We start from the raw sequence: 115,343 nt of genomic DNA, 5'->3' as shown, positions 1-115,343 counted from the left end.
TCGGCTGGCAGGCTATACAGCATCTGCTGCAGGACGCGAACCGTAGACGGGTGAGGGTGGCCAATGGCGATTGCGGAACCGTTGCGGCGCGCAAGCTCGACGGCACGATTAAACTGACGGCGAATATCGGCTTCGTTTTGCGTGTCATCCAGGAAGACTTTGCGTTTGATGACCTTCACACCTGTGCCTGACGCTGCGCGCATTGCCTGGCTGTTACCGATGGTCATGCTGTCCAGGAAGTAGAGGTCGTAGCGTTCCAGCGCCTGCATCACCTTCTGCATGCCGAAAAGACTGGAGGTCATCGCGCTGCCCATATGGTTGTTCAGACCGACCGCATTCGGTACTTTGCTTACCGCGTCGCGAATAATCCGCTCAATCTCTTCGCTGCTCATTTCAGGGCGTAACGTGTCTTTCTCTAACGGCTGCTTGCTCAGCGGCGCCATTGGCAGATGGATCAATACTTCATGCCCGCTGTTATGCGCTTTGATTGCCATTTCACGCGCATGTGGGGCGTTAGGCAGAACGGCAACGGAGATGGTAGAAGGCATCGCCAGTACCTGGTTTTCAGTGTGTGGGCGATAGCCGAAATCATCAATGACGATGGCGAGTTTGCCAGCAAATACAGGTGTTGCGAAGGCCAGCAGACTGGCGAGAGAGAGTAGTAGACGACGAAATTGTTGTGGCAAAACTTATCTTCCCAACCACGGCTGTGGATTGACCGCCTGACCCTGGCGACGAATTTCGAAATAGAGTGCCGGCCTGCCCTGACCGCCGCTGCTACCCACAAGTGCTATAGGCTGCCCGGCGCGAACCTGCGTACCGACGCTGACCAGTGCGCTCTGGTTATAACCGTACAGGCTCATATCGCCTTTACCGTGTTCAACGACGACCACCAGGCCATAGCCCTGCAGCCAGTCCGCCAGAATGACACGACCATCGGCAATGGCTTTAACTTCGGTGCCCTCGGATGCACCAATAACCATCCCCTTCCAACGTAGCTCACCCTGCAGCTGTTCGCCATAACGATGTAACGTTGGACCACGAACGGGCCAGAATGCCTGACCGCGTGGCGAGCCCAAACCGCCGGTACGCGACATCAGTGATTTTTCACTTTCGGTCGGTTTATAGGTTGAGCCTTTTCGTGACGCATCCTTCTGCTTATCACGTACGGCCTGCGCCTCGCGTGCTTCACGTTCCGCACGCGCTTTGGCTGCGGCTTCGGCGCGGGCAATGCTGTTGCGCAGACGGGATTCGTTGGCGCGCATTTCGCCCAGTTGCTGTTGACCCTGTTGAATCGATGATTCCAGACTCGAAAGTGTTTTCTGACGTTCGTTACGTGCCTGTTCCAGCTTAGCCTGCTGGGCGCGCTGTTCGTACAGTAGCGTCTGCTGTTCGCTCTGCTTATCTTCCAGCTCGGCTTTTTGCGAGTCGACCTCTTCGCGGGTTTGTTTCAGCTGCGCGATGGTTTCCTGTCGCGCCTGGTTCAGATAGCCGAAATAGGCCTGCAGGCGTTGCCCACGCTGGCTTTCTTCACCGCTAAGAATGAGCTGAATGCCGGTGTGTTCGCCCTGGCGAAAAGCTGCGTCGAGTTGGGCTGCCAGGCTGCGTTCTTGCGCGGCCCGCTGTTTTTCCAGCTTCGCGAGTGCTGCGTTCATCTCTGCGATTTGCGCATTCAGCTGTGCCAGTGAGTTTTGCGTTTCGCGCAACTGCCTTGCGGCAACGGCGATGGCTTGTTCCTGAGCTTTAAGCTGAGCGAGGAGGGTGGCGCGTTGTTGTTGCTGTTGGCGTACCGCGCGTTCTTTTGCCGCGATATCAGCCTGAATAGATTTGAGCTGGTCGCGTTCGTCCGCGTGGGCGGAAAAGGCGCACAGCAATACGCCAGCGCTAAGCGCGCTGGCGTAGAACAAGGGCCTGACTGAAAACTTACGTGGTTTCACGGCCCGAGTGATGGTATTAATCGCCTTTCCCCTCATGGGGAGGGATTATTCCACGATGAACAGCGGCTTACCAGTCATCTCTTGCGGGATTTCCATACCCATCAGCGTCAGCATCGTCGGGGCGATATCAGAAAGTTTGCCGCCTTCGACTGCTTTAACGTTCTTACCACCGACATAAATCAGCGGAACGGGCAGGTTGGTGTGCGCAGTGTGCGCCTGACCGGTGGACGGATCGCGCATCTGCTCTGCGTTACCGTGGTCCGCGGTGATCAGCAACTGGCCGCCAACGGATTCAACCGCTTTCGCGACCTGTTCAACGCAGTGATCCAGCGCTTCAACCGCTTTAACCGCTGCTTCCATCACCCCGGTATGACCAACCATGTCGCCGTTCGGATAGTTACAAATGATGGTGTCGTATTTTCCGCTCTCAATCGCCGCAACCAGTTTTTCGGTCAGCTCAGCAGAGCTCATCTCCGGCTGCAGATCGTAGGTCGCAACTTTCGGCGAGTTGATCAGGATGCGGTCTTCGCCTTTGAACGGCTCTTCTACGCCGCCGTTGAAGAAGAAGGTCACGTGCGCATATTTTTCGGTTTCGGAAATACGCAACTGCGTTTTGTCGTGCTTCGCCATCCACTCTCCAAGGGTGTTAGCCAGAGATGCTGGTGGGTAAGCAACCGCAGTTTTGATGTCGGCCGCGTATTCGGTCAGCATCACAAAGTTGAGGTTAACGACTTTCTTACGGGCGAAGCCGTCGAAGTCAGCGTTAACAAACGCACGAGTGATTTCACGCGCACGGTCAGCACGGAAGTTCATGAAAATCAGCGTATCGCCGTCTTCCATGGCGGCTTCAGCCTGGCCTTCAGCACGGATCACGGTCGCTTTCACGAATTCGTCGTTTTCGTCGCGGGCATAAGCAGCCTGCAGGCCTTCAACCGCCGTAGCGAACTGGAACTCGCCTTTGGCCAACGTCATCAGGTCATAAGCCTGTTCAACGCGATCCCAACGGTTGTCGCGGTCCATCGCGTAGTAACGACCGATGATGGACGCTACGCGGCCTTTGCCCAGTGCGGCAAATTTCTCTTCGAATTTCTGCAGTGAATGTTCAGCGCTGCGCGGCGGGGTATCGCGGCCATCAAGGAAAGCGTGCAGATAGATTTTTTCCGCGCCGCGTTCAGCAGCCATTTCTACCATCGCCATGATGTGATCTTCGTGGCTGTGAACACCGCCCGCAGAGAGCAGACCCATGATGTGAACCGCTTTGCCGCTATTTTTTGCCTGGTCGACCGCATTGGTCAGCACCGGGTTAGCGAAGAAAGTACGCTCTTTAATTTCTACATCCAGACGGGTCAGGTCCTGATACACGATGCGGCCCGCGCCCAGGTTGACGTGACCGACTTCGGAGTTGCCCATCTGGCGATCGGGCAGGCCAACTTCCAGGCCAGACGCATCAATCAGGGTATGCGGACGTTTTGCCCACAGGGCATCCATTACCGGGGTTTTGGCATTAAAGATGGCGTTATCCTGGCTGTCTTCGCGATAGCCATAGCCATCCAGAATCACCAGTACCATAGGTTTTTTAGAAACCGACATTGCGACAACCTCACACTTAATAGATAAAAATAATTGCGTAATTTTACTACAGCTGAATCGATAAAGTAGCCCCGGAAGATCAAATAATCGACCAGAGCGCGCCGCAGAGGGCGTGGTTTTAGGTTTTTTTTTCCGTAGCGCCCCGCAAAAATGCAATCCAATGCACGCTCTGGCTGTATTTGCGTCAACGCGCAGGTATACTCCTTTCCTGGTTTTTTTAATCACTGAGTCGGGAGTTGTTACCCCCCATGCAAGAAATTATGCAATTTGTTAGTCGCCACCCTGTATTGAGTATCGCCTGGATTGCGTTACTGGCGGCTGTATTATTTACCACGTTTAAGAGCCTGACTTCCAAAGTGAAGGTGATTACGCGCGGAGAAGCCACACGTCTCATCAATAAAGAAGACGCCGTTGTCGTGGATTTACGTCAGCGCGACGACTTCCGCAAAGGTCATATCGCTGGCTCCACGAACCTGCTGCCGAGCGAAATCAAAGCCAACAACTTTGGCGAACTGGAAAAACACAAAAACAAACCTGTTATTGTGGTTGATGGCTCAGGCATGCAATGCCAGGATTCAGCGACTGCGCTGATCAAAGCCGGTTTTGAGCAGGTGTCTGTACTGAAAGATGGCGTAGCGGGCTGGAGTGGTGAGAATCTGCCACTGGTTCGCGGCAAGTAATTTACCCGTCTTCTTTCATGCCGCAGGGTAAAAAGAACACTGGAGATAAGTCATGGCCAATATTGAGATCTATACCAAAGCAACCTGCCCGTTTTGCCATCGCGCAAAGGCGCTGTTAAACAGCAAAGGTGTGAGTTTCCAGGAGCTTCCGATTGACGGTGATGCCGTGAAGCGTGAAGAAATGATCAAGCGCAGTGGCCGTACTACGGTTCCGCAGATTTTTATTGATGCACAGCACATTGGTGGTTGTGACGACTTGTATGCGTTGGATGCGCGTGGTGGACTGGATCCGCTGCTGCGTTAAGGCGTACCGAAGTATTTAAAGGACAACACTAAAGGGTTTTCTCAACATGTCAGAACAAAATAACACTGAAATGGCTTTCCAGATCCAACGTATTTATACCAAGGATGTGTCTTTCGAAGCGCCAAATGCACCGCATGTTTTCCAGAAAGATTGGCAGCCAGAGGTTAAACTGGATCTTGATACCGCATCTACCCAACTGGCAGATGACGTGTATGAAGTAGTGCTGCGTGTCACCGTAACGGCTTCCCTGGGTGAAGAAACTGCGTTCCTGTGCGAAGTTCAGCAGGGCGGTATTTTCTCCATCAGTGGTATCGAAGGGACTCAGATGGCGCATTGCCTGGGCGCATACTGCCCGAACATTCTGTTCCCGTATGCCCGCGAATGCATCACCAGCCTGGTTTCACGCGGTACGTTCCCGCAACTGAACCTTGCGCCGGTCAACTTTGATGCGCTGTTCATGAACTATTTACAGCAGCAGGCTGGCGAAGGTACTGAAGAACATCAGGATGCCTGATGAACCAAAGTAATGCTTCAATGACTGTGATTGGTGCCGGCTCGTACGGCACCGCTCTTGCCATCACCCTGGCAAGAAATGGCCATCAGGTTGTCCTGTGGGGCCATGATCCTAAACATATCGCGACTCTCGAGCACGATCGCTGCAACGTCGCGTTCCTTCCTGATGTGCCTTTTCCCGACACGCTGCGCCTGGAAAGTGATTTAGCCACTGCACTGGCCGCCAGTCGTAATATTCTGGTGGTGGTGCCGAGCCACGTCTTTGGCGAAGTGCTGCGTAACATCAAACCATTGATGCGTCCTTACGCACGACTGGTCTGGGCGACAAAAGGTCTGGAAGCGGAAACAGGGCGTCTGCTGCAGGACGTCGCGCGTGAAGCGCTGGGGGACTCAATTCCACTGGCGGTTATTTCCGGCCCGACGTTCGCCAAAGAGTTGGCTGCGGGCATGCCGACGGCGATTTCTTTGGCCTCGACGGACGACACCTTTGCTGACGATCTCCAGCAGTTGCTGCACTGCGGCAAAAGCTTCCGCGTATACAGCAATCCGGATTTCATTGGCGTGCAGCTTGGCGGCGCGGTGAAAAACGTCATTGCCATTGGTGCGGGGATGTCTGACGGCATCGGTTTTGGCGCGAATGCGCGAACCGCATTGATCACCCGTGGGTTGACCGAAATGTCTCGTCTTGGTGCGGCGCTGGGAGCCGATCCTGCCACCTTTATGGGGATGGCGGGTTTAGGCGATCTGGTGCTGACCTGTACCGACAACCAGTCGCGCAACCGTCGTTTTGGCATGATGCTCGGCCAAGGGATGGACGTGCAGGGTGCGCAGGACAAGATTGGCCAAGTGGTTGAAGGCTATCGCAATACGAAAGAAGTTCGTGAATTGGCGCACCGTTTTGGTGTTGAGATGCCAATAACCGAGGAAATTTATCAAGTATTGTATTGCGGAAAAAACGCGCGCGAGGCAGCATTGACGTTATTAGGCCGTGCACGCAAGGACGAGCTGAGTCGCCACTAGCTGTAAGGAACTGTTGAATATAACGACCCGATCCGCGAAGAACGGATCGGTCGTTTTGCTACCTTCTGGAGTACGCAATGCCGTGTGAAGAACTGGATATCGTCTGGAAAAACATTAAAGCGGAAGCCCGGGCACTGGCGGAATGTGAGCCAATGCTGGCCAGTTTTTACCACGCAACGCTGCTCAAGCATGAAAATCTCGGCAGTGCGCTAAGCTATATGCTGGCGAATAAACTCGCTTCTCCAATCATGCCCGCCATTGCGATTCGCGAAGTCGTAGAAGAGGCCTACGCGGCCGATCCTGAAATGATTGCCTCAGCGGCCTGCGATATTCAGGCAGTACGCACGCGTGACCCGGCTGTCGATAAATATTCCACTCCACTGCTGTATCTGAAGGGCTTTCATGCGCTTCAGGCCTACCGTATCGGTCACTGGCTGTGGCATCAGGGGCGTCAGGCGCTGGCGATCTTCCTGCAAAATCAGGTGTCCGTTACCTTCCAGGTAGATATTCATCCGGCGGCAAAAATTGGCCGTGGGATTATGCTCGATCACGCCACCGGCATTGTGGTTGGTGAAACCGCGGTGATTGAAAACGATGTCTCTATTCTGCAATCCGTTACGCTTGGCGGGACCGGTAAAGCCGGCGGTGACCGCCACCCGAAAATTCGTGAAGGCGTGATGATCGGCGCGGGAGCAAAAATTCTCGGCAACATTGAAGTCGGACGCGGCGCGAAGATTGGCGCAGGTTCGGTCGTGCTACAGCCCGTACCGCCGCATACCACCGCCGCAGGCGTACCGGCGCGCATCGTCGGTAAGCCAGACAGCGATAAGCCGTCTATGGATATGGATCAGCATTTCAACGGGATTCATCATACTTTCGAATACGGCGATGGAATCTGATTTCGAGCTATCTTACTTGTCATCTTGAACCCGGGCTGTGCTCGCCATCCTCACGTACTACGTGTACGCGCAGGTCGGCAAGCGCAGTCCGTGTCCAACCTGACTACGCCGATAACGCTCGAAAAATAACGGTAAATTCTTTCGTAGGTCGGATAAGGCGTCAGCCGCCATCCGACAAAAATCAACTACGCAATACCGCGCCGGGATAACCTAACTGGCGCCAGGCCTCATACACCACCACCGACACCGCATTCGACAGGTTCATGCTGCGACTGTCCGGCATCATCGGAATACGAATTTTTTGTTCGGCTGGCAACGCGTCGAGGATGCTGGCTGGCAGACCGCGAGTTTCCGGGCCAAACATCAGATAATCCCCATCCTGATAGCTTACCGCGCTATGCGCTGGCGTACCTTTGGTGGTCAGGGCAAACAGACGTTGCGGATTTTCTGCGGCGACGAAGGCGGCGTAATCAGGGTGGCGTAGCACAGCGGTAAATTCATGGTAATCCAGCCCCGCGCGACGCAGGCGCTTGTCGTCCCAGGTAAAGCCCATTGGCTCAATAATATGCAGACGAAAGCCGGTGTTGGCGCAAAGGCGAATAATATTGCCGGTATTTGGCGGGATTTCTGGTTCGAATAAAACGATGTTTAGCATGCTGCCCCCTTAAGTACGGGGCAGCATAGCAAATTAACGTTTACGCCGCATTTCCACGTTTGGACTGCATCGGGTAGTCAGCCACCTGTTTGCCCAGTTCCTGTACCAGCGAATCACGGCTGATTTCGCTAATCGATTTCGCCCCGGTAAGGGTCATTGCCACCTTCATCTCTTTCTCGATCAGATTCAGCAGATTCGCCACCCCGGCCTGACCGTGGGTGGCCAGCGCGTACAGATAAGCACGTCCCAGCAGAACACTATCCGCGCCCAGCGCAATCATACGTACGACGTCCAGACCGTTGCGGATCCCACTGTCTGCCAGAATGGTGATATCGCCTTTTACCGCATCGGCAATGGCGGGCAGCGCGCGAGCTGAAGACAGCACGCCGTCTAACTGGCGACCACCGTGGTTAGAGACAACGATGCCGTCCGCACCAAAGCGTACGGCATCTCGGGCATCTTCGGGATCGAGGATCCCTTTGATCACCATCGGACCATCCCAAAATTCGCGGATCCACTCGAGGTCTTTCCAGGAAATCGACGGATCGAAGTTATTCGCCAGCCAGCCGATGTAATCCTCAAGACCGGTAGGTTTACCAAGATAAGTCGAGATATTACCTAAATCATGTGGGCGACCGTTCAGGCCAACGTCCCATGCCCACTGTGGATGGGTGACTGCCTGCCAGTAGCGGCGTAGTGCGGCATTTGGGCCGCTCATCCCGGAATGGGCGTCACGGTAGCGTGCACCCGGTGTTGGCATATCGACGGTAAAGACCAGCGTGGAGCAACCCGCCGCTTTGGCGCGCTCCAGCGCGTTGCGCATAAAGCCACGATCGCGCAGAACATATAGCTGAAACCACATTGGACGTTTGATGGTTGGGGCGACTTCTTCAATCGGACATACGGATACCGTGGAAAGCGTAAATGGAATGCCTTTGGCATCAGCGGCGGCGGCGGCCTGAACTTCGCCCCGGCGCGCGTACATGCCGCACAGACCGACAGGTGCAAGGGCCACCGGCATGGAGAGCGTTTCGTTGAACAACTTTGTCTCCAGGCTCAGGTCGGACATATTCTTCAGCACGCGCTGGCGAAGTGCCACTTCCGACAGGTCTGCCACGTTACGGCGCAGAGTGTGCTCTGCATACGCCCCACCGTCTATATAGTGGAACAAGAAGGGGGGTAGGATGCGCTGGGCTGCGGCGCGATAGTCGCTGGCTGCTGAAATAATCATGTGTTGTTCTCCCTGCTATTCTCACCAGGGTCACCGGGCAGGCGGGTGATACGCGCCTGGCGGGCCTGATCTTCATCAAATCGTTTAATCGTGGTGTGGACAAAACTGAGGTGCGCCATCATTGCTTTACGCGCTCCGTCGGCATCTCCGGCAACAATCGCATCCAGGACGGCCTGATGCTGCGCCGTCAGCTGTGAAAATACGGGCGGCACAAGGTACATACGCTGGCGGCTCTGTTTCACCGAAGACTGCAATACGTCGAAGAAACCGCGCATGGTCTGTAACAGCACCACGTTGTGCGAGGCCTCCGCAATGGCGAGATGAAAGCGAACGTCTGCCTGCGAGGCGAGATCTGGATCTTCGCTTTGTGTGGCCTCGAAACAGAGTCTGATCTTCTCTTTGTCGGCAGCAGTGGCACGCATAGCTGCATGCCAGGCGGTGCTGGCTTCGATGGCGTGGCGGGCTTCCAGAATATCGAAACTGTAATCAGGGTCGTCCGCCAGCAGGGTTTTCAGCGGCTGAACGATGTTTTGTTCAGACCATGCCTCATGCTGCCAGCGGATAAACGTCCCGCCGCCACGACGGCTAATCAACACGCCTTCGCTCACCAGTTTCGCCAGCGCCTCGCGCAGCGAGTTGCGCGATACGCCGAGCTGTACGGCCAGTTGGCGCTCAGCGGGCAACTTCATGCCCGCCTCCAGCTGTTGTTCTTCAATCAGCGCCCGCACACGAGATGCGACTTCGTCTGACAGGCGTCTGGGCATCACTATCATGGAATCATCCAGGTTAAGACATAGGCCTGCAGCGTGGTAATTACACCCACCATGCAGGTGAAAATCAGACTGTGCTTCACGGTAAAGCGGAACAGATCAGACTCTTTCCCCACTAATCCCACTGCCGCACAGGCGATTGCGATAGATTGCGGAGAGATCATCTTGCCGGTCACGCCGCCGGTGGTATTTGCGGCCACCATCAGCACATCCGAAACGCCGATTTGCTGAGCGGCCGTGGCCTGCAGGGCGGCGAACAATGCGTTTGATGAGGTGTCGGACCCGGTCAGGAATACCCCCAGCCAGCCAAGGAACGGCGAGAAGAAGGTAAATGCGCTGCCGGTATGTGCCAGGGCCAGTGCCAGGGTGGATGAAAGCCCGGAGTAGTTAGAGATAAACGCGAATGCCAGCACCATCCCGATGGAGTAGATAGGCAGCGCCAGATCTTTCAGCGTGCTTCCAAAGGTCTGCAGCGCAGCAGATGGCTTCATCTTCAGCCAGACGATAGACAGCAGGGCGGCAAACAGTATTGCGGTACCGGTCGCGGAGAACCAGTCAAATTTGTACACCGCCGCGTAGGCTGTGGCTTCGTGTACGACCGGTGGCATACGGGCAACCAGCTTGTCGAGGAACGGAACCGGAATATTGACCACCCAGTGGTACATCGCACCGCCTGGCGCAAACAGCGCTTTAAACGGCGGTATGCTCCACAGCGTGACGGTAGCGGTCAGGAACAGGAACGGTGACCAGGCGCGTACCACCTGCCCAGCGGTGTAGCGGGTGCGCGACAGATCCATATCGACCTGCGAAGCGCCCATATCGCCAAAACGGAAGATGCGTACCGGCTGCCAGCGTTTCAGGAACAGCGTCAGACACACCAGTGAGACCAGAGAAGAGATGATGTCCGGCAGTTCCGGCCCGATAAAGTTAGAGCTGAGGTACTGTGCGATAGCAAACGAGCCGCCAGCGACCATCACCGCAGGCCAGGTTTCTTTGACACCACGCCAGCCATCCATAATCGCCATAATCCAGAACAGCACGATAATGGTCAGGAACGGCAGTTGACGACCTACCATCTGGCCAATCTCGAAGCTGTCCAGTCCGGTAACCTGACCGGCAACCAGAATCGGAATGCCCATTGCGCCAAAAGCGACCGGCGCGGTATTTACGATCAGGCACAAACCTGCCGCATACAGCGGGTTAAAGCCAAGACCAACCAGCAGTGCGGCGGTAATCGCTACCGGAGCGCCAAAGCCTGCCGCTCCTTCGAGGAATGCCCCAAAGGAGAAACCAACAATCAGCATTTGCAGACGCTGGTCTGGGGTAATCGAGAGTATCGATGATCGGATAATGTCGAACTGCCCGGTCTTCACCGAGATTTTATAGACGAATACCGCGGCGATAATGATCCAGGCAATTGGCCACAGACCGTAGAAGAAACCGTACACTACGGATGCCAGTGCGTGATCGACCGGCATTTTGTAGAACAGCAGGGCGACCGACAAAGCGATCACCACCGTCCATGACGCCGCAACATAGCCTTTCAGCTTGAGCTTAATCAGGGCGAAGAAAAAGAACAGGATAGGGAGCGATGCGATCAGGCTGGAAAGCCAGATATTACCGGCCGGGTCGTAGTTCTGTTGCCAGAGATTCATTGCAGGTCTCCTGGGGGCCGCTGACATAATGGAATGAGTCTTTGCTCAAATCTTCGTCACATTATGTGTAAAAGTGGCCCTGCCAATATTGTTGTGTAGGGGTAATGACAATGAATGGTTAATCAAATGTTATTTATTGGCAACGTCATTGTACGTACATTTTAATGAAATGTGAGGTGCTGGTAGGATCTGGCTAAAATTGGTAGGGCCAATTAAGGAGGGGGAGAATGAAGGACCGGGCAAGCGGATGTTGCCCGGTGGGAGATTAGAACTCGCTCTTCGCGAAGCCCGTCATCTCTTTCAGGCCCATTTCACGGCCAAGCTCGGTCATCGGGTGGACGACGATCAGGCCGCGCACGCTTTTCTTCAGTTTGCCCATGTCAGCCTGCTCTTTTTTGGTGATGGCCCGACGGAACGGAAGTTTTGTCAGCTTTTGCGCTTCTTTGCTCAGCTTCTGGCCGTGAACTTCACGCAGGCGTGCGATCTCGGCTTCCAGAGTTTCTTTCTCTTTTTCCAGCTCGGCGTATTTGTCGGCGGCTTCAACAAGGGACAGGTCTGCCTGCTGGTGGCGAATAGCGTCCAGACGATCGCTCAGGCGTTTAATTTCGTTTTTTTCGACTTCTTTCATAGGATAGCTTCTGATAAAAATAGGATGAATATCCTATAGTATGCGCGCAGAGCGGGATTATTCACAACTGCTCGAAGATAAATAATCAAATACCGTAAGTATTAATTAGCTAATGATAATGTTACTGCATTGATTAACAAGGAATTTTAAGCGATAAGATCGGCCGTGGTGCTTTTTATTGGCGTGTTCGTGGTGAAGCACGTTTTCCTCAATATAAACACCCAACTGATCCTAAACTTAAATGATCAACCGCACAGGCTGAGCGCGGTTAATACATGGAGGAGGGAAGATTATGGCGAAAATAGGTGAGAACGTTTCAATCCTGATTGATAAAACTGTCGATTTTATGGCTTCAAGCCAGGCTTTTCGCGAATATTTGAATAAAACACCGCCGCGCAACGTTGTCCCTTCAGAAATACCGCAGGAAAACGCGCAGCTGTATCTGCAACGTCTGGCGTACTATCGGCAGCTGTATCGACCGCAGCAGGAAGAGAAATAAGCAAACATCGTCTTATTTTTGAAAGGCTTTTTTTAAGCTGATTTTAGAAATCAGCTCGGTCAGGGAAAGGACCATGGTGGATCGTACCATCTGCTGGTAACGCTGGATCTGCATGGCATGCAAACCAGAGTCTGAGGTATCAAACTGGGGTGGCGGCGGGAGTGCCGTCACGCAGTGAAGTTCACCAAACGGTCCAAGAATTTCGTCGTCGGTGAATGCGTATTCGTTGCCGTCGTGATTCAGCTCCTCCCGCAGCGCCATCAGCAGCTCCGCATCTTCGTACTCCGGGCGACTGAGTACGCCCAGGCCGTAGATTAACTTCAGACGAACGGAAAGATCGCCCAACGGACCATCGCCGTCGAGCAGCGGTTCTACGGCGTATTTCACCGCATAGTCGTCTTTGCGAAATACCTGAAGCACAAGGATATTCACCGCCTCGGTGAGCAGTTCTACGGCGGTGATGAGGAAGCTGCGTACGGTTTTGCCAGCATTCAGACGCTCAAGCACACGATTTTCAAAGGCCTGCGTTTGTTCCATTATTGCCTGCATATCTGACAATCTATTATTCAGGCGCAGGATATCCTGCGCCAGGTCCTGCATCATTTCTTTGCGTTATACGCGTTAACAGCCTCAAGCACGACATCACTATTGGCATCCAGCCCGGAAACTTGCGCCAGCGCGGCCTGTGGACCTTTTTCGTCAATCAGCGCGGCCAGTTCCTGTGCCTGCGGATCTTCTTCGCTGCGATAGTGCATCGCTGCCGCAATACCGGTAACCAGATTCGTATGCGGCAAACCATATTCCAGCGTACCCAGCAGCGGTTTAATCAGGCGGTCGCCTGCGCTCAGCTTACGCAGCGGCTGACGACCCACGCGCTCAACGTCATCTTTCAGATACGGGTTTTCAAAACGACCGAGGATTTTCTGAATGTATGCCGCATGTTTTGCTGCATCAAAGCCATAGCGTTTGATCAGTACCGCGCCGCTCTCTTCCATCGCACCTTTTACCACTGCGCGGATTTTCTCGTCGAGAATCGCGTCACGGATGGTCTGATGACCGGTCAATTTTCCGAGGTACGCGGTTATAGCATGCCCGGTGTTCAGCGTGAAGAGTTTACGTTCGACAAATGCCATCAGGTTATCAGTTAATTCCATTCCTGGGATATTTGGCAGTTCACCTTTGAACTGTGTTTTGTCGACAATCCACTCACTGAAGGTTTCGACGGTAACTTCCAGCGGATCGTTGGTTGCTGAAGCTGAAGGCGGAACAATGCGGTCCACGGCAGAATCGACAAAGCCAACATGTTCTTCAACCCAGGCTTTATCTTCATCTGCTAACGCGTTCATTACATGGCCTTTCAACTGGGTCGTTCCGCGCACCATGTTTTCACAAGCGATGATATTTAGTGGAGTAGCGATGCCCTGCGCCTTGCGTTTAACCAGTCCTTTGGCGATGGCTGGAGCGATACGCTCAAGCACAACCGGACCGACGGCGGTAGTGACTAAATCTACGTGGGCAATCAGTTCAACAACATCATCGCCGATGCTGCTTACAGCGTTGACGCCCGAGACGGTATCAACCTGCTCATTTTCACCCACGACATGAACCTGATAGCTATGACGGGCATTCAGGGCATCGAGCACGACCTGATTTACATCCGCGAACGTCAGCTGTATCCCCGCGTCCGCCAGCAGTTTGCCGATAAAGCCACGACCGATATTACCTGCGCCAAAATGTAATGCTTTCATAGTATTAACCTTCATTAATGTTTTTACCCAAGAGGGCTGGGGTGAGGGACTGCATTGATTTCCCCTCAACCTAACCCTCTCCACAAGGGAGAGGATTTTGTAGGCCCGGTAAGCGTGATCGCCACCGGGCAATAACGCTTACTTACGACCTGCCAGCAGTTCCAGAACTTCATCCACGCTGGTGGTATGGGCCAGACGTTCGATCACGGATTCATCATCCAGAGCGTTGGTCAGGCTGGTAATCACCTGGATGTGCTCGTTGTTACGCGCTGCGATACCAATAACCAGACGGGCAATATCGTCTTCTTCTTCACCGAAGCGAACGCCTTCCGGGTACTGGCAGAACACCACACCGGTTTTCAGCACGCGGTCTTTGGCTTCAACCGTACCGTGCGGTACTGCGATGGACTCACCCAGGTAAGTCGGGGTCAGTTTTTCGCGGTCCAGCATCGCCTCGACGTATTCTGGCTCAACGTAACCACCTTTCACCAGTTGCTCACCAGCAAAGCGAATCGCTTCTTCTTTGTTAGCCGCTTTACGGCCAAGGAAGATGTTCTCCGCACCCAGTTTGAACAGGTGGGTATCACCCTCTTCAAAGCTGTCTTTCAGGTGGTCGCGAACTTTCTCCTCGTTCACGTTGTGGCGCTGCGCAGCGACCAGACGTTCGGTCAGGTTGGAGTACAGACCGCTGTCGAGGAAGTTGGTCAGCGAAATGTGCTGTGCCTGAGGCACCTGGCGCATCGCGCGTTCGGTCAGGTCACGGTGGGTAATGACCAGATCCACATCCGGCGGCAGATTATTAATCGCGCTGTTAGTGACGGAAATCTGAGACAGCCCTGCATCCTGTACTTTCTTACGCAGTACGCCCGCACCCATAGCGCTGGAACCCATACCGGCATCGCAGGCAACGATGATTTTACGCACATGGCTCAGGTCGTTGGTGACGTCGCCAGCCGCCAGCGGGGATGCGCCTTTGGATTCCGCTTTCATGTCGTGCATACGACGGGTTGCGGCATCAATGTCATCATCTTCTTTCACTTTGCTGGTTTTCAGCAGAATGGCTGAGACCACAAAGGAGACTGCCATAGCCGCACAGATAGCAGCGATGTTAGCGAAGTAAGCTCCCTTCGGTGTCATTGCCAGCACGGCCAGGATAGAACCCGGAGACGCCGGAGAAACCAGACCGCCGTTCAGGATAGTCAGGGTAAATACGCCAGTCATACCGCCGAGAATAACGGCCAGGATCAGGCGCGGGTTCATCAGCACGTACGGGAAGTAAATTTCGTGGATACCACCCAGGAAGTGGATGATAGCCGCGCCGCCTGCAGACTGCTTAGCGCTGCCGCGACCGAAGAACATGTACGCCAGCAGGACGCCCATACCCGGACCCGGGTTTGCTTCAATCAGGAAGAAGATGGATTTGCCCATCTCATGGGACTGCTGAATACCCAGCGGTGAGAAAATACCGTGGTTAATGGCGTTGTTGAGGAACAGGATTTTCGCCGGTTCAACGAAAATCGATGCCAGTGGCAGCATGTCATGGACAACCATGAAGTTAACGCCTGCCGCCAGAATTTTGGACAGTGCTTCAACCAATGGACCAATGCCAAGGAATGCCAGAATGGCGAGGATCATACCGATGATGCCAGCGGAGAAGTTATTCACCAGCATCTCAAAACCGGATTTGATCTTACCGTCTACCCAGTTGTCGAAGTGTTTGATCGCCCAGCCGCCCAGTGGACCTGCAATCATCGCGCCGAGGAACATTGGCATGTCCGCACCGACGATAACGCCCATGGTGGTGATTGCACCAACTACGCCGCCACGCTCGCCGCCAACCAGTTTACCACCGGTATAACCGATCAGTAGCGGCAGCAGATAGGTGATCATCGGGCCGACCAGCTTCGCCAGCGTTTCGTTCGGCAACCACCCTGTCGGAATGAATAATGCGGTGATAATACCCCACGCGATAAACGCGCCGATATTTGGCATCACCATGTTGCTGAGGAATCGACCAAAGCTTTGCACCTTGATCTTAATATCGGATGACATAAAAACACCCCTTCTTATGTTTGCTATCACGCAGGCTGAAAGCCCGAGGTTTGTTAATGTAGCGGCAGGAGGTAGCCGGACCCTGTAGATACTGCGAAATCTGGCACTGAATCGTTCAACTGTCCAGTCGACGGCCTTTTATGTGACATTCGTCACGTAAATATAGGGTGTATGGCGTTAGTTAATGTGATTTTCATCACAAAATACCCGTACAAAAAAACATCGCAGTGCAATAATTCGCTAAAAATGAGGATTAAATGTGAAGCGGTTCACATTTTTGCTTTCCTTGTTTGTTGGATTTTTGTGATGTGAATCGCAAAGTATTTTCATCTGAAATTTATCAGATGTGATCTGCGGCAGGTTCTACCCCCGACATTTTTTATTGCAAAACAAAGCAACTTCTCACCAGAAAAAATATTTATTTTGTGGTATGGCAAAAACCCTTAACTCCAGTTATGTTCAAAACATCAGCCAGGGTGCATACGGCTGCCGGCATAAAAAAACTCTAATTAGCGTGAATTCGAGGCAGGTATGTTTCTAAATTATTTCGCGTTGGGCGTGCTGATTTTCGTATTTCTGGTTCTGTTTTATGGAATCATCGCCATTCACGATATTCCCTATAACATGGCTAAAAAACGTAACCATCCCCATGCCGATGCCATCCATACTGCAGGATGGGTGAGCTTGTTCACTCTTCATGTTATTTGGCCGTTCCTGTGGATCTGGGCCACGCTCTACCAGCCTGAAAAGGGATGGGGAATGCAGTCACATATCACACCGACCGGAAAGGAGTCAGACCCTGAGATTGCCGCGCTGGCAGCGCGAATCACCCAGTTGGAAAAAAGACTGGATGGGGAGAAAAAAACCGATAACTCCACCTTTCCGGAGATTTAATCATGGATTTGTTGATAGTCCTGACCTATGTGGCCTTTGCCTGGGCCATCTTTAAAATATTCCGTATTCCGGTAAACCAATGGACGCTTGCTACCGCTGCATTAGGTGGGGTGTTCATTGTTGCGGGATTGATTTTATTAATGAACTATAACCACCCATATACCTTTACGGCGCAAAAAGCAGTTATTTCAATTCCGGTCACTCCGCAAGTCACAGGAATTGTTAGTGAGGTAACGGATAAAAATAATCAGCTAATTAAAAAAGGCGATGTGCTGTTTAAGCTCGATCCGGTACGGTATCAGGCGCGTGTCGACAGGCTGCAGGCTGATCTGGTTACTGCTACGCATAACATCGACAACCTGAAAGCACAGTTGTCGGAAGCGGTCGCCAATACCACCCGTGTATCTGCTGAACGTGACCGTCTGTATAAAGATTATCAACGCTATTTGAAAGGCAGTCAGGCGAAGGTTAATCCGTTCTCTGAAAGCGATATCGATAACGCCCGGCAAAACTATCTGGCACAAGATGCGCTGGTCAAAGGCTCGGTTGCAGAACAGACGCAGATTCAGAGCCAATTAGACAGTATGGTCAACGGTGAGCAATCTCAGGTTGCGTCCCTACGTGCCCAGCTTGCCGAGGCTAAATACAATCTTGAACAGACGGTAGTTCGTGCCCCCAGCAACGGTTATGCCACGCAGATTTTAATTCGTCCGGGGACTTACGCAGCAGCATTACCTTTGCGTCCGGTAATGGTGTTTATTCCTGAACAAAAACGGCAAATCGTGGCGCAATTCCGCCAGAACTCGCTGCTGCGCCTTAAGCCGGGCGATGAAGCGGAAGTGGTGTTTAATGCGCTGCCTGGCCAGGTTTTCACCGGCAAGCTGACCAGTATTCTTCCGGTCGTTCCGGGCGGTTCTTATCAGGCGCAGGGCGCATTACAGTCCTTAACGGTGGTGCCGGGTACCGATGGCGTGCTGGCCACGATTGAGCTGGATCCGAATGCCGATGTGGATGCGCTGCCGGACGGTATCTATGCTCAGGTTGCAGTCTATTCCGACCATTTCGCCCACGTGTCGGTAATGCGTAAAGTACTGCTGCGCATGACCAGTTGGATGCATTACCTTTATTTGGATCATTGAGACTGCCATCACCTGCCATTTTCAGTGACCTGAGCCATACTAAGCGGTGTCCCACTATCGTTGGGCACCGCTTTTTTGTTGGCAAAAAGGACCCGGCATGAAACTCATTGGCAGCTATACCAGCCCTTTTGTGCGTAAAATTTCTATTCTGTTACTGGAAAAGGGCATCACCTTCGAATTTGTGAATGAACTCCCCTATAACGCGGATAGCGGCGTGGCGCGCTATAACCCGTTAGGTAAAGTACCCGCGTTGGTCACCGATGCGGGCGAGTATTGGTTTGATTCTCCTATCATTGCGGAATATATAGAGCTACTGGATATTGCACCAGCCATGCTGCCGCGTGATCCGCTGGCTGCGCTGAAGGTACGCCAGTTGGAAGCGTTGGCAGACGGCATTATGGATGCCGGTTTAGTTTCGGTGCGCGAACAGGCTCGCCCTGCCGCGCAGCAGTCAGAAACTGAATTATTACGTCAGCGTGAGAAGATCACCCGTAGTCTGGATGTGCTGGAAGGCTATCTGGCGGATGGTACGCTGAAAACGGATACGGTTAACCTGGCAACCATTGCGATTGCCTGCGCCGTCGGTTATCTCAATTTCCGTCGGGTTGCGCCCGGCTGGTGTGTTGACCGACCCCGTCTGGTCAAACTGGTGGAAACGCTCTTTCAACGCGAGAGTTTTGCCCGTACAGAACCGCCAAAGGCTTGATGCGTATTATGTCCGCCTGAGCAAAGTCACGGTACAATCCTTCCTATATCGATATCCCTCTCCACGGTGGAGAGGGCCACCAACAGCCAGGCCCTTTCATGACAACCGACATGCGTTCACTCTACAGCCAGCTTCCTGCTATCGATCGTTTATTGCGCGATAGCGCCTTCCCAGCCTTACGTGAATCTCACGGCCATACCCGGGTGGTTGACCTGCTGCGTCACATGCTCGATGAAGCCAGAGAAGCTATTCGCGACACGCACGCGCTCCCGGAATGGTGTGAGGACTGGGCGCAAGAAGCCAGCGCCCGGCTTGAACGAGAATCGCAAAGCGCGCTACGCCCGGTGATTAACCTGACCGGAACGGTGCTGCATACCAACCTTGGGCGCGCGTCGCAGGCTGAAGAAGCAATTGAAGCGGTGGTACAGGCGATGCGCACGCCGGTGACGCTGGAATATAGTCTGGATGATGCCGGGCGGGGACATCGGGATCGGGCCCTGGCGGATTTACTCTGCCGTCTGACGGGGGCGGAAGACGCCTGTATCGTCAATAACAATGCGGCAGCTGTTCTGCTGATGCTGGCCGCCACGGCGAACGGCAAAGAGGTGGTTGTTTCTCGCGGCGAGCTGGTGGAAATAGGCGGCGCGTTTCGTATTCCGGACGTCATGTGTCAGGCCGGATGCATTTTGCGCGAGGTGGGGACCACCAACCGGACCCATGCGAAAGATTACCGCCAGGCAGTGAATGAAAACACCGGTCTGCTGATGAAAGTGCATACCAGTAATTACAGCATTGAAGGCTTCACAAAGTCGGTGGATGAGGCGGAGCTGGCCGTAATTGGCCAGGAGCTGGATGTACCGGTGGTGGCGGATCTGGGTAGTGGTTCGCTGGTCGATCTCAGCCAGTATGGTTTGCCGCAGGAGCCGATGCCGCAGCAACTGATTGCCGCTGGCGTCAGTCTGGTGAGTTTCTCCGGCGATAAACTGCTGGGCGGGCCGCAGGCAGGGATAATTGTCGGTAAAAAAGAGATGATCGCTCGTTTGCAGAGCCATCCGCTGAAACGCGCATTACGGGCAGATAAAATGACACTGGCTGCGCTGGAAGCTACGCTACGGCTCTATCTGCACCCGGAAGCACTGGCGGAGAAGTTGCCCACGTTGCGCCAGCTCACCCGCTCACAAGAAGCGATCCACGCGCAGGCACAGCAATTACAGGCACAGCTTGCAGAGCATTACGGTGATGAGTTCGCCCTGAATGTGATGCCTTGCCTGTCGCAGATTGGCAGCGGCTCACTACCTGTTGATAGGCTGCCCAGCGCGGCGCTAACCTTTACCCCACATGACGGGCGCGGGAGCCGCCTTGAAGCGTTGGCAGCCCGTTGGCGTACGCTGCCCGTGCCGGTTATTGGGCGAATTTATGATGGCCGCTTATGGCTGGATCTGCGCTGCCTTGAAGACGAGACCCGGTTTATGGAGATGATGCTGAAATGATTATTGCAACCGCCGGACACGTTGACCACGGAAAAACAACGTTATTACAGGCGATTACCGGTGTGAATGCCGACCGTCTGCCGGAAGAAAAAAAGCGCGGCATGACCATCGATCTCGGCTATGCCTACTGGCCGCAGCCGGATGGGCGGGTGCTGGGGTTTATCGACGTTCCTGGACACGAAAAGTTTCTGTCCAACATGTTGGCGGGGGTCGGCGGCATCGATCACGCGTTACTGGTGGTGGCGTGTGATGATGGCGTAATGGCGCAAACCCGTGAGCATTTGCAAATTCTGCAGCTGACGGGCAATCCGCAGATCACCGTGGCACTCACGAAAGCCGACCGCGTAGACGAAGCAAGAATTGAAGAGGTGCGTGCGGAGATTCAGGCCACGCTGGGGAATTATGGTTTCGCGGAGTCGGTGCTTTTCGTCACTGCGGCCAGTGAAGGCCGTGGCATCGAGGAACTGCGTGACCATTTGTTGCAATTAACGTCGCGCGAGCATGCCCGCGATCACAGCTTCCGCCTGGCGATTGACCGTGCCTTTACGGTCAAAGGCGCAGGGCTGGTGGTGACCGGGACGGCGCTCAGCGGTGAAGTGAATGTCGGTGACACGCTGTGGCTCACGGGCGTCAACAAACCGATGCGCGTACGTAGCCTGCATGCACAAAACCAGGCCACCGACCGCGCGCAAGCGGGACAACGTATTGCGCTGAATATTGCCGGCGATGCACAAAAAGAAGAACTAAACCGCGGCGACTGGCTGCTTTCCGATGCGCCGCCAGAGGCTTTTACCCGCGTGATTGTTTCTTTAGAACATGCCGCGCCGCTGATGCAGTGGCAACCGTTGCATATTCACCACGCGGCCAGCCATGTCACCGGGCGCATCTCTCTGCTTGAAGGGACACTAGCTGAACTGGTGTTTGATACACCACTCTGGCTTGCCGATAACGACCGTCTGGTGCTGCGTGATATTTCTGCCCGCACAACGCTGGCAGGTGCACGTGTTGTGACGCTTAATCCGCCGCGACGCGGAAAGCGTAAGCCGGAATATTTGCAGTGGCTGTCGGCGCTGGAAAACGCGCAGACTGACGGTGACGCTCTGGCGCTGCACCTGGCGCGTGGGGCGGTGAATATTCCTGACTTTGCCTGGGCGCGTCAGCTCAATGGCAACGGTATGCGTCCGTTGATTGAGCAACATGGATTTATTCAGGCGGGATACAGCCTGTTGAATGCCCCCGTTGCCGCGCGCTGGCAGCGAAAAGTCCTCGATACGCTGGCGACCTACCATGAGCAGCACCGTGATGAACCAGGACCCGGGCGCGAGCGCCTGCGCCGTATGGCTTTGCCGATGGAAGACGAAGCGCTGGTATTGCTGCTAATTGAAAAGATGCGCGAGAGTGGCGCGATCCATAGCCATCATGGCTGGTTGCATTTGCCGGAACATAAGGCGGGTTTCAGCGATGAGCAGTTGGCAATCTGGCAAAAAGTAGAACCACTTTTTGGCGATGAGCCGTGGTGGGTGCGCGATTTGGCAAAACAGACGGGAACGGATGAGCAGATGATGCGTGTGGCGTTACGACAAGCGGCACAGCAAGGCATCATTACCGCGATCGTGAAAGATCGTTATTACCGTAACGATCGGATTGTGGCCTTTGCCAATATGATCCGCGAACTGGATCAGGAAAGGGGATCGACATGTGCCGCCGATTTTCGCGACAGGCTTAACGTTGGGCGCAAATTGGCTATCCAAATTCTGGAATATTTTGACCGCATTGGTTTTACTCGCCGTCGGGGAAATGATCATTTATTACGCGATGCCTTGCTGTTCCCTGAAAAATAATGAAACAATTAATTCATGGATTAAATGAATTAATACAAAATAGATGTTGATTGAAATAAGCACATTAGATTATGAACCTAATGTGCTTTTTAATTGTAAGTGTTATTAAAATAACAACCACGATCATATTTTGTTGGAAATTTCACTCGTATGCTTCCTACCTCTTTAGAGTAATTAAGGATCGTACAATGGCTGCTTCAACATTTTTTATTCCTTCCGTGAATGTAATCGGCGCTGACGCATTAAAAGACGCAATGAATACAATGGCGGAATATGGTTTTCGCCGTACGCTGATTGTTACGGATGCCATGCTGACGAAATTAGGTATGGCTGGCGATATTCAAAAAGCGCTCCAGGAACATGATATTTCCAGCGTAATTTACGATGGTACGCATCCTAACCCCACGACCAGTAACGTTGCCGCTGGCCTGAAAATGCTGAAAGAAAATGACTGTGATAGCGTTATTTCTCTCGGTGGCGGCTCTCCTCATGATTGTGCGAAGGGCATTGCGCTGGTGGCGGCTAATGGTGGCGATATTCGTGACTACGAAGGCGTAGACCGCTCTGCAAAACCGCAACTGCCGATGATCGCCATCAACACCACGGCGGGTACGGCATCTGAAATGACCCGCTTCTGCATCATCACTGATGAAGTACGCCACATTAAAATGGCGATTGTGGATAAGCATGTTACACCGCTGCTGTCCGTCAATGACTCCTCGCTGATGGTCGGTATGCCGAAGTCTCTGACGGCGGCTACCGGTATGGATGCGCTGACTCACGCTATCGAAGCCTATGTTTCTATTGCTGCGACCCCCATTACCGATGCGTGCGCGCTTAAAGCCGTCACCATGATTGCGGAAAACCTGCCGGTCGCCGTGGAAGAGGGCAGCAATGCTCAGGCGCGCGAAGCCATGGCCTATGCGCAGTTCCTCGCAGGCATGGCCTTTAACAATGCCTCTCTGGGATACGTACATGCGATGGCGCACCAGCTGGGTGGCTTCTACGATCTGCCACACGGAGTATGTAATGCCGTACTGCTGCCGCATGTACAGGTATTTAATAGCAAAGTTGCTGCCGCCCGCCTGCGCGATTGCGCCTCGGCAATGGGTGTGAACGTTGCTGGTCTGAGCGAAGAGCAAGGGGCAGAAGCCTGCATCGCGGCGATCCGCGAACTGGCGCAGAAAGTGAATATTCCGGCTGGGCTGCGTGAGCTGAACGTGAAAGAAGAAGATTTTGCCGTTCTGGCGACTAATGCCCTGAAAGATGCCTGTGGTTTCACTAACCCGATTCAGGCGACACATGAAGAAATCATGGCTATTTATCGTGCTGCCATGTAATTCGTGATACCTGTCGTAAAGCAGTAAAAGGCTGGCGAATAATTCGCCAGTCCCGTCTACCCTTGTAGTACCCCTACAGCAAGGAGACGGTCATGACCAATAACCCCCCTTCAACGCGTATTTATCCCGGCGAGTATGGTTACCCTCTGAAGTTAAAAGCCCGATACGATAACTTTATCGGCGGTGACTGGATCGCACCGGTGGACGGTGAGTATTACCAAAACCTGACGCCGGTAACCGGGCAATTACTGTGCGAAGTGGCCTCTTCCGGCAAAAAGGACATCGATTTGGCACTGGATGCCGCGCACAAAGCAAAAGACAAATGGGCGCAGACTTCCGTGCAGGACAGGGCGGCGATTTTGTTCAAAATTGCCGATCGTATGGAGCAAAATCTGGAGCTGCTGGCGACGGCTGAAACCTGGGATAACGGTAAACCCATCCGTGAAACCAGCGCGGCAGATGTGCCGCTGGCGATTGACCATTTCCGCTATTTCGCGTCCTGTATTCGTGCACAGGAAGGGGGAATAAGCGAAGTTGATAGCGATACCGTGGCGTATCACTTCCATGAACCTCTTGGCGTGGTGGGGCAAATTATCCCGTGGAACTTCCCGCTGTTGATGGCCAGTTGGAAGATGGCGCCCGCCCTGGCTGCCGGTAACTGTGTCGTGCTTAAACCTGCGCGCCTGACGCCGCTGTCCGTGTTGTTGCTGATGGAAGTTGTCGGCGATCTGCTCCCGCCTGGCGTGGTGAACGTGGTAAACGGCGCGGGTGGGGAAATCGGTGAGTATCTGGCGACGTCAAAACGCATTGCAAAAGTGGCGTTTACCGGCTCAACGGAAGTTGGGCAGCAGATCATGCAGTACGCCACGCAGAACATTATCCCTGTCACGCTGGAGCTGGGCGGGAAATCCCCCAATATCTTCTTCGCGGACGTGATGGATGAAGAAGATGCGTTCTTTGACAAAGCGCTGGAAGGTTTTGCATTGTTTGCCTTCAACCAGGGCGAAGTATGTACCTGCCCGAGTCGGGCGCTGGTACAAGAATCCATTTACGAACGTTTTATGGAAAGAGCCATTCGTCGGGTGGAAAGTATCCGTAGCGGCAACCCGTTAGACAGCGTGACGCAAATGGGCGCACAGGTGTCGCATGGTCAACTGGAAACCATTCTGAATTACATCGACATTGGTAAAAAAGAAGGGGCAGATGTTCTCACCGGCGGGCGGCGCAAGCAGCTGGATGGCGAGTTAAAAGAGGGGTACTACCTCGAACCGACTATTCTGTTTGGTAAGAACAACATGCGGGTTTTCCAGGAGGAGATCTTCGGACCGGTGCTGGCTGTCACGACGTTTAAAACCATGGAGGAAGCGCTAGAGATCGCTAATGACACCCAATATGGGCTTGGCGCTGGTGTCTGGAGTCGAAACGGAAATCTGGCTTACAAAATGGGGCGTGGGATTCAGGCGGGGCGAGTTTGGACCAACTGTTACCATGCTTACCCGGCGCATGCGGCGTTCGGCGGCTACAAGCAGTCGGGTATCGGGCGCGAGACGCATAAGATGATGCTTGAGCATTATCAGCAAACCAAATGCCTGTTAGTGAGCTACTCTGATAAACCACTGGGGCTGTTTTAATTTCACGTCACCTACTGCCCGGTCGCGTTTAGCGTACCGGGCATCAAGTTATGTCCTCAGGTAAGTGGCTGGGTGAACGAACGCAGCCAACAAAGAAGCAGCTCGAAAGACGACGGGTATATATAAACCCATATATCGTTATATAAATAAGATAATTGCATCCAATCTGGTCATTCCAATACTATTATCAACTCTATTGTTTAAATCAAATTGCATCCGAATTCCTTAATTTAAATCCCTGAGGCAAATATGTTCCTTAATTATTTTGCATTAGGAGTGCTTATTTTTGTATTCCTGGTCATTTTTTACGGGATTATTATTCTGCATGATATTCCCTATCTAATTGCAAAGAAACGTAACCATCCTCATGCCGACGCAATACATGTTGCGGGTTGGGTTAGTTTGTTTACCTTACATGTTATTTGGCCCTTTTTATGGATCTGGGCAACGCTTTATCGCCCGGAACGCGGGTGGGGCATGCAGAGCGCGGATTCTTCCCTGATCCAGCTTCAGGCAAGGGTTGCGGATCTGGAAAAGAAACTGGGTGAGGCCAAGACCTCTCCGGCGGAGTAATATCGATGGATTTACTGATTGTTCTGACCTATGTGGCGTGTGCATGGTCAATATTTAAAATTTTTAAAATTCCTGTAAATAAATGGACAGTTCCTACCGCGGCATTAGGCGGTATATTCATTGTTTGCGGACTTATATTACTGATGAATTATAACCATCCGTATACATTTAAGGCACAAAAAGCGGTAATTTCTATTCCCGTGGTGCCGCAGGTAACGGGTGTAGTGACAGAAGTGACGGATAAGAAGAATACGCTAATCAAAAAAGGCGAGGTTCTGTTTAAGCTTAATCCAGGGCGTTATCAGACGCGGGTCGATCGCCTGAAGGCTGATATTGTTACCGCACAGCATAAAGAGCAGGCTCTGGTTGCGCAGTTAGACGAAATGAAAGCCAACACGCAGCGGGCAAAGGCCACGCGTGACAAACTGGCAAAAGATTACCAGCGCTATGCGCAGGGGAGTCAGGCGAAGGTGAATCCTTTTTCTGAACGCGATATCGACGCGGCGCGCCAAAACTACCTGGCGCAGGAAGCCTCGGTGAAATCCTCCGTTGCAGAACAACAGCAAATTCAGAGCCAGTTGGACAGCCTGGTACTGGGTGAGAATTCGCAAATTGCCAGCCTGAAAGCACAGCTAGCGGAAGCAGAGTTCAACCTGGACCAGACCGTGGTTCGCGCGCCCAGCGATGGTTACGTCACTCAGGTGCTGATGCGCCCAGGAACCTATGCCGCCGCGCTGCCGATGCGCCCGGTCATGGTATTCATCCCGGATCAGAAACGACAAATTATCGCCCAGTTCCGTCAAAACTCGTTGTTGCGACTGGAGCCAGGCGATGAAGCGGAAGTGGTGTTTAATGCCCTGCCGGGTAAGGTGTTTAGCGGTAAACTGGCAGCTATTAGTCCGGCAGTACCGGGTGGTACATACCAGTCGAACGGGGCACTGCAATCTTTAAACTCTACGCCTGGTTCGGAAGGGGTAATCGCCACGATTGAGCTGAACGATAATGCGGATGTGAACGCATTACCTGATGGGATCTACGCCCAGGTCGCCGTTTACTCTGACCACTTCGAACATGTGTCGGTAATGCGCAAGGTGTTGCTGCGGATGACCAGTTGGGTGCATTACCTGTATCTCGACCACTAAGCGCAGGCTATTTCGCTTGCTCAGGCTGTCGTATCGCCTGAGCAAGCTGCTGACGTATCTCCGCGAGCATTGCATCGAGAATATACTGCACTCGCCAGGGCTGGTATTCACGCTTGCGGAAAATCGCCACTAAATCCAGCCACCATTCATGTTGCTCCGAGAAACACGGGACCAGCATCTCGGAACGACAATCTCTTTGCACACTTTCATTTGGCGCAAAAACAATCCCCAAATGATTACGTGCCAGCGCCAGTGCGGATTGTGTATTGTCGCAGATGTAATTTCCCGTCACACGATAGTCGCGCATCTTTTTGTCTTCAGCAGAATTGAATCGCCAAATGTTGGCATCATCAATCATCATAGAATCAATTAGAATGCAGGAATGGTTAACTAATTCATCAGGACTACTAATAGGATTCTTGGTGAGATATTCCCGACTGGCAAAAGCAATAACCGCATATTTAGTGATAAAACTGGCGACCAGTGATTCATCTTTAGGATGAGCATAGGAAAGTAAAATATCACAATCGTCAGGAAAGTCGACGCCTTCATAAAATGCTTTGCGATCCAGATTATAGGTTTTTAGCACCAGACTGATATCGCCAATATCCATAATTTTTGCAATAACATGTTGCGATAAGTAAGCAATAATTCCGGTTGGTGCATATACAGTTACTTTGCCACGTTTCTCGTGCTTATAATCAGCAATGAAATTATTTAACTGCTCATTTCTGTCTAACATGTCATTGATGTAAGGAAGTAACGCAATACCAAACGGCGTGAGGGTCAGTTGTCGGGTGGTGCGGTCAAATACCTTTAGCCCCACTTTTGATTCAAAATCAGCAAGATACTTACTTACGTTGGCCTGAGCAATGCCGAGAACAGTAGCGGCATGGCTGATATTTTCACTGGCAGCAATTACCGAAATAATCTTCAGTTCCCGGTGTTTAAGTTGTAATTTATTCATCGCCAAGCCCAATATATATAATTTTATATATATTACTATATAAATATGAACCTTGCACCGATGAAATTGTAAGCATTATTATGCACCCGCTTTGTAGCTTATTTTAAAATGGAATGTTGGCATGTTAATTAAACACAATATTGTGGCGCTGCTCGCCTTTTCTTTTATGGCGAGTGCAACTGCCGCAGAATTTTCTATTGGCGCTGGCGCTGTATATAATGAATCACCTTATCGCGGGTATAATGATAATGTTCACGCAGTACCGCTTGTCAGTTATGAAAGTGAATCATTTTATTTTAGGCAAACAACGCTAGGTTATATTTTGTCTAAGAGTGAAAGTAATGAATTTAGTATTACTGCCTCTTATATGCCGCTGGAGTTTGATCCCGGCGACAATGACGATCACGCGATGAAAACGCTGGATAAGCGTGACGCAACTGCAATGGCGGGTGCCGCGTGGTATCACCATGAAAGATGGGGTAGCGTGAAAGTCTCTGCTGCTGCGGATGTGCTGGACAACAGTAATGGCTGGGTAGGGGAAGTTTCACTGTTCCGTCCAATGCCGATGGGCAAGCTGACGCTGACGCCATCAATTGGCGTGCTCTACTATGACGAAAAATTCAATGAATACTACTACGGCATTTCGGGTAATGAGTCCCGTCGTAGTGGCTTATCAAGCTATTCCCCAGGGGATAGCTGGACACCGTATGTTGGCCTGTCCGCTAAATACGCATTAACCACTAACCTGACGCTGCTGGCAAGCGCCAACTATAGCGCACTGCCGGATGACATTAAAAATAGTCCGATGGTTGATCGTGATGACAGCTTCACCTTTATGTCCGGTCTGACCTGGCGTTTCTGATTCTCACCCGTTTGTCCTCAGGGAGGAGGGCAATCTTTTCATGAGACATTGACGGATGGGGGCTAACCGCCGCCATCCGCCTTATTATTACTGCTCGTTTATCCAGATACGCATTTCGCCTTCACCACGGTTCGCCCAGCTAAACCACGGAATAAACGTCAATGTATGCGCCTGGCGCGAAGCTGGGGAAACATCGTAGTGCCACAACGATTGTTGTGCTGCATCGGCAGTACTTTGCTTTACGCCTTCAGCCTGAATTAACATTTTATGACTGAACAATCCCTTACCCTCGAATACTCTGAACTCATTCTCTTTTGGCAACCACAGGTTATGCAATTCCTCACCGTTATCGGCCTGCTCCAGGCAATACACCAGCGGTCCACGCTGAATGGCGACCTTACCGGCAACATGACGCACTAATGGATTTCCGTACACCCGACGCACCGGCATTGGCAGGGTCAGACTGAGCGTATCGCCTTCCTGCCAGGTTCGGCTGATGTGCAAATAGCCTTTGCGAATATCCTGCTCAACTGGCTGACCATTCAGTAAAACCTGCGGTGCGGTGCACCAGTCTGGCAGGCGCAGGGCCAGGGTGTGATATATCGACTGCGGTGATTCGATGGCGATTTTCACCTGCTCATGCCATGGATAATCCCCGCTAATGCGCAGCTTGAGCGAGCCATCCGCCACGGGGACTTCCATGCTATTGCCCACGTACATATTGATATACAGCGCGTCCTGACGTGGTGTGTAGATGTAATGACCAATAGAGGTGAGTACGCGGGCGATATTCGGCGGGCAACAGGCGCAGCCAAACCAGCGCTGACGAACGGGTTTCACGTGGTCATAAATATGATTGAATTTTAATGATTTAGGATGCACTTCCAGCGGGTTCACATAGAAGAAGTGCTTGCCATCGAGCGCCATCCCGCCCAATACGGTGTTATACAGGGCGCGCTCCATCACGTCGGCATACTGGCTGTCTGCCTCCATCTCCAGCATTCTGCGGGCGAACATCATTAGACCGATTGAGGCGCAGCTTTCCGCATACACGGAGTCGTTAGGCAGATCGTAATCGCTGCTAAACGCCTCGCCGCTGCTTTGTGAACCAATACCGCCGGTAATGTACAACTGACGCTGGGCCATGTTTTTCCACAGACGCAGGCAATCCTGACGCTTGCCTTCGTCCTGACTCAAGCGTGCCAGATGCGCCACGCCGGTCATCAGATAAACAAAACGTACTGCATGACCGATCGCCGTTTGCTGTTCTGAAATGGGCTGATGAGCCTGGCTATAGGGTTTATCCTTCACCATCCATGCCGGGCCGTAAGTATGCCAGTAAGAGGTTTGGCCACGCTTTTCGTACTCTTCGTCATAGAAATGGGGTTGCGCGCCGCGCTGTTCCACAAAGTAATTTACCAGCGCCATATAGCGTGGTTGCTGGGTCACTTCGTATAAGCGCATTAACGCCAGCTCAATTTCCGGGTGTCCCGGATAGCCGCGCAGTTGATTATCACCAAGCCCGAAAACGTTATCGATGTGGTCTGCCAGACGGCACACTACATCTAAAAGACGACGTTTTCCCGTCGCCTGAAAGAACGCGACGCCTGCTTCGATCAAATGACCTGCACAGTACAACTCATGACACTCGGCGAGGTTAGTCCAGCGTTCATCCGGGGCTTTCACTGTAAAGTATGTATTGAGATAGCCGTCTTCACACTGCGCAGCGGCCACCAACTCGATGACCTCATCTGCGGTTTTCTCAAGTTCCGCATCAGGTTTCTGGCACAGGGACCAGGCGACTGCCTCCAGCCATTTCGCTACGTCGCTATCCTGAAAAACCATGCCGTAAAATTCGCCATCCTGCAGTCCTGCGGCGATACGAAAGTTCTCTATCGCATGACTTGGTTCCGCCTCTGCAATGCGGTCATTCAGCGCATCCCACTGGTAGGGGATCACTACATCACGGACCAACTGTTGGTATTGTCCGAGGAACGGATCGCTGACGGTGAGCTTATGCAGGTCGACTTCCAGTACGTTCATTTCGTGCTCCTTAAGGCTGTACATGACGCTGACGCAGATCGGTGGCAATGCGCGACATCATCGGATTATTGAGTTTGCAGATGCGGATAGACAGCGCCAACAGCAGGTGGAACAGCGCGGGAAGCAGCGTCTCCATCGCGGTAATTCCTTGCAGCGAACTGGCGGTTTGGTTACCAGCGCCTGGCTGATAGGCGACAAAAATAAATAACAGGCTGATGATCCCCGCGCTTGAGGCCCAGGCCAGCTTGATGAAAAACAGGTTGAAGGCGAAATTCATGCCGGAAGAACGCACGCCGGTTTTCCACTCGCCGTAATCGTCGGCAAAGGCCATCAGCGAGAAGTGCAGAGGCAGCGTAAAGCCCAGAATAATGCCGTTGCCGAGAATAACCGCCAGCCATAATGTTTGATAAGCCGGACCGGTCGGCAGGAACCACATCATCACTGCCAGGGCTGCCAGCACCAGGTTGGTGTAGTAATAGAGTTTGACGGTATCTATACGGCGGGTCAGCGGGCTGACAACCACTGAACCGATGATGGACGCAAAGGTCACCATGGTGAAAAACAGCGACGTGTAAGCGGTACTGCCTTCCAGCACGTAGGTAATGAAATACATGTACCCGCCGCCACGAATATTGAAGACGTTAATCAGCAGGAAAGACATCACCAGCATCAGCAGCAACTGGTCATTTTTGCGTAGCCCACCAATGTGTTCACGCAGGGTAAATTTCCCCATCATCGCCAGCGTTACACGCTCGCGAACCCAGAAGAAGCAGCACAGGAACATCACCACAGCGATGGCGCACAGGATGCCCACGCCGAACTGATAACCCTGCGCGACATTGCCCTGACCCAGAATATCCACCATCCACGGCAGACCAACGGAGACAAGGAATCCCGCCACGCCGCACAGCACAAAGCGCCAGGACTGACAGGCGATCACCTCGTTATGGCGGGTCGTCATGGTGTTGATCAGCGCACAATACGGTACGTTGATGGCGGTATAGCCGACAGAGAGCAGTAGATAGGTGCCGAATGCCCAGGCGATTTTTACGCTCATGCTGGCGTCAGGGACGGTAAACGTGAGTACGCCAATGATGCCAATGGGAATTGCCACCCACAGCTGCCATGGGCGAAAACGCCCCCAGCGGCTTTGCGTGCGGTCGGCAAGTATGCCCATTATCGGATCGGAAATGGCATCAAATACGCGCAGGGCGATAAACAATGTGCCGACCAGCGCGGGCGTTAACCCGAAGACATCGGTGTAGAAAAATGTCAGGAAGTTCATGATCAGACAGGTAATTACCGTCCCGCCTGCATCGCCTAACCCATAACCTATTTTTTCACGCAGGGATAATTTGTCGTCCTGGGCACGCTGTGCCAAATCAGATGTCGTAATCGGAGCCGAAGTCATAAATAACTCCCGGAGAGGATGTTCAGAAAGTATCCCGCTACGTTGCGGGTTATTTGTTTGTAATTTGCAAAGTACGTTATTTATTCTGCACGAAATGTTTGGGTCAACAAGGGAAGAGAAAAGTATAAAAAGATGACAATTCCGACTTCATTATAAAAATGTGATTTCGATCCAGCGAAAAGCAAGTTTATCGTGAATAATCAATAATAAAGAGCAGTTTAAATAATGCAAAAAGCGGGAATTTGAATATATATGCTCGAATTATCCATGTCTCTTCCGATTAAAGTGCAAAATGGTGGGCTATTTATTTCCCGAGGTGTGGGAAGCCATCCGGCGCGGCAATTACAATCCTGGGAAATCATCTTTGTCGAAAAAGGGACATTAACGATTTGCGAAGGTCAGACCGTTTTTTGCGTGAATGCTGGAGAAAGTTTGCTGTTATGGCCGCAGCGTTCGCATATTGGTGTGGGACAGTTTCCGGCTGATTTGAAATTTTACTGGCTACACTTTGAGGTGACAGCAGAAAACGATGCTTCACTTACAGAACCGTTGCTTGCGATTCCTCAGCATGCCCGGGTTAGCGAGCCACAATATATTATTTCGCTGTTTCGCCAGTTCTTACGCGAGCAGGAAAATATTCATCGCAGCGTTGCGCTGGAACTGATCCTACTGCTGATTTTGCAGCAAATCTCCGCGGCGGCTAGCGAGCAACCCGCAGATAGCCCCGGTAATGCGCTGGCATGGAAAGCGCAACAAATAATCCACACCCAGTTCCACCTGCCGATTAGTGCTTCAACTCTGGCGAAAGAGCTGCATTGCAATGCGGATTATCTGGGGCGTGTATTCCGGAGCGCTTTCCGGCTGACGCTAACTGAAGCATTGCATCGCCAGCGGGTAAGGGCGGCAGAAAAGCTGTTGATCAGTGACTCGCTGTCGCTTACCGAAGTGGCGATTAAATGTGGATTTAATGATGTGGGTTACTTTCGTAAAATCTTTCGTAAGCATACCAGCCTGACGCCTGCGGCGTGGAAAAGGCGCTACTGCAAAGAGCATATTAATTCGGCGTAAATGAGGATCGCCGGGTGGCGCTATGCTTACCCGGCCTACAAAATTGCAGGCAATCCCCAAAGTCGTTCAGGCACCTGACAGTATTTAACCGTTTCCCCTGTCCGATCAAAGCGTCAGGGGCGGTCTCTCTGGCACTCTGTGGTTTTCACGCAGAGGGAGGGGGCAATGAACGCGTTTATTATGGCGGATGCGGCAAAATGTATTGGGTGTCGTACCTGCGAAGTTGCCTGCGTCGTCGCGCATCAGCAAAACCAGGACTGTGCTTCGGTTTCTTCTTCAGCGTTTATACCGCGGATTCGGGTCATCAAAGACGACGCCTTTACCACGGCGGTCGCCTGTCATCAATGCGAAGACGCTCCCTGTGCGAATGTTTGTCCAACTCACGCCATTCGTCGTGAACATGGGCATATCTTCGTTGAACAGGCACGTTGTATTGGTTGTAAAAGCTGTATGCTGGCCTGCCCGTTTGGGGCAATGAATGTCGTTGCCCGTTCGTCGCGGGCGCAGGCGATAAAATGCGATTTGTGCTGGCATCGCGAGGCGGGACCAGCGTGTGTCGAAGCCTGCCCGACCAGCGCGTTGCAGTGTGTTGATGCCGTCAGTATTCAGCGCCAGCGCCTGCGTTCACAGCCGCTGTGAAGTGAGCCCGACCCGCACCTGGGTCGGGTTTGCGTTAGCCTTCCAGCCAGGCGCGTTCGATCTCTTCCGCCAGAATCTTCACGCCAGCTTCGATTTTCTCCGGCTCTGGCACGTAGTTCATCCGCATGCACTGATGGGTATGTGGCCAGGGTTTATCCAGCCCCGGGAAGAAGTAGTCACCAGGAACCATCAGTACGCCGCGCGCTTTCAGACGCTGATACAACAGTTCGGTGGTGATCGGTAAATCTTTGAACCATAGCCACAGGAAAATAGCGCCTTCAGGTTTATGGATAAGGCAGCGATCTTCTGACAAATAGCGGCGAATAATCGCAATCGTCTCCTGAACGCGCTGATAATAAAACGGCTTGATAACCGTTTCGGACAGGCGCAGCAGATCGTTACGTTTAATCATCTCGCACATCATCGCCGGTCCCATCCCGCCAGGTGCAAGGCTGATGATGCCGTTCATATTGGTAATCGCAGTGATGATTTTTTCATTCGCGATAATGATGCCGCAGCGGGAACCTGGCAGACCCAGCTTGGAAAGGCTCATGCACAACACAATGTTGGGGTTCCACAGTGGGCGTGCTTCGCTAAAGATAATGCCAGGGAATGGTACGCCATAGGCGTTATCAATCACCAGCGGGATCCCATGCTGGTTGGCCAGCCGGTCCAGCTTCATCAGCTCGTCGTCGGTGATCACGTTGCCTGTCGGGTTAGTGGGGCGCGACACACAGATCATCCCCGTCTCTTCACCGATGTGCAGGTGTTCAAAATCAACGTGATACTTAAACTGGCCTTCCGGTAGCAGCTCAATGTTCGGACGTGCTGAGACGAAGAGATCTTCTTCCAGCCCTGAATCGGCATAGCCAATGTATTCCGGCGCTAACGGGAATAACACTTTTTGCGTTGTTCCGTCAGCGCGGCGTCCGGCGAACAAATTGAATAAGTAGAAAAACGCGCTCTGACTGCCATTTGTCAGTGCAATATTTTGTGGCTCGATATCCCAACCCTGCTTCTCACGTAGCAGTTTCGCCAGTTCAGACAGTAGCTCGGTTTTCCCTTGCGGACCGTCATAATTGCAAAGCGCATCAGTGGCTTTGCCGTTTGCCAGCATATCTGTCAGCAGAGACTGGAAGTAATTTTGCATCTCTGGAATTTGCGCCGGATTACCACCGCCGAGCATGATGGCGCCTGGGGTGCGTAAACCGTCGTTGAGGTCCTCCATCAGGCGGGTGATGCCTGAATGGCGGGTAAATTTGTCGCCAAAAAGTGAGAATGTCATAGCAGGGGGTCTGTCGAACTGAGTAGTAAAGTGGCTAACCATAGCGCTACCTATGGCAGGGTGCAAATCAGGGGGGACGAGCTAGATTGATGTTTTGTGCTACAGATGTTTGCCTGGCTGGTTTTTTATTTTGTGTTGGGCTTCCCGCTGTATGCACAGCGAGAAGCCTGTTGGGATCAGGGCTGACCGGCCCACACCACCATCACCTTATCGTCGCCATGCTCGCGGATAAATCCGTATCCCTGCTTCAATGTCAGCGTGGTCTGTTTACCAGCACCGATGGCGGGATGTCTGGCCCGGAACTGACTGATGCGCTGCCAGTGAGTGACGCTGGCGGCAGATTTCCCGGCCACATCCGGCCAGTTCATTTCTGAGCGCGTACCCTGCAATGGGTCTGAACCTGTTGGTCCAAAGGGCCGGGCCGATTCGTCGCCGTAAAAGAGTTGTACCGCGCCTGGCGCCAGCAGCAATAGCTCGGCGGCTTTGTCTCCACCTTCGCGGAACAGGCGCGTATCGTGCGAGGAAAGATAGCTCAGAACGTTGAAATCCTGTAGTTTTTCAGCCATTTGTTGCCAGGTGACATCCATATTTGCCAGACAATCGACGGCCTTTGCCGCCTGCTCCTGATAGTCGAAATTGATCATCGCATCAAAGCCGTGACGGTAATAGTCGCTTTGCATCACGCCGTGACCCCAGGCCTCGCCGGTCATCCAGAAAGGTTTGTCATCCAGCGCTTTATCCGGGTTCGCTTTCTTCCATTCAACCAGCGCCGCGCTGGCCTGTGTTTTTAACTGCTGCCAGGCGGGAAGTTCGACGTGTTTGGCGGTATCGACCCGAAACCCGTCAATCCCGTAATCACGCACCCACTGGCTGAGCCAGTGGGTCAGATAATCTCGGGGCGTGTAACCAGCAATAGCTTTAGCGTGCGTATCTGGTTTGTGTAGATAAAAGTTTGGCAGCCCGGAAGGCGTGGTGGATTCGGTTTTCAGATCGGGCAGGAAAGCCAGTGACATGGTCAGGTCGTCAAAACCCGGATTGTCGTAATCGCCAATATCGGTGCGGATCCAGTTTTTCCCCCACCATTTTTCCCAGCCTGCTTTATCGCTGAAGTTGATGTAATCATTAAAGCTGTGCCAGCTTTGCCCGGCGGCTGGCTTCCAGTCCGTCCAGCGTTCACCGAGCGTGTTTTTCAGTTCATCGCCCGACAAGTACAGGGCCCCAAACTGATACTCCTGCATATCCGCCAGCGTGGCGTAGCCGGTATGATTCATGACGACATCAAACAGGATGCGAATGCCGCGCTGGTGCGCGCCGTCAACCAGCGCACGCAGGTCAGCTTCATTACCCATATTCGCATCGAGCGTGGTCCAGTCCTGAGTGTAATAGCCGTGGTAAGCATAATGGGGGAAATCGCCTTTGGTGCCACCGCCGACCCAGCCGTGGATTTGCTCAAACGGCGCGCTGATCCATAACGCATTGACGCCCAGTTGTTGCAGATAGTCGAGTTTGCTGGCAAGACCGCGTAAATCGCCCCCGTGGAAGGTGCCAATTTCCTGCATGCCATCGCTGCGCCGACCGTAGCTGTGGTCGTTGCTCGGGTCACCATTTACAAAGCGGTCTGTCAGGACGAAATACACCGTAGCGTTATGCCAGTCGAAAGCGGCCGGGGCATCGGTTTCCGCCCGTTCCAGCAGCAACAGTCCGTTACTGGCTGCGGCAGGCTGTAGGGTAATTGTCCCATTTTTTACCGTTGCCGTTTTCTGGCTGTAGAAATCGCGCACCATGGCACCTTCCGGAAAGGTCTGGCTCACATCCAGTGTTAACGGCGAACCATCCCATTTCGGGCACTGGCGAATCTGGGTCGTGACAGGGTCTGCGGCGCTTTTTACCGAGAGCATCAACGTTGGCGTTCCGGAGCGGGTATCCACTTCCAGTGTGTAATCGCCGTCTTTGAATAAGCGCCACTGCGGCGGGGCGCCTTCACACGGTTTTAGCGACAGCATCTGGTTGAGTTTTATCGCATCAGCAGGCTGCCAGCACTGTTGGTCAAAATTTAGGATTAAAGGACGCGTACCCTTCGTCAACGCTGCATGGCTGACGAATTTACCCGTACCTTCCGCTTCGAAGGTGGGGAGTCCCTGAGAAGTCCATGATGAGGCGATGGCAATGCCGGGCATGAGCGCCAGCGCAACGGCGGCAAGTTTCATAATGCTGTCCTTGGTGCTGCGATTTTCGCCAGTTTGCCAGTGAAATCAGGTCGGAAACTCCTCCTTTGGGTCGATTCCGCCAGGAGGAGAAGTGAGGGTGAGCGATCGCGCGCAAAAAATGAACTCATTTTGCGATAACCTCCACATTTTCTTCGAATTAATAGCACCCTGAACCGTTAATGCGTGACATGGTTTCAGAATTGGACTATTCCTTTGGGTGCTCTTGACGGCTATTTTTGATATGATTTGAGATTCATCTCTCATTTTTGTGAAAAATATAAGGTGTTGGAATGTATAAATCCGACCAGGAGACCTAATGATATTGACTCCCATTCGACGATATGGGGCAATGATTCTTATGTTACTCACCGTTGCATTTTCGGGTGAGGTGCTGGCAAAGACACACACGGCGACAACGAGTCACAAGCCCCAGGTAATCAAGACAAGTAATACACAGGTAAGCAGTAAACAAGAGTATTCTCGCAATAGTGCAAAGAGTAGTTCACTTCCTGATTTGCGAAAATACCCTTCCGGAACACCAAGGAAAAAAGCGTTTCTCCGGACGGTTATGCCTTATATTACCAGTCAAAATGCTGCCATTACGGCGGACCGTAACTGGCTGATTTCAAAACAGTACCAGAACCGCTGGTCACCGACTGAGCGTACGCGTATGAAAGACATCGCGAAGCGCTACAAGGTGAGCTGGTCTGGCAACACGCGTAAAATCCCATGGAATACGCTGCTTGAGCGCGTAGACATTATCCCGACCAGTATGGTGGCAACCATGGCTGCGGCTGAAAGTGGCTGGGGTACGTCGAAGCTGGCGCGTAGCAACAACAACCTGTTTGGCATGAAATGTGGCAAAGGTCGTTGTAATAATGCCCCGGGTAAGGTGAAAGGCTACTCACAGTTTGAATCGGTGAAAGAGTCGGTGAATGCTTACGTCATCAACCTGAACACGCATCCGGCTTACTCTTCATTCCGTAAGTCACGTGCGCAACTGCGTAAAGCCGATCAGGAAGTCACCGCTACCGCGATGATTCATAAGCTGAAGGGTTATTCCACTAAAGGACAGAGCTACAACAACTATCTGTTCGCAATGTATCAGGATAACCAGCGTTTAATCGCCGCGCATATGTAATTCTGTGTGCCGGATGGCGGCTTTGCCGCATCCGGCAATAATCCTCACAGCAACACTTCGCTGTTCACATCGCGATACTCTTTTGGCGTCGTGTCATACTCTTTCTTAAAGACCGAATAAAAGTATTGCAGAGACGGATAGCCGCACATCTGTGAGATTTCGTTGATTGAAAGCGTGGTAGATATCAACAGGCTGCGCGCTTTTTCCAGCTTTTCGGCATGAATCACGGCGTGGATAGTCTCTCCGACCTCTTCTTTAAAACGCTTCTCCAGATTCGAACGAGAAATCCCCACTGAATCCAGCACTTGTTCAACCTTAATACCTTTACAGGCATGGTTGCGGATAAAGTGCATCGCCTGAATCACCGCCGGATCGGTTAATGAACGGTAGTCGGTTGAGCGGCGTTCAATGACGCGCACCGGAGGAACCAGTGTACGTTGCAGCGGCAGCTCTTCATTTGCCAGTAAACGATGTAAGAGCTTAGCGGCCTGATACCCCATCTGCCTGGCTCCCTGAGCCACGGATGAAAGCGCCACCCGCGACAGATAGCGGGTCAGTTCTTCGTTGTCGATCCCAATCACACACAGCTTTTCCGGAACCGGAATATGCAGGTGTTCGCAAACTTGCAGGACGTGTCGTGCTCGTGCATCGGTAACGGCGATAATACCGGTTTGCGGCGGTAGTGTTTGTAGCCAGTCCGCCAGACGATTTTGCGCGTGCTGCCAGTTTTCCGGTGCGGTTTCCAGCCCCTGATAGACAACGCCGCGGTACTTCTCTTTGGCAACCAGCTGGCAAAACGCATATTCACGTTCCGCGGCCCAGCGTTTGCCGCTTGACGATGGCAGACCATAGAATGCAAAGCGGTTAACCCCTTTTTCCTTCAGGTGCAGGAAAGCGCTTTCTACCAACGCATGGTTGTCGGTGGCGATGTAATGTACCGGTGGATAATCTTGCTCCAGATGGTAGGAGCCTCCAACGCCGATGATGGGAACTTCAACATCGGCAAGTAATTGCGCAATATCATCATCGTCATAATCAGCAATAACGCCGTCGCCTAACCAGTCTTTAATATTATCGATACGGGCGCGGAAATCTTCCTCAATGAATATATCCCACTCGGATTGCGATGCCTGTAAATATTCACCCACACCTTCTACCACCTGGCGGTCGTAGGCTTTATTGGCATTAAATAGCAGAGTGATGCGGTGACGTTTATCAAACATAAGAACCTGTCCTGGAAAGGTTAACGTGGGCCTGTCGATACTAGCAAAGTCGCAGGTACGACTGCTTGATGAAGCGTGACAAAATTCCTGATTGCCTGAGGCTACGCAAAATTTACATACTGGTCGCGGGATGACAATTGTCATTTTTTATCTGCGCATTACGGTTTTTTGTTTAATGACTAACCTTCGATCGCGATCGCTTTTTTATTTCTTTATTTAGCGCGTTTTTTTGGGAGCCAGCGCACGTTTGGGTATTCTCTTAATGGCGGTGTGAAATAACGTAATTGAGCAATAAATCAGGAAATTCCAGTATAGCCATATCGCAGTTTACTTGCCGTATTACCTGATTATGGAGCTTATTATGCCGGCTTATTTTGACCAACTCGATCGTGTTCGTTTCGAAGGCACTCAATCCACCAACCCGCTCGCATTTCGCCATTACAACCCTGACGAAATCGTATTGGGCAAGCGCATGGAAGATCATCTGCGTTTTGCGGCCTGCTACTGGCATACCTTCTGCTGGAACGGGGCGGATATGTTCGGTATGGGCGCTTTCGATCGTCCATGGCAGCAGCCTGGTGAAGCTCTGGCGCTGGCGAAACGCAAAGCGGATGTGGCATTTGAGTTTTTCCACAAGCTGAACGTGCCTTACTACTGCTTCCATGACGTGGATGTTTCGCCGGAAGGCGCGTCTTTGAAAGAGTACAAAAACAACTTTGCGCAGATGGTTGATGTGCTGGCGGCAAAACAGGAACAGAGCGGCGTGAAGCTGCTGTGGGGTACAGCAAACTGCTTCACTAACCCACGCTACGGTGCGGGTGCGGCCACAAACCCAGATCCAGATGTGTTCAGCTGGGCCGCCACGCAGGTGGTTACGGCCATGGATGCCACGCACAAGTTAGGTGGTGAAAACTACGTTCTGTGGGGCGGCCGTGAAGGTTATGAAACACTGCTGAATACCGATCTGCGTCAGGAACGTGAGCAGATTGGTCGTTTCATGCAATTAGTCGTGGAACACAAACACAAAACTGGTTTCCAGGGCACTTTGCTTATTGAGCCGAAACCGCAGGAACCGACCAAGCACCAGTACGACTACGATGCGGCGACCGTGTACGGATTCCTCAAGCAGTTCGGTCTGGAAAAAGAGATCAAACTGAATATCGAAGCCAACCACGCTACGCTTGCAGGCCATTCGTTCCATCACGAAATCGCCACTGCTATCGCGCTGGGTCTGTTTGGCTCTGTCGATGCCAACCGCGGCGACGCACAGCTGGGCTGGGATACCGACCAGTTCCCGAACAGCGTAGAAGAGAATGCGCTGGTGATGTACGAAATCCTGAAAGCGGGCGGCTTCACTACCGGCGGCCTGAACTTTGATGCCAAAGTACGTCGTCAGAGCACCGATAAATACGATCTGTTCTATGGTCATATTGGCGCGATGGATACCATGGCGCTGTCGCTGAAAATTGCGGCCCGTATGATTGAAGACGGTGGCCTGGATCAGCGTGTGGCTAAACGTTATGCCGGTTGGAATGGTGAGCTGGGCCAGCAAATTCTGAAAGGCCAGATGACGCTGACAGAAATTGCGCAGTACGCTGAACAACACAACCTGGCGCCAGTGCACCAGAGCGGTCATCAGGAATTGCTGGAAAATCTGGTAAACCATTATTTGTTCGACAAATAACGGGTCTCTGAGAACGTCCGTAAGCCCGGTCAGCTAGCGCTACCGGGCCTTTCTTTAAGGAACGATGCCTTATGTATATCGGGATAGATCTTGGCACATCAGGCGTAAAGGCCATTCTGCTCAATGAGCAGGGCGATGTGGTGGCTTCAAAAACGGAGAAACTCACCGTCTCGCGCCCGCACCCGTTATGGTCAGAACAAGACCCTGAGCAGTGGTGGCTGGCAACGGATCGCGCGGTAAAAGCACTGGGTCAGCAGCATTCACTCCGCGAGGTGAAAGCGTTGGGGATTGCCGGGCAGATGCACGGCGCGACGCTACTGGATGAACAACAGAAGGTATTGCGTCCGGCTATCTTATGGAACGACGGTCGCTGTGCTGAAGAGTGCGTGATGCTGGAGAGTCAGGTTCCGCAGTCTCGAGCCATCACTGGCAACCTGATGATGCCTGGCTTTACCGCGCCAAAACTGCTGTGGGTGCAACGCCACGAGCCGGAGATTTTCAACCAGATTGATAAAGTCCTGCTGCCGAAAGATTACCTGCGTTTGCGCATGACCGGTGATTTTGCCAGCGATATGTCTGATGCGGCAGGGACAATGTGGCTGGATGTCGCGAAGCGTGACTGGAGCGATGTCATGCTGGCTGCCTGTAAACTGACTCGCGCACATATGCCTGCGCTCTATGAAGGCAGCGAGATTACCGGAACCTTATTGCCAGACGTCGCCAAAGCCTGGGGAATGCAGGAGGTTGCGGTTGTTGCCGGAGGCGGTGATAACGCGGCGGGCGCGGTTGGCGTAGGTATGATGAATGCCGGTCAGGCGATGCTTTCGCTGGGGACATCCGGCGTCTATTTTGCGGTGAGTGATGGTTTCCTTAGCAAACCGGAAAGTGCGGTTCACAGTTTTTGCCATGCTTTGCCTGAGCGATGGCATCTGATGTCTGTAATGTTAAGTGCGGCATCGTGTCTGGACTGGGCGGCAAAATTAACCGGACTGGCGAGCGTTCCTGCGTTGATTGACGCTGCGCAACAGGCGGATGAACACGCGGAGCCGGTCTGGTTTTTACCTTATTTGTCCGGCGAGCGTACGCCGCATAACAATCCGCAGGCTAAGGGCGTATTTTTCGGTCTGACTCATCAGCATGGTCCGGCAGAACTGGCGCAGGCGGTGCTGGAAGGTGTGGGTTTCGCGCTGGCTGACGGTATGGACGTGGTACATGCCTGTGGCGTTCAGCCCGCCAGCATTACGCTGATCGGCGGTGGGGCACGCAGTGAATACTGGCGTCAGATGCTATCTGACATCAGCGGATTGCAGTTGGATTACCGTACCGGCGGTGACGTTGGCCCTGCACTCGGCGCGGCGCGCCTGGCGCAAGTTGCCATGAATCCGCAAACGTCGTTATCAGAGTTACTGCCTCAGCTTACGCTGGAGCAGGCGCATTATCCTGACGCGGAGCGTCATGCTCGTTATCAACAGCGTCGAGAAACCTTCCGTCGTATCTATCAGCAATTACAACCGCTGATGTCCTGACCACTTTCCCCTCTGGCTAGCAGAGGGGAATTTGCCGCATACATATATCCACAAAAATAATAAGTTACACGTATGGATGTATTCTGAAAGTCCAGCGTAGTCGCTTTTTTCTGTGTTGTCTTTAGCGGGTTATTCATATTGTATCCATGATGGATAAGGAGATCCCAATGAAGACAACCAGGCTGTTGCCATGGATATTATTCCTCTCAGGCATACTGACTTACAGTATCGGTTTATGGCGTGCATGCCCGTTATTGAGCGGCAAGGGGTATTTTTTGGGGGCGCTGATGACGGGGATGTTCGTAACGTATGCCTATCAGCGCGCAGTAAATCTCAATCAAAACGATGAACGCTTCGCTTCCGTATGTCAGATGGTGGCGCTCATCACGGCAGGGTTGTTGCTGGTGGGGGTGTGGAATGCCCCGTTGGCGCCCTTCGAAATAGGGTTATACCCGGCAGCATTCTTCGTCTGTTTAATGGGGCAATTTTTACTGCAGCGTTCGTGTAATCGGGCGCTGCCTGGAGACACCTAACTCACCAGCCTACGTGTATCAATACGCTGCAACAGAATAGACAACAGTAAACTTCCTGCCAGCGTGGCGCTGAAAATCCACAGCATATCCAGCGGTGGCCAGTTTTTGAGTTCAATTCCGTTGGTACGTAGTGCGTGAATGATCAGCGCATGAAAACCATAAATGCCCAATGAATGGCGAGAAATAAGGCCCAGTAGCGGCAGGGTACGTGTGCTGAGCGTATTTTTGACCAGCGTCAGGAGCGAGGCGGCGCAAATAAATACCGCTGGGCCGCAGTAGAGGTACCAGGTGTCGGCAAAATTGCCTCGCCAGCGCAGTTCATGCAATGTGCCACGAGAAATAATAAATACTGCGGTAATAAATACCGCCGCACAGAGCCAGCTGAGCGCACGCTTTTGCGTATCCATCATGCCAATCGCCCGGCCCAGCATGCCGTACAGGATGTAATAGAAAGTATCGCCACTGATGTACAGGTTGACTGGGAGCCACTCAAAGCCGCCGATTTTTTGCGAGACGGTGTTGGGATTGGCAATCACCCCAATCACAACCATGAGCGCCAGTAGCATCTTGCCGCTGATATTTTTCACCTGTATCAGCGGAGAAACCAGGTAGATGACGGCGATCGCGAAGAAAAACCACAGGTGATAGAACACCGGCTTTTGCAGTAGGTTCTTCAGCGACAGCTCAGCGTTGATCGAGGTAAACAGCAGAATATAGGCCAGCGCCACGCTGCTGTAAAACAGGATGCAGAGCGCGATGCGCAGGAAATGGCGCGGTTTGGCGCTACGCTCACCAAAGAACAGATAGCCCGAAATCATAAAGAACAGCGGAACGCTGACGCGAGAGGCTGAATTGAGCACGTTAGCCAGATCCCAATTCAACGGGCTGACGCTTTGCGCATTGGTGATGTACCAGGTTGTGGTGTGGATCATCACGACCATTAAACAGGCTATCCCGCGCAGGTTATCAATCCAGAAAATTTTGGGCTGCATCAGTTCCTCTGTGTCCATTAAAAAAAGTCTGACCGATATTTTGCGAACGTAGCTCACTGGAATAATCCGAGTTCTTACGCTAAAGCTTGAGATGGTCTGATGAGATTCTCAAAATAGGATCTGTTTCCAGACACTAATAATAAGACTGACCAGCAAACCAGGCGGTAATAAAATGATGATGAAGTATTTCTTTCCCGCGATCGCTGCCCTTTTGCTGGTAGCGTGCGCTGACACGCAATCGTCTGATCCTGCGCAGAAAGCGCAAAAGGTTAAGGTCAGTGCCACACGTTCGCTGGATATGGAGTCATTGTGCAAAAATGAGGCGGCGCAACGCTACAACACTGGCGCGCAGAAAATTGATATCTCTGGACTGGAACAATTCCAGGGCAGCTATGAGATGCGTGGTTCTACCTTCCGTAAAGAGAGTTTTGTCTGTTCTTTTGATGCAGACGGGCAGTTTTTGCACCTTTCCATGCGCTAAGTTCCCCCTTTTTCCCGTTTCGTACTGTATATCTTGCAGCCAGCGGGTATACTGATCGCTTCCTTTAAATCCACACGTATCCAGCACGAAATAATATGCAAAAGTTTGATACCAGGACCTTCCAGGGCTTGATCCTGACCTTACAGGATTACTGGGCTCGCCAGGGCTGCACCATCGTTCAACCATTGGACATGGAAGTCGGCGCGGGAACATCTCACCCAATGACCTGCCTGCGTGCGCTGGGGCCGGAGCCGATGGCGACTGCGTATGTGCAGCCTTCTCGTCGTCCGACCGATGGCCGCTATGGCGAAAACCCAAACCGCTTACAGCACTACTATCAGTTCCAGGTAGTGATTAAGCCGTCTCCGGACAACATTCAGGAGCTGTACCTGGGTTCTCTGAAAGAGCTGGGTATGGACCCGACCATTCACGATATCCGTTTCGTGGAAGATAACTGGGAAAACCCGACGCTGGGTGCCTGGGGTCTGGGTTGGGAAGTGTGGCTGAACGGCATGGAAGTGACACAGTTCACCTACTTCCAGCAGGTTGGTGGCCTGGAATGTAAACCAGTAACCGGGGAAATTACTTACGGTCTGGAACGTCTGGCCATGTACATTCAGGGCGTAGACAGCGTTTACGACCTGGTCTGGAGCGACGGCCCGCTGGGTAAAACCACTTACGGCGACGTGTTCCATCAGAACGAAGTGGAGCAATCCACCTACAACTTTGAATACGCCGATGTGGACTTCCTGTTCACCTGCTTCGAGCAGTACGAGAAAGAAGCGCAGCAGCTGCTGGCGCTGGAAAATCCGCTGCCGCTGCCTGCGTATGAACGCATTCTGAAAGCCGCCCATAGCTTCAACCTGCTGGATGCGCGTAAAGCCATCTCCGTCACTGAGCGTCAGCGCTATATCCTGCGCATTCGCACCCTGACCAAAGCAGTGGCAGAAGCTTACTACGCTTCCCGTGAAGCCCTTGGCTTCCCGATGTGCAACAAAGACAAATAAGAGGCGGCCATGTCTGAGAAAACTTTTCTGGTGGAAATCGGCACTGAAGAGCTGCCACCAAAAGCACTGCGCAGCCTGGCTGAGTCCTTTGCTGCAAACTTTACCGCGGAGCTGGATAACGCTGGCATCGCGCACGGCAACGTTGAGTGGTTCGCCGCGCCGCGTCGTCTGGCGCTGAAAGTCGCGAATCTGGCGGAATCTCAACCCGATCGCGAAGTTGAAAAACGCGGTCCGGCCATTGCTCAGGCGTTTGACGCTGAAGGCAAACCGAGCAAAGCGGCAGAAGGTTGGGCACGTGGCTGCGGCATCACGGTTGATCAGGCTGAGCGTCTGACTACCGACAAAGGCGAATGGCTGCTGTACCGTGCGCATGTAAAAGGCGAAAGCGCAGAAACGCTGCTGCCAAACATGATCGCCACGTCACTGGCGAAGCTGCCTATCCCGAAACTGATGCGCTGGGGCGCGTCTGATGTCCACTTCGTGCGTCCGGTTCACACCGTGACCCTGCTGTTGGGCGACAAGGTGATTCCGGCAACGATTCTGGGCATTCAGTCCGATCGCGTGATCCGTGGACACCGCTTTATGGGCGAGCCGGAATTCACCATCGATTCTGCCGATCAGTACCCGGAAATCCTGCGTGAGCGCGGCAAAGTAATTGCGGATTACGCTGAGCGTAAAGCGAAAATCAAAGCCGATGCTGAAGAAGCGGCGCGTAAGATTGGCGGTAACGCTGACCTGAGCGAAAGCCTGCTTGAAGAAGTCACCTCGCTGGTGGAATGGCCGGTAGTGCTGACCGCGAAATTCGAAGAGAAATTCCTCGCAGTTCCGTCTGAAGCGCTGGTTCACACCATGAAAGGTGACCAGAAGTACTTCCCGGTTTACGCGAACGACGGCAAACTGCTGCCGAACTTTATCTTCGTTGCCAACATCGAATCGAAAGATCCGATCCAGATTATCTCCGGTAACGAGAAAGTCGTTCGTCCGCGCCTGGCGGATGCCGAGTTCTTCTTCAATACCGACCGTAAAAAACGTCTGGAAGACCATCTGCCGCGTCTGCAAACCGTGCTGTTCCAACAGCAACTGGGTACGCTGCGCGACAAGACTGACCGTATCCAGGCGCTGGCGGGCTGGATTGCTGGTCAGATTGGCGCTGATGTTAACCACGCAACGCGTGCTGGCCTGCTGTCCAAGTGTGACCTGATGACCAACATGGTCTTCGAGTTCACCGACACCCAGGGTGTGATGGGCATGCACTATGCGCGTCACGATGGCGAAGCGGAAGATGTAGCTGTGGCGCTGAACGAGCAGTATCAGCCGCGTTTTGCCGGTGATGATCTGCCGTCGAACCCGGTAGCTTGTGCCGTGGCGATTGCTGACAAGATGGACACCCTGGCGGGTATCTTCGGTATCGGTCAGCATCCGAAAGGCGACAAAGACCCGTTTGCGCTGCGTCGTGCTGCGCTGGGTGTGCTGCGTATTATCGTTGAGAAGAACCTGAATCTGGATCTGCAAACGCTGACCGAAGAAGCGGTTCGTCTGTATGGTGACAAGCTGACCAACGCCAACGTGGTGGATGACGTTATCGACTTTATGCTCGGTCGCTTCCGCGCCTGGTATCAGGACGAAGGTTATACCGTCGACACCATTCAGGCCGTGCTGGCACGTCGTCCGACTCGTCCGGCTGATTTTGACGCACGTATGAAGGCGGTTTCGCACTTCCGTACGCTGGAAGCCGCGTCCGCGCTGGCTGCCGCGAACAAGCGTGTATCGAACATCCTGGCGAAGTCTGAAGAGACGCTGAATGACCGCGTGAATGCGGCAACGCTGAAAGAGCCGGAAGAAATTGCGCTGGCGATGCAGGTGGTTGTGCTGCGTGATAAGCTGGAGCCTGTCTTCGCTGCCGGTCGTTACCAGGAAGCGCTGGTTGAGTTGGCGGAACTGCGTGAACCGGTTGATGCGTTCTTCGAGAAAGTGATGGTTAACGTAGAAGATAAAGATCTGCGTATTAACCGTCTGTCTATGCTCGAAAAACTTCGCGAGCTGTTCCTGCGCGTGGCAGATATTTCTCTGCTGCAGTAACGGCCCTGCGCTGACTTAGAAAATGCCGGATGGTGGCTTCGCCTTATCCGGCATTTTTTTATGTTGTTAGCGCAACTGCAATTTTGTCAGACAGGTCTGGCTGTCTTCCATCGTCTTAATAGGATACTCCGCCGTTTTACCGTTGTAGCTCACTGCGATGGTGCCTTCCATATTGCGCGGTAGCCATACCCCGACAAAGCCATTACGGCCGCTCTTCATCGCTTTTTGTACCACCACATCACCCTTGTTATCCGTCACTTTGACATTGAATGTCTTCTCCGGCATTTCGCCTTGGCAGCCAGAAAGACTGTGGTTGAAGCAAGGATGTGTTTGCCATTCATACGGGGCAAATGACAGATAGAATTTTTCACCGAGCGGCAGGGTATAAACCTGATCGCCCGAAGAGAGCTTCAACGCGGTGCTGGTGATGGATGCAGAGTACGGCAGCGGGCGACTCTGCGGTGACTGATCAATCGTCTCTACGATTTGTTCGACGGATTTCCCGCTAAGCCCGTGTTCGGCCAGAAAAGTAGCTTCCGGCGTTGCCGCGAACGCAGTACCTGTAGTGAGCAAACCTAAAATCAGCAGCAGTGAGGATTTCGACATAGCTTCAATTCCTTGTGAAAATTGTGGAATATAGACTGGCTCACTATAAAGCTTGCCCTTAGGGAAAGGTCAAAGGGGCGACGGGTAAAGTAATGCAAAGAAGCGTTTAGGTGGGATGTGCTGCGAAGTACAGATAAAAAAAATCCCCGCCGTTTGGCAGGGATTCAGAATTTTGAGCTTTTTAAGCTTACAGGCTGGTTACGTTGCCAGCTGCCGGGCCTTTAGCGCCGCTTTCGATGGTGAAGGAAACTTTCTGACCTTCGTCCAGAGATTTGTAGCCATCGTTCTGGATAGCAGAGAAGTGTACGAACACGTCTTTAGAGCCATCGTCAGGAGTGATGAAGCCGAAACCTTTGTCAGCGTTGAACCATTTTACGATACCAGTCATTTTACCGGACATAGTGTATTACCTTTTAAAAAATAAGTGTGCCTTTCGGCGATATGGCGTGCTTTACAGATTTTTTAACAGTAAAGGAAATGCTCACTACGAAGGGTATCAACGATAACTCTTGAAGGGACTTGCCTTACTAACTGCTGTAATGGTCTGTACGTCAAACCGTTGAGGGCATTAACTCATTTTACGCATGTGGATGCAACTACTATTTTCTTTTTTGTGGATAACCTTCGTAAGAGAACGGCCCTGAAACAGGACCGTTCTTAAGCAAAATTGAAAAATAGTTCAATCCATCAGTTGCTTACTTAACCTAGGGTCTGCCTGAATCAGGCGCATTAACTTCAATTCGGTAGTGGAAGGCTTTACGCGTTTAGACTCCCATTCATGAACCATCGCGACCGTCACGCCCATCACTCGGGCAAAATCATCTGTTTTTAAACCTGTCCCTCGTCGTAGCTGTTCAAATTCGGTGAAAGGGTTGGTTTTTTGCGGCAGAGTGACCGTCTGCGATACATCTTTAAAAACAATCTGCTCCAGACTGCTTAGCAGTTCAAACATAGGATCTTTGTATTCCATTGAGAACTCCTACAAATCACACAGCGGGATCGTGAATTTCTTCGAAGCTCATTAAGAGTAGTCGGAAAAAATGAAGCCGGATTTAAGGGTTGTGTGATGGATTCGTTTCAGCGGATCGCAGGTGACAATCTTTTGCTGGCTAACGAACTGATAAAGGTCGGGATCTCCGAACGATCGATTCCGATTGTAAAGATGACTAAAATATGACGCCGAGTGGTGAATGCAGCATTGTTTAGCAAAACGAACGGTGGCGGGAACGGTTATTTTCCCCCACAAGATTACGCGGAAAGGGTATCTTGCGGGGCTGACCTGGACTATCCTTGTCAACGTCAGGCACGCGGGTGTCGTTGTGCGCATTTTTGGGTGAAAGGAGTATTAAAATGGCGACAGGTAAGTCCTGCTCTCGCTGGTTTGCGCCTGTTTTGGCGCTCTTAATGGTAGTTGGCCTGAGTGGGTGTTTTGATAAAGAAGGCGATCAACGTAAAGCGTTTATCGATTTTCTGCAGAATACTGCAATGCGTAGCGGAGAGCGTTTACCAACGCTGACCGCCGATCAGAAAAAACAGTTTGGCCCGTTTGTGTCCGATTACGCGATTCTGTATGGCTATTCGCAGCAGGTTAATCAGGCGATGGACTCCGGTCTGCGCCCGGTGGTTGATAGCGTAAATGCGATTCGTGTTCCTCAGGATTATGTGACTCAGCGTGAGCCGCTGCGTCAGGCAAATGGTGCGCTAGGTGTATTAGGGCAACAGTTGCAGAATGCGAAACTACAGGCAGATGCTGCGCATGGCGCGCTGAAGCAGGGCGAAGATCTGAAGCCGGTCTTTGATCAGGTGTACAACAAAGTTGTTACTGCACCAGCAGAGGCCTTACAGCCGCTGATCCCTGCCGCGCAAATTTTCACGCAGCAGTTGGTGCAGGTTGGTGATTTTGTGGCGCAGCAGGATACACAGGTGGGCTTTGTCGCCAACGGTATCCAGTTCCCAACGTCACAGCAGGCAAGTCAGTACAATACGCTGATTGGCCCGTTGGCTGCTCAGCATCAGGCATTTAATCAGGCCTGGACTGCTGCGGTGAATGCCGCTCAGTAATTAAGATACGGTAATGCATGAAAGGCCGGGTGAGCGTAAGCGCTACCCGGCCTTTTGTTTATGATGCGACCTGCGGGTTTACGCAGTTCTTCTCAACGTGTCCTTGCAGCGCATCGATTAAGTTATCCACCGCACAGGCCGCCATGTTGTAGCGCGTTTCGTGCGTGGCTGAACCAATGTGCGGTACGGCCACCACGTTGGGCAGTGACAGCAGCGGTGAGTCTACCGATAATGGCTCTTGCTCAAATACATCCAGGCCAGCGGCATGAATTTCGCCTTTTTGCAGGGCAGCAATCAACGCTTTTTCATCGACCACCGGGCCACGTCCGGCGTTAATGAAAATGGCGGAAGACTTCATTTTGGCAAACTGCTCGGTGCTGAACAGATGATGCGTTTCGTCGGTTAACGGCAGGATCAGGCAGACAAAATCAGACTCCTGCAACAGCGTATCGAGGTCGCAGTAACGTGCATTGAAGCGCTCTTCTGCTTCCTGATGATGACGGCGCGCATTATAGAGAATCGGCATGCTAAAGCCGAAATGCGCACGTTGTGCCAGCGCCAGCCCAATGCGGCCCATACCGACAATCCCCAGCGTTTTGTGGTGTACATCGGTACCAAACCAGTCCGGTCCGATACTTTTGGTCCATTCGCCGACCTTTACCCGTTCGGCAACTTCCACTACGCGGCGAGCGGTGCTTAACACCAGCGCCATTACCGTATCGGCGACGGTTTCCGTCAGCACGGTTGGCGTGTGCATCAACAGCACCTTACGCGCGTTGAGGGCATCGACGTCGAAGTTGTCATAGCCTACGGAAATCGTGGATGTCGCACGCAGCCTGGGCATTTTCTCCAGCAGAGCGGTATTGACGGCTTCACTGGAGCCCAGCAGACCTTCTGCATTGGCAAAAGCGTCGGCGTGCTGTGCGACCGTTTCCGGGCGCAGGTTAGGCACCTGAGTCACAGTAAAATGTTCTTCCAGGCGATGCAGTAAATCGTCAGGTAACGCTTTATAGAGAATAATGGACGGCTTCATGCGAATCTCCGTAAGTTAAAATTTAAGCGTGGCGTGCGCCAATAGGTAGCTGTTGATTATTAGCAGGCTTAACAATGAGAGTTAGCCACACTGAGACAAAAAGCGCTACCCCCATAAAAATGTACGAGGCAGACGGGCTGCCGGTAGCGCCATTGAGGTAGCCGACAAACCATGAACCAAAGAATGAGCCTAGCGCGCCCATGCTGTTGATCAACGCCATTGCCCCACCGGCGACGTTGCGCGGCAGCATTTCCGGGATGATGGCGAAGAAGGGACCATAGGGGGCATACATTGCCGCGCCTGCAATAACCAACAGCGTGTAAGAAATCCAGAAGTGGTCTGCGCCTACGGCCCAGGAGCCGATAAACGCGAACGCCGCGATCAGTAACAGTGGCCAGACAAACAGCTTACGGTTTTGTAGCTTATCGGACGCCCAGGAGACGAGGATCATCGCCGCCGTTGCCGCCAGATACGGTACGGATGACAGCCAACCAACTTCCACCATCCCCAGGTTTGCGCCGCCGTTGCGGATAATCGACGGCAGCCACAGGACAAAACCATAGACGCCAATACTCCAGGCGAAATACTGCATACACAGCAGGATGACGTTACGTGAGCGGAAAGCCTCGCTATAGTTACGTACGGCTTTGATGCCTTGCTGCTCTTTTTCCAGTTGTGCCTGAAGAGCGGCTTTTTCAGATTCTGACAGCCAACCGACCTGAGACGGTTTGTCTTTTACCAGCACCCACCAGCAGAACGCCCAGATGATGGCCGGGAAGCCCTCGATGATGAACATTTCCCGCCAGCCCAGCGCCTGAATCAGGTAACCGGAAACCACGGACATCCACAGGACGGTGACCGGATTACCGAGGATCAGGAAAGTGTTTGCGCGCGAGCGTTCAGATTTCGTAAACCAGTTGCTGATATAAATCAGCATTGCCGGCATCACGGCGGCTTCAACGACGCCAAGAATAAAGCGGATGGCGGCAAGCATTGGAATATTGCTGACCATGCCGGTTAACGACGCGCATGCGCCCCAGAGGATCAGACAGACAAAAATCAGTTTTCGTACGCTGCGGCGTTCAGCGTAAATTGCGCCCGGGATCTGAAAGAAGAAATAGCCGAGGAAAAACAGCGCGCCCAGCAGGGAAGAGATCCCCTTGGTAATGCCGAGATCCTCGTTGATACCGGCGGCGGAGGCGAAGCTGAAGTTCGCGCGGTCAAGGTACGCCAGGCTATACGTGATAAACACGATTGGCATGATGTACCACCAGCGTTTTGCTGCATTAGTTGAGCTATTCATAGACTGCCCTCTGGTTATGCTGATACGCCGCCTCTGTATGTAGGGTACAGAGTTGGCCGGGAGTTTATTCCCCTAATTGTTCACGTGTGGGTAATCCTTCGCTGTCGCCCTGAACCTGAATGGCCAGTGCGCCAATTTTATTGCCGCGGGTCACCGCCTGATGCAACGAGTGGCCTTCCAGCAGGGCGCTAATAACGCCCACGGCAAAGCCATCGCCTGCGCCGACCGTATCGACCACATTGTCGACTTTTACCGGTGCCACGCAGCCTTGTTCGCCGCTGGCGGTTTTGTACCAGGCGCCATCAGCCCCGGTTTTGACGATCACGGCCTTAACGCCATGGCGCAGATAAAAGTCGGCGATGGCTTCAGGCGTCTGCTGACCGGTTAAAATCATGCCCTCTTTTAACCCGGGTAAAACCCAGTCAGCCTGGAATGCCAGCCGGTTCAGTTTTTCCACCATCTCGGCTTCGCTTTTCCACAATACCGGGCGCAAATTCGGGTCGAACGAGATGGTCTTCCCCTGGGCCTTCATGGTGCGGGCGGTATGCGCCAGTAGTTCATAAGAGCTGGCAGAAAGCGCTGCCGCTACGCCACTCAGGTGCAGGTGGCGCGCGCTGGCGAAATAGTCCTCGTGATAATCTTCAATGCTGAGGTGGCTGGCAGCGGAACCTTTACGGAAATATTCCACAATGGGATCGGTTCCATTTTCGACCTTAGATTTAAGCTGAAAGCCAGTAGCGTAACGCCTGTCCTGGGTGACTCCCTGCGCATCAATCCCTTCTTTTTCCAGCGACTTAACGATAAAACGTCCAAAACTGTCGTTGCCAACGCGGCTTACCCAACCGACCTTCAGGCCCAGACGGGCAAGACCGGTCGCTACGTTAAGCTCAGCGCCTGCAACGCGCTTGATAAATTGCTCCACATCCGCCAGTTCGCCGGTTTGCGTGGCGACAAACATCGCCATCGCTTCACCAATAGTGACCACATCCAGTGAATTTTTCATGCGTTACTCCTCGCGTAACAGCTCGACGTAGCGGCGGGTAACCGCCGCCAAATCCTGCCCTTCCAGGGGGAACTCAATGCCGCGTGGGACATCGTTGGGCAGCGTTTTTAGCAGCGCTAGCCAGCGCGGATCGGCTTCATCAGGTGGCACGGCGCGGTAGCTGTCGCGATGTGCAACTGCAGCTTTGACATGGATATACCCAACGGTTGACGCCAGGTTCTGCGCCGCCTGTTCCGGGGAGTCGCCCACCCACAGCCAGTTGCCTATATCGAAGGTCAGAGATATCGGCAGGTTTTGCGCCTGACAGGCTTCGTTAAAGCGCTGCATTGGCTGCAGGCGTCCGCAGTCGGTCTGATCGTTCTCGACAACCAGCTCCATTCCGCTGTTGTCCAGCCATTGGCGTAGAACGTCGAACTGTTCGGTATGGGAAAAATGGCCGAGGGAGACTTTTAACCACAGCGCCTGCAAGGCCTGCGCTTCCTCAAGTAGTTCTGGAAGACGGGGGTTGAGGTTACCGTCTTCAAGGAACAACGGTTCAGGCGCTGAGTAACAGGCCAGCAGGCCGAAGATTTCGATAGCAGAGGCCATCGTAGAGAGCGTTTTCAGCTCGGCGTCAGTTAATAGCTCGCGGCGGATTTCGACGCCGTCAGCACCGGCTTCAGCGATGATGGGCAGCATTGCCGTTTGCCCGCCTGCGGCCCGTACCTGGTCGTGGCCGTAAGCGGCGGTGACCACCATAATTTTTCTTTTCATGGAAACTCCAGACTAGCGTTCTTGTTATAACGCTAGATGGAACCGGTTCCAAAGGAAAGCCTATGATATCGAATTTATGATCACCATCACGAAGGTAATTTAACGGGCGGTAGAGCCGCGCACGATCAGCTCGCCGGAGAAGACCTGTTCCTGAATGGCAGCGGATCCGCCATCAATCCGGCGCACAACCTGCTCAACGGCGGTGTAACCAATCTGCCAGGTGGGTTGTTTCAATGTGGTAATACCAACGCCCGCCAGCTCGGCCCATTCCAGCTCGTCAAAACCGAGTAGGCCAATGTCGCTCCCCCAGTTGAGGCCAATGCGTTTCAGGGCGCGGGCTACTTGTAGCGTGAGGGCACCGTTGGCAGAGATAACGGCTTTGCGCATTCCACGATGCTGCTGGTGAAACTGGCGCAGGGTGTCGTCCAGTTGCGTATTGTCCGTGAGCGGGACTTCGGCATTTTGCGCGATAACGCCGGGGTATTGCGCGAGCGTGGCGCGAAAAGCGCTCAGGCGTTCGCGGCGGGTATTCACCATGCCGAGTGGTTCGCTGAGGAACAGGATGGCTTCAAAACCTTGTTCGACCAGATGTTCGGTGGCAACCGTTGCCGCCTGGGTGTTATCCAGCCCGACCATATCACAGGCGAAATCGGGAATTTTACGGTCAATCAGCACCATCGGCAGCGCAGACTGTTGCAGGCGGTTCAGCCCCTCTTCGCGCATCCCGACGGCGTTGACCACAATCCCTTCGACCTGGTAGCTGCGCAGCAGATCGAGATAATGCAGCTCCTGATCCACTTCGTTGTTGGTGTTACACACCAGCGGGGTAAAGCCTTTATCGCGACAGGCGGCTTCAATACCACTTAGCACGTTGACGGAGTAGGGATTAGTAATATCGGCGATGATCAGGCCAATCAGGCGGGTACGACCATGTTTCAGGCCTCTTGCCATCAGGCTGGGACGGTAGTCGAGATCGGCAATGGCTTGTTCAATGCGGGCCAGCAGCGCGTCGGAAAGCAGGTGCTTTTCACCGTTGAGATAACGTGAAATGCTGGTCTTGCCGGTTTTTGCAGCTTTCGCCACATCGCTGATGGTTGCCCGTGTTGATTTGCTCATCGCTGATTTCCCTGAATTTGGTGACAACACCTTAACGCGAAAATCAACGATGGCAAGTGCTTCATGCCGGATGGATACGGTCTGCTTCCATCCGGCACAAAACGTTACTGGATCGGGCTTAAGGTAATTTCTACGCGGCGGTTTTGCGCTTTACCTTCCGCTGTGCTGTTACTGGCGATCGGATTTGCCGGGCCCATACCCTGAGTGCGGATGCGGTTAGCTGCGACCCCTTGAGTGATCAAGGCACTGGCTACGGAGTCTGCGCGCTGCTGCGACAGACGCATATTCAGATCCTGGCTGCCGGTGCTGTCGGTGAAGCCCAGCACGTTGACGGCGGTTTTATTGTACTCTTTCAGTACCATCGCCACGCCGGTCAGGGTGTTAGCACCCGCAGGCTTCAGGTTGGCACTGCTGCTGTCGAAAGTGACGTTGTTTGGCATGTTCAGAATGATGTTATCGCCACTGCGCGTCACGCTGACGCCCGTCCCCTGCATTTTTTCGCGCAGTTTTGCTTCCTGTACATCCATGTAATAGCCGATACCACCGCCAACGGCCGCGCCAGCCGCTGCGCCAATCAGTGCGCCTTTGCCGCGATCTTTCTTCGAAGAAGAGAGTGCGCCAATGCCCGCGCCGACCAGAGAGCCAATACCTGCGCCAATGCCGGATTTACCTGCTTCGCGTTCGCCGGTGTAAGGGTTTGTTGTGCAGCCAGAAACCGTCAGGGCGCCGCTCACGATGGCAGCAATAACAAATACACGTTTCTTCATCTTAATTCCTTAATGACTTTTTCTTCTTTGCCACAGCGACCGTGGCGGTTGATTATGACGTGTGAACATGAAGAAAATTCCAGGGAAGACTCTGAAATTTGTAAGTAACATTGAACGGCATAATAAATAAGCCGTCACATCGCATTCAGGAGCGCCATCTTGGCTAATTCACCCGCACATTACTCGGTGTTAACCGCCGCCCACTGGGGACCAATCCTCGTCGACACTGATGGTGAGACGGTTTTCTCCTCGCGTGGCGCGCTGCCCACCGCTCATCCCAACTCTTTGCAAACCGTGGTGCGCGACCAGGTTCACAGTAAAACGCGGGTACGTTTTCCGATGGTGCGTAAAGGGTTTCTCGCCTCGCCGGAAAACCCACAGGGCGTACGTGGGCAGGATGAGTTTGTTCGCGTCAGTTGGGACGACGCGCTGAATCTTATCCATACGCAGCATAAACGCATCCGTGACAGCTACGGCCCGGCCTCAATTTTTGCCGGTTCGTACGGCTGGCGGTCCAACGGCGTGTTACACAAAGCGGCGACCCTGTTACAGCGTTATATGGCGCTGGCGGGCGGTTATACCGGGCATCTGGGGGATTACTCGACGGGGGCTGCGCAGGCGATCATGCCGTACGTGGTGGGCGGGAACGAAGTTTACCAGCAGCAAACCAGCTGGCCGGTGGTGCTGGAGAACAGCGAGGTGGTGGTGTTGTGGAGCGCCAATCCGCTGAATACCCTGAAGATTGCCTGGAACGCGTCCGATGAGCAGGGCCTCGCGTACTTTGAGGCATTGCGCGACAGCGGTAAACGGTTGATCTGTATCGATCCGATGCGATCGGAAAGCGTCGATTTCTTTGGCGATAAGATGGAATGGATTGCCCCGCATATGGGGACCGACGTAGCGCTGATGCTGGGCATCGCGCATACGCTGGTGGAAAACGGCTGGCATGACGAGGACTTTCTCTCCCGGTGTACTACCGGATATGACCGTTTTGCCGACTATCTGCTGGGTAAATCTGACGATGTTGCAAAAACGGCAAAATGGGCGGCAGAGATTTGTGGCATTCCGGCAGCGAAGATACGCGAACTTGCGGCGATATTTCACCAAAATACCACCATGCTGATGGCCGGATGGGGCATGCAGCGCCAACAGTATGGCGAGCAGAAACACTGGATGATTGTCACCCTGGCCGCCATGCTCGGACAAATCGGGACGCCAGGCGGCGGTTTTGGGCTGTCGTACCATTTTGCCAATGGCGGCAACCCAACGCGCCGGGCTGCGGTGCTGGCTTCAATGCAGGGCAGCGTTAAAGGCGGCACCGACGCGGTAGATAAAATCCCGGTGGCGCGAATTGTCGAAGCGCTGGAAAATCCCGGCGGTTTTTACCAGCACAACGGCATGGACCGCCATTTCCCGGACATCCGTATGCTGTGGTGGGCGGGTGGCGCTAACTTCACCCATCATCAGGACACTAACCGTTTAATTCGCGCCTGGCAAAAACCGGAGCTGGTGGTCATCTCGGAGTGTTTCTGGACCGCAGCAGCAAAGCATGCTGATATCGTGCTGCCAGCAACCACCTCCTTTGAGCGTAATGATTTGACCATGACTGGCGATTACAGCAACCAGCACCTGGTGCCGATGAAGCAGGTCGTACCGCCGCAGGACGAAGCGCGAAATGATTTTGATGTCTTTGCCGAGCTGAGTGAGCGCTGGGAAAAGGGCGGATATGAACGGTTCACCGAAGGTAAAAGCGAACTGGCGTGGCTGGAGACTTTTTACAATATTGCCGGGCAACGTGGGGCCAGTCAGCAGGTGACATTGCCGCCTTTCGCCGAGTTTTGGCAGCGCAACGCCCTGATCGAAATGCCGGAAAACGCCGCCAGCGCACAGTTTATCCGTTTTGCGGATTTTCGCCGCGACCCGCAGGCGCATCCGCTGAAAACGGACAGCGGCAAAATTGAAATCTACTCCGCGAGGATTGCAGGTTACGGCTACGCGGACTGCGCGGGACACCCGATGTGGCTGGAGCCGGATGAGTGGTTCGGTAACGCTGAACCGGACCAGCTACAGCTGCTTTCCGCCCACCCGGCGCACCGTTTGCATAGTCAGCTTAACTACAGTGCGCTACGGGAGCAGTACGCGGTAGCGGATCGTGAGCCGATAACGATTCATCCGCAGGACGCCCACGCGCGCGGCATTGCGGATGGCGATACGGTCAGGGTGTGGAACCAGCGCGGGCAAGTTCTGGCGGGCGCGGTGGTGACGGCGGGTATTAAACCCGGCGTCATCTGTATTCATGAAGGCGCCTGGCCTGATTTGGATCTCGCAGCGAACGGTATTTGTAAAAATGGCGCCGTCAACGTGCTGACCAAAGATCTCCCCAGCTCGAAGCTGGGGAATGGCTGCGCGGGCAACACCGCGCTGGCGTGGCTTGAAAAATATAGCGGACCAACGTTGGCGCTTACGGCGTTTGATCCGCCTGCCAGCCCATAATCCACGTGGGGTGGTGAGTCTCTTCCTGCCATGCGCCGTCTTCAATACGAAAACCCAGCGCATGGTAGAAGTTCACCGCTGATTGATTCTTCTGGTAGACCTCAAGGCTGAGTATCGAAAAGCGCTGCTGGACATGCTGCACCAGCGCTTTGCCGATCCCGCTTCTGATGGCGGCAGGTGCGACAAACAGCGCGCCGAGAAAGCGGTCGTCAATCACGCTGGCAAAGCCTTTGAGCTCGCCTTCTTCTTCCCAAACCCAGGTTTGCGCGGCTGGCAGATAAACATCCCGCACCACGGATTCACTTTCGCGCCAGTAGCGCTCTTCGATAAATGGATGGGCATGGATTGTGCTTTCCATCCACAGCGCCAGAATTGACGGCAGATCTTCAGCCTTGGATTCACGAATCATGTTGTTCTCCCGGATAACAGATGCAACTGGTGACATGGTCGTTGACCAGGCCGCACGCCTGCATAAAGGAGTAACAAATCGTGGTGCCGACAAACTTAAATCCGCGTTTTTTTAATGCTTTAGACAGCGCGTCTGACGCAGACGTGGAGGTGGGAATATCGCTCAGATTGGCGGCGCGAGTCACTTGCGGTTGGTTATCAACAAATGACCAGACGAATTCGCTAAACGACTCTCCGTTTTGCGCCATCGTCAGAAAAGCGCGAGCGTTGCCGATAATGGCCTGAATTTTTCCGCGATGACGAATAATGCCGGCATCCAGTACCAGCCTTTCCACATCCTCTTCGGTCATGGCCGCCACTTTTTCCGGGTCAAAATGGTGGAAGGCGTGGCGATAGTTTTCCCGTTTCTTTAGCACGGTAATCCACGATAACCCGGCCTGCTGGCCCTCAAGGCAGATCATTTCGAACAGCTTTTTACCATCGGTTTCGGGGACGCCCCATTCCTTGTCGTGGTAGGCAATGTAAAGTGGGTCCTGGCTGACCCATCCGCAACGCTGCATATTCTTCCTCGCTGTTTTTACTGGCGTAAAAATTTCATTCGGCCCGCCTTGACGCGCCAGCTAAAAAGACAATATTTAATACAGGGCCTGATGGGCCCAATATCCTTCACACAATGACAATAATATCGCCGAATTCGGCTCTTTTCTGGAGTCGCGTTGATGATTATAAGAAACAGTAGTGGTCGCCAAAGGTTAACTCTGGCGAGCGTCGTAGTTTGTGCGCTGTCCATCAATACAGCATATGGCTGGCAACAAGAATATATCGTTGATGCGATGTCAGGGCATACGGCTGAACGTTATACATGGGACAGCGATCACCAACCACGTTATAACGACATTCTGGAAGAACGTATTCGTTCCACTCAGAACGTGGCGGGTCCCGTGGTGAATCTGGCGGATGAGACGCCTATGGATGCGACCAGCGGCATGAGTATGGGCTGGAACTTCCCGCTTTCCGGGCAGGTGACAACTGGTCCGGTTGCCGCTCTGCATTATGACGGTTCAACCACATCTACTTACAACGAATTTGGCGATAGCGCGACGTCGGTAACGCAGAACGATCCGCTGTGGCATGCCAGCGTGAGCTCGTTGGGCTGGCGAGTCAATTCGCAGTTCGGTGATGTGCGACCGTGGGCGCAAATCAGCTATAACCAGCAGTTTGGCGAGAATATCTGGAAGGCGCAGTCGGGTCTCAGTCGCATGTCAGCAGCGGGTCAGGGCGGTAATTGGGTGGATGTCACCGTCGGTGCGGATATGCTGTTGAACCCGCACATGGCGGCTTACGCAGCGCTTTCGCAGGCGGAAAACAGTACCAACAACAGCGACTATATGTACACCATGGGAGTGAGCGCCAAATTTTAACGTAAGTAATCAGCATATAAACATCTTTATTACATGTTGAGATCAACAATCACACGCACTCCAGCGATAGCGTGTACTAACTCATGCGATAAAATTCAGTAACCCGACTTTTTGTCTCGTCATTCATTCCGCATTCCAGGCATTTCATTCCGTCCTGGCGGCATTTCATGCCGTTTTCTCCTGCTCATAAAAGCGCTTCGGTATGGTTGTTGGCAGAGAATTTCCCATTTTGTTTATGCAGGAAGACTGCCATGAAAACTTCTGATTATCAGCGTACCCGCTGGCTGACACTGATCGGCACCATCATTACCCAATTTGCTTTAGGTTCTGTTTATACCTGGAGCCTGTTTAACGGTGCGCTCTCTTCTAAGCTTGATGCGCCAGTGAGTCAGGTTGCCTTTTCCTTTGGCCTGCTGAGCCTCGGGCTGGCGATTTCTTCTTCCGTCGCCGGGAAACTGCAGGAACGTTTTGGCGTGAAACGTGTCACCATGGCCTCCGGTATTTTACTGGGTGTCGGCTTCTTCTTAACCGCCCACTCTGACAGCCTGATTATGCTGTGGCTGAGCGCCGGTGTATTGGTTGGTCTGGCGGATGGCGCAGGCTACCTGTTAACACTTTCCAACTGTGTAAAATGGTTCCCTGAGCGTAAAGGGCTGATTTCCGCCTTTGCCATCGGTTCTTACGGTCTTGGCAGCCTCGGTTTTAAATTCATCGACAGCCAACTGTTGAGCACTGTGGGTCTGGAAAAAACCTTCATGATTTGGGGCGCGATTGTGCTGGTGATGATCGTCTTTGGCTCCACGCTGATGAAAGACGCGCCGAATCAGGAAGTGAAAACGAAAAATGGCGTGGTTGAGAATGACTACACCCTGGCGCAGTCCATGCGTAAACCGCAGTACTGGATGCTGGCAGTGATGTTCCTGACGGCGTGTATGAGTGGGCTGTATGTGATTGGCGTGGCGAAAGATATTGCACAAAGCCTGGCGCATATGGATGTGGCAACGGCGGCAAATGCAGTTACCGTCATTTCTATCGCTAACCTGTCAGGTCGTCTGGTTCTGGGGATTCTGTCCGACAAAATCTCTCGTATTCGCGTTATCACCATTGGGCAGGTCGTTTCGCTGGTCGGTATGGCGGCACTGCTGTTCGCCCCGCTGAATGATGCGACCTTCTTCGCGGCGATTGCCTGTGTAGCATTTAACTTTGGCGGTACCATCACCGTGTTCCCGTCACTGGTGAGCGAGTTCTTCGGTTTGAATAACCTGGCTAAAAACTACGGCGTCATTTACTTAGGTTTCGGTATCGGCAGCATTTGTGGTTCCATTATCGCCTCGCTGTTCGGCGGTTTCTATGTGACCTTCTGCGTTATCTTTGCGCTGTTAATTATCTCGCTGGCACTCTCCACCACCATCCGCCAGCCACAGCGTAGCGTATATACCGAGGCGCACGCCTAAACCTATTAGTAGTCTGATTAATACCTGGCGCATATATTTACAAAAATATATGCGTCATTTGCATTCTCCATAAGCACTTTTTCCCCCTCCTGTGGTCTACTTACCCGCGCCCGTAGACATTTCACTTCTGCTGTTGTCGCATTTTCCCCTGCCTGGTCTGTTTGACTACTGCTCAGGGTGTTTTAATCCCGATTCCCAGGGTTTGTTTGCATGAGATACATTAAGTCGATGACGCAGCAGAAACTCAGTTTCCTGCTGGCAATCTATATCGGTTTGTTTATGAACTGTGCTGTATTTTTCCGGCGCTTTAGCGGATACGCACACGAGTTTACCGTCTGGAAAGGACTCTCTGCGGTTGTTGAATTAGCCGGCACTGTGCTGGTGACCTTCTTTTTACTACGGCTTCTCTCTTTATTTGGTCGGCGCGCCTGGCGTGTCCTGACAACCTTAGTGGTGCTGTGTTCTGCCGGTGCCAGCTATTACATGACCTTCCTGAATGTGGTAATTGGTTACGGTATTATTGCCTCCGTAATGACCACGGATATTGATTTATCGAAAGAAGTTGTTGGCTGGCATTTTGTCGTATGGCTGGTTTCGGTCAGCATTTTACCGTTGGTTCTGATTTGGAGTAATCGCTGCCGCTATACCCTGATGAAACAGATCCGTACGCCTGGCATGAGATGGCGCAGCGTGGCGGTAGTTTTACTGGCTGGTCTGATGGTATGGGTCCCGATTCGCCTGCTGAGTATGCAACAGAGAAGCGTTGAGCGAGCAACGGGGATCGATTTGCCCAGCTATGGCGGGGTAGTGGCGAATTCCTATCTGCCGTCAAACTGGCTCTCCGCGCTGGGTCTGTACGCCTGGGCACAGGTGGATGAATCCTCAGATAACAAATCGTTGATGAACCCGGCGAAGAAGTTTACCTATGTTGCCCCCAAAAACCTCGACGACACCTATGTGGTCTTTATTATCGGCGAAACGACCCGCTGGGATCATATGGGGATTTTTGGCTATGAGCGTAATACCACGCCAAGGCTCGCCCAGGAGAAAAATCTGGCCGCCTTCCGTGGATATTCCTGTGATACGGCAACCAAACTTTCGCTGCGTTGCATGTTTGTGCGTGAGGGTGGGGCAGAAGAAAACCCGCAGCGTACTCTGAAAGAACAAAACGTCTTCTCCGTGCTCGGCCAGTTAGGGTTCAAGACCGATCTTTACGCGATGCAAAGCGAGATGTGGTTCTACAGTAATACCATGGCGGAGAACATCGCCTATCGTGAGCAGATTGGCGCAGAGCCACGTAACCGTGGCAAGAACGTTGACGATATGCTGCTGATTACCGAGATGCAGCAGTCTTTACAGAATAATGAAGATGGTGACAAGCATCTGATTATTCTGCACACCAAAGGCTCGCATTTTAACTACACCCAGCGCTACACCCGCGAATATGCGCAGTGGAAGCCGGAGTGTGTCAATGTTGATAGCGGTTGCTCGAAAGCTGAGATGATCAACTCATTCGATAACTCGGTAACCTATGTTGATCACTTTATTACCAAAGTGTTTGATCAACTACGCGATAAGAAAGCGATCGTGTTTTATGCCGCCGATCACGGTGAGTCGATTAACGAGCGCGAGCACCTGCACGGTACGCCGCGTAAAATGGCGCCACCTGAGCAGTTCCGCGTACCTATGATGGTGTGGATGTCTGACAAATATCTGGAAGACCCCGACCATGCGAAGGCGTTTGCACATCTTAAGCAAGAAGCTGATATGAAGGTGCCGCGTCGTCATGTGGAACTGTACGACACCATTTTGGGTTGCCTCGGTTATACCTCGCCAAATGGCGGTATTAACGAGAATAACAACTGGTGCCGTATCCCGGACGCGAATAAGGCTACAGCCCAGTAACTGAGCTGCTGACTTTCTCGCCGATCAAATGGCATTTTGATACTAAGGGATTGACGGGCGCGCAGCTGAGCAGTAAGATGCGCCCCGCATTCGGTGATTGGCGCAGCCTGGTAGCGCACTTCGTTCGGGACGAAGGGGTCGGAGGTTCGAATCCTCTATCACCGACCAAATTAGAAAAGCCCGCTCTCTGAGCGGGCTTTTTGCATTTGTGGCTTTTGTAGGCCTGATAAGCGAAGCGCCATCAGGCAAAACATCACGCTATAACAGATATTGCCGGATACGGCGCAAGCGCCTTATCCGGCCTACAGGCGGGCGTATTTTTTGTTTTTCCGACCCCACGTTTGACCTTCATTTTATCTGCAAAAATTGTGCACCACTTCCCACTGACTGTTAACGATTCTGTGACATATTCCATTGCCTTTTTTTATATTTGCTTGAAACTTTTTTTGCGCTACTTATGGCTGAAGCTGGCATTTTCCGCTGTGCGCTTTAACGTTCATGGTATTAATCGCTCAGATATGCAGCATTAATTTAGAAAGTTTGAATAAATTGCATAAATGTTAATCACCAAATGTTGCGAAATATGAAGATGTTTATTCTGGCATAGTGCGCGTAGCACAAATTTCCCTGCTGAAAATGTCCTTCCGCACTTTTTTTAATCTTTGTTTGTGAATTCTCACCGTTGGCGTAAATCACGGTGACCTGTATTGACGTTTTCACATTCTGTTGACAGATTGTAGGGTATGAGGGGCATTTCATGGAGAATCCGCACTGCAACTCAGTCGCTTATGTGAACGGAATCCCCATCCTCTTAACGCCGACCCGGCCGGGTAAAAAACAAAAAAGGCCAGGCGGTGCAAACCCACTGCAAAGGGTAAAACAACAAACATCACATTGGAGCAGAAGAATGAGTATTTCCTTGAAGAAGTCAGGGATGCTGAAGCTTGGTCTGAGCCTGGTGGCTATGACCGTCGCAGCAAGCGTACAGGCTAAAACTCTGGTTTATTGTTCAGAAGGATCTCCTGAAGGCTTTAACCCGCAGCTTTTCACCTCTGGCACCACCTATGATGCCAGCTCCGTACCGATCTATAACCGCCTGGTCGAGTTCAAAACCGGTACGACTGAAGTGATCCCGGGCCTTGCTGAGAAGTGGGAAATCAGCGAAGACGGCAAAACCTATACCTTCCACCTGCGTCAGGGCGTGAAGTGGCAGGACAACAAAGAATTTAAACCGACGCGCGATTTTAACGCCGATGACGTGGTGTTCTCTTTCGATCGTCAGAAAAATGCCCAGAACCCGTACCATAAAGTCTCTGGCGGCAGCTATGAATACTTCGAAGGGATGGGTCTGCCGGATCTGATCTCCGAAGTGAAAAAAGTGGACGATAAAACCGTTCAGTTCGTGCTGACTCGCCCGGAAGCGCCGTTCCTGGCTGACCTGGCGATGGACTTCGCTTCTATTCTTTCCAAAGAATATGCTGACAACATGCTGAAAGCCGGTTCTCCGGAGAAAGTGGATCTGAACCCAATTGGTACCGGTCCGTTCCAGCTGCAGCAGTACCAGAAAGACTCCCGTATTCTGTATAAAGCATTCGAAGGTTACTGGGGCACCAAGCCGCAGATCGACCGTCTGGTCTTCTCCATTACGCCTGACGCTTCCGTGCGTTACGCCAAACTGCAGAAGAACGAGTGCCAGGTGATGCCGTACCCGAACCCGGCAGACATCGCGCGCATGAAGCAGGATAAAAACATCAACCTGATGGAGCAGGCGGGTCTGAACGTTGGCTACCTCTCTTTCAACACCGAGAAGAAACCGTTTGATGACGTGAAAGTCCGTCAGGCGCTGACCTACGCGGTAAACAAAGAAGCGATCATCAAAGCGGTTTATCAGGGCGCTGGCGTTGCCGCGAAAAACCTGATCCCGCCGACCATGTGGGGCTATAACGACGACGTTAAAGACTACACCTACGATCCTGAGAAGGCCAAAGCGCTGCTGAAGGAAGCTGGTCAGGACAAAGGCTTTACCGTTGAGCTGTGGGCTATGCCGGTACAGCGTCCATATAACCCGAACGCACGTCGTATGGCAGAAATGGTTCAGGCTGACTGGGCGAAAATTGGCGTTCAGGCCAAGATTGTGACCTACGAGTGGGGCGAGTATCTGAAACGCGCCAAAGCGGGTGAGCATCAGGCGGTGATGATGGGTTGGACCGGTGACAACGGGGATCCGGACAACTTCTTCGCGACCTTGTTCAGCTGTGCGGCAGCGAAAGACGGTTCCAACTACTCTCGCTGGTGCTACAAGCCGTTTGAAGACCTGATCCAGCCGGCGCGTGCGACCGACGATCACAACAAACGTATTGAACTGTACAAGCAAGCTCAGGTTGTTATGCACGACCAGGCTCCGGCTCTGATTGTTGCTCACTCCACCGTGTACGAACCAGTGCGTAAAGAAGTGAAAGGCTATGTGGTTGATCCATTAGGCAAACACCACTTCGAAAACGTCTCTGTCGAATAATTAAAAGCAATTAAGGAAGCGCTGCGCCCCGGTGTTGTTTAGGCCGGATAAGCGCAGCGCCCTCCGGCGTAATGCTTTACCCGCGATGCAGTTTGCGTGGGATAAGATTTGTGAGCAATACAGACTCACGGTTCCAGGCCGTGCGTCATTAGAGAGAATCCGGGTTATGTTGCAGTTCATTCTCCGACGTTTGGGACTCGTCATCCCCACGTTTATCGGTATCACTCTTCTCACCTTTGCCTTCGTCCATATGATCCCCGGCGATCCGGTTATGATCATGGCGGGTGAACGTGGGATCTCCCCTGAGCGTCATGCTCAACTGTTGGCTGAACTCGGTCTGGATAAGCCGATGTGGCAGCAGTACCTCCACTATATCTGGGGGGTTATGCATGGTGATCTAGGTATCTCACTGAAAAGCCGCTTACCGGTGTGGGAAGAGTTCGTACCTCGCTTCAAAGCAACGCTGGAACTCGGCGTCTGCGCGATGATTTTCGCCGTCGCAGTGGGTATCCCGGTGGGTGTACTTGCTGCCGTTAAGCGCGGCTCCATTTTCGATCACACGGCAGTTGGCCTGGCGCTGACCGGTTACTCTATGCCGATTTTCTGGTGGGGCATGATGCTGATCATGCTGGTTTCCGTGCAGTTGAACCTGACGCCAGTTTCTGGGCGGGTGAGCGACATGGTGTTCCTTGATGATTCCAATCCGCTAACCGGCTTTATGCTTATCGACACCGCCATCTGGGGTGAAGAGGGCAACTTTATTGATGCGTTGGCGCATATGATCCTGCCTGCGATGGTGCTGGGTACCATTCCTCTGGCGGTCATTGTGCGTATGACCCGTTCATCGATGCTGGAAGTGCTGGGTGAAGATTACATCCGTACCGCGCGCGCCAAAGGCCTGACTCGTATGCGCGTCATCATTATTCACGCTCTGCGTAACGCGATGCTGCCCGTGGTGACCGTTATCGGCCTGCAGGTTGGTACGTTGCTGGCCGGGGCGATCCTGACCGAAACCATCTTCTCGTGGCCGGGACTGGGGCGCTGGCTGATCGATGCGCTGCAACGCCGCGATTATCCGGTGGTGCAGGGCGGGGTGCTGCTGGTCGCGACGATGATTATCCTCGTCAACCTGCTGGTAGACCTGCTGTACGGCGTGGTGAACCCGCGTATTCGGCATAAGAAGTAAGGGGCCATCATGTCACAGGTTACTGAAAATAAAGTTATTGCTGCACCGGTGCCGATGACTCCGCTGCAGGAGTTCTGGCACTATTTTAAACGCAACAAAGGTGCGGTTGTTGGGCTGGTGTACGTTGTGGTGATGATCCTGATTGCGGTCTTTGCCAACGTCCTCGCACCCTACAACCCGGCAGACCAGTTCCGCGATACGCTGCTGGCTCCTCCCGCGTGGCAGGAAGGCGGTACCATGGCGCATCTGTTTGGTACTGATGATGTAGGCCGCGACGTGTTGTCCCGCCTGATGTACGGTGCGCGTCTGTCGCTGTTGGTCGGCTGTCTGGTGGTAGTACTCTCCCTGCTGATGGGCGTGGTTCTTGGGCTGATCGCCGGTTACTTTGGCGGGATTGTCGATAACGTCATCATGCGTGTGGTCGATATCATGCTGGCATTGCCGAGCCTGTTGCTGGCGCTGGTGCTGGTGGCGGTATTTGGCCCCTCGATTGGCAACGCCGCGCTGGCGCTGACGTTCGTGGCATTGCCGCACTATGTCCGTTTGACGCGCGCCGCCGTGCTGGTGGAGGTTAACCGCGACTACGTCACCGCATCTCGCGTGGCGGGAGCCGGCGCGATGCGCCAGATGTTCGTCAACATTCTTCCTAACTGTCTTGCGCCGCTGATTGTTCAGGCGTCGCTTGGCTTCTCTAACGCCATTCTCGATATGGCTGCCCTCGGCTTCCTGGGGATGGGCGCACAGCCGCCTACGCCGGAATGGGGCACCATGCTCTCTGACGTTCTGCAGTTTGCCCAAAGCGCCTGGTGGGTTGTGACCTTCCCGGGGCTGGCGATCCTGTTGACGGTGCTGGCATTTAACCTGATGGGTGACGGTCTGCGTGACGCGCTCGATCCCAAACTGAAGCAGTAAGAGGTTCGAGATGGCGTTATTAAATGTAGATAAATTATCGGTGCATTTCGGCGACGTAGGTTCCGAATTCCGCGCCGTAGACCGCATTAGCTACAGTGTGAATCAGGGTGAAGTGGTTGGCATTGTAGGAGAGTCCGGCTCTGGTAAGTCCGTCAGTTCGCTGGCGATTATGGGACTGATTGACTACCCAGGCCGCGTTATGGCCGAAAATCTGGAGTTTAATGGTCGCGACCTGAAGCGCATCTCTGAGAAAGAGCGTCGCCAGTTAGTGGGCGCGGAAGTGGCGATGATCTTCCAGGACCCGATGACCAGCCTTAACCCCTGCTACACCGTCGGCTACCAGATTATGGAAGCCATTAAAGTGCACCAGGGCGGCAACAAAAAAACGCGTGTTCAGCGGGCAATAGACCTGCTGACGCTGGTGGGGATCCCCGATCCGGCCTCGCGTCTGGATGTATATCCTCACCAGTTGTCCGGTGGGATGAGCCAGCGCGTGATGATCGCGATGGCGATAGCCTGTCGTCCGAAACTGCTGATTGCCGACGAACCGACAACGGCGCTGGATGTGACTATTCAGGCGCAGATCATCGAGCTACTGCTGGAATTGCAGCAAAAAGAGAACATGGCGCTGGTCTTAATCACGCACGATCTGGCGCTGGTGGCTGAAGCGGCACACAAAATCATCGTGATGTACGCCGGTCAGGTGGTAGAAACCGGAGCCGCGCAGGATATCTTTCGCGCGCCGCGTCATCCTTACACCCAGGCGCTGCTGCGCGCGCTGCCTGAGTTTGCTCAGGATAAAGCACGTCTGGCCTCGCTGCCGGGCGTGGTTCCCGGGAAATATGACCGCCCGAGCGGCTGTTTGCTGAACCCACGCTGCCCCTATGCGACCGACAAATGCCGCGCTGAAGAACCTGAACTGAACCTGCTGGAAGGCGGTCGTCAGTCGAAATGCCACTACCCACTTGATGATGCCGGGAGGCCTGGGCTATGAGTACGCAAAAGGCCACTTTGTCACAGCCGCTGTTGCAGGCTATTGATCTGAAAAAACACTACCCGGTGAAAAAGGGCATGTTCGCCCCGGAGCGCCTGGTGAAAGCGCTGGATGGCGTCTCCTTTACCTTAGAGCGTGGTAAAACGCTGGCGGTAGTAGGCGAGTCGGGCTGTGGGAAATCCACCCTTGGCCGCCTGCTGACGATGATTGAAGTCCCGACCGGCGGTGAGCTGTATTACCAGGGACAGGATCTGCTTAAGCACGACCCGCAGGCGCAAAAGCTGCGTCGGCAGAAAATCCAGATTGTATTCCAGAACCCGTACGGTTCCCTGAACCCGCGTAAGAAAGTGGGGCAGATTCTGGAAGAGCCGCTGCTGATCAACTCCACGCTCAGCAAAGAGGAGCGTCGTGAAAAAGCGCTGGCGATGATGGCGAAAGTGGGGCTGAAAACCGAACACTACGACCGCTATCCGCATATGTTCTCCGGCGGTCAGCGTCAGCGTATTGCCATCGCTCGCGGTCTGATGCTTGACCCGGACGTGGTGATTGCCGATGAACCGGTCTCAGCGCTGGACGTCTCGGTGCGTGCGCAGGTGCTGAATCTGATGATGGATTTGCAGCAGGAACTGGGGCTGTCATACGTCTTTATCTCGCACGACCTGTCGGTGGTCGAGCACATTGCCGATGAAGTGATGGTGATGTATTTAGGCCGCTGCGTGGAGAAAGGGACGAAGGACCAAATCTTCAATAATCCGCGTCATCCGTACACGCAAGCGCTGCTCTCCGCAACGCCGCGTCTGAACCCGGACGATCGCCGTGAGCGTATCAAGCTGACCGGTGAACTGCCAAGCCCGCTGAATCCGCCGCCGGGCTGCGCGTTTAACGCCCGCTGCCGTCGTCGCTTTGGTCCGTGTACCCAGCTTCAGCCGCAGTTGAAAGATTACGGCGGTCAACTGGTGGCTTGTTTTGCCGTTGACCAGGATGAAAACTCACAGCAATAAACCTGGGTTATGACCCGATAACCGGAGCCTTGTGCTCCGGTTTTTTTATATTTTCTCTTTACGTCCACAATGTGAGTCCTTTGGCAGAACATTATTCCACAGCGTCTAGAATGTAGTCAGATTCCCTCTAGTCACAAAAATATCTATTTCGCAGTTGCTAACTACCAGGAGCAAATGTGGTCACGATACGCTGGGATATTAAAACAATTGATCGTCTGTCGATGGTTGAGGATGTCCTGAAGGAATTTTCCTGCTGTGATATCAATATCATCTCCATGAAAGTCACGCCTGGGCGGATCCTGATTAAATCCTGGTGCCGCCAGCTACAGGATATTTCCTGTGTGCAATCCTGTTTAAGCCAGCGCGCCGATATTATTCATGTCGCTTACCTCTGTGAGGAGATAAGCGAACTGTCAACGCCGGAGCCGGAACGCCCGCGCTATTTCTCTGACATTATTTGCAGCAGCCAGAGCATGCACGCGCTTATCGAAAAGGCGATAAAAATTGCCGACAGCAAATATACCGTTCTGATCCGTGGCGATACGGGGACCGGTAAAGAGCTGCTGGCCCGGGCTATCCATAATTCCGGGCAGCGACGTTTTTATCCGTTTATTCCGGTCAACTGCTCTGCGCTACCTGAGTCGCTAATGGAGAGTGAATTCTTTGGCTATGAGAAAGGGGCTTTCAGCGGCGCGGATTGTAAAGGCAAAAAAGGGCTGTTTGAAATGGCCGATAAAGGCACCCTTTTTCTCGATGAGTTTGGCGAAATGTCGCTGAGCTTACAGGCTAAACTCCTGCGCGTGCTTCAGGATGGCGGGATTCGGCGCGTTGGCGGAGCGCATATTATTCCGGTCAATGTGCGCATTATTGTGGCAACCAATGCCAATCTGGAAGAGATGGTAGAACAACGTCTGCTGCGCGCCGATCTCTATTACCGCATCAACGTGCTTTCACTGACCATTCCACCTTTGCGCGAGCGTCCACAGGATATCAGCCTGCTGATTCGCCACTTTGTGCAGAAATACGCAAAGGAATTCCAGCGGCGGATCATTCTGGATAAAGCCTGTTTTGATGCCCTGCACCATCACACCTGGCCGGGAAACGTGCGCGAACTGGAAAATACCATTATTCGCCTGATGCTGATGGCGGAATCCGATGTTATTACGCGGGAAGAATTAGGGATGGTGAATTTGCCTGCCGTTGAGCGGGGCCCGACAGAACGTCCTTTTAAAGAGCAGGTTCTGTGTGCTGAACGCCAGCTCATTGAACAGATGGTGGAAGATAATGTGTCGTCACGGCATATCGCCAAAGCGCTGGGCGTGTCGCACACCACGGTGCTGAATAAAATTCGCGGCTATCAGCTGGAGAGTGTGAGTTAAGCGCCGCCAGCGTCTGACGGCGCGATATACGTGGGTTATTCAATCAGCTTCAATAAGGGCGACAGGCACAGCAGAATTCCGTACAGCAGGATCAACCAGGTTTTCAGTCCGCGCAGTTTTTCCAGTTGCGTTACTTTATAGATCAGGAAGAACGGAATAATACACGACACAATCCCGTAAAGCGGACTACCTAGCTGGAAGAACACCAGTACCGATACGCGAAATGACACCCAAATGACCAGGGTGATAACAATAAAGGTGCAAATACCCAGCGTAAGCACCAACGGATTAATTTTCTCAACGTCAATGACGCGGCTCAGAACGTTGAGAATAATACCTTTGATCGCTTCGTGGAATCCCAGATAAATACCAAAGAACGCGGTTAATACGGCGAAGATATTTAATACCGTTGAGGTGATATGAATAATCTGCCCAGGAATGACCTGAGCCGCCAGCGCCAGTGCTGAAATATTTTGTTCGAAAGCCGAAACGGCCTCTTCATGGCTAATGGAAAAGGTAAAAGAGAAGGAGAAAAACAGAATGACAGCAATCAGAGTAATGTAACTGATGCGATGCGTACGGATTGCCATACGCGTAGCCAGCACCCGGTCCGCCACCCGTTTGCGGTAGGCGATGTTCATTGGGTTCAACACCTGAATAAACACCGCCGAGAAGAAGCAGAACGGGATGGTTAGCAGTACATCACGAAAGAAGACCGATCCTTCAGGGAAGGCGCTGATATTAGCGAAGTTCCAGTGCGGAACCATCGCAAAACCAAATACGATGATGATACCCACTTTGACCACCACCATCGGACCGGAGATTTTGAACAGCAGTTTTTCTCCCCCGGAAGCAATGGCGACCAGCACGGCAAAAATGGCCACTTTATAGATTATCGACTGCGAAAGATCGGCCTCGGTCAAGCCGAAGGTTTTGATATATGAGGCGCTGTCAAAAACCACGGATAAGGAATAAATAAATATGCCGTGAATAATCATCAGAAAATAGATGACGCCAAGAAATACGCCCCAGTTTTTTCCCAGATAATGACTTATAATATCCGTGTAGTCATTACAGGTTTCGCTTTCTGATAATGTTTTTAAATAAATATCCTGCACAATATAAGTTGCCGGATAAGCAATAATAAAGGCAACGATAAATACCCAAATGCCTGTTAAGCCAATTTGTACCGGCATCAGTACCGTTCCGGCACCAATGGCCATGCCGATGCACAGTAATACCCAGCCAAAATCGTATTTCGTAAACGGTATTTTTTTTGAGAATGGTACGGCGGTTGCTGTATTGTTGCTTAATTGTAATGTGTTGTCCTGCATAGAACCCCCTGCCCAAAATACACGTTCTCCCCGAAAGAGGATCGCGTGTATTGCCAGACTGTTGTGCCTTGATTCTCAACAACCTGAACCGAACGACGTCGGTTCAGGCCATATTGGTCAGAATGTTGCCTTTCTGATGGCGTGTTCAAGGTCGTTAATAATATCTTCTGGATCTTCAAGACCCACAGAAAGACGGATAAGCCCGTCGGTAATACCTGCTTTGAGCCGTTCCTCAGGTGCAACGGGCGAATGTGTCATAGACGCTGGGTGCTGAATGAGGGTTTCGGTATCACCGAGACTGACCGCGAGGAGGCACAATTCTACAGAATTGATCATCCGCCTACCAGCCTCGAGGCCGCCGGCGATTTCGAAGCTGATAATTCCACCTGGCAGGCTCATTTGCCGCTGGCCCAGCTCATACTGCGGATGCGAAGTCAGGCCAGGATAATACACCCGAGTAATAGATGGATGCCCTTCGAGGAAGCGGGCGATTTTCAGCGCATTTTCACAGTGGCGTTCCATACGAATGCCCAGCGTTTTAACGCCGCGCAGTGTTAACCACGCATTGAAAGGACTCATGCAGCCGCCGGTGATATCTTTCAGGCCTACAAACCGCGCCTGGTCGATAAACTCCTGCTTACCAACAATGATGCCGCCAATCACATCCCCGTGACCGTTGATATATTTGGTGACGCTGTGAACCACAATATCCGCGCCCAGTTGCAAAGGCTGCTGACAGTACGGCGACATAAAGGTGTTATCCACCACCAGCAATGCGCCCTGTTGATGGGCGATACCGGCAACCGTCTCAATGTCGACCAGCGACAGCGTTGGGTTGGCGGGCGTTTCGATATACACAACTTTGGTTTCTGGTCGCATGGCGGCGCGGATTTCTTCAGGCTTTGCCGCGTCGACAAAGCTGACGTTAATCCCAAACTTCGGCATGCTGTGCGACAAAAACGCATGGGTGCAGCCGTAAATCGCGCTGGCGGAAACGATATGGTCACCCTGCTGGCAAAGCGTCAACAGCGTTGTGGTGATAGCAGAAATACCGGACGCGGTTGCCAACCCGGCTTCACCTCTTTCCAGTACAGCCAGCTTTTTCTCCAGCGCATCTGTGGTGGGGTTACCCAAGCGGGTGTAAATGTACCCGGACTCTTCGAGCGCAAAGCGGGCGGCACCTTGTTCGGCGCTGTCAAAAACAAACGTTGAGGTCTGGAAAATAGGCGTACTAAGCGCGCCAGTTGAAGGGTCGGGTTGTTGCCCCGCGTGAACGATCTGGGTGTTGAATCCGTAAGTACGACAGTCAGACATGATATCTCCTTTAATTCGGAACAGAACAGCTCACAGTCAAATAGCAATCGCTGTGCCAGAAAATGAACTGATAGATATCAATGTGTTATGTTTTTGTCTGAACTAATGGTCGGCAGGAATGTTGCCAACTGGAAAGAATCTTTCCAGCGTGCTGGTAAGAAAATGGGTGAATTGCGAGGTGCTACGCAGAGCGCAATATTGCGCAGTGATATGGCAAGTGGGCTGCCGTAGAATCAGCGGCAAGCCGGGAATTCCCGGTGAGGCGCAATGTTGCGGGGGCTTGATCCCCGGCGGCATCGGTTGCTGGAAAGAGAAAACCCCCGCACGTTGTTCGGTATAAACCTGGCAACAAAACGGGGGCTGACTTGAACCTGAACAACTCAAGGATAGCCGTGAACAGTTGCCATTGCAACACAGGCGGCTATATGACGCTCGCACAGTTAGGCGTGGCCTTCTGGCACGATTTAGCGGCTCCAATCATCGCTGGCACCATTGCCAGCCTGATTGTGAGCTGGCTGCATAACAGAAAGTAATGCGCTTTGTAGGCGTCTGCCTGCCGTGATGGCAACATGCGCCCGAACCAGGCCGCAGGGGGCGACCTTGCGGCCTTTTTCGGCTTAAATGCAGATAAATCTCGTCGCCAGGTGCCTATCCTGTCGCGATAATGCACGCTGGGAAGTTTTCAGATACCGCCTCTCTTAATACCGCTACGATCGGGTATACTCTGACGGCAGTTTCGTCTATCCGTGGAGAGTCAGTTTGCGTGTCAGTCGCTCGTTAACAATTAAGCAGATGGCAATGGTTGCGGCCGTTGTTATGGTGTTCGTTTTTATTTTTTGCACCGTTTTGTTGTTCCATCTGGTCCAGCAAAACCGCTATAACACGGCTACGCAACTGGAAAGTATCGCTCGCTCCGTCCGTGAGCCTCTGTCGGACACTATCCTGAAAGGGGATATTCCCGAAGCGGAAGCCATTTTAAAAAGTATTCGGCCAGCGGGTGTAGTCAGTCGCGCCGATGTGGTGCTGCCCAATCAGTTTCAGGCGTTGCGGATGAGTTTTATCCCTGAACGCCCCGTTCCTGTTACGGTGACTCGCCTGTTTGAGCTTCCGGTACAAATTTCGCTGCCGATCTATTCTCTTGAGCGTTCAGCTAACCCGCAACCGCTGGCGTATCTGGTACTGCAGGCGGATTCGTACCGCATGTACAAATTCGTGATGAGTACGCTCTCGACGTTAGTGACCATTTACTTACTTTTGTCGTTAATACTGACCGTCGCCATCTCCTGGTGCATTAACCGCTTGATTGTGCACCCCTTACGTAAAATTGCCCGTGAGCTGAACGATATCCAACAGCAGGATCTGATTGGCTATCAACTGGCATTGCCGCGTCTACATCAGGATGATGAGATTGGTATGCTGGTGCGTAGCTACAATCTTAATCAGCAGTTGATTCAGCGACATAGCGAAGAGCAAAGCGACTTTGCAATGCGTTTCCCGGTTTCCGAACTGCCCAATAAGTCGTTTTTAATGGGGTTGCTGGAGCAGGTTGTTACCCGCCAGCAGACGACGGCGCTGATGATTGTCACCTGCGAAACCCTACGTGACACCGCGGGGGTGTTAACTGAAACTCAGCGGGAAATCCTGCTGCTTACGCTGGTCGAAAAACTCAAGTCGGTATTAGCCCCCAGGATGGTGCTTTCCCAGGTGAGTGGCTATGACTTTGCCATCATCGCCCATGGCGTAAAAGAACCCTGGCACGCTATTACTTTAGGTCAGCAAGTACTCACTATCGTTAACGAGCGATTACCTATTCAGGGTATTCAACTGCGTCCTACCTGCAACATTGGGGTAGCAATGTTCTATGGTGATTTGACCGCAGAACAGCTTTACCGCCGCGCCCTGTCGGCCGTGTTAACCTCGCGCCATAAGGGTAAAAATCAAATTCAGTTCTTTGATCCGTTACAGATGGAAGAGGCGCAGCAGCGTTTGACGGAAGAGAACGATATTCTTACCGCGCTGGATAATCGTCAGTTCGCGCTTTGGATGCAGCCGCAGGTGGAAATGTCCAGCGGTAAGGTATTGAGCGCAGAAGCATTATTGCGGATGCAGCAGCCGGACGGAAGCTGGGAGCTGCCCGAAGGGTTAATCGACAGGATTGAGTCCTGCGGTCTGATGGTGACGGTTGGTTACTGGGTGTTGGAAGAGACGTGTCGCCAGCTGTCAGCGTGGCAGGAACGGGGTCTGATGCTGCCGCTGTCGGTGAATTTGTCCGCACTACAGCTAATGCACCCGAGTATGGTCTCGGACCTGCTGGAGTTGTTAAACCGCTATCGGATCAAGCCTGGTACGTTGATCCTGGAAGTGACTGAAAGCCGACATATCGATGATCCCCACGCCGCGGTGGCCATTTTGCGCCCATTGCGTAATGCGGGAGTACGTATCGCACTGGATGACTTTGGCATGGGGTATGCGGGCCTGCGACAGCTGCAGCACATGAAGTCGCTACCGGTGGATGTCCTCAAAATCGATAAGATGTTTGTCGACGGAGTACCTGAGGATTGCAGCATGATCTCCGCCATCATTCAGTTGGCCCACAGCCTTAATTTGCAGATGATCGCCGAAGGTGTCGAAACCGAAGCGCAGCGTGAATGGCTATCACAAGCCGGGGTGGAAGTGGCACAAGGGTTCCTGTTTGCCCGACCGGTTCCGGCAAATATCTTCGAAGAACGTTATCTGGCGCCGGAAAGCGCTGATTACAAAAGTTAAAAAAGGTCTCGCTTGTGCGAGCCAGCTCAAAATTTTTAACATTTTTGTATCAATTATGATCCAGGTACATTTCTGTCAAGTTGTGTGGGTGTTACTTTAAGGCCGCAGGTTAAACAAAACCTTACAAGACCTGTGGTTTTTACTTTAAGGACACCCTATGAAAACCTCTATATTCAAAAGCCTTTACTTTCAGGTCCTGACAGCGATTGCCATTGGTATTCTCCTTGGCCATTACTACCCTGAATTAGGCGCCCAAATGAAACCGCTTGGTGATGCCTTCGTTAAGCTCATCAAGATGGTCATCGCACCTGTCATCTTCTGTACTGTCGTTACCGGCATTGCAGGCATGGAAAGTATGAAAGCCGTAGGCCGCACCGGTGCGGTTGCACTGCTTTATTTTGAAGTGGTCAGTACGATTGCGCTGATCATCGGTCTTATCATTGTTAACGTGGTGCAACCCGGTGCCGGGATGAACGTCGATCCGGCGACGCTGGATGCCAAAGCGGTTGCGATTTACGCCGAACAGGCAAAAGACCAGGGGATCGTAGGTTTCCTGATGGATATTATCCCGGCGAGCGTCATTGGCGCGTTTGCCAGCGGTAACATCCTGCAGGTATTGCTGTTTGCAGTAATGTTTGGTTTTGCGCTGCATCGTCTGGGCAGCAAGGGCCAGATGATTTTCAACGTGATTGAAAGTTTCTCGCAGGTTATTTTCGGCATCATCAATATGATCATGCGCCTGGCGCCTATCGGTGCTTTCGGTGCTATGGCCTTTACCATCGGTAAATATGGCGTCGGAACGCTGGTGCAACTGGGTCAGCTAATCATCTGCTTCTACATCACCTGTATTCTGTTTGTGGTGCTGGTGCTGGGTTCAATTGCGCGCGCAACCGGCTTCAGTATCTTTAAATTCATCCGCTATATCCGTGAAGAGCTGCTGATCGTTCTGGGTACTTCTTCTTCCGAGTCTGCGCTGCCGCGTATGCTCGATAAGATGGAAAAACTGGGCTGTCGGAAGTCTGTTGTCGGATTGGTTATACCCACGGGCTACTCGTTTAACCTTGATGGGACATCAATCTATCTGACGATGGCGGCGGTGTTTATCGCTCAGGCGACCAACAGCCACATGGATATCTTCCATCAGATAACCCTGTTGGTGGTGCTCCTGCTCTCCTCAAAAGGTGCAGCGGGTGTGACCGGGAGTGGCTTCATTGTTCTGGCCGCGACTATCTCTGCAGTGGGGCATTTACCGGTTGCTGGCCTGGCACTGATTCTTGGTATTGACCGCTTCATGTCTGAAGCCCGTGCGCTGACCAACCTGATTGGTAACGGTGTTGCAACTGTCGTTGTGGCTAAATGGGTGAAAGAATTGGATACCAAAAAGCTGGATGACACGCTGAATAATCGTGCGCCGGATGGCAAAACGCACGATTTATCCTCTTAATCTCGTCACTTATGCCCGTAGTCCCTTCCAGGACTGCGGGCGTTTGCGCATAATTACCCCCTGTGCCTGAAACCGTCGATTCGGCGGCTCGGGATTTTTTCACTTCTTCCGTGACATTTTTATGTTCTCGCGGTCTAACACGAAGTGTTTTTAACGTCATATTCAGAGAGTCCTTTCGAGGGCTGTCTTTTTATTTCCAGGATAGTTGATCAGGGGTTCACATGCAGGGCACAAAAATTCGACTTTTAGCGGGCGGCTTGCTGATGATGGCCACTGCCGGCTATGTGCAGGCAGATGCGCTCCAGCCTGATCCAGCGTGGCAACAGGGCACGCTGGCAAATGGTTTACAGTGGCAAGTGTTAGCCACTCCCCAGCGTCCGAGCGACCGTATTGAGGTTCGCTTGCTGGTCAATACCGGTTCACTCACCGAAAGTGCGCAACAGAGTGGTTTCAGCCATGCGATCCCGCGTATCGCGCTGACGCAAAGCGGTGGCCTCGATGCCACGCAAGCCCGTTCACTGTGGCAGCAGGGGTTCGATCCCAAACGTCCCATGCCGCCGGTTATCGTTTCCTATGATTCAACGCTGTATAACCTCAGTCTGCCTAACAGCCGTAACGACCTACTGAAAGAGTCACTTTCTTATCTGGCAAATATCTCCGGTAAACTGAGCATCACCTCTGAAACGGTCAATCATGCGCTGAATAGCGAAGACATGGTTGCAACCTGGCCGTCAGATACCAAAGAAGGGTGGTGGCGTTACCGTCTGAAGGGATCGACCCTGTTGGGGCACGATCCCGCCGATCCGCTGAAAACGCCGGTAGACGCGTCGAAAATTCAGTCTTTCTACCAGAAATGGTATACCCCGGACGCGATGACGCTGATCATCGTCGGTAACGTTGATGCACGCAGCGTAGCTGAGCAAATCAATAAAACCTTTGGCGAGTTAAAAGGAAAACGCGAAACGCCTGCACCGGTTCCCACGCTCTCTCCGCTGCGAGCTGAAGCCGTGAGTATTATGACCGATGCGGTACGCCAGGATCGCCTGTCTATTATGTGGGATACGCCGTGGCAGCCGATCCGTGAATCTGCCGCGCTGTTACGTTACTGGCGCGCTGATTTAGCTCGTGAGGCGCTGTTCTGGCACATTCAGCAAGAGCTAACCAAAAACAATGCCAAAGACATTGGCCTCGGATTTGACTGCCGGGTGCTGTTCCTGCGCGCGCAGTGCGCGATTAACGTTGAGTCGCCGAACGATAAGCTGAACGCCAATCTGGGTACGGTTGCGCGTGAGCTGGCGAAAGTGCGTGATAAGGGACTGCCGGAAGAAGAGTTCAATGCGTTGGTAGCGCAAAAGAATCTTGAACTGCAGAAGCTGTTTGCCACCTATGGTCGTACCGATACCGATATTTTGATCAGCCAGCGTTTGCGCTCGCTGCAAAATCAGGTGGTGGATATTGCGCCTGAACAGTACCAGCGTTTACGCCAGAGCTTCCTCAACAGCCTGAGCGTTGAGATGCTGAATCAGGACCTGCGTCAGCAGCTGTCGCAAGATATGGCGTTAATTCTGCTGCAGCCGAAGGGTGAACCTGAATTCAATATGAAGGATCTGCAGGCGACGTGGGATAGCATTATGGCGCCCGTTACCGCAGCTGCAACGTCTGTTGAAACGGATGAATCACACCCTGAAGTGACGGATATCCCGCCTGTACAGTAAAGGGTATCGTAACCTGTAGGCCGGGCAAGTGAAGCGCTCCCTGCTTACCCAGTGCCGGATGCGGCGTTAACGCCTTATCCGGCCTACAGGAACAATAAATTATTGCGGCATGGCGTCGCGGGGGATAATCGCCCCACGATGCTGAATGACGGTGCTTGCCGTCAGGTGGCCTCGTTTTGCGGCTTCGGCGGCATCGCCACCGGTCAGACGGACCGCCAGATACCCGGCGCTGAAGGAGTCTCCGGCCGCAGTGGTATCGATCACTTTCTCTTTCGGTAGTTTAACTGCCGGAACGTCGATCAGTTCTTCGCCTGCAATGGAAACCAGGCAAGAGTCTGCGCCGCGCTTCACAACCACTTCCTGAACGCCAGCTGCGTGAGTACGGGCAATCACCTCGGCAACGGGTTTTTCACCCCACAGTGCGTCTTCATCGTCCAGCGTCAGGAATGCGATATTGGTGCATTCCAACATCTGCTGATACACCTGCTGGGTTTCTTCTTTGCTGCTCCACAGACGTGGGCGGTAGTTATTGTCAAAAATGACCTTTCCGCCGTTGGCACGGCATTCACGCAGCAATGACAGCAGCTTGTCACGGCTTGCCGGGCTTAAAATCGCCAGGCTGATTCCGCTCAGATATAAGTAGTCAAATGTCGCCAGCTCTTCGCAAATCGCGGCAGACTGCTCGCTCTCCAGCCAGAATTTTGCGGCGGCTTCATTACGCCAGTAATAGAAGGTGCGCTCGCCAGTGCTGTCGGTCTCAATGTAGTAGAGACCTGGCAGGCGGTTTTCCATGCGCTGGGTTAATGAAGTGTCTACGTTTTCACCCTGCCAGGACTCCAGCATTTGTTGGCTAAAACTGTCGGTACCCAGTGCAGTCACATAGTGTACGGAAAGTGCCGCCGCATCGACCTGACGGGCGATATAAACGGATGTATTCAACGTGTCGCCACCGAATCCGCGCTGAACGTCAGCGCCTTTCTGTGACAGCTCAATCATGCATTCGCCAATCACGGCAATCTTTCTGGACATAGTCGTAACCTGCTCTGAAAAAAATTAGCGTTAGTGTGCGCTGTGGGTGTTAAGTGGTCAACTATATTAAAACATCGTTCCATTATTTTTTTGAGCCAGCACGTGTTCTGCGTTGTTTTTGCCGCTTAGTTTTTATTTTTGCGCACAGCTGAACGTAAAGTTCTTCGTCTGAGCGCCGATAACCTTTGACGAGTCCGGTCAGTCACACTCTTATTTACAGGACATCTCAGATGATAAAGCAGGTTACCCAGCAGCTCATTACGCCCGATGCGAGTATTGAAAGCTTGCTGGAAAGACGCTATTGGCTGCAGTGCGAGCGTGCTTACACCTACCAGCCAATTTACCAGACCAACGGACGGCTGATGGCCGTTGAACTGCTGACCGTCGTGAGCCATCCTGATAACCCTTCCCAACGTATTGCACCAGACCGCTATTTTGCTGAAGTGGCTGTACAGCATCGTGTTGATGTAGTGAAAGAGCAACTTCTGCAGCTTGAGCTGAAAGGGGGCTTTTTCAGAGCCAACAACCTGCTGGCTTCAGTGAATGTCGATGGACCAACACTCATTGCGATGCGTCAGGATCCCGAAATCCTGAAAATCATTGAAGGCCTGCCGTGGCTGCGTTTTGAGCTGGTGGAACATATCCGCTTGCCGAAGGGGTCGTCGTTCGCCTCAATGTGCGAGTTCGGCCCGCTCTGGCTGGATGACTTTGGTACCGGAATGGCGAACTTCTCGGCGCTTAGTGAAGTGAGTTATGACTATATCAAAGTGGCGCGGGATCTGTTCGTCATGCTGCGCAAGACGCCGGAGGGACGTAATCTCTTCACACTACTATTACAGCTCATGAACCGCTATTGCCGCGGTGTCATTGTCGAAGGTGTTGAAACGCTGGAAGAGTGGCGCGATGTGCAAAACTCACCGGCTTTCGCTGCGCAAGGCTATTTTCTCTCTCGTCCAGTGCCTCTGGATACGCTTGAAGAGGTGATCCTGTCGCTTTGATGAGGGCGTAGTGCACCTCCTTTTCATCCTGCTGGACTATCTTTAGGACAGGCAAGGAAGGAAGTAAGGAGGTTAGACATGACGAGAACAGGTAAAATAACCACTTCAGTAATAGGGGTTTTCTTGTTGTTGATCGTCGTACTCATCATTGTGATTGCGACATTTGACTGGAACCGGCTCAAACCGACCATCAACCAGAAAGTCTCTACAGAACTCAACCGGCCCTTTGCTATACGGGGTGACCTGGGCGTGGTTTGGGAACGCCAGAAGCAGGAAACTGGCTGGCGTAGCTGGGTTCCGTGGCCACATGTTCATGCTGAAGATATCATCCTCGGCAACCCGCCGGACATTCCCGACGTCACCATGGTGCATCTTCCGCGTGTTGAAGCTACGCTCGCCCCGCTGGCACTGCTGACAAAAACCGTCTGGCTCCCGTGGGTCAAGCTGGTCAAACCCGATGCGCGGCTGATCCGCCTGTCGGAGAAAAACAATAACTGGACCTTTAACTTAGCTGGACACGAAAACCGCGATCCTGATGCGCCGCCATCAGCATGGTCTTTCCGGCTGGATAACATTCTGTTCGACCAGGGACGTATCGCCATTAACGATAAGGTGACGAAGTCGGAGATTGAGATCCTGGTCGATCCGCTGGGTAAACCGTTGCCCTTTAGCGAAGTAACCGGCGCAAAAGGTAAAGAGAGCAACGCCCGCGTCGAGGACTACGTGTTTGGGCTGAAAGCGCAAGGACGATATAACAGCGAACCGCTAAGCGGTAGCGGAAAAATAGGCGGAATGCTGGCGCTGCGTGGTGAAGATACGCCTTTCCCGATTCAGGCTGATTTCCGTTCGGGCAATACGCGCGTAGCGTTTATCGGCACGATAAACGATCCGATGAACATGGGCGGGGCGGATCTGCGGCTTAAATTCTCGGGAGATTCGCTAGGGGATTTGTACGATTTGACCGGCGTACTGCTCCCGGATACGCCGCCGTTTGAAACCGACGGACGTCTGGTGGCGAAAATTGACCCGGAAAAATCCTCTGTTTTTGATTATCGCGATTTCAATGGCCGTATTGGCGACAGCGATATTCACGGAACGCTGGCCTACACCACCGGTAAGCCGCGACCCATGCTGAAGGGCGATGTGGAATCACGCCAGCTGAGGCTGGCCGATTTGGGGCCGCTGATCGGGGTGGATTCAGGCAAAGGGGCGGAACGGGCAAAACAATCTGAACAGCGCAAAGGTGAGAAGAGCGTTCAGCCAGCGGACAAGGTCTTGCCGTATGACCGTTTTGAAACCGATAAATGGAACGTGATGGACGCTGACGTGCGTTTCAAAGGACGGCGTATTGAGCATGGCAGTAGCCTGCCGATCAGCGATCTCTCCACTCATATCATCCTGAAAAATGCCGACCTGCGCCTGCAACCGCTGAAATTTGGTCTTGCGGGAGGCAGCATTGTCTCCAGCATCCATCTGGAAGGGGATAAAAAGCCGATGCGGGGACAGGCGGATATTCAGGCGCGGCGGCTGAAGCTAAAAGCGCTGATGCCCGATGTGGAACTGATGCAGAAAACGCTCGGTGAAATGAACGGGGACGCCCGGTTTAGCGGAAGTGGAAACTCGGTAGCGGCGCTGCTGGGTAACAGCAATGGCAACCTGAAACTGCTGATGAATGACGGCTTGATCAGCCGGAATCTGATGGAAATTGTGGGCTTGAATCTGGGGAACTATCTTGTCGGGCAGATATTTGGTGATGACGAAGTGCGGGTGAACTGCGCGGCGGCGAATCTGGATATTGTTAACGGCGTGGCGCGTCCGCAGATTTTTGCTTTCGACACGGAAAACGCAGTCATTAATGTCACTGGTACGGCGAGCTTTGCGTCGGAGCAACTGGATTTAACCATCGATCCGGAGAGCAAAGGGATTCGTATTATTACTCTGCGTTCGCCGCTGTATGTTCGCGGCACCTTTAAGAATCCGCAGGCTGGCGTGAAGGCCGGACCGCTGATTGCGCGCGGTGCGGTTGCTGCCGCATTAGCCACGTTAGTCACTCCTGCGGCGGCCTTGTTGGCACTGATTTCGCCGTCAGAGGGTGACGCGAATCAGTGCCGGACGATCCTGTCACAGATGAAGAAGTGATGTCTGGCCGGATGTTTATCCGGCCTGGATTTCATGTTCAACCCAGGCCGGATAAGGTGGTTACGCCGCATCCGGCAAAAAAATTACAACGACTGATGGCGGGTTTCGTGGGTCAGCAGCAGTGCAATCAGCGTTAACGCCGCCATCGATGCCAGATACGTACCAACAGCCGCCAGACCATAATTCGCCTGCAACCATGCAGCGATGTATGGGGCAACCGATGCGCCGAGAATCGACGAAACGTTGTACGAGAACGACGCCCCCGTGTAGCGCACTTCGGTCGGGAACAGCTCCGGCAGCAGTGCGCCCATCGGACCAAATGTCAGACCCATCAGGCTTAAGCCCAGCAACAGGAAGGCGAACACCAGCACCGGATTGCCAGAGCCGAGCAGCGGTTTAAAGGCAAACAGCGCAAACAGAATGATCAGCGTGGTGATGATAAGCATGCTCTTGCGGCGACCAAACGCATCGGCCAGCAGGCCCGCCACCGGTACCATGACGCCAAAACCAATGACCGCCATCATCAGCATCCACAACACTTCATTACGCGGCAGGCCAAGCCCTACAGGCGCTGCGGCGGTACTGAACGTCATCGAATAGACGGTCATGATATAGAACAGCGTATAGGTCGCCAGCATGATGAACGTGCCGAGGATCGTCACGCGAACATGTTTTGTCAGTAGAGTACCCAGCGGGATTTTCACCTGTTTTTTCGCCGCAGCTACTTTGGCGAAAACCGGGGATTCATGCAATGAAACGCGGACGTACAGACCGATAATCACCAGCACCGCGGAGAAGATGAACGGTACGCGCCAGCCCCAGCTCATGAACTGTTCGTCGGTCAGCAGCCAGGAGAGCAGCAGAAAGGTACCGTTGGCGAAGAAGAAACCGATAGGCGCGCCCAGCTGCGGAAATGATCCGTACAGCGCGCGTTTGCGCGGTGGCGCGTTTTCCGTCGCCAGCAACGCTGCGCCGCCCCATTCACCGCCCAGACCTAAACCCTGGCCAAAACGCGCCAGCGCCAGCAGCAGTGGGGCGAAAATGCCGATAGTTTCATAGCCCGGCAGCAGACCAATGACGACTGTCGAGATCCCCATGGTAAGCAGTGAAGCAACCAGCGTGACTTTACGGCCGACGCGATCGCCGAAATGTCCGAACACCGCGGAACCGATTGGTCGGGCCACAAAGGCGATAGCAAAAGTGGCGAGGGACTGTAGCGTAGCCGCGGTCGGATCCCCCTGCGGGAAGAAGATATGCGGGAACACGATCACCGCGGCGGTGGCGTAAATATAGAAGTCGAAGAACTCAATGGCGGTGCCAATGAGCGAGGCGACGACAACTTTATTGCGCGAGTTGACCGGGGTGTGTTCCTGTTCGTTGTCGAGTGTTGTGGCTGTTGCTTGCATAATATTTTCTTATTTTTGGCCGAACGAAAGGTCATATTACGCACAGCAAAAGAGACATTTCAATCTGTAACAAACTTTGAGATTGGTCAAAAACAGAGCAAAAAGGGGATAATTTTTAGGCTTGAGATTTCACTTCCATGAAATGCTTCACACAATTTAAAACTTGGATGATAAAACTGGTTTTTGGTTAAATAAAAGTTACGGGTTGGATTTATTCACTAAATCAGTGAGAACAGGCGGCATTATAATTGCCGGATGGCGCTACGCTTATCCGGCCTACAAAACTCTCCCGTAGGCCAGATTAGCGCAGCGCCATCCGGCCAGTTAACAAAGATTAGCGGTGTGTTTTCCCCGGCATACGCGGGTCGTCTTTGTATTCCGCCGTGGCAATCCAGGCTGCGCAAAACAGGGTCAGACGAGCGAAGAAGTAGAAGAACGCCATCAGTCCAAGCACGGAACCAAATGCCGCGCCTGACGGCGACTGCACCAGTGATGGCAGCGTATACGTCATGATCATTTTGATGACTTCAAACCCCAGCGCCGCGATAAAGGTACCGCGTATGAGCGCTTTTTTACGCGGTCGGTGACGCGGTAGCCGCCAAAAAATCCAGAAGAACAGCAGGTAGTTGGCGAAAATAGAGATGGTCAGGCCGATCAGCCGCCAGGCGGGCTTCAGCCATTCGATACCGTCGAGATACAGCGCAGAGATAATCATCTGCTGGGCGGAACCGGCGATAGAGGTAATGGACAGAGTAACAATCAGTGCAACCAGTAAGCCAATCAAGGAAACAAAATCACGCAGATATTTGACCCAAATTTTTTCCTGATCCTGCGGCGTACGTTCCCAAACATCCCGCGACTGGGCACGAATCGCTTCGCGCAGGTTCCCCATCCAGTTAATGCCGGAATAGAGCGCGATACCCAGCCCAACCAAACCTACGGTCGTACGCTGCTGAACGGCGGTATTGATGGTGTTTTTCAGCGTAGAGGCGAGCGTCGGATCGCTGACGTTCAGCAGAATCTTGCTGAAGATATCCTGCAACAGCGTAGGGTGCGAAGCGAGAATAAAACCCGCGGCGGCAAACGACACCATCAGGATTGGGATCATCGACAGAAACGAGAAGTAGGTAATGGCGGCACCAAACTGATTTCCCATACGATCGTTAAACCGCTCTGCGGCACGAATAAGATGGGCGATGATGGGCTGGCGTTGAATTTTATCGGCGAAGGTCAGCGCGGTTTTCAGCGCCTGGTTCGCTTTAGCGTTTTTCTCCGGCGCGGCGGAGGCTGGTTTATGTTCTGGCGTAGGGTGTTTTGCGTCTTGTTCCTGCGTCATCCGATCGGTTGTCCTTATTTTGTTCACTCATGACATTATAGCCTGCTCAGGGGCGCATCCTGAAAAATGGACTAATCCACATAGTCTTTCATCACGCCAGTCAGCCATTCCATAAACAGATGTACCCGGCGGGAGAGGTTGCGCCGATGCGGATAAAGCAAAGAGACTGGCATTGGCTCGGCGCGATATTGCGGCAACACTTCGACCAGCGTACCGGCGCGCAGGGCATCACGCACGCCAACGCGCGGCACCTGAATAATGCCCAGACCGGCAAGGCATGCCGCGTGATAGGTTTCGGTACTGTTTACCGTTAGCATGCCGCCGGTTTTAACCCATTGCGTGCCGTTTTCTGTCGCCACTTCGAAACCTTGCGCACGCGTTCCCAAATTGACCGAGTAATGCACCACTGCATGCGAGGCAAGATCCTCCAGATTTTCCGGATAACCAAAGCGGGCGAGGTATTGCGGGCTGGCGCAGTTAATCTGCGTGAGTTTCCCCAGCGGGCGCGCAATCAGCCCTGAATCTTTCAGCGTACCCACGCGTACCACACAGTCGAAACCTTCGCGGACCAAATCCACCAGACGGTCGCTGCTGCTGAGTTCGAGTTCCAGGCCCGGATACTGATGCAAAAAGCTCGGTAAGCGGGGCATCACCAGGTTTCTTGCTACACCGACCGGCATATCAACGCGCAGCTTGCCGCTGATGCTGGACGGATCGTGATGGAACAGCCCATCCAGCTCATCCAGATTACTCAACAGATCTTTCGCGCGTTCGTAATAGATCATGCCGTCTTGCGTGAGCTGAACGCGGCGTGTTGTGCGGTGCAACAACTGCGTGCCCAGATGATTTTCCAGAGCCTGGATCTGGCGCGATACGCTACCTTTAGGAAGTCCGAGGGTGTCTGCGGCACGCGAAAAGCTCTCCAGTTCTGCGACGCGGATGAACAACTGCATTGCGTGAATTTTATCCATTCTCATGCCCTATTGTTGTTCTAAATGAAACAGTAATGCGCAGTTAGCAGTATTTATTGTTCTTCTATCACCTAATAAGCTTTGTCTCAATCTTCACAACACCTGAAATGAGGTTTCTTATGACGCAACGTATCGCATTGGTGACTGGCGGCGGCCGTGGACTCGGTAAAAACGCGGCGCTGAAGCTAGCGAGTAAAGGAATCGGTATTATCCTGACGTGGAACAGCAATGAAAAAGAAGCGCAGCAGGTTGTGGATGAAATACGCCAATCTGGCGGTAAAGCGGCGGCATTACCGTTGAATGTCGGTGATATTTCTACATTCCCTCAGTTTGTTCAACAGGTGCAGGGAACGTTACAAACGCAGTGGCAAAGTAACGTGTTTGATTATTTATTGAACAATGCCGGAATCGGCATTAACGCACCGTATCCGGCATTTACTGAAGCGCAATTTGACCAACTTTTGAACATCCATTTTAAGGGCCCCTTTTTCCTGACGCAGAGCCTGCTACCGCTGATGAACAAAGGTGGTCGCATCCTCAATGTCTCGACCGGGCTTGCCCGCTTTGCGCTACCGGGTTACAGCGCATACGCAGCCATGAAAGGTGCGATGGAAGTGTTAACCCGTTATCAGGCAAAAGAGCTGGGAGAGCGCGGCATAACGGCGAATATTATTGCGCCAGGCGCAATAGAAACGGATTTTAGCGGCGGAAATGTGCGGGATAATGCGCAATTGAATGCGTACATTGCATCGCAAACGGCGCTGGGACGCGTTGGTTTGCCGGATGATATCGGCGATGCCATTGCTGCGCTGCTTAGCGATGAACTGGCCTGGATGACGGCACAGCGTATCGAGGTATCCGGCGGAATGTTCCTGTAAACCCATAAGGTGCTTATTCAACAGGTCACGGCATGCGTTGAATAAGCACTTAATGCTAGATTGTATTTTGTAACAGATTTATCCATTGTCGTAGATATCTTATTTTTAGCTAAAAATATAAAATCATATTAATTAATATTCATTGTCTTATCATGAGCGTCGAATATTAAGACTTTCCCTAATTTTCGAACCTGTTTTTGCTCCTTTGTATGATCCTTCGGGTTGAGCTGTAACTATTCATAACTTCTGCTTCTTTCTTCTCCGTCTATCGGTAAAATGGCCCCCCGCCAAATGGTGACTTCTTATTTTACCCTATGGGTAATACCCTTCCGCATGTTAAGGCTAATATCCTATTCGGATGGAGATAAATAATGCAGGTAGTAATGTTTGACAGGCAGTCAATATTTATTCATGGAATGAATGTAAGTTTGCAGCAACGTATTCCAGGAGTGGATGTTCAGGGTGTCAGTCAGGCAGATGAACTTTGGCTGACGCTGGAAGATAAACCCGAGGCATTAGTTATATTGGATGGCGACCTTGATGCTGAGTTCTGCTGTAGCTTGCTGCAACAGATAGCAGAGCGCTTTGCGATGGTGAAGGTGCTGGTGACCGCAACGGACTGCCGTAAAAAATGGCTGCTAGAGGTCACTAAACTGAACGTGCTGGCCATTGTTCCGCGCGATTCTGACGCGGAAACCTTTACGCTGGCCCTCAATAGCGTCGCGATGGGTATGATGTTTATCCCCAGAGACTGCATAACCGCTACCGAAAGCGGTGGGCAAAATATCAGATTGCTCAGCGCGCGTCAGCGGGAGATTTTGACCATGCTGGCCGCCGGAGAATCTAATAAACAAATTGGTCGACTGTTAAATATCAGTACCGGAACGGTAAAAGCCCATCTTGAATCGTTGTACCAGCGCCTGGAGGTAAAAAACCGTACGCAGGCGGCAATGATGTTAAACAACACCATTTACTAGGAACATATTTCACAGTCAGAATATTTCTGGCTGTGAAATAAACACCGGCCAGATATTTTTAGCGCAAAATTGGGTAATTCCCACACTGAATATCCACGTAATTAATGCTTCCAGCTGAAACCTGTCTTTTATTTGCGTCATTTCCTTATGGATGAATGCCTCGCAGATCCTCATATCTGCGAGCAGCAATGTTTCTGCCTGCATCACCGTAATTGGGGTATCAAAGGATTCATTGGCGGTGATTTCGTGTCCGTAGCCAATGACCCAGATGCCTTTTTTGTCCTGATACTTTTCCAGCGACAGGCCCTGCCATTGCTTAATAAATGCAATACAAGCGGGCGTGAAATGCGTCGAACGCAGCGGCATAATAGTCTCTGTGCAAAGAGACCTATTCTAAAAAAAACACGCCGTTACGCTAGTTGCCTGACAGCCAGTATTTACCGCAAAACGACCTATGCCGTGGGCGGCTGATATTCCTGTTTTAACAGACCAAAAATCCAGTCATCGTGCCAGGTATGATGTAGCCAGTAGCTTGCGCGTAGCGTGCCTTCATGAATGAACCCGACCTTTTCCAACAGACGCCGTGAGGCTTCGTTTCCTGCGGTGACACAGGCGGTCAGTCGCCGCAGACCGCCGCTGGCAAATGCGTATTCACACACGGCATGCAGAGATTCAGCGCCATAACCTTTACCCTGTGCCTGTGGGGCGAGCAGAAAGCCAACCTCGGCACATTCATTGTTATCCTGAATATATCCGGTCACGCCAAGCGGTGCTCCCGATGTCTTATCGCACAGGAGCAGACATAGCCAGTGCGGGCTGCCGGGAAACCATTCAGGCAGGCGGGAGTCGAAGGCTGTCCGTATTTCCTCTTCAGTACGTGCGTCAGCGACAAAGCGCATCACATCTGGGTTCTGCTGTAGCGTTAAGAAGAACGTCCAGTCATTTTCTGTCAGTGGGCGGCAGAGCAGACGTGATGTTTGCAGTACAGGCACAGGCTTATCTCCAGAATAATTTTCAATGATTGTGCGGAAGTCACTGTAAAACTTATTTATTTGCTATATGAATGTGTTCTAGTCTACATCGGCACAACGTTGCGTTTAAAAAAGATAATTACATACCATTGTGAGGCCGCACGTTTTGGGTCCTTTTAGGGAAGATGATGACCAATAGCGCGTTACAAGCGACATGTACACCCTTTGAACATTGTCTGGGGATTATCCGCCAGGCGTCGGTAGAAATATTACTGCTGCTAGGCGTACATGCCGCAGAAGGCAAAGACCCACGGTGGTTTCTCGAGCAACTGGATCAGGCACGACTGAATCTGGGCGGCTGGGGGGCTGTCGCCAGACGGTTGCAGATGAATGATGCGCAATTGAGCCAGTTCACTCTGCGGCTACGTCATCTTCAACAGAGTGTACCCCAATATGAAAATGGCCAGGACGTCAGTGAAAACCAGCTGATTTCAGCGCTGCGCTTTGTGGCTTCTCTGGAACAATTACGCCAGCAACAGCCCATCCTGAAGTATCAAACCGAAATTGCACCTGTGGAGCCGGATGCTCAGATGCGGGCGCAGCGTCAACTTCGCGCAATAGAATTAACCCTCAAATCTCTGATTGCACGGGTATGGCCGGATCAACATCCTCTCAACAGCTTTCTGAAACAGCACTTTGGTGGTGAACGTCTGCGTCGCTGGCTAAAGTTGGGCGAAGGACGAGATGCGCTGGACGGTATGATGTTTAGCGAGCTGGCGCTGATGGTCGTCGATAAGAAATTATTCGTTCGCCACTTTACGCAGATTTTTAACGATACCTCAGTGCTCATGTCATTTGTTGAGCCGCGTATCACGCTACGCATGTTTTTGGATGATTGCCGCCTGGCTCGTAACTGCGTTATCGCGCAGCAGCCGCTGACGTCGGTACAACTGATGTTGCTGGACTACCAGTACCGACAGATAACTCATCCTGTGCAACGGGCATTTGAAGAACGGCGTACGCGCATTAATCCTGCGTCGTATCTGGAATCTGATGAGGCCATGGTCCGCCAGTTTTGGGAAACAGCAAAGCAAAAAGACGAGCAAGCGGGAGGCGATAAGCATGAAATCGCAGACAGTATTGATCCGCCGGAAAAGCGGGCCAAGCGCACTGCGGAAGAACGTGAACAGCTGATTTCCGGTATGTTGTGGGTAGCGGTCGGCGTGATGGTGCTGGCGATTTCGCTGGGTGCGTTCTGGTTATTCACTTCGCCAGCGCCACAGGCGTCTTCCGGACAATCCGTTGAAATTGTGCAGGAGGAACCGCGACGCGATGCCCCCAGCGCACGGGAGGCGGTGACCCGAATGGGCATCACCTGGGATGCCTTTAACATGCGGGCGGCTATCGATCGCAATGACACCCGCGTGACGTCACTGTTCCTTCAGGGCGGGATGGACTGGAAGCTGGCGTGGACGGAGCAGGCATTTTCGGCGGGCAATACTGAGGTGTTGAGACTGCTGCTGCGTTACCCTTCGCAGATGGATGAAAGCAAACCATGCCGACAGTTTATGACTACGCTCAGCCATGCGATGTCGAATGGGGCATCGCTCACTTCGCTGCATAAAAGTTATCTGCAAAGTTTTTGTTCCGTGCCTGCGGTCGTTGCGCGTCAGCAATATGATCTTGAGCAGGCCGAGCTGCGTGTTCGCGCCCAGCCAAGCCCTGAGAACAAGAAATGGCAGAAAATTCACGCCGAGCTGTACGATGCGATTAACTGAAAGCCTGATGACTCAGACCGTCAGCTGCTAGGGTTCGCCATACAAACCGATGAGTCGGCGCACCACGCCATTGGTCCAGCCAAAGCCGTCCTGCAACGGATATTCCCCACCGCCGCCTTCGCGCGGCGCGGCGTCGGCTATGTGGTATTTTTCGATAAGTTTGTGGTGTTCCTGATAAAAGAGATTCACCGTTTTCAGCCAGTTACGGGCAATTTCATCCCCGAGATGGTCGTCACCGTACAGTTTGAAGCCCTGGATCGCCATCCACTGCAGCGGCGCCCAGCCGTTGGGTTTATCCCATTGCTCACCGGTTTCATGCTCCGTGGCTAAAATGCCACCGGGCGTTAGCAGGCGACTGCGAACTGCGTTAGCAAGCCGATCGGCTTGTTCATGCGTTGCCATACCGACATACAGCGGCACAATACTGGCGGCAGAGAACAGGGCCATTTGTTCGCGCCGCCAGTCGTAATCGCGATAGCAGCCGTTTTCATCGTCCCAGAGATAGCGGTTTACCGCATCACGACGATCGCTGGCTTTCTGGCGAAACAGCGCTTCCGTTTCTTTGTCACCTTTCAGCGCGGAAATATTGGCGATAGTGCTTTCCAGCTTGTAGAGGAATGCGTTCAGGTCAATTGGGATGAACTGCGTGGTGCGTATGCTGGCAAGGCGGCCTGCGTCGCGCAGCCAGCGCGATGAATAATCCCAGCCAGAAGCCGCGCCCGCGCGTAAATCCCGATACACTTCATTGGGCGGGCGACCCGAATGCTTGGCGGTCTCGACGTCTTCAAGCCATGACTCATCGCGCGGCGTATCACGATCGTCCCAATAGCGGTTAAGTAGAGAGCCGTCCGACATTCTGATCACGTGGCGGTAGGCCTGGTTGAGTACCAGGGAATCGGCGCCATCCATCCAGAAGGCGTACTCCATTTTTAGATGATCAAGGTAACGACGCGCGCCGCGTACACCATCTTCTTCAAACAGCTCCACCATCAGGGCAAAAACGGGCGGCTGTGAGCGACTCAGATAGTAAGTACGGTTGCCGTTCGGGATGTGACCATAGTTTTCAATCATCCAGGCAAAGTTATCTGCCATACATTTCAGCAGATCTTCGCGGCCGCTCTCTGCCAGACCCAGCATGGTAAAGTAGGAATCCCAGTAGTATGTTTCGCTAAAACGCCCGCCTGGCACAATGTATGACTGCGGTAACGCCAGCAGCGAGGACCAGGGAATGTGATCCTGCGGCTCGCGCGTCAGCACCGGCCACAGTTGATCGATATGTTCTTTCAGCGAACTTTCCGGGTCAGAAACGTATTCGCTGGAGGGCGTTTCCGGGAGCCAGAAATGGTTCTCGACGAAGCGTCGCAGATCGAAGTCCCGATGGCGTTTAACCTTGCGATAGCGAATTAAAATGTCGAGCGGGTCCATTTTGGGCGCACAATCTGGGAAGGTTTTACTATCTGCAAACAGTTTGGATGACTGGACGTGTTCGAACAGTTCGAGATAACGATCGGCAGGGGTTAACGCATCTGAAGCGGGAAGTCCTTCAATCATCTCCGGCTCAGGCTCCGCCTCAATCATTTCATCCAGCTTTAACTCGCACGGATCCATTTCATAAAGCAGATCGATGTCGATCGTCATTTCTTCAGAAGGGGCGTGGGGTAGTTTCTGGTTGAGCATAATGAGAAAGACCTCCGATGGACGTTGAAAGATTAAGGCTATTGCCCGGTCGTCAGTTAAGCGTAGACATTCGCTTCGGTGTCGGGTGAGTAAAGCGTGCGGTTGATCACGTTTTAATGCTGAGCAAAATTTAAAGAATCAGACTATCCCAATGAAAATAATGGATAATTCAAAGTTCTGCATAATCTGAATATATTCCATTTTCAGAGCATTCGATTGCAACGAGGTGTGAACAGAGACAGGTAACGCCTTATCTCTATAATAGGCGCAGGCTATTCTATTGATAGTTCTCCTCCATGTAATTGCTTGATACTTATCAAAATAGTAATCCCCTTATTTCCTATGATGGTCAGGTCTGACAAAGACTGTGCATTAATTATTCTAATTTTTCTGGGTCACAATAACTCACAACGGTGAGGGTAAAATAATGAAAATCATTACCCGTCTTACCGCGATTGCCATAGCTGGCATCGTGATTTGTTATTTTGGATTATCCGGTTATGTGTGGTATCACGATAATCAACGTAGCAAACAGGCTGATGTTCAGGCCTCTACGCTGGAAGAAAATAATAAGGTATTAGGATTTTTACGCGAAAAAGGATGCGATTATTGTCACACGCCTTCAGCTGAATTACCTTTCTATTCTTCTTTTCCTGTCGCTAAGCAGTTGATGAATTATGATATTCAACTGGGATACAAATCATTCAATCTTGAAGCCGTTCGTGCGGCGCTGGTCGCAGATAAACCCGTTTCGCAAAGCGACCTGAATAAAATTGAATGGGTGATGCAGTACGACACCATGCCGCCAACGCGATATACCGCGCTGCACTGGGCCGGGAAGGTCAGCGATACGGAGCGAGCCGAGATCCTGGGCTGGATTGCGAAACAGCGTGAGCAGTATTACGCCAGTAACGATACCGCCGCGCAGCATCGTAATGAACCGGTACAACCGATACCGGAAAGCATCCCAACCGATGCCCGCAAAGTAGCGCTTGGCTTTACGCTTTACCACGACCCGCGTATTTCAGGTGACAGCACGATTTCTTGCGCGCATTGCCACGCCCTGAATGCAGGCGGCGTGGATGGCAGGAAAACGTCGATCGGCGTAGGCGGCGCCGTTGGCCCGATTAATGCGCCGACGGTGTTTAACTCGGTCTTCAACGTTGAACAATTCTGGGATGGTCGTGCGCCAACATTGCAGGCGCAGGCAGGCGGCCCGCCGTTGAACCCTATCGAAATGGCGTCTAAATCCTGGGATGAAATTATCCAGAAACTGGATAAAGATCCGCAATTGAAGCAAGAGTTTATCGCGGTTTATCCGCAGGGATTCAGCGGGGATAATATTACCGATGCGATTGCTGAGTTTGAGAAAACGCTAATTACGCCAAATTCGCCGTTTGATAAATGGCTACGCGGAGATGAAGCGGCGTTAACTGCTCAGCAGAAACATGGCTATCAATTGTTTAAAGATAATAAGTGTGCGACCTGTCATGGCGGTATTATTTTAGGCGGGCGCTCATTTGAGCCATTGGGTTTGAAAAAGGACTTTAATTTCGGTGAGGTCACTGCCGCAGATATTGGCCGCATGAACGTCACTAATGAATTACGTGACAAGCTGCGTCAAAAAGTCCCGGGCTTGCGTAACGTTGCGCTGACCGCGCCTTATTTCCATCGCGGTGATGTGCCTACGCTCGATGGCGCGGTAAAACTGATGCTGCGTTATCAGGTGGGTAAAGAACTGCCGCAGGAAGATATCGACGATATCGTGGCGTTCCTCGAAAGCTTAAACGGCGTGTATACGCCATATATGCAGGGTAAATAACCTCTGGCGTTATCCAGCCTGACGCGTTTTGCAGGCTGGATAATTCTTCTTTACCTAGCGAGTATTTACCTCTGCTCATCCACAAATATTCCCCACAATTCTTCTACTGCTCTGGACATTCTGCCCGCAGGCCGAAACAGTCGGATATCAATGGGTATCCATAACCCGCTCTTCTGTGAAGCCGCCGCGGCGATCGTCCCGGCCTGAACGTCCGGGGCCGCCAGACTTTCCGGCAGCCAGGCAATGCCGTCCCCGGCTTTGACCATTGCCAGCAGCGTGGCGGCCAGATCGGCGGTGAATGCGATGTCCATACCGCGTCGGGCATGATTCACCGATGACGTGTTCGAGAGGATCCTCCCCAGACCGGATTCTGCAGAGAAGGAGAGAAACGGAAATTTTTTGCCCCCCGTAGCCTGCCAGAGCGGCTGATGAGAGCGGGGATCGCATTTGGAGTAAGGTAATAACATTTCTCGACCGAGACGGACGCTAAGATATTTCGTCTGATCGAGGTTGATGTGCATGTGAGGGTGGTAATAACACAGCAGAAACTGCGCATCCCCTTTTTCAATCATCCGTTCACAGGCGCTGAGCGTGTCTGACAGCAGGCGAAATGAGCCGAAACGGGCGATTTTTTCATTATTGCGCATCAGCGCCGGAAAAAATGAGAACGACAGGGAATGCGTTGCGGAGAAAATAACATCCGGTCGGGAATTTCCCGCCGCTTCGATGGTTTCATTTCTCAGGGTGTATAGCGCCCGGATCAGTTCGGGCACCTGAGCGACGAAAACTTCCCCCGCACGGGTCAGGCTGACACCACGGCGGTTACGTTCAAAAATCGGCGTTCCAAGCCACTCTTCCAGCGAAACAATGCGCCGACTGAATGCGGGCTGCGTCACATATCGGGAAGCGGCTGCGCGGGAGAAATTGAGTGACTGCGCCAGCGCAACGCAGTCTTCAAGCCAGGTGAGTTCCAGGTGATGCCGATTTTGCATTACAGCCAGCCTCTTTGGCATTAGATCAGTAAATAGGCACTGCTTAAGATGGAGAAATACAGGACGATGGCGTCCTTAAATGCTGCCTGAGTGCATTATGCCAATAATAAACCGGCATGAGTTATCACTTTTTACAGGCGCGTAAGTGCAAGCATAACTGACCAAGAACCCGCCGGAGAAAACATGCGTATCCTCGATGTTGTAGAAATTACCAAACCCATCGCTTCCCCTATTCGTAATGCCTATATCGATTTCAGCAAGATGACGACCAGCCTGGTGGCCGTTGTGACTGATGTTGAGATAGAGGGCCGCCGTGTGGTGGGATACGGATTTAACTCTAATGGCCGTTACGGCCAGGGGGGATTGATCCGCGAACGCTTCCGTAACCGCATTCTGGACGCTGACCCGGAAAGTTTGTTGAATGCCGAAGGCGATAACCTGGATCCGCATAAAATCTGGGACGTCATGATGAGTAATGAGAAGCCGGGGGGCCATGGTGAGCGTTCGGTGGCTGTGGGTACGCTGGATATGGCTATCTGGGATGCCGTTGCCAAAATTGCCAACAAGCCGTTGTTCCGTCTGCTGGCTGAGATGAAGGGTGTTGAGGCGAATCCACGCGTCTTTGTCTACGCGGCGGGGGGTTACTATTATCCGGGTAAAGATCTGAGCGCGCTGCGTCAGGAAATGCGAGGCTACCTGAACCGCGGCTACAACGTGGTTAAAATGAAAATCGGCGGCGCATCGTTGGAAGAGGACCGTCGCCGTATCGAAGTGGTGTTGACTGAAATTGGCGATGAAGCGCGTCTTGCCGTTGATGCCAATGGACGCTTTAATCTGGAAACCAGTATTGCCTATGCCAAAATGCTACGAGATTATCCATTGTTCTGGTACGAAGAAGCTGGCGACCCGCTGGATTATTCTCTCCAGGCCGCGCTGTCAGAATTTTACCCAGGTTCGATGGCGACGGGTGAAAATCTCTTTTCTCATCAGGATGCGCGCAACCTGCTGCGCTACGGCGGCATGCGCCCGGATCGCGACTACCTGCAATTTGACTGTGCGCTTTCCTACGGTCTGGTCGAATATCTGCGTACCCTCGACGTACTGGCGCAGTTTGGCTGGTCCCCATCACGCTGCATACCGCATGGCGGTCATCAGATGTCGCTGAACATTGCGGCGGGTCTTGGTCTCGGTGGGAATGAAAGTTATCCGGATCTGTTCCAACCGTACGGCGGTTTCCCGGATTCAGTTAAGGTGGAAGAGGGTCATATCGTCATGCCAGAACTGCCGGGCATAGGGTTTGAAGGTAAATCTGACCTGATTAAAGAGATGCGCGCGTTGGCCGAATAGCGCGGGCGGCGGTGACATAACACCCCTCCGGTTGCCGGAGGAGTGTTACTTAAGCGTGTAGTGAATAACGTCTACACATGGGCAATTAGCGCATAGTGACGAATTCTTCTGCCGCAGTCGGGTGAATCGCAACGGTGTTATCAAAGTCTTTCTTGGTTGCGCCCATTTTCAGCGCGACCGCGAAGCCTTGCAGCATTTCGTCCATGCCAAAACCGATGCCATGAATACCAACAATCTTCTCTTCCGGACCCACGCAAACCAGCTTCATGCGGCACGGCTGGCGGTGTGAAGTCACGGCAGTGTACATCGCGGTAAACGAGGATTTATACACTTTCACCTGGTCATCGCCGTGCTGTTCGCGAGCCTGCTGCTCGGTCAAGCCCACGGTGCCAATCGGCGGGTGGCTGAAGACCACGGTCGGGATGTTGTTGTAGTCCAGATGCTCGTCCGGCTTGTTGTTAAACAGACGCTCGGACAGGCGACGGCCCGCGGCAACGGCAACCGGCGTCAGCTCAACGGCACCGGTATTGTCGCCGACGGCATAAATACCCGGCACGCTGGTGTTCTGGAATTTATCAACGACGATGTAGCCTTTTTCGTTGGTTTTCACGCCGGTAACAGCCAGATTGAAGTTGTCCGTTTCTGGCTCACGACCAATCGCCCAAATCAGGCAGTCTACCGTTTCGCTACGACCATCTTCCAGTTGCAGGGTCAGGCTGCCGTCAGCGTTTTTAACAACCGCTTTTGGAATCGCGTGAGTATGCAGAGTCGGGCCTTCGGCGTTCATTACCTCAACCAGCGTGTCGACGATCATCGGGTCAAAGCTACGCAGCGGCGCGTGTTTGCGTACGAACAGGTGCGTTTGGGCACCCAGGCCGTTAATCACACCAGCCAGCTCAACGGCAATGTAGCCTGCACCAACAACAGCCACGCGTTCTGGTAACGCTGGCAGCTCAAAGAAACCATTAGAATCAATACCGTATTCCGCGCCAGGGACAGCCGGGCGACTCGGGCGACCACCAGTGGCAATCAAAATATGATCGGCAGTGATGATTTCACCATTCACTTCAACGGTTTTTGCATCAACGAAGCGGGCAAAGCCTTTGATCACATCGACATTATTTTTGCCCAGCACGTTGTCGTACGAGGTATGAATACGATCGATATAAGCGGTACGCGTGGCGATCAGTTTATCCCAGTCGAACTTATTGATGGTGGTGTCGAAACCGTAATCCGGACCGTACATGTGGATCGCTTCGCGGACCTGTGCGGCATGCCACATCACTTTCTTCGGTACGCAGCCAACGTTAACGCAGGTGCCGCCTAACTCTTTGGCTTCAATCAGTGCGCATTTTTGACCGTACATTGCTGCACGGTTAATGGAGGCAATACCGCCGCTGCCGCCGCCAATAGCGATGTAATCATAGTGCTTGGTCATGACCGCTCCTTTATGTTCATTGTAGGGCGGAGAAGCGTTACGCCATCCGCCAAAATATTCGCGATTGTATACCTGATATTAAAAGGTTCCACCGATGGCTGCGATTACTCCGGCACTATCCAGCTTACGGAAGTATGCCCGGTTCCTGTCGGAACCAGTTTGCTGTGCAACCACGGCAGGACGTTGTTCATCTGCTGCTCCAGCTTCCACGGTGGGTTAATCACAATCATGCCGGATGCCGTCATGCCGCGCTGATCGCTGTCCGGGCGTACTGCCAGCTCAATTTGCAGAATTTTGCGGATGCCGGTGTCTTCGAGATCGTGGATCATGCGCTTGATTTGTTGGCGCAGAACCACTGGATACCACAACGCATAGGTGCCGGTCGCGAAACGTTTGTAGCCTTCGTTAATACCGGTCACTACTGCCTGGTAGTCGCTTTTGATTTCGTAGGGTGGATCGATAAGGATCAACCCACGACGGGAAACCGGCGGTAATTTTGCTTTCAGCTGCTGATAACCATCGGCTTTGGCCACGCGAGCGCGCTCATCTTTCTGGAATTCGCCGCGCAGCAGAGGGAAGTCGCTCGGGTGCAGTTCAGTTAATTGCAGACTGTCCTGTTCGCGCAGCAGCTGGCGAGCAATTAACGGAGAGCCTGGGTAGTAGCGCAACTGACCGCTACGGTTGAAGTGCTGCACTACGCCAATGTAGGGTTCCAGTTCGGCAGGCAAATCGTCCTGCTGCCAGATACGGGCGATCCCTTCCAGGTATTCACCGGTGCGTTCGGCATGCTCACTGCTCAGCTGATAACGGCCAGCACCAGCATGGGTGTCCAGATAAAGAAACGGTTTTTCTTTCTCTTTGAGCGATTCAATGATCAGGCTCTGAACGGTGTGTTTAAGGACGTCGGCGTGGTTGCCTGCGTGATAACTGTGGCGATAACTGAGCATGGGTAATGAAATTCCGCTGAAATGACGATTTGCCACAGTTTACAGCAGATCGACACGGATTACCCGTAGGCCCGGTAAGCGCAGCGTCACCGGGCGTCTTTCCATCACGGTTAGCATTGAAATCCTCTACACTTAACCCCATTGTACAAAATTAATATGCACAGCGCCGGATACGCGCTTCATTCACTCTTTTCAACAGGACCGCGCTAATGACCAATCCATTGCTGACTCCCTTCGAACTGCCGCCGTTTTCTAAAATTCAGCCAGAGCACGTTGTGCCTGCCGTCACTAAGGCGTTGAACGACTGTCGCGAGAATGTGGAGCGCGTAGTCGCACAGGGCGCGCCGTACACCTGGGAAAACCTCTGCCAGCCGTTGGCGGAAGTTGACGATGTGCTGGGGCGTATTTTCTCTCCGGTTAGCCACCTGAACTCGGTGAAAAACAGCCCGGAACTGCGTGAAGCCTACGAACAAACGCTGCCGCTGCTGTCTGAATACAGTACCTGGGTTGGACAACATGAAGGCCTGTACAAAGCGTACCGCGACCTGCGTGATGGCGATCATTACGCCACCCTGAACACCGCACAGAAAAAAGCGGTTGATAACGCGCTGCGCGATTTTGAGCTTTCTGGTATTGGTCTGCCGAAGGAAAAACAGCAGCGCTATGGTGAGATTGCCACCCGCCTGTCTGAGCTTGGCAACCTGTACAGCAATAACGTCCTCGATGCTACGATGGGCTGGACCAAGCTGGTGACCGACGAAGCGGAACTTGCCGGGATGCCGGAAAGCGCGCTGGCCGCCGCAAAAGCGCAGGCTGAAGCCAAAGAGCAGGAAGGCTATCTATTAACCCTGGATATCCCAAGCTACCTGCCGGTGATGACCTACTGTGATAACCAGGGGCTGCGTGAAGAGATGTATCGTGCATACTCCACGCGCGCATCTGACCAGGGGCCAAACGCGGGCAAATGGGACAACAGCCCGATAATGGAAGAGATCCTCGCGCTGCGCCACGAACTGGCACAACTGCTGGGCTTTGAGAGCTACGCCTTTAAATCTCTGGCTACCAAAATGGCGGAGAACCCGCAGCAGGTACTCGACTTCCTGACCGACCTGGCGAAACGTGCCCGTCCGCAGGGTGAGAAAGAGCTGGCTCAGTTGCGCGCCTTCGCGAAAGCGGAATTTGGTGTTGATGAGCTACAGCCGTGGGATATCGCTTACTACAGCGAGAAACAAAAACAGCACCTCTACAGCATCAGCGACGAGCAGCTGCGTCCTTACTTCCCGGAAAACAAAGCCGTTAACGGTCTGTTTGAAGTGGTTAAACGTATTTATGGCATCACCGCCAAAGAGCGCACCGATGTTGACGTCTGGCATCCGGAAGTTCGTTTCTTCGAGCTGTACGACGAAAACAACGAGCTGCGCGGCAGCTTCTATCTTGATCTGTATGCCCGTGAACACAAACGCGGTGGGGCGTGGATGGACGACTGTGTCGGCCAGATGCGCAAGACAGACGGCACATTGCAAAAGCCGGTCGCTTACCTGACCTGTAACTTTAACCGTCCGGTGAACGGTAAACCTGCGCTGTTTACCCACGATGAAGTGATCACCCTGTTCCACGAGTTCGGCCACGGTCTGCACCATATGCTGACCCGTGTCGAAACCGCGGGCGTTTCCGGTATCAACGGTGTGCCATGGGATGCGGTCGAACTGCCGAGCCAGTTTATGGAGAACTGGTGTTGGGAGCCGGAAGCGTTGGCGTTTATCTCTGGTCACTTTGAGACCGGTGAGCCGCTGCCGAAGGAACTGCTGGATAAAATGCTGGCGGCGAAAAACTACCAGGCAGCGCTGTTTATTCTGCGTCAACTGGAGTTCGGTCTGTTTGATTTCCGTCTGCACGCGGAGTTTAACCCGCAGCAAGGGGCTAAAATCCTCGAGACGCTGGCGGAAATTAAAAAACAGGTCGCCGTGGTGCCGGGCCCAACGTGGGGCCGCTTCCCGCATGCCTTCAGCCACATTTTTGCTGGTGGCTACGCAGCGGGTTACTACAGCTATCTGTGGGCAGACGTACTGGCGGCAGATGCCTTCTCTCGCTTCGAAGATGAAGGGATTTTCAACCGTCAGACCGGACAATCGTTCCTCGATAACATCCTCACCCGTGGCGGTTCTGAAGAGCCGATGGAACTGTTCAAGCGCTTCCGTGGCCGCGAGCCACAGCTGGATGCAATGCTGGAGCATTACGGGATCAAAGGCTGATTATTCACGTGAAAATCTGCTTAGTAGATGAAACAGGTGCCGGAGACGGCGCCTTATCTGTTCTTGCCGCCCGCTGGGGACTGGAACACGATGAAGATAACCTGATGGCGCTGGTGATGACGCCGGAACATCTGGAACTGCGCAAACGTGATGAACCCAAACTCGGCGGTATCTTCGTGGATTTCGTGGGCGGTGCGATGGCCCATCGGCGCAAATTTGGCGGTGGACGCGGTGAAGCGGTGGCGAAGGCGGTTGGCATTAAAGGCGATTACCTGCCGGATGTGGTCGATGCAACCGCAGGGCTGGGGCGCGATGCGTTTGTACTGGCCTCGGTAGGCTGCCGCGTACGAATGCTGGAACGTAATCCGGTAGTGGCGGCGCTGCTTGATGATGGCCTGGCGCGCGGCTATGCCGACCCGGAAATCGGTCCGTGGCTGCAGGAACGTTTACAGCTGATCCATGCGTCGAGTCTGACGGCGTTAACCGATATCACGCCGCGCCCGCAGGTGGTGTACCTCGATCCGATGTTTCCACATAAGCAGAAAAGCGCGCTGGTGAAAAAAGAGATGCGGGTGTTTCAGTCGCTGGTGGGGCCGGATTTAGATGCGGATGGGCTGCTGGAGCCTGCGCGTCAGTTGGCCACCAAACGTGTGGTGGTGAAGCGCCCAGATTACGCGCCGCCGCTGGCGGATGTCGCCACGCCGAATGCGGTAGTCACGAAAGGGCATCGGTTTGATATCTACGCTGGGACAGCATAGTTTGTAGATCTGTGCGCTGTGCTGCCTGATGCGCTACGCTTATCAGGCCTACGGCAGCGTGTGGTTTGTAGGCCGGATAAGGCGTTAGCCGCATCCGGCTTGGTGCGCTGTGCTGCCTGATGCGCTGCGCTTATCAGGCCTACGGCAGCGTGTCTTTGTAGGCCGGATAAGGCGTTAGCCGCATCCGGTTTGGTGCGCTGTGCTGCCTGATGTGCTGCGCTTATCAGGCCTACGGCAGCGTGTGGTTTGTAGGCCGGATAAGGCGTTAGCCGCATCCGGCATAACCTATTAAACAAACGGTGCCAGCGGGTCGGCAATCTCAAACGCTACCGCGCGGTCTGCTTTCGGTGGGTAAATCAGCTCGCTGACAATCGACACCTTCAGCTTCTTCGCTTCTGCGCGCGTCAGTTTCACCTGCTGATCCCATCCTTCGCTATACACTGCGCCCCAGGCACCAAGATCCAGGCAGGTGACGTAGTTTTCCTGACGATATGGCAATGGCGCTACGTCCAACAGATCTGCCGCAGCGTTATTACCGGCAAATTTACCCAACAAAATAGCGTGCTGACAGGTCATTAACGCATGGTTGCCTTTGTCGTCGGTGGCGGCATAGGCCACATCGCCAGTGGCGTAGATATCATCGTGACCCACAACCTGCAGATTAGCATTCACATGCAGACGGCCCTGGCGATCGCGCGGGGCGTTAATCTGTGCTGTCAGGTTATTAGCCTGTACGCCGACGGTCCAGATAACCGTCTGAGAGGCAATCACCTGCCCATCTTTCAGCGTGACGCCGGAGGCACCCACACACTCTACTTCCGCATTGACCAGCCACTCGACGCCCAGTTCAGCAGAGGCTTCGATAATCACGTCACGTAATTCCTGGCTCCAGCGTCCGCCCGGCTGAGCACCGCGTTCAACTACGACAAATCTGGTCTTAGCATCAGCGCCCAATATTTCGCGCAAACGACCCGGTAATTCCAGCGCCATCTCTATCCCGGTGAAACCACCACCACAGACCACCACGGTATTACGAGCCTCACTTTCCGGTTGTAATGCCAGATTATTAATGTGCTGCTCCAGTACGGCGGCGCTCTCGAGTTGGTCGAGGTCAAACGCGTGCTCGGCGGCACCGGCGACGGTGTCGCGGTTTACGTGACTTCCGCTGGCGAGCACCAGGCGGTCATAGCGACGCAGATGAGTGTCACCGTTGGCATCTTTCCAGCTCACCTCTTTAGAGTCCGGGAGGATTTGCTCGACGTGACCTTGCAGGAAGTTGACGCCGGTAACGTCAAACAACGGTTGCAGTGGTGCGACCAGCGTATGAACGGCGCTTTCATAAAAGCGTGGGCGGACACGCAGCTCCGGCTGTGGCGCAATTACTGTAATATCAATTGCCTGCTGATGTTTATCCGCCAGTCGTGCGGCGCTTAATGCTGCCCACATACCGGCAAAGCCGGCGCCCACGATCAGAATTTGTTTACGCATTGGGGTTTCTCACTGGTGACTACGAATTATTTACTCGGATTTTATTTGTCGTAGTTATGAATTGCAATGCGATCGAGATCCTTTTTGCCTCAAAGGGTGGTGTTTTTTGATTATCTGTTTGATAAATATGCATTTAAAGTTCTGTTGTGAAAAGGGGTTACTTTGCTGTCTGGAATGAATGAGATGAAAAAGCTACAATAAACTCAGATTCATTTTGGCTGAGATAAGAGAATGGCATTCTACAGTTCGGGAGTTGAGTACGGCATTCATAGCCTGATGTGTATGGTCGACAGTAAGGGCGACGCGCGGGATATGAGCGTGCGGGAAATAGCCGAACTGCAAAGCGTACCGTATGACTATCTGGCAAAAATTTTCACCCGTCTGTCCAAAGCGGGTCTGGTGCGCAGCATTGAAGGCAAAGGTGGCGGTTTCCAGTTAGCTAAACCCGCTGAACACATCACGGTGCTGGATGTGGTGAATGCTATTGATGGCGATAAGCGCATCTTTGAGTGTCGTGAAATTCGCCAGCGGCTGGCGGTATTTGAGGAGCATCCACCCGAGTGGGCCTGTGAAGGCATTTGTGGTGTGCGTTCGGTAATGGACATGGCCCAGCAGCGAATGGAAGAAGCGCTCGGCCAGCATACGATTCTGGACTTGGCGCGCAAAATGTACCGTAAAGCACCGGACACTTTTGTGGTGGAAGTGCAGGAGTGGATAGACGCGCGTAAAGGGTAGTGAGTGAAAATGCCCGATAGCGCAAGGCGACCGGGCGGTATCTCAGGCTATTTTGAAAAGATTGACCATCTCCGGGTTGCGTTCTATAACCCGGAGAACCTTTAAATAGGTTCCTGTAGGAATACGCCTTTTTTGTTCCCAGGCCTGGATCAAAGAGGATGAAACACCTATCGCCTGTGCAAATTCATCCTGCTTCATTTTAGCTTGTTTACGAATGGCTTTGACGTCCGGAAGTTCATACCGGGTGACCTGGGCGGCAGCTTTACGGCCCTGGCTAATTTCAACGGCCTCGCTTGCCGATTCCATCAGTTCTTTAAAGAAATCATTCATAACGAGCTCTCTTTCAATTGGTGAATGATGGCCTTGAGTGCGTTTTTTTCCTCGCCGCTCAGGCTGTCTTTCCTGCTTTTAGGATAAGCCATGAAAAGCCAGATACGCCCTTCGCCATTTTGAAAATAGTAAATACTGCGAATCCCACCACTTTTGCCTTTGTTGGTACTTTCAGGTGCGAAGCGGATCTTCCTGCAACCGCCAGTCCCTTGAATTAAATCTCCCTCCAATGGATTTATAATGAGCATTTCCTGAAATGCCCGGAACTCATCCTCGGTGAGAAGCGCTTCTCGTTGGCGTGAGAAGACTGAAGTCTCAATAAACTCAATATAGTTCATGGTCATGTCCGTCCATGATGACCTAGTTATACTCTTACAGTGTAGGACTTGAAAGGCAAAAAAACCGCGATATGACTCGCGGTTAATGTGAAAAATAAGCTTATTTATTGCTCGGTGCTCGGCGTATTAATCATGCGGTTCAGCCATGGCACCATAATCGCCATCACGACCGTTACGGCCAGGGTGACAAGGCCAATCTTACTGAAGACGTTGGTATAGATAGGCAGCGTTTGCAGCGGGTCGGTGATGTTCTCTGGTACGGCGGTGAACGTAGCGACATAACCCCCCATCAGGAAGGCTGCGGCTTGTGTCAGGAACCACATCCCAAGAATGAAGCCCATCAGGTGTTGTGGCACGAGAGCGGCGACCATAGCCAGTCCCAGGGCGCTAATCAGCAGTTCACCCAGGCTCTGGAACAGATACACCAGCACGATAAACCACGGCGACGTCAGCCCTTGTGCATCGGCAAACCACATCCCGGCAGCGGCGGCCGTCAGGAAGCCCAATGAGCACAGGAACATACCGAGCGTAAATTTCATCGGCATGGTCAGGTCTTTGCCTTTGTTGCCCAGACGGGTATAGATTGCGGCCAGTACCGGACTCGCCAGTACCACCCAGAACGGGTTCAGCGCCTGGAAGCTCACCGGGTTGATGGCGAAACCAAGAATTTCATGGTGTACGTTATTGATCGCAAAGAAGTTTAGCGATGTCGGCATCTGCGCGTACAGCACGTAGAACACCACCGCTTCCAGCATCAGGATAAAGGCCACGAACATCTTGTTGCGCCCGGTTTTATCCAGTTTGAATGCCTGACGGAAGAAGATGATGGTCACGGCAATCGACAGGACGATCAGCACCAGGTTGGCAATCTGCACGTTGTGCATCAGCCAGGCGCAGATAAATACCATCACTACCGTACCGGCCAGCACGTACAGCAGGTTACGGAAGTTCAGTGGCTTATGGTCTGGCTCAGAGCCGATATTTTTCACCATTCCGCGGCAGGCAAAGTAGACCAGCAGCGCGACGATTAGTCCGGCTCCGCACAGGTTGTAAGTCACAGCGTAGCCAAACTTATCGGCAATCACCGGCGCCAGCGACAGTGACAGCAGCGAACCGATGTTAATCGACATATAAAACAGGGTGAAAGCACCGTCCAGACGGGCGTCTTTCGGGGGATAGCATTTTGACAGCAGGCTTGCCGGGTTGGCTTTAAATAGCCCGTTACCAACGGCAATGGTACCCAAAGCAATAAAGATCAGATCCGGCTTAAGCAGCGACATCCCGGTCATGAAGTAGCCGATTGCCAGCACAATGGCACCGAGTACCAGCGTGCGCTTGGTGCCTAACAGGTGGTCGCCGACGTAGCCGCCGATCGAGATCAGGCCGTAAACCAGTGCGGCAAAGGCACCAAAGGTGACAAATGCCTGTTCTTGTGAAAATCCGAGCTGCTTAACAAAAAATACCGCCAGGATGCCCTGTACGCCGTAATAGCCAAATCGTTCCCATAATTCCACAAAGAAGATCATGAAGAACGGACGAGGTTGCTGCAGCAAGCCCGTAGGTGCAGTTTTATTCATATTCCATCGCCTTTCAAAGCCATCCCGAAAAGTATGAACGCGTATGCTTAAACGCGCCGAAAAAGTCTTATTTTGTTATAGACTGCGGTTATTGGCCGCAAGGGTAGAGTATTATAGAGATAGTTTTCGATCCAATTAGTTGATCACACTAATTATGATTTATTTGTTGGATTGATGTACTAATTGTGACCGAGTGATAAAAACAAAAACGCCCGCGAAGGCGGGCGTTTACAGGCTTAACGACTTGCAGTGGGCCGGGTTAACTTCCGGCGGCAAGCATTTTATGCTTCTTCGTCGTCACGCAGCGGAACAATCAACATGTCGACGTGGACGGTGTTGATCAGTTGGCGCGCGGAGGACATCAGTTTGCTCCAGAAATCCTGGTGGTGACCACAGACGACCAGATCCATGTCGTATTTTTTGATGGCATCAACCAGAACCTGACCCAGGTCGCCGCTACCGCTCAGGGTTTCGGTGATAGGGTAGCCTGCATTGGTGGACAGCTCGGTTAACGCGTGGTGGGTTTCTTCAGAAATGCGTTTCTGCATGTCGCCCAGATTCACGTCGATGAGCCCGGTGTACAGGTCGGAATAGTTTACGTCAACGTGGATAAGGGAGACTTTAGCATTGTAAGGTCGCGCCATAGAAACCGCTTTTTCAACCAGAACTTTGCTTTCCGGAGAAAGATCAACCGCGATAAGAATGTGTTTATAAGCCATAGTGTTACTCCTTCCATAAGTTGTCGATGACTAGCCTGCTGGCGTTATATGCCGCCGCGTCATCCGCGTCCTGCGAACCTTGTGCGCGGGGCTAGCCCAGTCGTAAAAACGTACCATATAAGGACTATCCTTACATTATAGCGACCAGGATAATCCGTCAATCCGCCTTGCTTGCCAAATAGTTAAACAAATTTTTTAGTTAATTGCATTGATAGCGATTAACCTTATGGCAAAAAAATTAACTAATCTCCTACACTATCTAAAGAGGCGTTCGGATGCGTGATACTAACACGAACGGTTTCGGCTGCACTCTTCATTGAATGGTTTGGCAGGGTATCGGGGAGCGGTAGTCCCGGAAAGGAGTTCCGTGGGCGGGTCGCCGGGGAGGAGGTATGATAAGCACCATTGCATTATTCTGGGCTTTATGTGTCGTTTGCATTGTTAATATGGCGCGCTATTTTTCTTCGCTACGCGCACTGTTAGTGGTACTTCGTGGTTGCGATCCATTACTTTACCAGTATGTAGATGGAGGGGGCTTTTTTACCTCGCATGGGCAACCGAACAAGCAGATGCGTCTGGTGTGGTATATCTACGCTCAGCGTTACCGCGATCATCATGATGATGAATTTATTCGCCGCTGTGAGCGGGTTCGCGGTCAGTTCATTCTCACCAGCGCGCTATGCGGCCTGGTGCTAATCAGCATGGTTGCGCTGATTATCTGGCACTGATGCCAACAACAGATACAAAAAAAGCGGGTCAGCTTCCTGACCCGCTTTTTTATCATGCATTCGCTTAGATAAGCTTCAGGGAGAGCCAGTACAGCACCCCGGAAAGAATAATCGCAGCCGGCAGGGTGAAGACCCAGGCCATCAGAATGCTGGTTACCGTTTTACGCTGCAATCCGCCGCCATCAACAACCATCGTCCCCGCAACGGAAGAAGAGAGAACGTGGGTGGTGGAAACGGGCATACCGGTGTAGCTGGCGAGACCGATAGAGACTGCGGCGGTCATCTGCGCCGACATCCCCTGGGCATAAGTCATGCCTTTCTTACCGATTTTCTCGCCGATGGTGGTGGCAACGCGACGCCAGCCAATCATCGTACCAATACCCAGCGCCAGTGCGACGGCCATAATGATCCAGATAGGCGCGTACTCAATGGTGCTCAGCATGTCGGCTTTCAGTTTTTTCAGCAGACGCTGATCGTCAGCGCTTACGCCAGGCAGCTTAACCACTTTATCGGTGGTATCAGAGATGCACAGCATAATACGGCGCAGCTGACCACGCTGTTCGACGCTTAACTTGTCGTAGGTTTCCAGGTTCGCCAGCATACCTTTCGCACGTTCCAGCGCGTTGATGGTATTCGCCGGGTGGCAATGGAACTCTGTCGTCGTCGCGGGTGCCGCGTCCGTCGGGGACGGAATCAGCTGGTCTACGCCTGTGGCCTGTTTAAGCAGGTCAGGGCGCTGCTGGAAGAAGACTTCGACGTTATTGATTGCATCACGGGTACGGGTAATCTCGTAACCGGAAGCATTCATATTCACCACGAAGCCTGCAGGCGCTACGCCAATCAGCACCAGCATCACCAGACCAATGCCTTTCTGCCCGTCGTTAGCGCCATGAGAGAACGCTACGCCGATAGCGGAGAGGATCAGTGCAATACGGGTCCAGAACGGCGGCTTTTTCTTGCCATCTTTCTTTTCACGTTCTGCTGGCGTCAGGTGGATACGGGCACGTTTTTTTGTACCGCTCCAGTAACGACGCAGAATGAAAATAAGACCGCCTGCAACCACCAGACCAACAATTGGCGAGATGATAAGCGAAGCAAAAATACCGATAACTTTCGGAATGTTAAGTGCGTCCACCACCGAGGTGCCGGTCATCAGTGCATTGGTTAAACCAATACCGATAATGGCGCCAATCAGCGTGTGGGAGCTGGATGCAGGTAAACCAAAGTACCAGGTACCCAGGTTCCAGATAATTGCCGCCAGCAGCATGGAGAACACCATGGCAAGGCCATGTGACGATCCCATATTAAGCAGCAGATCCGTTGGTAGCATATGCACGATGGCATACGCCACGCTGAGACCACCCAGCAAAACACCAAAGAAGTTGAACAACGCAGCCATGACCACCGCCAATTGCGAACGCATTGCACGGGTATAGATCACGGTTGCGACAGCATTGGCTGTGTCATGGAAGCCGTTAATTGCTTCGTAGAACAGCACAAAAGCCAGAGCAAGCAATAGTAAAAGCCCGGTATGTAAATCCAGGCCAGCAAACAAATGTAGCATAGGACGTTACGCCATTTTGAGGACATGAACGCGGCGCATTATCAGTGACTTTGGCGGCGCGGGCAAAGTGAAATATAGAGTTTTTTTGATTTGTCTCCTGCTTTGTTTTACACCACTAAAGAATTATCCTATATATTTCAGTTAAATACCCTTTATCGGTAGTTTGGTGCTGGTGCGACCACTGAGGAATCTTTACAATTCACACCCGCTTTTTAGAGAGGATCGCAACGTGGAAAGGTTTGATACCGTTATTATAGGCGCTGGCGCAGCGGGTATGTTTTGTGCCGCGCAGGCAGGACAAGCAGGTAGTCGAGTACTGCTTATTGATAATGGTAAAAAGCCAGGACGCAAGATTCTCATGTCTGGCGGGGGACGTTGCAACTTTACCAATCTTTATGTCGAACCGGCCGCCTATTTGAGCCAAAACCCGCATTTTTGCAAATCGGCACTGGCGCGTTACACGCAGTGGGATTTTATCGACCTGGTGGGCAAACACGGTATTGCCTGGCACGAAAAAACGCTGGGTCAGCTGTTCTGCGATGATTCCGCTCAGCAAATTGTCGATATGCTGGTAGACGAGTGTGAAAAAGGTAACGTAACTATGCGGTTACGGAGCGAAGTCCTGAGCGTGGTGCAGGATGATGAAGGTTTCACCCTCGAACTGAACGGCATGACGGTCGGCACGAAAAAACTGGTTATCGCTTCCGGTGGGCTTTCCATGCCGGGTCTGGGGGCAACGCCGTTTGGTTATAAAATTGCCGAACAGTTCGGACTGAAGGTGTTGCCAACGCGCGCGGGACTGGTGCCCTTTACATTGCATAAGCCACTGCTGGAGCAGCTTCAGGTGCTCTCTGGCGTGTCGGTCTCCTCCGTTATCACCGCCGAGGATGGCACCGTATTTCGCGAAAATCTGCTCTTTACACACCGAGGACTTTCGGGCCCAGCTGTTTTGCAGATTTCCAGTTTTTGGCAGCCAGGCGAATTTGTCAGTATTAATTTGTTGCCGGATGTTGACCTTGCGAGCTTCCTTGACGAACAACGTAGCGCACACCCTAACCAGAGCTTAAAGAACACCTTAGCAATGCAGTTGCCAAAGCGTCTGGTGGAATGCCTGCAGCAGTTAGGGCAAATTCCTGACGTGTCTCTGAAGCAGCTTAACGTGCGCGATCAGCTAACGCTGGTTGAAACGCTGACCGAGTGGCGGGTGCAGCCGAACGGTACGGAAGGGTATCGTACCGCTGAAGTCACGTTGGGCGGCGTTGATACCAACGAGCTGTCATCGCGCACGATGGAAGCCCGCAAAGTGCCAGGGCTCTACTTTATCGGCGAAGTGATGGACGTCACCGGCTGGTTGGGTGGCTATAACTTTCAGTGGGCATGGTCGAGTGCCTGGGCATGTGCGCGGGATTTGGTATCTGGATAGTGAATTTGTTTACCTCTGTTACAAGGAACTGACTCAGGCATGCGTTTCTTAACTCCGGGAATGATAAGATAAATCAGTTAAAAATCGTACACAAAAGGGAACGGGATGCACATGGTTATTCCTGAGGTAAAACAGGAGCGGCTCTATCAAAAGATAGCCAATCTCATCATTAAGCTCATCAACGATAGTATTTTTCCGCCGGGAAGTTTCTTGCCCCCTGAACGTGAACTGGCGAAGCAACTTGGCGTGAGTCGGGCATCGCTCAGAGAAGCGTTGATTGTGCTTGAGATCTCAGGGTGGATCACCATCCAGTCCGGTAATGGCGTTATTGTTACTGATAAAAAGCATTCTGCCAGTGATTATACGGTTGAAGAAATACTCTATTCGCGAGAGTTGGTTGACAGCCATTGCGCACGTCTTGCTGCAGAAGCAGGCAAAGATGAGCTTATTAGCCAGCTTGAAGCGCTGCACCTCAGCATGGAAAAAGCCATTAGTGAAAACAATGTCCATGGTTTTTACTCTCTCGATAAGCAATTCCATTTAACGGTATCTGAAGCCAGTCAGAACCGCGTCTTGCTCGATATGTCGCGTATGTTGTGGGAGCAACGCGTTAACATCCCGTATGCCGGACTAGACAAACGCTCCGGCAACCGGGATGTGTTAACCATTATGAATCAGCAACATAAAGCAATTGTGGATGCGATTCGCCAGGCGGATGCTGACGGTGCTTATCAAAAATCGCTGGAACATCTGGCTTACGTCAGGCAGATCGTGGGTCTTTGAAACAACAAGCGTTAATGACTCAGATCGGCTACCGCTGCACGGGCGCCTAAGCTGTGCAATTGCTGACAGGCAGCGGTGACATGCTCAACAAAGTCGGTGTTATCGCGCAGATCCCGCCCAAAGATAGTGTCAATTGCCAGTAGTGCCCTGACACGCTCCCCAGTTGACGGATAGTGCTGATAAATAGCCCGAAACTGTTCCGCCAAAGGATCGACCACTTCAATTGGATTGCCTTTTTCATCTATACCACTGACGTAGCGCATCCAGCCTGCAACGCCCAGAGCCAGGCGACGGTAGTTGTCTCCTTGTTCAAGATGAAGCCGAATGGGGTCTAGCAAGCGTTGCGGTAATTTCTGACTGCCATCCATCGCAATTTGCCAGGTTCGGTGCTTCAACGATGGATTGCTAAACCTTGCGATCAGCAACTCCGCATAACCTGCCAGGTCTGTACCTTCAGGCATCGACAGCGTTGGAGCCTGTTCATCAAGCATTAACGCCAGCGCAGCGTTGCGATACGCCGTGTTTGTCATCGTATCGGCAATCGTCTCGTAGCCACCCAGATAACCAAGGTATGCGAGGAAAGAGTGACTGCCGTTGAGCATACGCAGCTTCATCATTTCAAACGGCACTACGTCTTCCACAAACTGCGCGCCAACTCGATCCCAGTCCGGACGACCATTAACAAAGTTATCTTCGATAACCCACTGGCGGAACGGCTCGCAGGCAATGGCACAGGGATCGTACACGCCAAGCTGCCCGGCGATTTGCGCTAATGCCTCATCCGTTGCTGCTGGGACAATGCGGTCCACCATCGTACAAGGAAACGTAACATGCGCGGCTATCCAATCGGCCAATTGCGGGTCGCGGGTCGCTGCCAGCCCCAGGACAGCTGCTTTCGCGACATGGCCGTTTTCTCGCACGTTGTCGCAGGACAGCACGGTAAAGGCCTTTAATCCCTGCTTGCGACGCAACGC

Annotated in this window: 101 protein-coding genes and 1 tRNA gene (2 of these 102 running past the window's edge); 54 read left to right on the top strand and 48 right to left on the bottom strand. The window is 52.7% G+C overall.

The window, feature by feature from the left end; all coding sequences use genetic code 11:
- The 3 genes in view from OGY10_RS22715 to gpmM are tightly spaced (at most 33 nt apart) and all read right to left on the bottom strand, a layout consistent with a single transcriptional unit that may run on beyond the window.
- Positions 1-686, bottom strand: the 5' portion of a protein-coding gene (locus tag OGY10_RS22715) for a divergent polysaccharide deacetylase family protein (protein ID WP_191226666.1). 289 nt of this gene lie to the left of the window's left edge; the window shows 686 of its 975 coding nt (coding positions 1-686); its start codon is at positions 684-686; its stop codon lies beyond the left edge, outside the window.
- Between the two features lie 3 nt (positions 687-689).
- Entirely contained in the window at positions 690-1,949 is a 1,260-nt protein-coding gene (gene envC, locus OGY10_RS22710; protein ID WP_231587333.1) for a murein hydrolase activator EnvC, read from the bottom strand.
- 33 nt (positions 1,950-1,982) lie between these two features.
- On the bottom strand, positions 1,983-3,527 hold the full coding sequence (gpmM, locus tag OGY10_RS22705; protein WP_003827325.1) for a 2,3-bisphosphoglycerate-independent phosphoglycerate mutase: 1,545 nt from the start codon (positions 3,525-3,527) through the stop codon (positions 1,983-1,985).
- A 248-nt stretch (positions 3,528-3,775) separates the two neighbouring features.
- Between gpmM and OGY10_RS22700 the strand changes: the two genes are divergently transcribed.
- The 5 genes from OGY10_RS22700 to cysE all read left to right on the top strand — a co-directional run bounded on the left by OGY10_RS22700 (position 3,776) and on the right by cysE (position 6,943).
- Entirely contained in the window at positions 3,776-4,207 is a 432-nt protein-coding gene (locus OGY10_RS22700) for a rhodanese-like domain-containing protein (RefSeq protein WP_003024148.1), read from the top strand.
- Between the two features lie 52 nt (positions 4,208-4,259).
- Positions 4,260-4,511 (top strand): glutaredoxin 3, encoded by a 252-nt coding sequence (grxC, locus tag OGY10_RS22695; RefSeq protein ID WP_003024152.1) that lies wholly within the window; start codon positions 4,260-4,262, stop codon positions 4,509-4,511.
- A 46-nt stretch (positions 4,512-4,557) separates the two neighbouring features.
- Positions 4,558-5,025, top strand: a complete 468-nt coding sequence (gene secB, locus OGY10_RS22690; RefSeq protein WP_003024155.1) for a protein-export chaperone SecB — start codon at positions 4,558-4,560, stop codon at positions 5,023-5,025.
- Positions 5,025-6,044, top strand: a complete 1,020-nt coding sequence (gene gpsA, locus OGY10_RS22685; RefSeq protein WP_286577437.1) for an NAD(P)H-dependent glycerol-3-phosphate dehydrogenase — start codon at positions 5,025-5,027, stop codon at positions 6,042-6,044. Before secB ends, gpsA begins: the two co-directional genes overlap by 1 nt.
- Positions 6,045-6,121: 77 nt before the next feature.
- Positions 6,122-6,943 (top strand): serine O-acetyltransferase, encoded by an 822-nt coding sequence (gene cysE, locus OGY10_RS22680; RefSeq protein WP_003024160.1) that lies wholly within the window; start codon positions 6,122-6,124, stop codon positions 6,941-6,943.
- Positions 6,944-7,124: 181 nt separating this feature from the next.
- Here cysE and trmL read toward each other — a convergent pair whose 3' ends face one another.
- The 5 genes from trmL to OGY10_RS22655 all read right to left on the bottom strand — a co-directional run bounded on the left by trmL (position 7,125) and on the right by OGY10_RS22655 (position 11,882).
- Positions 7,125-7,598 (bottom strand): tRNA (uridine(34)/cytosine(34)/5-carboxymethylaminomethyluridine(34)-2'-O)-methyltransferase TrmL, encoded by a 474-nt coding sequence (trmL, locus tag OGY10_RS22675; RefSeq protein ID WP_003827329.1) that lies wholly within the window; start codon positions 7,596-7,598, stop codon positions 7,125-7,127.
- A gap of 40 nt (positions 7,599-7,638) precedes the next feature.
- A complete protein-coding gene (lldD, locus tag OGY10_RS22670; RefSeq protein ID WP_191226667.1) occupies positions 7,639-8,829 on the bottom strand; it encodes an FMN-dependent L-lactate dehydrogenase LldD in 1,191 nt (396 codons plus the stop codon).
- A complete protein-coding gene (gene lldR, locus OGY10_RS22665) occupies positions 8,826-9,602 on the bottom strand; it encodes a transcriptional regulator LldR (RefSeq protein ID WP_003024170.1) in 777 nt (258 codons plus the stop codon). Before lldR ends, lldD begins: the two co-directional genes overlap by 4 nt.
- The gene (gene lldP, locus OGY10_RS22660; protein ID WP_003827332.1) at positions 9,599-11,254 is read right to left on the bottom strand and encodes an L-lactate permease; all 1,656 of its coding nucleotides are present in this window, start codon (positions 11,252-11,254) and stop codon (positions 9,599-9,601) included. Before lldP ends, lldR begins: the two co-directional genes overlap by 4 nt.
- Positions 11,255-11,519: 265 nt before the next feature.
- On the bottom strand, positions 11,520-11,882 hold the full coding sequence (locus tag OGY10_RS22655; protein ID WP_008786458.1) for a YibL family ribosome-associated protein: 363 nt from the start codon (positions 11,880-11,882) through the stop codon (positions 11,520-11,522).
- Positions 11,883-12,174: 292 nt separating this feature from the next.
- On the opposite strand from OGY10_RS22655, the gene OGY10_RS22650 reads away from it, so the two are divergent.
- Positions 12,175-12,381: a hypothetical protein gene (locus OGY10_RS22650; RefSeq protein ID WP_032945348.1), complete on the top strand. Its 207-nt coding sequence runs from the start codon at positions 12,175-12,177 to the stop codon at positions 12,379-12,381.
- 12 nt (positions 12,382-12,393) lie between these two features.
- Here OGY10_RS22650 and mtlR read toward each other — a convergent pair whose 3' ends face one another.
- The 3 genes from mtlR to mtlA form a co-directional block, all read right to left on the bottom strand.
- On the bottom strand, positions 12,394-12,981 hold the full coding sequence (gene mtlR, locus OGY10_RS22645; RefSeq protein ID WP_003024179.1) for a mannitol operon repressor MtlR: 588 nt from the start codon (positions 12,979-12,981) through the stop codon (positions 12,394-12,396).
- Complete coding sequence (gene mtlD, locus OGY10_RS22640) at positions 12,981-14,129, bottom strand: mannitol-1-phosphate 5-dehydrogenase (protein WP_191226668.1); 1,149 nt, start codon at positions 14,127-14,129, stop codon at positions 12,981-12,983. The genes mtlR and mtlD overlap by 1 nt, the downstream gene beginning before the upstream one ends.
- Positions 14,130-14,267: 138 nt before the next feature.
- Complete coding sequence (gene mtlA, locus OGY10_RS22635) at positions 14,268-16,181, bottom strand: PTS mannitol transporter subunit IICBA (RefSeq protein ID WP_008786455.1); 1,914 nt, start codon at positions 16,179-16,181, stop codon at positions 14,268-14,270.
- Positions 16,182-16,712: 531 nt separating this feature from the next.
- Here mtlA and OGY10_RS22630 point away from each other — a divergent pair.
- From OGY10_RS22630 to OGY10_RS22590, 9 genes are all read left to right on the top strand, one after another.
- The gene (locus tag OGY10_RS22630; RefSeq protein ID WP_003827338.1) at positions 16,713-17,075 is read left to right on the top strand and encodes a DUF3302 domain-containing protein; all 363 of its coding nucleotides are present in this window, start codon (positions 16,713-16,715) and stop codon (positions 17,073-17,075) included.
- A 2-nt stretch (positions 17,076-17,077) separates the two neighbouring features.
- On the top strand, positions 17,078-18,214 hold the full coding sequence (locus tag OGY10_RS22625; RefSeq protein WP_003827339.1) for an HlyD family secretion protein: 1,137 nt from the start codon (positions 17,078-17,080) through the stop codon (positions 18,212-18,214).
- Between the two features lie 97 nt (positions 18,215-18,311).
- Positions 18,312-18,920, top strand: a complete 609-nt coding sequence (locus OGY10_RS22620; protein ID WP_008786453.1) for a glutathione S-transferase — start codon at positions 18,312-18,314, stop codon at positions 18,918-18,920.
- Between the two features lie 98 nt (positions 18,921-19,018).
- Positions 19,019-20,410 (top strand): L-seryl-tRNA(Sec) selenium transferase, encoded by a 1,392-nt coding sequence (selA, locus tag OGY10_RS22615; protein WP_100271769.1) that lies wholly within the window; start codon positions 19,019-19,021, stop codon positions 20,408-20,410.
- The gene (gene selB, locus OGY10_RS22610; protein WP_103284579.1) at positions 20,407-22,251 is read left to right on the top strand and encodes a selenocysteine-specific translation elongation factor; all 1,845 of its coding nucleotides are present in this window, start codon (positions 20,407-20,409) and stop codon (positions 22,249-22,251) included. The genes selA and selB overlap by 4 nt, the downstream gene beginning before the upstream one ends.
- A gap of 188 nt (positions 22,252-22,439) precedes the next feature.
- Positions 22,440-23,591 carry an L-threonine dehydrogenase gene (gene yiaY, locus OGY10_RS22605; RefSeq protein WP_057066864.1) on the top strand — a complete coding sequence of 384 codons (1,152 nt, stop codon included), beginning with the start codon at positions 22,440-22,442 and terminating at the stop codon, positions 23,589-23,591.
- A 92-nt stretch (positions 23,592-23,683) separates the two neighbouring features.
- Positions 23,684-25,222 (top strand): aldehyde dehydrogenase AldB, encoded by a 1,539-nt coding sequence (aldB, locus tag OGY10_RS22600; RefSeq protein ID WP_008786449.1) that lies wholly within the window; start codon positions 23,684-23,686, stop codon positions 25,220-25,222.
- Positions 25,223-25,471: 249 nt separating this feature from the next.
- Positions 25,472-25,795 carry a DUF3302 domain-containing protein gene (locus tag OGY10_RS22595; RefSeq protein ID WP_003024200.1) on the top strand — a complete coding sequence of 108 codons (324 nt, stop codon included), beginning with the start codon at positions 25,472-25,474 and terminating at the stop codon, positions 25,793-25,795.
- Between the two features lie 5 nt (positions 25,796-25,800).
- On the top strand, positions 25,801-26,937 hold the full coding sequence (locus OGY10_RS22590) for an HlyD family secretion protein (protein ID WP_286577434.1): 1,137 nt from the start codon (positions 25,801-25,803) through the stop codon (positions 26,935-26,937).
- A 7-nt stretch (positions 26,938-26,944) separates the two neighbouring features.
- Here the strand turns inward: OGY10_RS22590 and OGY10_RS22585 are convergent, their stop codons facing one another.
- Positions 26,945-27,904, bottom strand: a complete 960-nt coding sequence (locus OGY10_RS22585) for a LysR family transcriptional regulator (RefSeq protein ID WP_057066862.1) — start codon at positions 27,902-27,904, stop codon at positions 26,945-26,947.
- Between the two features lie 121 nt (positions 27,905-28,025).
- On the opposite strand from OGY10_RS22585, the gene OGY10_RS22580 reads away from it, so the two are divergent.
- Positions 28,026-28,766 carry a MipA/OmpV family protein gene (locus tag OGY10_RS22580; RefSeq protein WP_032945338.1) on the top strand — a complete coding sequence of 247 codons (741 nt, stop codon included), beginning with the start codon at positions 28,026-28,028 and terminating at the stop codon, positions 28,764-28,766.
- Between the two features lie 87 nt (positions 28,767-28,853).
- On the opposite strand, the gene OGY10_RS22575 is transcribed toward OGY10_RS22580, so the two are convergent.
- Both OGY10_RS22575 and OGY10_RS22570 read right to left on the bottom strand, forming a co-directional pair.
- The gene (locus OGY10_RS22575) at positions 28,854-30,809 is read right to left on the bottom strand and encodes a glycoside hydrolase family 127 protein (RefSeq protein WP_191226669.1); all 1,956 of its coding nucleotides are present in this window, start codon (positions 30,807-30,809) and stop codon (positions 28,854-28,856) included.
- Positions 30,810-30,819: 10 nt separating this feature from the next.
- Positions 30,820-32,220 (bottom strand): MFS transporter, encoded by a 1,401-nt coding sequence (locus OGY10_RS22570; protein WP_286577432.1) that lies wholly within the window; start codon positions 32,218-32,220, stop codon positions 30,820-30,822.
- Positions 32,221-32,472: 252 nt separating this feature from the next.
- On the opposite strand from OGY10_RS22570, the gene OGY10_RS22565 reads away from it, so the two are divergent.
- Together OGY10_RS22565 and OGY10_RS22560 are read left to right on the top strand one after the other, a co-directional pair.
- Complete coding sequence (locus OGY10_RS22565) at positions 32,473-33,288, top strand: helix-turn-helix domain-containing protein (RefSeq protein ID WP_060682938.1); 816 nt, start codon at positions 32,473-32,475, stop codon at positions 33,286-33,288.
- Positions 33,289-33,453: 165 nt separating this feature from the next.
- A complete protein-coding gene (locus OGY10_RS22560) occupies positions 33,454-33,927 on the top strand; it encodes a 4Fe-4S dicluster domain-containing protein (RefSeq protein ID WP_048236995.1) in 474 nt (157 codons plus the stop codon).
- 34 nt (positions 33,928-33,961) lie between these two features.
- On the opposite strand, the gene avtA is transcribed toward OGY10_RS22560, so the two are convergent.
- Positions 33,962-35,212, bottom strand: a complete 1,251-nt coding sequence (avtA, locus tag OGY10_RS22555; protein ID WP_003837697.1) for a valine--pyruvate transaminase — start codon at positions 35,210-35,212, stop codon at positions 33,962-33,964.
- 176 nt (positions 35,213-35,388) lie between these two features.
- Positions 35,389-37,419 carry an alpha-amylase gene (gene malS, locus OGY10_RS22550; RefSeq protein WP_191226670.1) on the bottom strand — a complete coding sequence of 677 codons (2,031 nt, stop codon included), beginning with the start codon at positions 37,417-37,419 and terminating at the stop codon, positions 35,389-35,391.
- Positions 37,420-37,735: 316 nt separating this feature from the next.
- Between malS and OGY10_RS22545 the strand changes: the two genes are divergently transcribed.
- A complete protein-coding gene (locus tag OGY10_RS22545) occupies positions 37,736-38,560 on the top strand; it encodes a protein bax (protein ID WP_008786441.1) in 825 nt (274 codons plus the stop codon).
- Positions 38,561-38,604: 44 nt separating this feature from the next.
- Here OGY10_RS22545 and xylR read toward each other — a convergent pair whose 3' ends face one another.
- Positions 38,605-39,783, bottom strand: coding sequence for a D-xylose utilization transcriptional activator XylR (gene xylR, locus OGY10_RS22540; protein ID WP_003827365.1), 1,179 nt, complete (start codon positions 39,781-39,783; stop codon positions 38,605-38,607).
- A gap of 361 nt (positions 39,784-40,144) precedes the next feature.
- Here xylR and xylA point away from each other — a divergent pair, with 361 nt between their 5' ends.
- From xylA to yiaB, 3 genes are all read left to right on the top strand, one after another.
- Positions 40,145-41,467, top strand: coding sequence for a xylose isomerase (xylA, locus tag OGY10_RS22535; protein ID WP_100271775.1), 1,323 nt, complete (start codon positions 40,145-40,147; stop codon positions 41,465-41,467).
- A gap of 71 nt (positions 41,468-41,538) precedes the next feature.
- Positions 41,539-42,993 carry a xylulokinase gene (gene xylB / locus OGY10_RS22530; RefSeq protein ID WP_153687817.1) on the top strand — a complete coding sequence of 485 codons (1,455 nt, stop codon included), beginning with the start codon at positions 41,539-41,541 and terminating at the stop codon, positions 42,991-42,993.
- A 167-nt stretch (positions 42,994-43,160) separates the two neighbouring features.
- Complete coding sequence (gene yiaB, locus OGY10_RS22525) at positions 43,161-43,526, top strand: inner membrane protein YiaB (protein ID WP_079934333.1); 366 nt, start codon at positions 43,161-43,163, stop codon at positions 43,524-43,526.
- Here yiaB and OGY10_RS22520 read toward each other — a convergent pair.
- Positions 43,523-44,518, bottom strand: coding sequence for an acyltransferase (locus OGY10_RS22520; protein ID WP_071446723.1), 996 nt, complete (start codon positions 44,516-44,518; stop codon positions 43,523-43,525). The two genes, yiaB and OGY10_RS22520, sit on opposite strands and share 4 nt — an antisense overlap.
- A 172-nt stretch (positions 44,519-44,690) precedes the next feature.
- On the opposite strand from OGY10_RS22520, the gene OGY10_RS22515 reads away from it, so the two are divergent.
- The 3 genes from OGY10_RS22515 to glyS all read left to right on the top strand — a co-directional run bounded on the left by OGY10_RS22515 (position 44,691) and on the right by glyS (position 48,085).
- On the top strand, positions 44,691-44,999 hold the full coding sequence (locus OGY10_RS22515) for a YsaB family lipoprotein (RefSeq protein ID WP_191226671.1): 309 nt from the start codon (positions 44,691-44,693) through the stop codon (positions 44,997-44,999).
- Positions 45,000-45,094: 95 nt separating this feature from the next.
- A complete protein-coding gene (gene glyQ / locus OGY10_RS22510; protein ID WP_001168551.1) occupies positions 45,095-46,006 on the top strand; it encodes a glycine--tRNA ligase subunit alpha in 912 nt (303 codons plus the stop codon).
- Positions 46,007-46,015: 9 nt separating this feature from the next.
- Complete coding sequence (gene glyS / locus OGY10_RS22505) at positions 46,016-48,085, top strand: glycine--tRNA ligase subunit beta (RefSeq protein WP_008786433.1); 2,070 nt, start codon at positions 46,016-46,018, stop codon at positions 48,083-48,085.
- Between the two features lie 66 nt (positions 48,086-48,151).
- Here the strand turns inward: glyS and cueP are convergent, their stop codons facing one another.
- The 3 genes from cueP to OGY10_RS22490 all read right to left on the bottom strand — a co-directional run bounded on the left by cueP (position 48,152) and on the right by OGY10_RS22490 (position 49,661).
- Positions 48,152-48,691, bottom strand: a complete 540-nt coding sequence (gene cueP / locus OGY10_RS22500; RefSeq protein ID WP_048236988.1) for a copper-binding periplasmic metallochaperone CueP — start codon at positions 48,689-48,691, stop codon at positions 48,152-48,154.
- Positions 48,692-48,878: 187 nt separating this feature from the next.
- Complete coding sequence (gene cspE / locus OGY10_RS22495) at positions 48,879-49,091, bottom strand: transcription antiterminator/RNA stability regulator CspE (RefSeq protein ID WP_000014594.1); 213 nt, start codon at positions 49,089-49,091, stop codon at positions 48,879-48,881.
- 279 nt (positions 49,092-49,370) lie between these two features.
- Positions 49,371-49,661, bottom strand: coding sequence for an HTH-type transcriptional regulator (locus tag OGY10_RS22490; protein ID WP_003827383.1), 291 nt, complete (start codon positions 49,659-49,661; stop codon positions 49,371-49,373).
- Positions 49,662-50,041: 380 nt separating this feature from the next.
- Between OGY10_RS22490 and OGY10_RS22485 the strand changes: the two genes are divergently transcribed.
- A complete protein-coding gene (locus OGY10_RS22485) occupies positions 50,042-50,752 on the top strand; it encodes a DUF3053 domain-containing protein (RefSeq protein ID WP_286577428.1) in 711 nt (236 codons plus the stop codon).
- A gap of 58 nt (positions 50,753-50,810) precedes the next feature.
- Here the strand turns inward: OGY10_RS22485 and ghrB are convergent, their stop codons facing one another.
- From ghrB to OGY10_RS22455, 6 genes are all read right to left on the bottom strand, one after another.
- Complete coding sequence (gene ghrB / locus OGY10_RS22480) at positions 50,811-51,785, bottom strand: glyoxylate/hydroxypyruvate reductase GhrB (protein WP_003827388.1); 975 nt, start codon at positions 51,783-51,785, stop codon at positions 50,811-50,813.
- A 22-nt stretch (positions 51,786-51,807) separates the two neighbouring features.
- Positions 51,808-53,088, bottom strand: coding sequence for an MFS transporter (locus OGY10_RS22475; protein WP_003827389.1), 1,281 nt, complete (start codon positions 53,086-53,088; stop codon positions 51,808-51,810).
- 64 nt (positions 53,089-53,152) lie between these two features.
- Entirely contained in the window at positions 53,153-54,091 is a 939-nt protein-coding gene (locus OGY10_RS22470; RefSeq protein WP_191226673.1) for a sugar kinase, read from the bottom strand.
- A 3-nt stretch (positions 54,092-54,094) separates the two neighbouring features.
- Entirely contained in the window at positions 54,095-54,844 is a 750-nt protein-coding gene (locus tag OGY10_RS22465; RefSeq protein ID WP_267454323.1) for a sugar phosphate isomerase/epimerase family protein, read from the bottom strand.
- Positions 54,845-54,943: 99 nt separating this feature from the next.
- Positions 54,944-55,960: a LacI family DNA-binding transcriptional regulator gene (locus tag OGY10_RS22460; RefSeq protein WP_005133828.1), complete on the bottom strand. Its 1,017-nt coding sequence runs from the start codon at positions 55,958-55,960 to the stop codon at positions 54,944-54,946.
- Positions 55,961-56,064: 104 nt separating this feature from the next.
- Positions 56,065-56,727 (bottom strand): OmpA family lipoprotein, encoded by a 663-nt coding sequence (locus OGY10_RS22455; RefSeq protein WP_191226675.1) that lies wholly within the window; start codon positions 56,725-56,727, stop codon positions 56,065-56,067.
- 159 nt (positions 56,728-56,886) lie between these two features.
- Between OGY10_RS22455 and OGY10_RS22450 the strand changes: the two genes are divergently transcribed.
- A complete protein-coding gene (locus OGY10_RS22450; protein WP_048215333.1) occupies positions 56,887-59,220 on the top strand; it encodes a molybdopterin guanine dinucleotide-containing S/N-oxide reductase in 2,334 nt (777 codons plus the stop codon).
- On the opposite strand, the gene OGY10_RS22445 is transcribed toward OGY10_RS22450, so the two are convergent.
- Positions 59,189-59,629 (bottom strand): N-acetyltransferase, encoded by a 441-nt coding sequence (locus OGY10_RS22445; RefSeq protein ID WP_003827401.1) that lies wholly within the window; start codon positions 59,627-59,629, stop codon positions 59,189-59,191. The genes OGY10_RS22450 and OGY10_RS22445 overlap by 32 nt on opposite strands.
- Complete coding sequence (gene tag / locus OGY10_RS22440) at positions 59,619-60,188, bottom strand: DNA-3-methyladenine glycosylase I (RefSeq protein WP_032945325.1); 570 nt, start codon at positions 60,186-60,188, stop codon at positions 59,619-59,621. Before tag ends, OGY10_RS22445 begins: the two co-directional genes overlap by 11 nt.
- Before the next feature lie 159 nt (positions 60,189-60,347).
- Here tag and OGY10_RS22435 point away from each other — a divergent pair, with 159 nt between their 5' ends.
- The 10 genes from OGY10_RS22435 to OGY10_RS22390 all read left to right on the top strand — a co-directional run bounded on the left by OGY10_RS22435 (position 60,348) and on the right by OGY10_RS22390 (position 72,395).
- Positions 60,348-61,049, top strand: a complete 702-nt coding sequence (locus OGY10_RS22435) for an autotransporter outer membrane beta-barrel domain-containing protein (protein ID WP_060682928.1) — start codon at positions 60,348-60,350, stop codon at positions 61,047-61,049.
- Between the two features lie 251 nt (positions 61,050-61,300).
- Positions 61,301-62,503, top strand: a complete 1,203-nt coding sequence (locus OGY10_RS22430) for an L-lactate MFS transporter (RefSeq protein WP_020996062.1) — start codon at positions 61,301-61,303, stop codon at positions 62,501-62,503.
- Between the two features lie 210 nt (positions 62,504-62,713).
- Positions 62,714-64,408 (top strand): kdo(2)-lipid A phosphoethanolamine 7''-transferase, encoded by a 1,695-nt coding sequence (gene eptB / locus OGY10_RS22425; RefSeq protein ID WP_167820497.1) that lies wholly within the window; start codon positions 62,714-62,716, stop codon positions 64,406-64,408.
- Positions 64,409-64,499: 91 nt separating this feature from the next.
- Positions 64,500-64,576: transfer RNA gene (locus OGY10_RS22420), tRNA-Pro, on the top strand.
- Positions 64,577-65,315: 739 nt separating this feature from the next.
- Positions 65,316-66,923 (top strand): dipeptide ABC transporter periplasmic-binding protein DppA, encoded by a 1,608-nt coding sequence (dppA, locus tag OGY10_RS22415; protein ID WP_003827414.1) that lies wholly within the window; start codon positions 65,316-65,318, stop codon positions 66,921-66,923.
- A 166-nt stretch (positions 66,924-67,089) separates the two neighbouring features.
- Positions 67,090-68,109 carry a dipeptide ABC transporter permease DppB gene (dppB, locus tag OGY10_RS22410; RefSeq protein ID WP_032945322.1) on the top strand — a complete coding sequence of 340 codons (1,020 nt, stop codon included), beginning with the start codon at positions 67,090-67,092 and terminating at the stop codon, positions 68,107-68,109.
- A gap of 9 nt (positions 68,110-68,118) precedes the next feature.
- Positions 68,119-69,021, top strand: a complete 903-nt coding sequence (gene dppC / locus OGY10_RS22405) for a dipeptide ABC transporter permease DppC (protein ID WP_003024315.1) — start codon at positions 68,119-68,121, stop codon at positions 69,019-69,021.
- Positions 69,022-69,031: 10 nt separating this feature from the next.
- Positions 69,032-70,015 carry a dipeptide ABC transporter ATP-binding protein gene (gene dppD / locus OGY10_RS22400; RefSeq protein WP_048236981.1) on the top strand — a complete coding sequence of 328 codons (984 nt, stop codon included), beginning with the start codon at positions 69,032-69,034 and terminating at the stop codon, positions 70,013-70,015.
- Entirely contained in the window at positions 70,012-71,016 is a 1,005-nt protein-coding gene (dppF, locus tag OGY10_RS22395) for a dipeptide ABC transporter ATP-binding subunit DppF (protein ID WP_286577423.1), read from the top strand. The genes dppD and dppF overlap by 4 nt, the downstream gene beginning before the upstream one ends.
- A gap of 176 nt (positions 71,017-71,192) precedes the next feature.
- Entirely contained in the window at positions 71,193-72,395 is a 1,203-nt protein-coding gene (locus tag OGY10_RS22390) for a sigma-54 interaction domain-containing protein (protein WP_057067482.1), read from the top strand.
- A gap of 35 nt (positions 72,396-72,430) precedes the next feature.
- Here OGY10_RS22390 and OGY10_RS22385 read toward each other — a convergent pair whose 3' ends face one another.
- Together OGY10_RS22385 and megL are read right to left on the bottom strand one after the other, a co-directional pair.
- Entirely contained in the window at positions 72,431-73,729 is a 1,299-nt protein-coding gene (locus tag OGY10_RS22385; protein ID WP_191226676.1) for an aromatic amino acid transport family protein, read from the bottom strand.
- A 117-nt stretch (positions 73,730-73,846) separates the two neighbouring features.
- Positions 73,847-75,043, bottom strand: a complete 1,197-nt coding sequence (megL, locus tag OGY10_RS22380; RefSeq protein WP_008786414.1) for a methionine gamma-lyase — start codon at positions 75,041-75,043, stop codon at positions 73,847-73,849.
- Positions 75,044-75,468: 425 nt separating this feature from the next.
- On the opposite strand from megL, the gene OGY10_RS22375 reads away from it, so the two are divergent.
- The 4 genes from OGY10_RS22375 to OGY10_RS22360 all read left to right on the top strand — a co-directional run bounded on the left by OGY10_RS22375 (position 75,469) and on the right by OGY10_RS22360 (position 80,968).
- Positions 75,469-75,576 (top strand): type I toxin-antitoxin system toxin Ldr family protein, encoded by a 108-nt coding sequence (locus OGY10_RS22375; protein ID WP_191226677.1) that lies wholly within the window; start codon positions 75,469-75,471, stop codon positions 75,574-75,576.
- Positions 75,577-75,802: 226 nt separating this feature from the next.
- Positions 75,803-77,809 (top strand): biofilm formation regulator HmsP, encoded by a 2,007-nt coding sequence (gene hmsP, locus OGY10_RS22370; protein WP_075553079.1) that lies wholly within the window; start codon positions 75,803-75,805, stop codon positions 77,807-77,809.
- A 157-nt stretch (positions 77,810-77,966) separates the two neighbouring features.
- Positions 77,967-79,253 carry a C4-dicarboxylate transporter DctC gene (gene dctA / locus OGY10_RS22365; RefSeq protein ID WP_008786411.1) on the top strand — a complete coding sequence of 429 codons (1,287 nt, stop codon included), beginning with the start codon at positions 77,967-77,969 and terminating at the stop codon, positions 79,251-79,253.
- A 221-nt stretch (positions 79,254-79,474) separates the two neighbouring features.
- Entirely contained in the window at positions 79,475-80,968 is a 1,494-nt protein-coding gene (locus OGY10_RS22360; protein ID WP_032945317.1) for a M16 family metallopeptidase, read from the top strand.
- A 99-nt stretch (positions 80,969-81,067) separates the two neighbouring features.
- Here OGY10_RS22360 and kdgK read toward each other — a convergent pair whose 3' ends face one another.
- The gene (gene kdgK / locus OGY10_RS22355) at positions 81,068-81,997 is read right to left on the bottom strand and encodes a 2-dehydro-3-deoxygluconokinase (protein ID WP_008786409.1); all 930 of its coding nucleotides are present in this window, start codon (positions 81,995-81,997) and stop codon (positions 81,068-81,070) included.
- 230 nt (positions 81,998-82,227) lie between these two features.
- Here kdgK and pdeH point away from each other — a divergent pair, with 230 nt between their 5' ends.
- A complete protein-coding gene (pdeH, locus tag OGY10_RS22350; protein ID WP_286577422.1) occupies positions 82,228-82,995 on the top strand; it encodes a cyclic-guanylate-specific phosphodiesterase in 768 nt (255 codons plus the stop codon).
- A gap of 78 nt (positions 82,996-83,073) precedes the next feature.
- Positions 83,074-85,134, top strand: coding sequence for an AsmA family protein (locus OGY10_RS22345; protein ID WP_286577420.1), 2,061 nt, complete (start codon positions 83,074-83,076; stop codon positions 85,132-85,134).
- 83 nt (positions 85,135-85,217) lie between these two features.
- Here OGY10_RS22345 and OGY10_RS22340 read toward each other — a convergent pair whose 3' ends face one another.
- From OGY10_RS22340 to OGY10_RS22330, 3 genes are all read right to left on the bottom strand, one after another.
- The gene (locus tag OGY10_RS22340) at positions 85,218-86,540 is read right to left on the bottom strand and encodes an MFS transporter (RefSeq protein ID WP_003023312.1); all 1,323 of its coding nucleotides are present in this window, start codon (positions 86,538-86,540) and stop codon (positions 85,218-85,220) included.
- A gap of 334 nt (positions 86,541-86,874) precedes the next feature.
- Positions 86,875-87,876: an inner membrane protein YhjD gene (gene yhjD / locus OGY10_RS22335; RefSeq protein ID WP_032945313.1), complete on the bottom strand. Its 1,002-nt coding sequence runs from the start codon at positions 87,874-87,876 to the stop codon at positions 86,875-86,877.
- Positions 87,877-87,947: 71 nt separating this feature from the next.
- Entirely contained in the window at positions 87,948-88,847 is a 900-nt protein-coding gene (locus tag OGY10_RS22330; RefSeq protein WP_191226680.1) for a LysR family transcriptional regulator, read from the bottom strand.
- Between the two features lie 119 nt (positions 88,848-88,966).
- Here OGY10_RS22330 and OGY10_RS22325 point away from each other — a divergent pair, with 119 nt between their 5' ends.
- Together OGY10_RS22325 and OGY10_RS22320 are read left to right on the top strand one after the other, a co-directional pair.
- The gene (locus OGY10_RS22325; protein ID WP_032945309.1) at positions 88,967-89,725 is read left to right on the top strand and encodes an SDR family NAD(P)-dependent oxidoreductase; all 759 of its coding nucleotides are present in this window, start codon (positions 88,967-88,969) and stop codon (positions 89,723-89,725) included.
- Between the two features lie 371 nt (positions 89,726-90,096).
- Positions 90,097-90,702, top strand: a complete 606-nt coding sequence (locus OGY10_RS22320; protein WP_191226681.1) for a helix-turn-helix transcriptional regulator — start codon at positions 90,097-90,099, stop codon at positions 90,700-90,702.
- Between the two features lie 15 nt (positions 90,703-90,717).
- On the opposite strand, the gene OGY10_RS22315 is transcribed toward OGY10_RS22320, so the two are convergent.
- Positions 90,718-91,068: a glycoside hydrolase family protein gene (locus OGY10_RS22315; RefSeq protein ID WP_048215347.1), complete on the bottom strand. Its 351-nt coding sequence runs from the start codon at positions 91,066-91,068 to the stop codon at positions 90,718-90,720.
- A gap of 86 nt (positions 91,069-91,154) precedes the next feature.
- Positions 91,155-91,694: a GNAT family N-acetyltransferase gene (locus OGY10_RS22310; protein WP_191226682.1), complete on the bottom strand. Its 540-nt coding sequence runs from the start codon at positions 91,692-91,694 to the stop codon at positions 91,155-91,157.
- A gap of 167 nt (positions 91,695-91,861) precedes the next feature.
- Here OGY10_RS22310 and OGY10_RS22305 point away from each other — a divergent pair, with 167 nt between their 5' ends.
- A complete protein-coding gene (locus OGY10_RS22305) occupies positions 91,862-93,451 on the top strand; it encodes an STY4199 family HEPN domain-containing protein (protein ID WP_032945303.1) in 1,590 nt (529 codons plus the stop codon).
- Between the two features lie 27 nt (positions 93,452-93,478).
- Here OGY10_RS22305 and OGY10_RS22300 read toward each other — a convergent pair whose 3' ends face one another.
- Entirely contained in the window at positions 93,479-95,128 is a 1,650-nt protein-coding gene (locus OGY10_RS22300; protein WP_003827453.1) for an alpha,alpha-trehalase, read from the bottom strand.
- Positions 95,129-95,555: 427 nt separating this feature from the next.
- Here OGY10_RS22300 and OGY10_RS22295 point away from each other — a divergent pair, with 427 nt between their 5' ends.
- The gene (locus OGY10_RS22295; protein WP_008786400.1) at positions 95,556-96,950 is read left to right on the top strand and encodes a cytochrome-c peroxidase; all 1,395 of its coding nucleotides are present in this window, start codon (positions 95,556-95,558) and stop codon (positions 96,948-96,950) included.
- A 65-nt stretch (positions 96,951-97,015) separates the two neighbouring features.
- Here OGY10_RS22295 and OGY10_RS22290 read toward each other — a convergent pair whose 3' ends face one another.
- Positions 97,016-97,942 carry a LysR family transcriptional regulator gene (locus OGY10_RS22290; RefSeq protein ID WP_020996067.1) on the bottom strand — a complete coding sequence of 309 codons (927 nt, stop codon included), beginning with the start codon at positions 97,940-97,942 and terminating at the stop codon, positions 97,016-97,018.
- A 183-nt stretch (positions 97,943-98,125) separates the two neighbouring features.
- Between OGY10_RS22290 and OGY10_RS22285 the strand changes: the two genes are divergently transcribed.
- The gene (locus OGY10_RS22285; protein WP_191226683.1) at positions 98,126-99,289 is read left to right on the top strand and encodes a mandelate racemase/muconate lactonizing enzyme family protein; all 1,164 of its coding nucleotides are present in this window, start codon (positions 98,126-98,128) and stop codon (positions 99,287-99,289) included.
- An 85-nt stretch (positions 99,290-99,374) separates the two neighbouring features.
- Here OGY10_RS22285 and gorA read toward each other — a convergent pair whose 3' ends face one another.
- Positions 99,375-100,727 carry a glutathione-disulfide reductase gene (gene gorA / locus OGY10_RS22280; protein ID WP_008786397.1) on the bottom strand — a complete coding sequence of 451 codons (1,353 nt, stop codon included), beginning with the start codon at positions 100,725-100,727 and terminating at the stop codon, positions 99,375-99,377.
- A gap of 104 nt (positions 100,728-100,831) precedes the next feature.
- The gene (locus OGY10_RS22275; RefSeq protein WP_003827459.1) at positions 100,832-101,674 is read right to left on the bottom strand and encodes a 23S rRNA (adenine(2030)-N(6))-methyltransferase RlmJ; all 843 of its coding nucleotides are present in this window, start codon (positions 101,672-101,674) and stop codon (positions 100,832-100,834) included.
- Between the two features lie 209 nt (positions 101,675-101,883).
- Between OGY10_RS22275 and prlC the strand changes: the two genes are divergently transcribed.
- Together prlC and rsmJ are read left to right on the top strand one after the other, a co-directional pair.
- On the top strand, positions 101,884-103,926 hold the full coding sequence (gene prlC / locus OGY10_RS22270) for an oligopeptidase A (protein ID WP_060682916.1): 2,043 nt from the start codon (positions 101,884-101,886) through the stop codon (positions 103,924-103,926).
- 8 nt (positions 103,927-103,934) lie between these two features.
- Positions 103,935-104,684 carry a 16S rRNA (guanine(1516)-N(2))-methyltransferase RsmJ gene (rsmJ, locus tag OGY10_RS22265; protein ID WP_003827462.1) on the top strand — a complete coding sequence of 250 codons (750 nt, stop codon included), beginning with the start codon at positions 103,935-103,937 and terminating at the stop codon, positions 104,682-104,684.
- 288 nt (positions 104,685-104,972) lie between these two features.
- Here the strand turns inward: rsmJ and OGY10_RS22260 are convergent, their stop codons facing one another.
- Positions 104,973-106,172 carry an NAD(P)/FAD-dependent oxidoreductase gene (locus OGY10_RS22260; protein ID WP_286577413.1) on the bottom strand — a complete coding sequence of 400 codons (1,200 nt, stop codon included), beginning with the start codon at positions 106,170-106,172 and terminating at the stop codon, positions 104,973-104,975.
- Positions 106,173-106,403: 231 nt separating this feature from the next.
- On the opposite strand from OGY10_RS22260, the gene OGY10_RS22255 reads away from it, so the two are divergent.
- Positions 106,404-106,907: an RrF2 family transcriptional regulator gene (locus OGY10_RS22255; protein WP_003023361.1), complete on the top strand. Its 504-nt coding sequence runs from the start codon at positions 106,404-106,406 to the stop codon at positions 106,905-106,907.
- A 42-nt stretch (positions 106,908-106,949) separates the two neighbouring features.
- On the opposite strand, the gene nadS is transcribed toward OGY10_RS22255, so the two are convergent.
- The 4 genes from nadS to uspA all read right to left on the bottom strand — a co-directional run bounded on the left by nadS (position 106,950) and on the right by uspA (position 109,871).
- A complete protein-coding gene (gene nadS, locus OGY10_RS22250; RefSeq protein WP_087050783.1) occupies positions 106,950-107,237 on the bottom strand; it encodes a NadS family protein in 288 nt (95 codons plus the stop codon).
- Positions 107,234-107,575: a type II toxin-antitoxin system RelE/ParE family toxin gene (locus OGY10_RS22245; RefSeq protein ID WP_323849054.1), complete on the bottom strand. Its 342-nt coding sequence runs from the start codon at positions 107,573-107,575 to the stop codon at positions 107,234-107,236. The genes nadS and OGY10_RS22245 overlap by 4 nt, the downstream gene beginning before the upstream one ends.
- 104 nt (positions 107,576-107,679) lie before the next feature.
- Entirely contained in the window at positions 107,680-109,152 is a 1,473-nt protein-coding gene (dtpB, locus tag OGY10_RS22240; RefSeq protein ID WP_048215357.1) for a dipeptide/tripeptide permease DtpB, read from the bottom strand.
- Positions 109,153-109,433: 281 nt separating this feature from the next.
- The gene (gene uspA, locus OGY10_RS22235) at positions 109,434-109,871 is read right to left on the bottom strand and encodes a universal stress protein UspA (RefSeq protein ID WP_003023368.1); all 438 of its coding nucleotides are present in this window, start codon (positions 109,869-109,871) and stop codon (positions 109,434-109,436) included.
- A 392-nt stretch (positions 109,872-110,263) separates the two neighbouring features.
- On the opposite strand from uspA, the gene uspB reads away from it, so the two are divergent.
- Positions 110,264-110,599, top strand: a complete 336-nt coding sequence (gene uspB, locus OGY10_RS22230) for a universal stress protein UspB (RefSeq protein WP_003023371.1) — start codon at positions 110,264-110,266, stop codon at positions 110,597-110,599.
- 64 nt (positions 110,600-110,663) lie between these two features.
- Here uspB and pitA read toward each other — a convergent pair whose 3' ends face one another.
- Positions 110,664-112,163 carry an inorganic phosphate transporter PitA gene (gene pitA, locus OGY10_RS22225; protein ID WP_003827471.1) on the bottom strand — a complete coding sequence of 500 codons (1,500 nt, stop codon included), beginning with the start codon at positions 112,161-112,163 and terminating at the stop codon, positions 110,664-110,666.
- Positions 112,164-112,392: 229 nt separating this feature from the next.
- Here pitA and OGY10_RS22220 point away from each other — a divergent pair, with 229 nt between their 5' ends.
- Both OGY10_RS22220 and OGY10_RS22215 read left to right on the top strand, forming a co-directional pair.
- Entirely contained in the window at positions 112,393-113,586 is a 1,194-nt protein-coding gene (locus tag OGY10_RS22220; protein WP_191226686.1) for a BaiN/RdsA family NAD(P)/FAD-dependent oxidoreductase, read from the top strand.
- Between the two features lie 105 nt (positions 113,587-113,691).
- Complete coding sequence (locus OGY10_RS22215; RefSeq protein ID WP_416665136.1) at positions 113,692-114,369, top strand: FadR/GntR family transcriptional regulator; 678 nt, start codon at positions 113,692-113,694, stop codon at positions 114,367-114,369.
- Between the two features lie 11 nt (positions 114,370-114,380).
- On the opposite strand, the gene OGY10_RS22210 is transcribed toward OGY10_RS22215, so the two are convergent.
- A protein-coding gene (locus OGY10_RS22210) for a fructuronate reductase (protein WP_191226687.1) crosses the window boundary here: on the bottom strand, positions 114,381-115,343 show its 3' portion. 510 nt of this gene lie beyond the right edge of the window; 963 of the gene's 1,473 nt are visible here — the last part of the coding sequence; its start codon lies beyond the right edge, outside the window — the gene reads right to left on this strand; the stop codon is at positions 114,381-114,383.

It is taken from the genome of Citrobacter sp. Cpo148 (assembly GCF_030332375.1).
Taxonomy (GTDB): Bacteria; Pseudomonadota; Gammaproteobacteria; order Enterobacterales; family Enterobacteriaceae; genus Citrobacter; species Citrobacter portucalensis.
Note: the sequence above shows the minus strand (reverse complement) of the source record. Positions and strands in the feature narration are given on the sequence as shown.

Excerpts from the sequence above, each read along its gene's own strand:
- gpmM (WP_003827325.1), bottom strand. The coding sequence starts at position 3,527 with ATGTCGGTTTCTAAAAAACCTATGGTACTGGTGATTCTGGATGGCTAT.
- OGY10_RS22700 (WP_003024148.1), top strand. The coding sequence starts at position 3,776 with ATGCAAGAAATTATGCAATTTGTTAGTCGCCACCCTGTATTGAGTATC.
- grxC (WP_003024152.1), top strand. The coding sequence starts at position 4,260 with ATGGCCAATATTGAGATCTATACCAAAGCAACCTGCCCGTTTTGCCAT.
- secB (WP_003024155.1), top strand. The coding sequence starts at position 4,558 with ATGTCAGAACAAAATAACACTGAAATGGCTTTCCAGATCCAACGTATT.
- gpsA (WP_286577437.1), top strand. The coding sequence starts at position 5,025 with ATGAACCAAAGTAATGCTTCAATGACTGTGATTGGTGCCGGCTCGTAC.
- cysE (WP_003024160.1), top strand. The coding sequence starts at position 6,122 with ATGCCGTGTGAAGAACTGGATATCGTCTGGAAAAACATTAAAGCGGAA.
- trmL (WP_003827329.1), bottom strand. The coding sequence starts at position 7,598 with ATGCTAAACATCGTTTTATTCGAACCAGAAATCCCGCCAAATACCGGC.
- lldD (WP_191226667.1), bottom strand. The coding sequence starts at position 8,829 with ATGATTATTTCAGCAGCCAGCGACTATCGCGCCGCAGCCCAGCGCATC.
- lldR (WP_003024170.1), bottom strand. The coding sequence starts at position 9,602 with ATGATAGTGATGCCCAGACGCCTGTCAGACGAAGTCGCATCTCGTGTG.
- lldP (WP_003827332.1), bottom strand. The coding sequence starts at position 11,254 with ATGAATCTCTGGCAACAGAACTACGACCCGGCCGGTAATATCTGGCTT.
- OGY10_RS22655 (WP_008786458.1), bottom strand. The coding sequence starts at position 11,882 with ATGAAAGAAGTCGAAAAAAACGAAATTAAACGCCTGAGCGATCGTCTG.
- OGY10_RS22650 (WP_032945348.1), top strand. The coding sequence starts at position 12,175 with ATGGCGAAAATAGGTGAGAACGTTTCAATCCTGATTGATAAAACTGTC.
- mtlR (WP_003024179.1), bottom strand. The coding sequence starts at position 12,981 with ATGCAGGACCTGGCGCAGGATATCCTGCGCCTGAATAATAGATTGTCA.
- mtlD (WP_191226668.1), bottom strand. The coding sequence starts at position 14,129 with ATGAAAGCATTACATTTTGGCGCAGGTAATATCGGTCGTGGCTTTATC.
- mtlA (WP_008786455.1), bottom strand. The coding sequence starts at position 16,181 with ATGTCATCCGATATTAAGATCAAGGTGCAAAGCTTTGGTCGATTCCTC.
- OGY10_RS22630 (WP_003827338.1), top strand. The coding sequence starts at position 16,713 with ATGTTTCTAAATTATTTCGCGTTGGGCGTGCTGATTTTCGTATTTCTG.
- OGY10_RS22625 (WP_003827339.1), top strand. The coding sequence starts at position 17,078 with ATGGATTTGTTGATAGTCCTGACCTATGTGGCCTTTGCCTGGGCCATC.
- OGY10_RS22620 (WP_008786453.1), top strand. The coding sequence starts at position 18,312 with ATGAAACTCATTGGCAGCTATACCAGCCCTTTTGTGCGTAAAATTTCT.
- selA (WP_100271769.1), top strand. The coding sequence starts at position 19,019 with ATGACAACCGACATGCGTTCACTCTACAGCCAGCTTCCTGCTATCGAT.
- selB (WP_103284579.1), top strand. The coding sequence starts at position 20,407 with ATGATTATTGCAACCGCCGGACACGTTGACCACGGAAAAACAACGTTA.
- yiaY (WP_057066864.1), top strand. The coding sequence starts at position 22,440 with ATGGCTGCTTCAACATTTTTTATTCCTTCCGTGAATGTAATCGGCGCT.
- aldB (WP_008786449.1), top strand. The coding sequence starts at position 23,684 with ATGACCAATAACCCCCCTTCAACGCGTATTTATCCCGGCGAGTATGGT.
- OGY10_RS22595 (WP_003024200.1), top strand. The coding sequence starts at position 25,472 with ATGTTCCTTAATTATTTTGCATTAGGAGTGCTTATTTTTGTATTCCTG.
- OGY10_RS22590 (WP_286577434.1), top strand. The coding sequence starts at position 25,801 with ATGGATTTACTGATTGTTCTGACCTATGTGGCGTGTGCATGGTCAATA.
- OGY10_RS22585 (WP_057066862.1), bottom strand. The coding sequence starts at position 27,904 with ATGAATAAATTACAACTTAAACACCGGGAACTGAAGATTATTTCGGTA.
- OGY10_RS22580 (WP_032945338.1), top strand. The coding sequence starts at position 28,026 with ATGTTAATTAAACACAATATTGTGGCGCTGCTCGCCTTTTCTTTTATG.
- OGY10_RS22575 (WP_191226669.1), bottom strand. The coding sequence starts at position 30,809 with ATGAACGTACTGGAAGTCGACCTGCATAAGCTCACCGTCAGCGATCCG.
- OGY10_RS22570 (WP_286577432.1), bottom strand. The coding sequence starts at position 32,220 with ATGACTTCGGCTCCGATTACGACATCTGATTTGGCACAGCGTGCCCAG.
- OGY10_RS22565 (WP_060682938.1), top strand. The coding sequence starts at position 32,473 with ATGCTCGAATTATCCATGTCTCTTCCGATTAAAGTGCAAAATGGTGGG.
- OGY10_RS22560 (WP_048236995.1), top strand. The coding sequence starts at position 33,454 with ATGAACGCGTTTATTATGGCGGATGCGGCAAAATGTATTGGGTGTCGT.
- avtA (WP_003837697.1), bottom strand. The coding sequence starts at position 35,212 with ATGACATTCTCACTTTTTGGCGACAAATTTACCCGCCATTCAGGCATC.
- malS (WP_191226670.1), bottom strand. The coding sequence starts at position 37,419 with ATGAAACTTGCCGCCGTTGCGCTGGCGCTCATGCCCGGCATTGCCATC.
- OGY10_RS22545 (WP_008786441.1), top strand. The coding sequence starts at position 37,736 with ATGATATTGACTCCCATTCGACGATATGGGGCAATGATTCTTATGTTA.
- xylR (WP_003827365.1), bottom strand. The coding sequence starts at position 39,783 with ATGTTTGATAAACGTCACCGCATCACTCTGCTATTTAATGCCAATAAA.
- xylA (WP_100271775.1), top strand. The coding sequence starts at position 40,145 with ATGCCGGCTTATTTTGACCAACTCGATCGTGTTCGTTTCGAAGGCACT.
- xylB (WP_153687817.1), top strand. The coding sequence starts at position 41,539 with ATGTATATCGGGATAGATCTTGGCACATCAGGCGTAAAGGCCATTCTG.
- yiaB (WP_079934333.1), top strand. The coding sequence starts at position 43,161 with ATGAAGACAACCAGGCTGTTGCCATGGATATTATTCCTCTCAGGCATA.
- OGY10_RS22520 (WP_071446723.1), bottom strand. The coding sequence starts at position 44,518 with ATGCAGCCCAAAATTTTCTGGATTGATAACCTGCGCGGGATAGCCTGT.
- OGY10_RS22515 (WP_191226671.1), top strand. The coding sequence starts at position 44,691 with ATGATGATGAAGTATTTCTTTCCCGCGATCGCTGCCCTTTTGCTGGTA.
- glyQ (WP_001168551.1), top strand. The coding sequence starts at position 45,095 with ATGCAAAAGTTTGATACCAGGACCTTCCAGGGCTTGATCCTGACCTTA.
- glyS (WP_008786433.1), top strand. The coding sequence starts at position 46,016 with ATGTCTGAGAAAACTTTTCTGGTGGAAATCGGCACTGAAGAGCTGCCA.
- cueP (WP_048236988.1), bottom strand. The coding sequence starts at position 48,691 with ATGTCGAAATCCTCACTGCTGCTGATTTTAGGTTTGCTCACTACAGGT.
- cspE (WP_000014594.1), bottom strand. The coding sequence starts at position 49,091 with ATGTCCGGTAAAATGACTGGTATCGTAAAATGGTTCAACGCTGACAAA.
- OGY10_RS22490 (WP_003827383.1), bottom strand. The coding sequence starts at position 49,661 with ATGGAATACAAAGATCCTATGTTTGAACTGCTAAGCAGTCTGGAGCAG.
- OGY10_RS22485 (WP_286577428.1), top strand. The coding sequence starts at position 50,042 with ATGGCGACAGGTAAGTCCTGCTCTCGCTGGTTTGCGCCTGTTTTGGCG.
- ghrB (WP_003827388.1), bottom strand. The coding sequence starts at position 51,785 with ATGAAGCCGTCCATTATTCTCTATAAAGCGTTACCTGACGATTTACTG.
- OGY10_RS22475 (WP_003827389.1), bottom strand. The coding sequence starts at position 53,088 with ATGAATAGCTCAACTAATGCAGCAAAACGCTGGTGGTACATCATGCCA.
- OGY10_RS22470 (WP_191226673.1), bottom strand. The coding sequence starts at position 54,091 with ATGAAAAATTCACTGGATGTGGTCACTATTGGTGAAGCGATGGCGATG.
- OGY10_RS22465 (WP_267454323.1), bottom strand. The coding sequence starts at position 54,844 with ATGAAAAGAAAAATTATGGTGGTCACCGCCGCTTACGGCCACGACCAG.
- OGY10_RS22460 (WP_005133828.1), bottom strand. The coding sequence starts at position 55,960 with ATGAGCAAATCAACACGGGCAACCATCAGCGATGTGGCGAAAGCTGCA.
- OGY10_RS22455 (WP_191226675.1), bottom strand. The coding sequence starts at position 56,727 with ATGAAGAAACGTGTATTTGTTATTGCTGCCATCGTGAGCGGCGCCCTG.
- OGY10_RS22445 (WP_003827401.1), bottom strand. The coding sequence starts at position 59,629 with ATGATTCGTGAATCCAAGGCTGAAGATCTGCCGTCAATTCTGGCGCTG.
- tag (WP_032945325.1), bottom strand. The coding sequence starts at position 60,188 with ATGCAGCGTTGCGGATGGGTCAGCCAGGACCCACTTTACATTGCCTAC.
- OGY10_RS22435 (WP_060682928.1), top strand. The coding sequence starts at position 60,348 with ATGATTATAAGAAACAGTAGTGGTCGCCAAAGGTTAACTCTGGCGAGC.
- OGY10_RS22430 (WP_020996062.1), top strand. The coding sequence starts at position 61,301 with ATGAAAACTTCTGATTATCAGCGTACCCGCTGGCTGACACTGATCGGC.
- eptB (WP_167820497.1), top strand. The coding sequence starts at position 62,714 with ATGAGATACATTAAGTCGATGACGCAGCAGAAACTCAGTTTCCTGCTG.
- dppA (WP_003827414.1), top strand. The coding sequence starts at position 65,316 with ATGAGTATTTCCTTGAAGAAGTCAGGGATGCTGAAGCTTGGTCTGAGC.
- dppB (WP_032945322.1), top strand. The coding sequence starts at position 67,090 with ATGTTGCAGTTCATTCTCCGACGTTTGGGACTCGTCATCCCCACGTTT.
- dppC (WP_003024315.1), top strand. The coding sequence starts at position 68,119 with ATGTCACAGGTTACTGAAAATAAAGTTATTGCTGCACCGGTGCCGATG.
- dppD (WP_048236981.1), top strand. The coding sequence starts at position 69,032 with ATGGCGTTATTAAATGTAGATAAATTATCGGTGCATTTCGGCGACGTA.
- dppF (WP_286577423.1), top strand. The coding sequence starts at position 70,012 with ATGAGTACGCAAAAGGCCACTTTGTCACAGCCGCTGTTGCAGGCTATT.
- OGY10_RS22385 (WP_191226676.1), bottom strand. The coding sequence starts at position 73,729 with ATGCAGGACAACACATTACAATTAAGCAACAATACAGCAACCGCCGTA.
- megL (WP_008786414.1), bottom strand. The coding sequence starts at position 75,043 with ATGTCTGACTGTCGTACTTACGGATTCAACACCCAGATCGTTCACGCG.
- OGY10_RS22375 (WP_191226677.1), top strand. The coding sequence starts at position 75,469 with ATGACGCTCGCACAGTTAGGCGTGGCCTTCTGGCACGATTTAGCGGCT.
- dctA (WP_008786411.1), top strand. The coding sequence starts at position 77,967 with ATGAAAACCTCTATATTCAAAAGCCTTTACTTTCAGGTCCTGACAGCG.
- OGY10_RS22360 (WP_032945317.1), top strand. The coding sequence starts at position 79,475 with ATGCAGGGCACAAAAATTCGACTTTTAGCGGGCGGCTTGCTGATGATG.
- kdgK (WP_008786409.1), bottom strand. The coding sequence starts at position 81,997 with ATGTCCAGAAAGATTGCCGTGATTGGCGAATGCATGATTGAGCTGTCA.
- pdeH (WP_286577422.1), top strand. The coding sequence starts at position 82,228 with ATGATAAAGCAGGTTACCCAGCAGCTCATTACGCCCGATGCGAGTATT.
- OGY10_RS22345 (WP_286577420.1), top strand. The coding sequence starts at position 83,074 with ATGACGAGAACAGGTAAAATAACCACTTCAGTAATAGGGGTTTTCTTG.
- OGY10_RS22340 (WP_003023312.1), bottom strand. The coding sequence starts at position 86,540 with ATGCAAGCAACAGCCACAACACTCGACAACGAACAGGAACACACCCCG.
- yhjD (WP_032945313.1), bottom strand. The coding sequence starts at position 87,876 with ATGACGCAGGAACAAGACGCAAAACACCCTACGCCAGAACATAAACCA.
- OGY10_RS22330 (WP_191226680.1), bottom strand. The coding sequence starts at position 88,847 with ATGGATAAAATTCACGCAATGCAGTTGTTCATCCGCGTCGCAGAACTG.
- OGY10_RS22325 (WP_032945309.1), top strand. The coding sequence starts at position 88,967 with ATGACGCAACGTATCGCATTGGTGACTGGCGGCGGCCGTGGACTCGGT.
- OGY10_RS22320 (WP_191226681.1), top strand. The coding sequence starts at position 90,097 with ATGCAGGTAGTAATGTTTGACAGGCAGTCAATATTTATTCATGGAATG.
- OGY10_RS22315 (WP_048215347.1), bottom strand. The coding sequence starts at position 91,068 with ATGCCGCTGCGTTCGACGCATTTCACGCCCGCTTGTATTGCATTTATT.
- OGY10_RS22305 (WP_032945303.1), top strand. The coding sequence starts at position 91,862 with ATGACCAATAGCGCGTTACAAGCGACATGTACACCCTTTGAACATTGT.
- OGY10_RS22300 (WP_003827453.1), bottom strand. The coding sequence starts at position 95,128 with ATGCTCAACCAGAAACTACCCCACGCCCCTTCTGAAGAAATGACGATC.
- OGY10_RS22295 (WP_008786400.1), top strand. The coding sequence starts at position 95,556 with ATGAAAATCATTACCCGTCTTACCGCGATTGCCATAGCTGGCATCGTG.
- OGY10_RS22290 (WP_020996067.1), bottom strand. The coding sequence starts at position 97,942 with ATGCAAAATCGGCATCACCTGGAACTCACCTGGCTTGAAGACTGCGTT.
- OGY10_RS22285 (WP_191226683.1), top strand. The coding sequence starts at position 98,126 with ATGCGTATCCTCGATGTTGTAGAAATTACCAAACCCATCGCTTCCCCT.
- gorA (WP_008786397.1), bottom strand. The coding sequence starts at position 100,727 with ATGACCAAGCACTATGATTACATCGCTATTGGCGGCGGCAGCGGCGGT.
- OGY10_RS22275 (WP_003827459.1), bottom strand. The coding sequence starts at position 101,674 with ATGCTCAGTTATCGCCACAGTTATCACGCAGGCAACCACGCCGACGTC.
- prlC (WP_060682916.1), top strand. The coding sequence starts at position 101,884 with ATGACCAATCCATTGCTGACTCCCTTCGAACTGCCGCCGTTTTCTAAA.
- OGY10_RS22260 (WP_286577413.1), bottom strand. The coding sequence starts at position 106,172 with ATGCGTAAACAAATTCTGATCGTGGGCGCCGGCTTTGCCGGTATGTGG.
- OGY10_RS22255 (WP_003023361.1), top strand. The coding sequence starts at position 106,404 with ATGGCATTCTACAGTTCGGGAGTTGAGTACGGCATTCATAGCCTGATG.
- nadS (WP_087050783.1), bottom strand. The coding sequence starts at position 107,237 with ATGAATGATTTCTTTAAAGAACTGATGGAATCGGCAAGCGAGGCCGTT.
- OGY10_RS22245 (WP_323849054.1), bottom strand. The coding sequence starts at position 107,575 with ATGAACTATATTGAGTTTATTGAGACTTCAGTCTTCTCACGCCAACGA.
- dtpB (WP_048215357.1), bottom strand. The coding sequence starts at position 109,152 with ATGAATAAAACTGCACCTACGGGCTTGCTGCAGCAACCTCGTCCGTTC.
- uspA (WP_003023368.1), bottom strand. The coding sequence starts at position 109,871 with ATGGCTTATAAACACATTCTTATCGCGGTTGATCTTTCTCCGGAAAGC.
- uspB (WP_003023371.1), top strand. The coding sequence starts at position 110,264 with ATGATAAGCACCATTGCATTATTCTGGGCTTTATGTGTCGTTTGCATT.
- pitA (WP_003827471.1), bottom strand. The coding sequence starts at position 112,163 with ATGCTACATTTGTTTGCTGGCCTGGATTTACATACCGGGCTTTTACTA.
- OGY10_RS22215 (WP_416665136.1), top strand. The coding sequence starts at position 113,692 with ATGCACATGGTTATTCCTGAGGTAAAACAGGAGCGGCTCTATCAAAAG.